Genomic DNA, 113362 nt, shown 5'->3' with positions numbered 1-113362 from the left:
GATGACCGCCTGCGGACCGCGCAGCCGTCGCCAGTCCAGGCGGCGGGACGGGTCCGAGGGGGTCGCGGGCGGGGAGGCGGGGGCAGGGTCTGGGCCGGTCGGGGTGCCGGTGGGTGCGTCGCTCATGGCCCGCCGATCGTACGGCGAGGGTCCGACGCGCACGCAGGTATTTTCCGCCGCCCGAGCACCCCGAGCACCCCGAGCACCCGAGCCCGGCGCCGAACCCGAGGTTGGTCAGGCAACCACGACGGGCTGCCCGACCGACCTCGGGTTCGGCACCTGGGAGCGGGTCAGATCAGGCCGAGGCTCCGCACCGCGTCGCGCTCCTCGATCAGCTCGGCGACCGAGGCGTCGATGCGCTCGCGCGAGAAGTCCGAGATCTCGAGGCCCTGGACGATCTCCCACCGGCCGCCGCGCGAGACCACGGGGAACGAGGCCATGAGCCCCTCGGGGACGCCGTACGAGCCGTCGGACACGATGCCCGCGCTCGTCCAGTCGCCCTCGGGCGTGCCGTTGACCCAGTCGAACACGTGGTCGATCGCGGCGTTCGCAGCCGATGCGGCCGAAGAGGCGCCGCGCGCCTCGATGATCGCGGCACCGCGCTTGGCGACGGTCGGGATGAACTCGCCCGTGAGCCAGGCGGAGTCCGCGGCGAGCTCGGCGCCGGGGCGACCGGCGACGTCGGCGTGGAAGATGTCCGGGTACTGCGTGGCCGAGTGGTTGCCCCAGATGCTGACCTTGCGCACCTCGGACACCGGCACGCCCGCACGCTTGGCGACCTGCGTGAGCGCCCGGTTGTGGTCGAGGCGCGTCATGGCCGTGAAGCGGTCCTTGGGCACGTCGGGCGCGTTCGACGCCGCGATGAGGGCGTTGGTGTTCGCGGGGTTGCCGACGACCAGGACGCGGACGTCGTCCGCCGCGCCGGCGTTGATCGCCTCGCCCTGCGGCTTGAAGATGCCGCCGTTGGCCTCGAGCAGGTCACCGCGCTCCATGCCGGGGCCGCGCGGGCGGGCGCCCACGAGCAGGCCGACGTTGGCCCCCTCGAAACCGGCACGCGGGTCGTCGAAGATGTCGATCCCCGCCAGCAGCGGGAAGGCGCAGTCGTCGAGCTCCATCGCGGTGCCTTCTGCGGCCTTCACCCCCTGGGGGATCTCGAGGAGGCGCAGACGGACGGGGACGTCGGGTCCGAGGAGCTGACCTGCGGCGATGCGGAACAGCAGGGCGTAACCGATCTGACCGGCGGCTCCGGTCACGGTCACGTTCACGGGAGTTGTCATGCCCACACTCTGTCACAACGGCGTCACACTCCGAAGGTGTGGCGGCGTGCCCGTTCCCGCGGCGTCCGTCACACCTGAGCAGGCCGTTCGCAGGGTGTTCCGACGCCGGTCCCCGTGCCGTCGGCAGGCCCACCGACGCCGACGGCGCCGCCCACCTCCAGGAGGTGAGCGGCGCCGTCGGGCGTGCGGGGACGAGGGTCAGGCGGCCAGGCGGGCGGCCAGGTTCTCGTCGAGGGCCGCGAGGAAGTCCTCGGTCGTGAGCCACTCCTGGTCCGGGCCGACCAGGAGCGCGAGGTCCTTGGTCATCTTGCCGGACTCGACCGTCTTGATGACGACGTCCTCGAGCGTCTCGGCGAACGCCGTGACCTCGGGGGTGCCGTCGATCTTGCCGCGGTGCATGAGGCCACGGGTCCAGGCGAAGATCGACGCGATCGGGTTGGTCGACGTCGGCTTGCCCTGCTGGTGCTGACGGTAGTGACGCGTCACGGTGCCGTGCGCGGCCTCGGCCTCGACGGTCTTGCCGTCCGGGGTCATGAGGACCGACGTCATGAGGCCGAGCGAGCCGAAGCCCTGCGCGACGGTGTCGGACTGGACGTCGCCGTCGTAGTTCTTGCAGGCCCAGACGTAGCCGCCCTCCCACTTCATGGCCGAGGCGACCATGTCGTCGATGAGGCGGTGCTCGTAGGTGAGGCCCTTCGCGGCGAACTCCGCGGCGAACTCGGCGTCGAAGACCTCCTGGAACAGGTCCTTGAACTGGCCGTCGTAGGCCTTGAGGATCGTGTTCTTGGTCGACAGGTACACCGGGTAGTTCCGCTGCAGGCCGTACGCGAACGAGGCGCGCGCGAAGTCCTTGATGGACTCGTTGAAGTTGTACATGCCCATGGCCACGCCACCGTCGTCGCCGTAGGTGACGACGGTCTGCTTGATCTCCTCGGAGCCGTCGGCAGGCGTGTAGGTGAGCGTCAGGGTGCCGGCGCCGGGGACCTTGAAGTTGGTCGCCTTGTACTGGTCGCCGTGCGCGTGACGGCCGATGATGATCGGCTTGTTCCAGCCCGGGACCAGGCGCGGGATGTTCGAGATGATGATGGGCTCGCGGAAGACGACGCCACCGAGGATGTTGCGGATGGTCCCGTTCGGGGAGACCCACATCTTCTTCAGGCCGAACTCCTCGACGCGTGCCTCGTCGGGGGTGATGGTCGCGCACTTGACGCCCACGTTGTACTGCTTGATCGCGTTCGCGGCGTCGATCGTCACCTGGTCGTCGGTGGCGTCGCGGTTCTCGATCGACAGGTCGTAGTACTTGAGGTCGATGTCGAGGTAGGGGTGGATGAGGCGGTCCTTGATGAACTGCCAGATGATGCGCGTCATCTCGTCACCGTCGAGCTCGACGACCGGGTTGACGACCTTGATCTTGCCCATGCGGGGGTAACTCCAACTCTGCGAGGGGAATCTGCGGCCGCCCGCCGGCTGCCGGCGGGTGCCGGGGCTGCGCGCGCGAACCGATGATGCTGACCGCCGCCCAGGGTACTCGACTTCTCGACATCAAGATACTTTCCGTCCGGTCGCACCGCGCACACCGCAGGCCCGACGGCGCCGCTCGCCCCGAGCACGGACGCGCGCCCTCTGGCGCGGTCCATCCAGGAGCGCAAGACTGGTGGCGAACCGATCAGCGAACTCCCAGACATCGGTGGCAGGATGCCACCGAGATGCCGGTTCTGCACCGAGCTCGCATGTTCGTACCGAACGTCCGGTTCCCGGACCCCACCAGACACGAGACAGGAACATCATGTCCCAGGACACTTCAGCACCAGACGTAGTCGTCGACGAGGAGACGACCGTCGTCGTCGGGCCCAGCCTGCTCGCCCGGCTCGGCGCCGAAGCCTTCGGCTCGTTCTTCCTCGTGCTCGCCATCCTCGGCGTCACGCTCTACAGCGTCGGCGGCCTCGGCGCCGGCACGCTCGGCGTGGCGCTCGCCGGGGGCATCGCCCTGCTCGGCGGCATCGCGGCCGTCGGCCACGTCTCCGGGGGCCACTTCAACCCGGCCGTGACGCTCGGCGCGGCCATCGGCGGTCGGACCGCGTGGGGCGACGTGCTGCCCTACTGGCTGGCGCAGCTCGTCGGCGGCGTCGTCGCCTCGGCCGTGCTCTTCGCGACGATCCCGTCCTCCGCGCTGGCGGTGCTCCAGCAGAGCGGCCTGATCGCGGACGCGACGCAGCAGGCCTTCCTGTCCTCGACGGCCAACGGCTTCGACACGCACTCGCCCCTCGCGGTCGCCACGAACGGCGCCTTCGCGTTCAGCCTGTGGTCCGCGCTCATCATCGAGATCGTCGCAGCGGCCATCCTGGTCGGCGTGGTCCTCGGCGTCACCGACAAGCGCACGAGCTCGCGGGTCGCGCCGGTCGCGATCGGCCTGACCTACGCCGTGCTCATCCTGGTCGTCACGCCCTTCACCAACGCCGGCCTCAACCCGGCGCGCTCGTTCGCCGCGGCCGTCTTCGCGGGCGGCTGGACCTGGGGCCAGCTCTGGCTGTTCGTCGTCGCTCCCCTCGCCGGTGCGGCGATCGCGGGTCTCTTCTACCGCGCGTTCGCATTCGCGCCCGTCCAGGACGACCTCCTGGCCGAGGACGAGGTCTTCGTGATCGACGAGACGGCCGTCGTCGCCGGTTCCGCCACCGAGGCACCTGCGGGCTCCGCGACCGCCGCGAGCGTGGCCGAGCAGGCCACGTCGCCCGCGACGAACGTCCCCGGCGGCTCGACCGTCGAGGAGACGGAGACCGTCGAGGTCACCGAGGTGTCCGAGGTCGAGGAGCCCGAGGCCGACACCCGCGAGAGCACGACCACCGACGGAACGACCCCGGACGGGCCTGCTCCCAAGGCCTGACAGGTCGGCACACGCACGACGAGGCCCGGTCCGCTCCTGCGGGCCGGGCCTCGGTGCGTCTCGGGACACCCCGTGTCTCGGGGGGCGCCGCTCGCCGGGGGCGAGCCGTCAGATGTTGGGCGCGATGATCGCGAGGGTGCCCATGGCACCCGCGAGCGCGAGGTACATGATCACGTCGGTCCACCGGGTGCGGATCGTGAGCCCCACGGGTCCGGGCCCCGGCAGCAGCGCACGGACCCCCGCCCCGACGACCAGGATCCCGACGAGCACCAGCACACCGACCCGCGCGCTGACGAGCAGGGTCACCGCCACGGCGAGCAGCACCCCGGCGAACACGAGCCACATGGCCAGGTTGCTCTGCGGAGCGGGCAGGACGACCGTGGTCGGCTGGTCGAGAGCCTCCCGACCGCCGTCACCCCCCGCGACCTGCGGGACCCCCGCCGGCGGGGCGACCGTCGCCACGGGCTCGACCGGGGCCGAGGCAGGGTCGATCGTCCCCGACGTGCCGTCCAGACGGTGCCACGCAGGCGCGGCGGCCGGTCGATGCTGCGTCGGGGTGCCGTTGTGCGGACCGCGCCCGGGCGCGGTGACGTCGCTCACGCTTCCCACCAGTTCACAGGTCCGAGCCTACCGCCGACTACCGTAGGGAACGTGCCCTCATCAGCCACCCCCGCCGTCCTGCCGCACTCCCGGCGCCCCGCGACCGGGTCGGTCGTCGTCGTGGGCGCGGGCCTCGCCGGCGCCCAGACCGTCGCCGCGCTGCGCTCCCACGGGTTCTCGGGCCGGGTGACGATCCTCGGCGCCGAGGGCGTCGGGCCCTACGACCGCCCTGCGCTGTCCAAGGAGCTCTTCACGCGGCAGAGACCCGCCTGGCTGGTCGAGGAGATGGGGGTCGACGTCGTCGCCCTCGCGGACGAGGCGCGGCTCGACGACCCGGCGGTGGACCTCGACCCCGGCACGGACGCCGTCACGATCACGACCCGCTCGGGTCGACGCGTCACCGCGGACGTCGCGGTGCTCGCGCTCGGCGCGGAACCGGTCCGTCCCGCCGGGTGGGAGGCCGCGCTCACCCTGCACACCGCCGACGACGCCGCCCGCCTGCGTGAACGACTCGTCCCCGGCACGCGACTGGTCTCGATCGGAGCGGGCTGGATCGGCGCCGAGCTCGCGGGCGTGGCGTCGAAGGCCGGGTGCGAGGTCACCGTGCTCGAGGCCGCGCAGACCCCGCTCGAGCGGCAGCTCGGCGCGGAGGTCGGGGGTCACCTGGTGCGCTGGTACGCCGAGGCCGGGGCACGGCTCCTCACGGGCACGCAGGTCACCGAGGTGGGTCCCACGAGCGTGCGGCTCGCGGACGGCCGCTCGGTCGAGGGGGACCTGGTCCTGGCCGCGGTCGGTGCTCGACCCGCGACCGCGTGGCTCAAGGGCACGCTCCCCCTCGACCCGCGCGGCTCGATCCGCGTGAACAGCGCGGGGCGGGTGGCGCCCCCGACGGTCGCGGCGCCGTCGGGCACCTCGGGGCACCTGCCCCTCAAGTCGCTGCGCCGCCTCTACGCCGTGGGCGACTGCGCGACGCGCGACAGCGCGGTGTTCGGCCCCGTGCCCGGCGGGCACTGGTCCGCCGCGCTGCACGACCCCGAGCCGACCGTGCGGGCCCTCCTGGGTATCGACGAGATGCCCGCCGAGCCGCAGCACGTGCGCGAGCTGCTCGGGCTCGCGCCCGTCCCCCAGCACGCCCCGTACGTCTTCTCCCAGCAGCTCGGGCACGACATCGCGCTGTTCGGCACGCCCTCGCCGTTCCACGAGGTGGTCTACCGCGGGGACCCGAGCGGCGGGGCGTCGGGCCACGAGGGCTGGGTCGCGCTGTACCTCGAGACCGTCGCAGGTGCGCACCGCACCAACGCCGAGGGGCACCGCCTCGCGACCGTCCGCGCGATCCTCGTGGTCGACGCCCCGCGCGAGGTGGGTCCGGTGCGCAAGCTCATGAACCGCGACGTGGCGCTGCACGTCGACGTCGAGGCAGCGACCGACCCGTCGCGCAGGCTGCGCGACGCCGTGGTCTGACGCAACCCCGGCGGCTCGTGCCGCGATCAGCCGAGGCGCCCCGCGAGCAGCGCGATCCGACGACCGCTGTCCTCGTTGAGCCCCACGAGGGTCACCCGCTTGCCGAGCGACCCGTACTTCGCGGTGATCGCGTCGAGCGTCGCGACGCTCGACGCGTCCCACACGTGCGCACCGCTCAGGTCGACCGTGACCTCGTCAGGATCGGTCGCGTACGCGAACTGGTGCACCAGGTCGTTCGACGAGGCGAAGAACAGGGCGCCCGTGACGCGGTAGGTACGCACGCCGCCGGGCCCGTCCTCGCTCGTGACCTGCGTCAGGTGCGCGACCCGGCGCGCGAACGCGACCATCGCGACCAGGACCCCGCCCACGACACCGAACGCCAGGTTGTGCGTGGTCACGGTCACGACGACCGTGACGACCATGACGACGGTCTCGCTCCACGGCATGCGCCGCAGCGTGCTGGGGCGCACCGAGTGCCAGTCGAACGTCGCGACGCACACCATGAGCATGACCGCGACCAGGGCGGCCATGGGGATCACGGCGACCACGTCCCCCAGGACGACCACGAGCACCAGGAGGAAGACCCCGGCCAGGAACGTCGAGAGCCGGGTACGCGCACCCGAGACCTTCACGTTGATCATGGTCTGGCCGATCATCGCGCACCCTCCCATGCCGCCGAACAGCCCCGTGATGATGTTGGCACCGCCCTGCCCCCACGACTCGCGCGTCTTGCTCGACCCCGTGTCGGTGACCTCGTCGACGAGCTTCGCCGTCATGAGCGACTCGAGCAGCCCGACCAGCGCCATGCCCAGCGCGTACGGTGTGATGATCCGCAGGGTCTCGAGGGTCCAGGGGACGTCGGGCCAGAAGAACCCGGGCAGCGAGTCGGGCAGCGCCCCCTGGTCCCCCACCGTCGGGACGTGGGCCCCGGACAGGACCACCGCGGCCGTCAGGGCGACGATCGCGACGAGCGGGGCGGGAACCACGGACGTCCATCGCGGCAGACCCACGATGATCGCGATCCCCACCGCGACCAGCGGATACACGAGCCACGGGACGTCGATCAGCTGCGGGAGCTGGGCCAGTGCCACGAGGATCGCGAGCGCGTTGACGAACCCGACCATGACGGAGCGCGGGATGAAGCGCAGCAGCCGCACGACGCCCAGCAGGGCCAGCACGATCTGGATCACCCCCGCGAGCAGGACCGTCGCGACCAGGTGGTCGAACCCGTGCTCGCGCATCACGGGCGCGATGACGAGCGCTACGGCCCCTGTCGCCGCGGAGATCATGGCCGGACGTCCGCCCAGGAACGCGATGGACACCGCCATGGTGAACGACGCGAAGAGCCCCACCCGCGGGTCCACGCCCGCGATGATCGAGAACGAGATCGCCTCGGGGATCAGGGCCAGGGCGACGACGAGTCCGCCCAGGACCTCGGTGCGCAGGAGCCGGGGCGAGCGCAGGGCGGCGAGGACGGTGATCGGGGCACTCATGACGGACTCCTGGAGGCGGGGGCGATCGAGCTGGCCCTTCCGGGAGTCGAACGTTCTACGGTGCTGGACGGGCACGCGGTCGTCGCGCCCTGAGGCAGGGTACGACGACCGCGTGCGCCGGGACGAACCAGGTCAGTGCGCGAAGTGGCGCGTGCCCGTCAGGTAGAGCGTGACGCCGGCAGCCTGCGCGGCGGCGACGACCTCGTCGTCACGGACCGAGCCACCGGGCTGGACCACGGCCTTGACGCCCGCGTCGAGCAGGACCTGCAGGCCGTCCGCGAACGGGAAGAACGCGTCGGACGCGGCCACCGAGCCGCGCGCACGCTCCTCGCCCTCGGCACCCAGGGTGTTGGCACGCTCGACCGACAGGCGGCACGAGTCGACGCGGTTGACCTGGCCCATGCCGATGCCGACCGCTGCCCCGCCCTTGGCGAGCAGGATCGCGTTCGACTTCGCGGCACGCACGGCACGCCACGCGAACTCGAGGTCCGCGAGCGTCTCGGCGTCCGCAGCCTCGCCCGTCGCGAGGGTCCACGACTCGGGGCTGTCGCCACCGTTCTCCGTCGCGGCGTCGATGCGGTCGACCTGCTGCATGAGCAGACCACCCGAGACGGGACGGATCTCGACGCCCGCGCTCGGGGCGCCGTCGACCTGGAGCAGACGGACGTTCTTCTTGCGCGAGAGGATCTCGAGCGCCTCGGGCTCGTAGCCCGGGGCCACGACGACCTCGGTGAAGACGCCCGCGATCTGCTCCGCCGCAGCCGCGCTCACCACGGCGTTGGTCGCGATGACCCCGCCGTACGCCGAGACCGGGTCGGTCGCGTGGGCCTTGGCGTGGGCGTCCGCCACGTCGGTGCCGACCGCGACGCCGCACGGGTTGGCGTGCTTGATGATCGCGACCGTCGGGACGTCGCCGTGGTCGTGCGCGGCGCGCCACGCGGCGTCGGCGTCGACGTAGTTGTTGTAGCTCATGGCCTTGCCGTGGAGCTGGGTCGCCTGCGCGAGGCCCGTCGAGCCGTGGCCGTTGGTGTAGAGCGCCGCGCGCTGGTGCGGGTTCTCGCCGTAGCGCAGCACGTCGGAGCGGTCCCAGGTGGCGCCGACCCAGGCCGGGAAGCCGGTGCTCACCGTCTCGCCGTCGATCTCAGCGGCGTCCGTGGGCGCGACGACGCTGCTCATCCACGACGCCACCGCGACGTCGTAGGTCGCGGTGTGCACGAACGCCTGCGCCGCGAGAGCCTTGCGCTGCGCGTACGTGAAGCCGCCCGCCCGGACCGCGGCGATCACGTCGCCGTACGCGGCCGGGTCGACGACGACGGCCACGCTCGGGTGGTTCTTCGCCGCGGCGCGGACCATCGAGGGCCCGCCGATGTCGATCTGCTCGATCACGGCGTCCGGGCCGGCGCCCGACGCGACCGTGTCCGCGAACGGGTACAGGTTGACGACCACGAGCTCGAACGGTGCGATCTCGAGCTGCGCGAGCTGCTCGAGGTGGTCCTGCTTGCGGGTGTCGGCAAGGATCCCTGCGTGCACGCGCGGGTGCAGCGTCTTGACGCGTCCCTCGAGGCACTCGGGGAAGCCCGTGAGCTCCTCGACCTTGGTCACGGGGATGCCGGCCGCCGCGACCGTGGACGCGGTCGAGCCGGTCGAGACGAGCTCGACGCCTGCGGCGTGCAGTGCCGTGGCGAGCTCGACCAGGCCGGTCTTGTCGTAGACGCTCAGCAGGGCACGGCGCACGGGACGCTGGGCGTCGTCGGCGATCTGGAACGTGCCGGGGGCGGGGGTGGCGTGGGGACGTACGGACATCGGGTGCTCCTGTGGGTCGTCAGCGGGTCGCGGGAATACCGGTCACCCAGGCGCCCAGGCGGACGACGCACCAACAGGTCTCTCGGACGCTCCCCGGTGGTCGTTCCCACCCTCGCCAGTCGCGGCCGCCTCCGATCCTACCGCTCCCCGCGCGCGGCGCCGGGGCGCCGGACGGGTGCTCCGGCGCGAGATCCTCAGCCCAGCAGCGCCCGGCGCCCCTCGACCCGCAGCCCCTCGCGGGCCGCACGCCCCACCGTCTCGACCAGCAGCGCCCGCTCGACGACCTTGATGCGCTCGTGCAGCGTCGACTCGTCGTCGGAGTCCTCCACGGTCACGGCCGCCTGCGCGACGATCGGCCCCGTGTCCACCCCGGTGTCGACCACGTGGACCGTGCAGCCCGTGACCTTGACGCCGTACGCGAGCGCGTCGCGGACCCCGTGCGCCCCCGGGAACGACGGCAGGAGCGCCGGGTGGGTGTTGATCGTCCGGCCCGCGAAGCGGTCCACGAACGCCGGGCTCAGGATGCGCATGAACCCCGCGAGGACCACCAGGTCCGGCGAGAAGACCGCCACGGCCTGCGCGACGCCGTCGTTCCACGCGTCGCGGTCCGCGAAGTCGCCCGGCGCGACGACCACCGACGCGACCCCGGCCTCCCGGGCCAGGTCGAGCGCCCCGGCGCCCGGCCTGTCCGTGACGACGCCCACGACCCGCGCCCCGTACGCGTGGTCCTCGTGCGCCGCGAGCAGCGCCGCGAGGTTGCTGCCCGCGCCCGAGACGAGGACGACGACCCGCGCCGCGCTCGTCGTGTCGATGGGCTGACCGGAAGGTGTGCGCACGGTGCTCCTCGGAGGCGTCGGCAGTGGGGGAGAATGAGGGCAGAAGAGCCAGGCACCACCCTAGTCCGCGCCGGGCGGGTACCGGTCAGCCCCTTCCGCCCCCGGACGGAGGAAGCGCACCGGCCCGCCGCGTCGCCGCCCGCGAACCACCGAGGAGCTGCCCATGGGCAACCCGTACGCGCCCCCACGTCCCGGCACCGAGAAGCCGACCGACGAGGCGCGGAAGCCCACCCCTCCCCCGGCCCAGGGCCCTCGCCCGGCACCCCGGCCCGCGGACGGCAGGGACGACCACCGGCCCTCCGGTCCCGGCGCCCCGGCCCCCGGCGAGCCGCCGACCCCGGTCGACCCCGACACGCTGCGGGCGACCACGCGTCAGGTCCTGCACTTCGGGCTGCTCATGCTCGTCACGATCGTCACGAGCTCGCTGGCCTTCCCGTGGCGGGTCGCGAGCCTCTTCTTCGCGGTCGTGACCATCGTGTTCGGGGTCCGCGCGATGCGCGCGGTGTGGCGTGCCCGCCTCGGCGGTGCGCTGCTGCCGGTCGTCGCGGTGGGACTGGGCCTGACCGCGACCATGTCGCTGTCGATGCTCGGCAGCCTCGCGATGTGGGACGTCGAGCTCGACAACCAGCAGTGCCTCGACGGCGCGATCACGGTCGCGGCCCAGCAGGAGTGCGCGGTGCAGTACGAGCAGGCGCGCGAGCAGTGGACCCAGGACCGCCTGCGCCGGTAGGCCCGGCGCCCGCCCCTGTCCCCTGGCCCGTCGCCCGGGGCGAGGTCAGCCGACGGGGTCCGTGCCGCCGTCGTGCGCGGTCTCGTCGTGGCGGTGCCGTACGCGCTCGGTGACGGCCGCCTTGCCCCACACGAGGGCGAGCGCCGCACCGCCCGCGACCTCCGCGGCGACGATGCCCCCGGCGAACAGGGGCGGTGCCCCGACCTGGGCCATGCGCCCCGGCCCGACGGCGCCGCCCGCCACGGTCTGCAGCAGCACCACGAGCAGGCCGGCCGCCAGGGCGACACCCAGCACCGCGAGCCCCAGGTCGGCCCACCGGGCGCCGTGCCCGCCGCAACGACGCCAGACGAACGCCCCGGCGACGACACCCAGGACCACGACGAGCACGGGCGCGAACGATGCCAGGACGGTCGTCCACTCGGGGCCGGGCATCGCACCCAGGAGAGGGATCGCGGGCAGCGCGCCGGGCAGGGACGCGCTCGCCGTGAAGCTGCTGCCCTCACCCACCACGAAGCCCGGTCCCGCGATCCACGAGCTCACCCAGAGCACGAGGTTCGGCACGACCGCGAGCTGGGAGACCGCCAGGATGAGGCCGCCGACCGCGCCCGGCGCGAGGCCGACGATGATGTCCCCCGACGTCGCGCGGCCCGCGACGACCCAGACACCGGCCACCACGCTCGACAGCCCGACCAGGAGCGCCACCCCCAGCAGCCCGGCACGGGCCCCGAGGCGGACGACGGGCGGGACCCAGGGGTCGAGCAGGGCCGTCACCTCACCGACGCGCGGGGCGTCGGGGCGTGCGAGGATCCCTGCCCCCAGGCCGACTCCCGCCACGACCGCGCCGCCCAGGGGGGCGAACAGGACGTCCCACCCCGGCGCCGACCCTGCGAGCAGCGCGATCACCAGCGTCGCGAGCGCGTACACCGCGACGCCGACCACCCACGACGACGTCGCGGTGTGCGCAGAGCGCCGCGCCGACGCGAAGCACGTGAAGACGACCAGGGCCGTGAGGCCGAGGGGCACGAGGGTGATCGACGTCCCGGCCGCGGCCAGCGGGACACCGTGGGCCAGGAGCCAGAACCCGGCGGCGACCGACACGGACTGCCCCCAGCCGCCGGTGTCCCCCTCCCCCGCCCCCGTCGAGGACGCGAGGAACGCCGTGACCGCCGGCAGGATCACCACGGCCAGCGAGAGCGCGAGCGCCTGGAGCGCGGCGACGAGTCCCGAGACCCAGCGGCGCGGTGCTTCGAGGGAACGTCGGGGCCGCGGGGTGGGCTCCTCGACCGTGCGGGGGGCCCGTCGCCCGGCGGCGGACTGCGTGGGCGTGGTCATGGTCTCCATCGTCGTCGATCGGTCGGCCCTCGTGCCGCAGGCCGGGCGGCGCGCCCGCGATCGGCACCCCGGCGACAGGCTCGCACCGGGAAGGACAGGGTACGCCGACGGCGCCCGGCCGCAGGGACCGGGCGCCGTCGAGCCGGCTGAGCGGGTGCTCAGCGGGGCGTGATCAGGACAGGATCTCGCGCATGAGAGCGGCGGTCTCGGACGGCGTCTTGCCGACCTTGACGCCCGCGGCCTCGAGGGCCTCCTTCTTGGCCTGCGCGGTGCCCGACGAGCCGGAGACGATGGCGCCGGCGTGGCCCATGGTCTTGCCCTCGGGAGCCGTGAAGCCCGCGACGTAGCCGACGACCGGCTTGGTCACGTGCGCCTGGATGTACGCCGCGGCACGCTCCTCGGCGTCGCCACCGATCTCGCCGATCATGACGATCGCCTCGGTGTCGGGGTCCGCCTCGAACGCCGCGAGGGCGTCGATGTGCGTGGTGCCGATGATCGGGTCGCCGCCGATGCCGATCGCGGTCGAGAAGCCGAAGTCACGCAGCTCGTACATCATCTGGTAGGTCAGCGTGCCGGACTTCGAGACGAGCCCGATCTTGCCGGGGCCCGTGATGTCGGCCGGGATGATCCCGACGTTCGACTTCCCGGGGCTGATGATGCCCGGGCAGTTGGGGCCGATGAGGCGGACGCCCTTGGCCTCGGCCAGGGTGAAGAACTCCGCGGAGTCCGCGACCGGGACGCCCTCGGTGATGATGACGGTCAGCGGCATGCCGGCCTCGATGGACTCGACGACCGCGGACTTCGTGAACGCCGGGGGCACGAAGATCACGGAGACGTCGGCGCCCGTGGCAGCGATGGCCTCGGCGACGGACCCGAAGACGGGGACGTCGACCGTGCCCTCCCCCTTCGGGAAGGAGACCGAGGTGCCGGCCTTGCGCGGGTTCACGCCGCCCACGATGTTGGTGCCGGAGGCCAGCATGCGCGTCGTGTGCTTCTGGCCCTCCGAACCCGTCATGCCCTGGACGATGACCTTGGAGTCCTCGTTGATGAAGATTGCCATGTCTGTCTGTTTTCTCTCTCGGGTCTCGGGTCAGGAAGCGGCGTTGGCCAGCTCGGCAGCCTTGCTGGCGCCGCCGTCCATCGTCTCGGCCAGGGTGACGAGCGGGTGGTTCGCCTGGGCGAGGATCGCGCGGCCCTCTTCGACGTTGTTGCCGTCGAGACGGACGACGAGCGGCTTGTTCGCCTCGTCGCCGAGGATCGCGAGCGCCTGGACGATGCCGTTGGCGACCTCGTCGCACGCCGTGATGCCGCCGAAGACGTTGACGAACACGCTCTTGACCTGCTCGTCGTTGAGGATGACGTCCAGGCCCGCGGCCATGACGGCCGCCGAGGCGCCGCCGCCGATGTCGAGGAAGTTGGCGGGCTTGACGCCGCCGTGCTGCTCACCGGCGTACGCGACGACGTCGAGCGTGCTCATGACGAGGCCCGCGCCGTTGCCGATGATGCCGACCTGGCCGTCGAGCTTGACGTAGTTGAGGTCGTTCTCCTTGGCCTTGGCCTCGAGAGGGTCGGCCGCGTCCTTGTCCTCGAGCTCGGCGTGGTCCGCGTGGCGGAACCCGGCGTTCTCGTCGATGGTCACCTTGCCGTCGAGCGCGACGATCGAGCCGTCCTCGGTGCGGACCAGGGGGTTGACCTCGACCAGGGTCGCGTCCTCCTCCTTGTAGACGGTCCACAGCTTCTGGATGACGTCGGCGACCTGCGCCTTGATGTCGTCGGCGAACCCGGCGGCGGCGACGATCTCGTCGGCCTTCGCCTGGTCGATGCCGACGGTCGGGTCCACGGGGACCTTGGCGAGCGCCTCGGGGCGCTCGACCGCGAGGACCTCGATCTCCATGCCGCCCTCGACGCTCGCCATGGCGAGGTAGGTGCGGTTGGAGCGGTCGAGGAGCACCGAGAAGTAGAACTCCTCGGCGATCTTCGCGCCCTCCGCGATCATGACGCGGTGGACCGTGTGGCCCTTGATGTCCATGCCGAGGATCTCGGACGCCTTCTCGGCGGCCTCCTCGGGCGAGTGGGCGAGCTTGACGCCGCCTGCCTTGCCTCGCCCTCCGACCTTGACCTGGGCCTTGACGACCACGGTCCCGCCACCGAGCTTCTCAGCGCCCTCGCGAGCCTCTTCGGGGGTCGTGGCGACCACGCCGCCCAGCACGGGAACCCCGTGCTTCTCGAAGATGTCGCGCGCCTGGTATTCGAACAGGTCCACCCTGTGTCGTCCTTCCATCTGACTGCCTGACCGGCTTACCGATGTCTCGACATCGAGACATCCCGTCACAGGGTAGCCCGGTGGCTGGCCGGGACCTACCCGGCGGCACCCCTGCGCCCCGCGCGGCGCTGTCTCGTTGGCCACATCCCGAGGGTCCGGGCGCGCTGCCCGGGGGTGGTCGCGGCGCGGCCGTGCCCCTCCCGGTCCCCCGCCCGGGCGGGCCGAGGCTCCGACGCGCGGGCCGGCGTCGGGCCCTACAGCTTGGTCACGGGCGAGAACCGGAGCAGGAGCCGCTTGGTGCCGTCGGCCCCGAAGTCGATCTTGGCGACCGCGTTGGTGCCCGCGCCCTCGACCGCGACGACCGTGCCGAGCCCGTAGGCGTCGTGCGTGACCTTGTCGCCGATCGCGAGCGAGGGGATGTCCCCCTCCTTGCAGCGTCGCAGAGGTCCACAACCAGCCCCTAATTGCCGAGCCCCCAACTAAGCGTGAAATCAACCATCGCCTCTGATCATGAGAACCGCGCGACTCCCACAAATCCAGGGGCGACCATTTGCCTCATGCCCGCGGTCGATTCCAAGCAAGCGCGAGCGCATTGTGAAGCAGGAAGGTGTGTCGAATCGTAAATCCAGCACCAGACACCTTTCGGAACACAAAATCAAAATAATCCTTATGCTTACCCGAACTATTCCTGATCCCAATAGCCCCGGTGTCGAACATTTGTTTCAGGAGGAGCTTGACCTCCCGACGATCCAATTCGCCTTCGAGTTCAGAAACAACATCGTCAAACTTGAACGTCCTGGTAGGCAGCGTACGCATCACATCGCGAAAAGAAGCCAACTCACGTGCCCTGTCAGCCCCTAGCACACCTGCCAAATTATCCAGCACTTCCCCGACGAAGTACTCCTCCGAATAACGCCGCACCGCCTCCTTTGCCGATGATTCAGGAACCAGGGACGTGCCGCCGTAGGCTCTTTGCACATACCCCATTAATGCAATGAGGTCGCGCGGAAGCAACCGCGTATAGTCCAACAAGTACTCTGTAAGCTCCCGGTGAGGCCAGATGGCCACAGGCGCAGCAAGGTAGGTCTTCACAACATCTCGAACCTCGGGATGCCTAACCGCAACCTTTGAGTTAAGAAGCGTCCAAAGATGGTTCGCTGAACCGATCCCCTGTGCACTCCAGTCCAGAGTCGCCGAGTATGGTTTCAACTTGTTAAGATCGCCGCCAGGCAGAACATCGTAAATGTCCGACCGCACAGCCGCGACGACCGAGATGCGCAACTCGTGCGTTCTCATGAACTGGTTTATCGAGGAGATTGCATACATTAGCCCACTCAGCGAGCTCCACTCATCCTCAGTTTCGAAAAAGAAAGAATCGAGACCATCGAGTGCAACGACGTGCCGACTTTCGGTAGAAACGCCAGCGACGATCGCCTTCATTGCGGCAACCAACTCTAGAGGACTGTACTCTCGAACCACCCGCTCGGACTCAACCCCCACCACTTTCAGGTCGACCTTGAAGGCACTCTTTGACCATTTCGCTACATTCGCACGCCAGTCACTCTGGAGCAAGCCGGCACGCGAAAGCTCGGTAAAGAGTTCCGAGAATGAACGCGGCGCACTCTTCCCGTTGTCAAGATCTATGGATCGGATGATCCGGAGAAGCAGGAGAAATTCCCACGCCGACTGCGCGCGCGACGCCCCAGCCGATTGACCCATTTGGATTGATGTGACGTCATTGACGGGGAAGCTTCTTAAGTCCCAATAGTCAAAGAAGGAATCGGGATACGATTTCCAAAGCAGACGAAGATGTTCCAGGGCTGCTGATTTCCCAGACCCTTTCGGTCCGAGCAGCAGCCAATTTTGCCCGGTAGCAATCCCGGACGCAGCACCTTTATAGTCATAGAATCCCTCGATCAGGAGTCGAGGTTCTTCGATCGCTTCACTCGCCGCATCGAGGTGACCGAAGTCAAGCGTCTTCAAGGGCGGGGGCTTCTGTGCCATCCTGGCATCCTAGCCCCTAGGGCATCCGTCGAACGGTGTTGACGCTCTTTCCAGTCGCCGTCGGTATTGCGCAAACCAGTTGTCTCGATTGTCATAGTTTCGTGACGGGCGAGAACCGCAGCAGGAGCCGCTTGGTGCCGTCGGCCCCGAAGTCGATCTTGGCGACCGCGTTGGCGCCCGCGCCCTCGACCGCGACGACCGTGCCCAGCCCGTAGGCGTCGTGCGTGACCTTGTCGCCGATCGCGAGCGAGGGGATGTCCCCCTCCTTGCGCGGCGTCGCCGAGCCGAACTTGGGGCCGTCCGGGTTGGGTGTGACCGAGCGCGTGCGCACCTGCCCGTTGCGCGAGCCAGCCGACCCGTACCCGCCCGACGACGAGCCCGACCCGCCGCGCGAGCCGCCCGCCGACGAGCCCCACCCGCCCGTGTAGCCGCCCGGCCCGCGCAGGGTCGCCATGGACGACTCCTTGCGGCGCCAGTCCCACAGGTCCTCGGGGATCTCGTCGAGGAACCGGCTGGGCGGGAACTCGTTGGCCATGCCCCACGCCGAGCGCACCGCGGAGCGCGAGATGTACAGCCGCTCCCGGGCGCGCGTGATGCCGACGTACGCGAGGCGTCGCTCCTCGGCGAGCTCGCTCTCGTCGTGCAGCGAGCGCATGTGCGGGAACGTGCCGTCCTCCATGCCGCTGAGGAACACCACGGGGAACTCGAGCCCCTTGGCCGTGTGCAGCGTCATCAGCGTCACGACGCCCGGGTCGACGACGGGCTTGCCCTCGTGCCCCTCGTCGTCGCTCGACGGGATCTGGTCCGAGTCCGCGACGAGCGAGACCCGCTCCAGGAAGTCCGTGAGCGTGCCCTCGGGCTCGAGCTCGGTGAACTCGCTCGCGACCGCGTGCAGCTCGGCGAGGTTCTCGACGCGCGAGCCGTCCTGCGGGTCGTCGCTGGCCCGCAGCTCGGCGAGGTAGCCCGAGCGGTCGAGGACCGCGCCCAGGATCTCGGCGGGCGTCGCGCCCGTGGCGTACAGGTCCAGCAGCCCGTGGAACAGCTCGCGGAAGGTGCGCAGCGGGTTGAGGGTCCGGGTCGTCATGCCCGGGATCTCCTCGGCGCGGTCGAGCGACGCGGCGAACGAGATGCGCTCGCGCTCGGCGAACGCCGCGACGAGCGCCTCGGCCCGGTCGCCGAGACCGCGCTTGGGCACGTTGAGGATGCGCCGCAGGTTCACGTCGTCGTCGGGGTTCGCGATGGCGCGCAGGTACGCGATCGCGTCCTTGATCTCACGCCGCTCGTAGAAGCGCGTGCCACCGACGACCTTGTACGGCAGGCCGACGCGGATCAGCACCTCCTCGAGCGCGCGGGACTGGGCGTTGGTCCGGTAGAAGATCGCGACGTCGCCCGGGCGCACGCCGTCCGAGTCCCCGAGGCGGTCGATCTCCTCGGCGATGAAGCGCGCCTCCTCGTGCTCGTTGTCCGCGACGTAGCCGATGATCTTGACGCCCGCACCCGCGTCCGTCCACAGGCGCTTGGGCTTGCGGTCGATGTTGCGCGAGATCACGGCGTTCGCGGCCGAGAGGATGTTCTGCGTCGAGCGGTAGTTCTGCTCGAGCAGGATGGTCCGGGCGTTCGGGTAGTCGGCCTCGAACTCGAGGATGTTGCGGATGGTCGCGCCGCGGAAGGCGTAGATCGACTGGTCGGCGTCACCGACGACCGTGAGCTCGCCGGGCGGGACGGTGCCGGGCGCCCACGTTCCGTCCTCGCTCTCCGGGGCGCCCGCTCCCGCGAGCTCGCGGACCAGGACGTACTGCGCGTGGTTGGTGTCCTGGTACTCGTCGACCAGCACGTGCCGGAACCGGCGGCGGTAGTGCTCCGCGACGGCCGGGAACGCCTGGAGGAGGTTGACCGTGGTCATGATGATGTCGTCGAAGTCGAGCGCGTGGGCCTGCGCGAGGCGGGCCTGGTAGCGCGTGTAGACGTCCGAGAGGACCTGGTCGAACGCGTTGGCCGAGCCGTCGGCGGCCGACGCGCCGCTCTCCCGCGCGTAGCGCTCCGGGTCGATCAGCTCGTTCTTGAGGTCCGAGATCTTGTTGGACAGCGTCCGCGCGGGGTACTTCTTCACGTCGAGGTTGAGCTCGCGGCTCACCAGCGTGATGAGCCGCTGGGAGTCCGCGGCGTCGTAGATCGAGAAGCTCGACTTGAGCCCGAGCGCCGCGGCCTCCTTGCGCAGGATCCGCACGCACGCCGAGTGGAACGTCGAGACCCACATGTACCGGGCCGCGGGACCGATGAGCGCCTCGACGCGCTCACGCATCTCCGCCGCCGCCTTGTTGGTGAAGGTGATCGCGAGGATCTCGCCCGGCCGTGCCCTGCCCGTCGCGAGGAGGTAGGCGATGCGGTGCGTCAGGACACGCGTCTTGCCCGAGCCCGCGCCCGCGACGATCAGCAGCGGGCTGCCGGCGTGCACGACGGCCTCGCGCTGCTGCGGGTTCATGCCGTCGAGCAGCGAGTCCGGGTCGATGTGCGAGAACCCGCCCGGGTGCTGCCCCGCCTCGTCCCGCCCGTCGCGGCGACCGTTCCCGTCGCCACCCGCCGGCTCGGACGAGCCGCGCCCGGTGCGGGCCTTCGCGCGGCCGGACGTGCCGCCGTCGGGCGCCTCGTCCCACCGCGGTGCGGTGGTCGGCAGGCGCGACGAGTCCCCGAGGGACGCGAGGTCGAATCCGGGCAGCGGCAGGTTCTCGAAGAGCGATGTCATAGCCCCACCAGCCTAGGCGTGCGCACCCACACTCCCCGCATCGGCACGCGTCCGCGAGGTCCCGGGGCCGGCGGCGCACCGATCACTTCTCCCCTCGGCCACGGTCACAGTGACGAGCCCCCTGCCGGGCGTCCCCCCGCGAGAAGGAGAAGTCATGACCACGACGCACTTCACAGGACTGCACACCGTCGCGGTACCGGTGCGCGACCAGGACGCCGCACTGGCGTTCTACCGCGACACGCTCGGGTTCGAGGTCCGCATGGACGGCGACCTCCAGGAGGGCTTCCGCTGGATCGAGGTCGCCCCGCCCGGGGCCACGGTCTCGGTCGCCCTCGTGCAGGAGGGGCAGGGTCAGGACGCCGGGATCGACACGGGCATCCGGCTCGCGACGTCGGACGCCGCGGGCGACCACGCGACCCTCGGCGCCCGGGGCGTGCGCGTCGAGGAGCTCCTGCGGTGGGACGGCGTCCCACCCATGTTCTCGATGCGCGACCTGGACGGGAACGTGCTGTACGTGACGGAGATCTCGGAGGGCTGAGCCGTCCGCCGGGGAACCGCGGCCGGGCCGCCCCCAGCCGCCCTCCGCCGCCCTCAGCAGCCGACCAGTCCCCGGCCACCGGCAGACCACCATCAGGACCTCCGGACGGGGCAGCCCTGCGCCGGATAGTGTCGGAGCGTGAACGCCTTCGCCGACCCCGTGACCCTGACCGGTCCCCTCGTCCGCCTCGTCCCGCTCCGACCGGACCACCACGACGCGCTGGTCGAGGCCGTGCGGGACGGCGAGCTGTGGAACCGCTGGTACACCTCGGTCCCGACCCCCGAGGAGATGGCGGTGTACATCCAGGACAAGATCGCCGCGCGCGCGGCCGGTGCCGCCAACCCCTGGGTCGTGGTCCGCAACGCCGACGACCAGGTGCTGGGCGTCACGACCTACCTCGGGATCGACCCGCTCAACCGGCGGGTCGAGATCGGCGCGACGTGGCAGCGGGCCGGTGCGCAGGGCACGGGGGCCAACCCCGCCGCGAAGCTCCTGCTGCTCGCGCACGCGTTCGACGACCTCGACGCGATCGCGGTCGAGTTCCGCACGCACTTCCACAACCGCGAGTCACGCTCAGCGATCGAGCGCCTGGGCGCCAAGCTCGACGGGGTCCTGCGCAGCCACCAGATCGGGTACGACGGCACGCTGCGCGACACGGTCGTCTACTCGGTCACGGCGGCCGAGTGGCCGACCGTGCGCGTGGGCCTGGAGTACCGGCTGCGGGCGCGGCTCGAGCCCTGAGCCTCTGGGGGCTGACGCGAGCCTGCCGAGGAGCTGCTGAGGAGCTGCCGAGAACGGGGTTGCGGTCGTCCTGCCGCTCAGCGCGCCCACGACCTCGTTCTCGGCACCGCGAGGCCCCCGCGGATCATGTCAGCGCGAGACCCACGCCCCACGTCGCCGTCGCGAGCAGCCCGCCGAGGAGCTGGACCACGATCGTGATGCCGGTCGCCTGGAGCGCCGCGACGGTCGCGCGCCACGCTCCGCGGCGGTCGCGACGGCGCAGCAGCTCAGCCACGAAGACCGCCGCGACGAACCCGACGAACAGCCCGACCACGGGGATGACGAAGAACCCGACCACGCCCGCGAGGCCACCCCAGGCGAGCGTCGACCACGGGACGTCGGCCCGGCGCATGTGCCGGCCGGCGAGCAGGAGCTGAGCCCCCTCGGCAGCGACGACGAACGTGAGGGCCACGGCGAGCACGACCCATGCCGCCGTGCCGCCCGTCAGGATCGCCCACACCAGGATCGCCCCTCCGACGAGGGTATTGCCCGGAAGCACCTGCACGACGATCCCGGCCAGGCCCACCAGGATCACCAGTCCGACGACGATCTCTCCCGCGATGCTCACGGGAGACACCTTCGCACGTCGGGCAGGTCAGGGACGACGCGCCGGCCCCGCCCTCGGGGGCGCGAGCGGTCCCGGGTGCGCGACGTCCCCTGGTGACGACAGAGCTCCCCGCGTCCTGGCGGGCGCGGGGAGCTCGTCGATCTGCACGGACCGAGGGCGGATCGATGCCCGCACCGGCAGGCAGGCCGGTGCCGGGCGTCGTCAGGGCTGGGTCAGACGAAGACCGCCACGATGATGTTGACCAGCGTGAGGCCACCGATCGAGTGCTTGAGCGCGGGCGAGATCTTGTCTCCCTGGCGCACGCCGATGAACGCGAGGACCGCGATGATCACGGCGATGACCAGCTTGATGCCGATCTTCATCATGCTGGGACCCCCGTCGTCCCACATGCCGCTCATCTCGGCCACGCCCACCATGAGGATGCCCGCGACGGCAGCCGTCGCGGCACCGTGGAAGACGCCCTTGTTGAGCGCGGCGGTCTTGAGCGACACGAAGTAGCCGCCGAGGACGATGGCCCAGCCGACGAAGTGCAGGACCGCGAACACGTTGTAGACGATTTCCATGGCACCATCCTAGTTTGCTGACGCGACTGTCGGAAAAGCTCCGCGTGTTGCCCGCCCGGCGGTTCGCAGCCAGAACCTGAGACACCCATCCACCATGCGGACAGGGGGTGTTCATTCACCCGCTGCCTCTGTAGCGTTCCCGCCATGACCACGGCAGCGCACCTCCTCCTCGTGACGGCACGTCACGGGTCGACGGCCTGCGCCCGCAACAGCTCCTGCTGTTGTTGTTGACCCGCGCCTGACTCAGCCCGAGCCGTCCTCGCCGACCGCTCGCCACCTTCCTGAGCCAAGGGCGCGCGTGGTCGGCCCTCAGCCCCCTCGTTCCTGCTGAGCCCTTCGGCCCGCGTGCCCACGTCCCCCCACGAGGAGCACGATGACGCCGCCGAACACCGCCACTGACGCGACCCCGGTCGCCGGTCAGCAGGCCGGCAGCAGCACACCCGCCGGCGAGCCCTCACCGCAGGCGCCCGACGCCGCCGCGCCCCCCGCGCGTCCGGCCCGCCCCGCACGCGCGGCCCGGCCCAACGGCCAGTGGGCCGTCGACGGCAAGGAACCGCTCAACGGCAACGAGAAGTGGAAGCAGGAGGACGGCGGCCTCTCGGTGCGCCAGCGCATCGAGGACGTCTACTCGCGCGAGGGGTTCGACTCCATCACGGGCGACGACCTGCACGGACGCTTCCGCTGGTGGGGCCTGTACACGCAGCGCAAGCCCGGGATCGACGGCGGGCGTACCGCACAGCTCGAGCCGCACGAGCTCGAGGACAAGTACTTCATGCTCCGCGTCCGCATCGACGGCGGCGCGGTCACGACCGAGCAGCTGCGCGTCATCGCCGACATCTCGCGCGACTTCGGCCGCGACAGCGCCGACATCACGGACCGCCAGAACATCCAGCTCCACTGGGTCGAGGTCGAGGACGTCCCCGAGATCTGGCGCCGGCTCGAGTCCGTGGGCCTGCAGACGACCGAGGCGTGCGGCGACGTGCCGCGCGTCGTCCTGGGCAGCCCCGTGGCCGGGATCGCGGCCGACGAGCTGATCGACCCCGCCCGGGTCATCAAGGAGATCACCGACAAGTACATCGGCGTCCCCGAGCTCGCGAACCTTCCCCGCAAGTTCAAGACCGCCGTCACGGGCCACCCGTCCCAGGACGTCGTCCACGAGATCAACGACGTGGGCTTCGTCGCGCTCGAGCACCCCGAGCTCGGCGTCGGGTTCGACGTGTGGGTCGGCGGCGGTCTGTCCGCGAACCCGCGCCTCGGCGAGCGCCTCGGTGCGTTCGTGACCGAGGAGCAGGTCGCCGACGTGTGGCACGGGGTCGTCCAGATCTTCCGCGACTACGGCTACCGTCGCCTGCGGAACAAGGCCCGCCTGAAGTTCCTGCTCGCCGACTGGGGGCCCGCGAAGTTCCGCGAGGTCCTCGAGACCGAGTACCTCGGCTACGCGCTGCCTGACGGCCCGCCCGCCCCGCAGCCCTCCCAGCCGGGGGACCACGTCGGCGTGCACAAGCAGAAGGACGGCCTCAACTACGTCGGCGCGGCCCCCTACGTGGGTCGCGTCTCCGGCAGCATCCTCGCGGCCGTCGCGGACCTCGCCGAGTCGGCAGGGTCGCGTCGGGTGCGGTTCACCCCGCACCAGAAGCTGCTCGTGCTCGACGTCCCGGACGAGCACCTCGAGCGCGTCGTGTCCGGGCTCAAGGAGCAGGGTCTCGACGCGAACCCCAGCCCGTTCCGCCGCAGCACGATCGCGTGCACGGGCATCGAGTACTGCAAGCTCGCGATCGTCGAGACCAAGGGCGCCGCGACCCGCGCGATCGACGACCTCGAGAAGCGCCTCGGCGACCTCTCCGCGATGAAGCCGCTCTCGCTGCACATCAACGGCTGCCCCAACTCGTGCGCCCGCATCCAGACCGCCGACATCGGGCTCAAGGGGCAGCTCGTGATGGACGACGACGGGAACCAGGTCCCCGGGTTCCAGGTCCACCTGGGCGGCGGCCTGACCTCCGACGACCGTGCCGAGGCAGGCCTCGGCCGGACCGTGCGCGGCCTCAAGGTCACCAACGACGACCTCCCCGAGTACGTCGAGCGCGTCGTGCGCCAGTTCGAGAAGGAGAAGGACGGCACGGAGAGCTTCGCCCAGTGGGCGCACCGCGCGGACGAGGAGTCGCTGCGATGAGCGCCACGACCACGCCCCCGGGCGACCGCACGCACCCGACGGGCGCTGCGTCGTCGGGCACACCGGTCACCACGCCGGGCAACGACCCGCTCGCCGCGCTGCGCGCCGCCGCCAAGGCCCGTACCGAGGCCCGCGCCGCGTCCCAGGCCGCCCACGCCGCCCGGCGGGCCGCGAGCACCCGGCCCAAGCGGTCGGCCGACGAGCTGCGCGCGATCGTCGAGCGCGGGCAGGCCGAGCTGCACGGCTCCGGTCTGGGCGCCACCGACGAGGCGACGGCCGAGCAGGTCGTCGCGTGGGCCGTGCGCGAGTTCGGCGACTCGATCGCGGTCGCGTGCTCCATGGCCGACGCGGTCCTGCCGCACGTCGTCGCGCAGCAGGCGCCCTGGGTCGACGTCCTGTTCCTCGAGACCGGCTACCACTTCCCCGAGACCTCGGGCACACGCGACGCCGTCGAGCAGCAGATGGAGGTCACGATCGTCGACGTCCTGCCCCGGCTCACCGTCGCCCAGCAGGACGAGGCGCACGGCAAGGACCTCTGGTCACGGGACCCCGCCGCGTGCTGCGCGATGCGCAAGGTCGAACCCCTGACCCGCACGCTCGGCGGGTACGAGGTCTGGGTCACGGGCGTGCGCCGCGACGAGGCCCCGACCCGCACGAGCACCCCGCTCGTGACCTGGGACGAGAAGAACGGGCTGGTCAAGATCAACCCGCTCGCCGCCTGGTCCTTCGACGACCTGCTCGGCTACGCCGCCGACCACCAGGTGATCCTCAACCCGCTGCTCAACGACGGGTACCCGTCGATCGGCTGCGCGCCCTGCACGCGCCGCGTCGCCCCCGGCGAGGACCCGCGCGCAGGCCGCTGGGCCGGGCTCGACAAGACAGAGTGCGGGCTCCACGCATGAGCGCCGCGACCACGCACCACCGGACGGTGCACACCGACGTGCCGGACGACCACCCCACGCACCCCGACGAGAAGAGCGACGCCTTGACCGCCCCCCTCGCCCCACCTGCCTCCCCCACCTACCGCCTGACCCAGCTCGAGTCCCTCGAGTCCGAGGCCATCCACATCATCCGCGAGGTCGTCGCGGAGTTCGAGCGCCCCGTGCTGCTGTTCAGCGGCGGCAAGGACTCCGTGGTCATGCTGCACCTGGCGACCAAGGCGTTCTGGCCCGCCCCCGTGCCGTTCGCGCTGCTGCACGTCGACACGGGTCACAACTTCCCCGAGGTCCTGGAGTACCGCGACGCCACGGTCGAGCGCCTCGGCGCCCGCCTCGAGGTCGCGAGCGTCCAGGACTACCTCGACGACGGGCGCCTGCTCGAGCGCGCCGACGGCACGCGCAACCCCCTCCAGACCCAGCCCCTGCTCGACGCCATCACGGGGCACAAGTTCGACGCCGTGTTCGGCGGCGGCCGCCGCGACGAGGAGAAGGCCCGCGCCAAGGAGCGCGTCATCTCGCTCCGCGACGAGTTCGGCCAGTGGGACCCGCGCAACCAGCGCCCCGAGCTGTGGAACCTGTACAACGGTCGCCACCGCCCGGGCGAGCACGTCCGCGCCTTTCCGCTCAGCAACTGGACCGAGCTCGACATCTGGCGCTACATCGCGGCCGAGAAGATCGACCTGCCCAGCCTGTACTACGCGCACGAGCGCGAGGTCTTCGAGCGCGACGGCATGCTCCTCGCCGTCGGGCCGTACTCCCGGCCGCGCAACGACGCCGAGGCCGCGGACGTGCGCACCGAGACCGTCCGCTACCGGACCGTGGGCGACATGTCGTGCACGGGCGCCGTCGAGAGCACGGCCTACACGGTCGACGACGTCATCACCGAGGTCGCAGCGACCCGCATCACCGAGCGCGGCGCCACGCGCGCCGACGACCGGATCTCCGAAGCCGCCATGGAAGACCGCAAGAAGGAGGGGTACTTCTAGTGAGCGCCGCCACCACGCACCCGCTGCCCGACGAGACCACCCTGCCCACCGGGACCGCCGGCGAGCCCCAGGTCCTCCCCACGAGCACCCTGCTGCGCCTCGCGACCGCCGGCTCGGTCGACGACGGCAAGTCGACGCTCGTCGGCCGGCTCCTCTACGACTCCAAGTCCGTGCTCGCCGACCAGCTCGACGCGGTCGAGCGCGTCTCGCGCGACCGCGGCCTCGCGACGGCCGACCTCGCCCTGCTGACCGACGGCCTGCGCGCCGAGCGCGAGCAGGGCATCACGATCGACGTCGCCTACCGCTACTTCGCGACCGCCAGGCGCTCGTTCATCCTGGCCGACTGCCCCGGGCACGTGCAGTACACGCGCAACACCGTGACCGGCGCGTCGACGGCCGACGTCGTCGTGCTCCTCATCGACGCCCGCAAGGGGCTCCTGGAGCAGACGCGCCGCCACCTCGCGGTCGCGAGCCTCCTGCGCGTGCCGCACGTGATCGTGGCCGTCAACAAGATCGACCTCGTCGACTACAGCCAGGAGCGCTACGAGGAGCTCGCCGACCAGATCCGCGAGGCCGCGGCCTCGCTCGGCGTCGCGCACGTCCTCACGCTGCCCGTCTCGGCGCTCGAGGGCGTCAACGTCGTCGACCGCTCGGGCGGACCGGACGGCAAGACCCCCTGGTACGGCGGGCCGAGCCTGCTCGACCTGCTCGAGGAGCTCCCTGCGGCGCAGACCCCGGACACCGAGGCGTTCCGCTTCCCCGTCCAGGTGGTCCTGCGTCCCCAGGGCGCGGCGCTCGAGGAGCGCTTCCGCGACTACCGCGGGTACGCCGGGCAGATCGCCTCGGGCGTGGTCCGCGTGGGCGACGAAGTCGTGGTCCTGCCCAGCGGGAAGAGGACCACGGTCGAGGGCATCGACACGGCCGACGGCACCCTCGCCGAGGCGTTCGCCCCCCAGTCCGTGACGATCCGCCTCGCGGACGAGATCGACATCGCCCGCGGCGACCTCCTCGCGGCCGCAGCCGACGCCCCGCAGGTCACGCAGGACATCGAGGGCACCGTCGCGTGGCTCAGCGACAAGACCCTGCGTCCCGGCACGCGCGTGCTGCTCAAGCACACGACCCGGACCGTGCAGGCCGTGGTGCGCGACGTCGTCGGGCGCCTCGACCTGGACACCGCCGAGCTCGAGCCCGCGGAGACGCTCGACCTCAACGACATCGGGCGCGTCACGCTGCGCCTCGCCTCCCCCGTCGCGGCCGAGGAGTACGTCACCTCGCGCCGCACCGGTGCCTTCCTCCTGATCGACGGTCAGGACGGCGGCACCCTCGCAGCAGGAATGGTCGGAGACGCCCTGGCGGCCGTGCGATGTCCTTCGCAGCGTCCCGTGCAGTACGCGATCTGAGGTCCACCCGACCACCGCAGGCGGGGCCCGGACACCGGGCCCTCGGATCGCGCACCGCACGGATCGGCGCTGCCGGGACACGACACGTCCACCGCCAGGCAACCACCGACCCTTCCGAAGGAAACTCCATGAACACCTCGTCCCGCCCGACCCGCACCACCCGAGCCGGCACGTCCCGACGCTCCACGCGGGCGCGCTCCGCCGTCGCCGCGCTCGCCGTCGCGCCGCTGCTCCTGCTCGCCGCCTGCTCGACGGGCACGTCCGACGCCGCCGACGGCCCGGCCGCGTCGTCGGGCCCGGCCGAGGAGCTGCGCCTCGGCTACTTCGCGAACGTCACCCACGCCCCCGCGCTCGTCGGGGTCGCGGGCGGCCAGTTCGAGGAGGCCCTGGGCGACACCACGCTCTCGACCCAGGTCTTCAACGCCGGCCCCGCCGCGATCGAGGCCCTCAACGCGGGCGCGATCGACGCCACGTTCATCGGCCCGAACCCCGCGATCAACAACTTCGTGAAGTCGGGCGGCGAGGCCGTGCGCATCGTCGCGGGCTCGACGTCGGGGGGCGCACAGCTCGTCGTGCGCGAGGGCATCGACACCGCGGCCGACCTCAAGGGCACCAAGATCGCCTCACCCCAGCTCGGAGGGACCCAGGACGTCGCGCTGCGCGCCTGGCTCACCGAGAACGGCCTCGAGAACGACATCCAGGGCGGAGGGGACGTCGCGGTCACCCCGACCGAGAACGCACAGACCCTCACGCTGTTCCAGAACGGCGAGCTCGACGGCGGCTGGCTGCCCGAGCCCTGGGCCTCGCGCCTCGTGCTCGACGCCGGCGCCCACGTCCTGGTCGACGAGAAGGACCTGTGGGACGACGGTGAGTTCCTCACGACGCACCTGATCGTCCGCACCGACTTCCTCGAGGAGCACCCGGAGACAGTCGAGGCGCTCCTGCGCGGCGAGGTCGCGGCGATCGACTGGATCGGCGCCAACCCGGACGACGCCAAGACCCTCGTCAACGGCGAGATCGAGAAGATCGCCGGCAAGCCGCTGTCCGACGCGGTCCTGGACCGCGCCTTCACCAACATCACGTTCACGACCGACCCGCTCGCGGGCACGCTGAACACCCTGCTCGAGGACGGCGTGACCGCCGGGACCACGACCGAGGCGGACCTGAACGGCATCTACGACCTGAGCCTCCTCAACAAGGTGCTGAAGGAGGCCGGTCAGCCGACCGTCTCCGCCGCAGGTCTCGGCAAGGAGTAGCACCATGACCACCACGTCCCCCGCCCGCACGGGCACCCCGTCCGGCCTCGGAGAGGACGCCGTTCCGACGACCGGTGTCCGCCTGCGCGGCGTGTCCAAGCGGTTCTCCCCCGACGGCGCCCCGGTGCTCGAGGGGATCGACCTGGACATCGCGCAGGGCGAGTTCGTCTGCCTGCTCGGAGCCTCCGGCTGCGGCAAGTCGACGCTGCTCAACATCGTCGCGGGTCTGGAGCGCCCCACCACGGGGGACGTGGAGGTCGCCGGGGGCGGCGCGGCCCTGATGTTCCAGGAGTCCGCGCTGTTCCCCTGGCTCACGGCGAGCCGCAACATCGAGCTCGCCCTGAAGTTCCGCGGCGTCCCGCGTGCGGAGCGTCGTGAGCGGGCCGCGGAGCTGCTCACGCTCGTGCGGCTCGACGGCTCGGGCGACAAGCGCGTCCACGAGCTCTCGGGCGGCATGCGCCAGCGTGTCGCACTCGCGCGCTCGCTCGCCCAGGAGCGGGACGTCCTGCTCATGGACGAGCCCTTCGCGGCGCTCGACGCCATCACGCGCGACCTGCTGCACGACGAGCTCGAGCGCGTCTGGGAGCAGACCGGGCGCACCATCGTGTTCATCACGCACAACGTCCGCGAGGCCGTACGGCTCGGGCAGCGCGTGCTGCTCATGTCCTCGCGTCCCGGACGCATCGTGCGCGAGTGGGACGTCGACGTGTACGGCGCGGACGAGCAGCGCAGCATCGAGGCCGCCGCCGCGTCGCGCCTCGCGACCGAGATCACCAACGACCTCCGTGAGGAGATCCGCCGCCATGCCGTCTGAGACGTCGAAGACCGCCGAGACCCTGCCCCCGCGCGACGAGGCCCCGTCGCGGACGGGTGCGCCCGGCACTGCTGCGCCCGGCACGGGTGCGCCCGGTCCCTCCGCGAGCGTGCCCCGCGAGGCGGGCGCCGCCGTCGGGCACGCCAAGGACGTCGGCGACATCGAGGCGGGGCTCGACGCCCTCCAGACGACCGTCGCCCCCACCACGAGCCGGTGGGCCAAGGCCTGGCGGGCCGTCTATCCCCCCGTCCTGGCGATCACGCTCCTGCTCGCGGTCTGGCAGACCCTCGTGTGGCTCGAGGTCCAGCCCATCTACAACCTGCCCGGACCCGAGCAGGTCTGGACGGCCGTCACGCGCGCCGCCGAGTCCGGCACGCTGTGGCAGGCCCTCGGCACGAGCCTCGAGCGCGGCATCCTGGGCTTCCTCGCGGCCGTCGCGATCGGTACCCCGCTGGGCGTCGTCGTGGCGCGCGTGCGCTGGGTCCGCGTGTCGTTCGGGCCCATCATCACGGGCCTCCAGGTGCTGCCGTCCGTCGCGTGGGTTCCCGCGGGCATCATCTGGTTCGGGCTGTCGGACGCCACGGTGTACTTCGTGATCCTCATGGGTGCGGTGCCCTCGATCATCAACGGGATCGTGTCCGGTGTGGACCAGGTGCCGCCGCTGTACCGGCGCGTGGGTCAGGTCCTGGGCGCGGGGCGGTTCCAGATGATCAAGGACGTGATCCTGCCCGCGGCGTTCCCCGGCTACCTCGCGGGACTCAAGCAGGGCTGGGCGTTCTCGTGGCGCTCGCTCATGGCCGCGGAGATCATCGCGGTCGGCGGCGGGATCGGGTTCGGCCTGGGCGCGTTCCTCCAGCAGGGGCGCGAGCTGTCCGACATGGCGCTGGTCTTCACCGCGATCCTGCTGATCCTCGTGGTCGGCATGGTCATCGAGCTGCTCTTCTTCGCACCCGTCGAGAAGACCATGCTGCGTCGCCGCGGCCTGGCTCCGGAGACGTCGGGGGCGGCGTCGACCGGCAAGGGCTCGGGGTGGCTGCTGCGCCGGCGCGAGCTGGCTGCCGCCGCTTTCGGGCGATGATGGGCGCATGAACTCTGAGCTCTACCCTCTCGGCCTGCGCATCGCGGGTCGCCTCGTGGTCGTCGTGGGCGGGGGCCCCGTGGCCGCACGCCGCGCACGCTCGCTCGTGGCTGCCGGTGCGCGCGTGCGCGTCGTGGCCCCGGAGGTCTGCGAGGACCTCGCCGCGCTGATCGCGCCTCCCCTGCCCGACGGCGTCGCTCGCCCCGACGGTTCCGGCGCGGCCGGGTCCTCGGTCACCTGGGAGGCGCGCGCGTTCCGGACCGGTGACCTCGAGGGCGCGTGGCTCGTGCACACCGCGACAGGGTCGGCCGAGGTCGACGCCGGGATCGCCGCGGAGGCCGAGGCGCTGCGCGTGTTCTGCGTCGCCGCGGGAGACGCCGAGGCCGGGACCGCCTGGGTGCCCGCGGTGGCCAGGGTCGCTGTCGGTCCGGGGGGTGGCGCGCAGGCGTCGGGCACCACCGAGGTCGTCGTGGCCGTGAACGCGGGTGGCGACCCCCGGCGGGCACAGCGCGTCCGGGACGCGATCGACGCCCTGCTCTCGACCGGGGAGCTGCCGCTGCGGCCCGTCCGGCCCGTCCCCGACGGGGGCGTCGGCTCCGTCGCCCTGGTGGGCGGAGGCCCGGGCGACCCGGGGCTCGTCACGGCGCGGGGACGTCGTCTGCTCGCCCAGGCCGAGGTCGTCGTGACCGACCGCCTGGGACCGCGCGCGCTGCTCGACGAGCTCGCGGACGACGTGGTCGTGATCGACGTCGGCAAGACCCCGGGCTTCCACCCCGTCCCGCAGGAGGAGATCAACGCGCTCCTCGTCGAGCACGCGCTCGCCGGACGACGAGTTGTACGACTCAAGGGAGGCGATCCGTACGTGTTCGGCCGAGGAGGGGAGGAGCTCATCGCGTGCGAGGAGCACGGCATCCCCGTCGAGGTCGTCCCCGGCGTCACGAGCGCCGTCTCGGTGCCCGCCGCGGTGGGCATCCCGGTCACGCACCGCGGCCACTCGCGCGGCTTCACGGTCCTGACCGGGCACGAGGACATCGGCAAGGTGCCCGCAGCGGCCGACCACACCGTGATCCTCCTCATGGGCGTCTCGCGGCTGCGTGACTCGGCGGCTGCGCTGATGGCCTCGGGGCGTTCGCCCGAGACGCCCGTCGCGGTGGTCGAGGACGGCTACGGCCCGCGCCAGCGCTCGACCGTCGGGACGCTCGCGACCATCGCCGACGTCGCCGTCGCAGCCGGGGTCCGGGCCCCGGCCGTGACCGTGATCGGTGACGTGGTGCGCGTTAGCCCCGCCTGGCGGGCCGCCGGGCGGGGCTGAGCGCGGCGTTCCGGAGCCACGTGCCCGGGCACGACGAGGGGCCGCCGTCCGCTGGGACGATGGCCCCCCGTCACGTTCCCCCCGCAGCGCGTTCAGGCCTGCGGGGCCAGGGCCGCGATCATGGGGTCGTCCTTGTCGATCATGCCCATCTTCGCCGCACCACCCGGCGACCCCAGGTCATCGAAGAACTCCACGTTCGCCCGGTAGTAGTCGCTCCACTCCGACGGCACGTCGTCCTCGTAGTAGATCGCCTCCACCGGACACACCGGCTCGCACGCACCACAGTCCACGCACTCGTCAGGATGGATGTACAACGACCGCTTGCCCTCGTAGATGCAGTCCACCGGACACTCCTCGATGCACGCCTTGTCCTTCACGTCCACACAAGGCTGAGCAATCACGTACGTCACGTCGGAGGTCCCTTTCATCGGGCCGGAGGGCTTCACCCGGCTGTGTCCAGGCTAGCGCTCCGACGCCGCACCCGAGACCCGCTTCTCACCTGCTAATACGGCAAGATCTCGCGGTTCGTCGGGCACCGTGGCCCGTGCGGGCAGCCCCCGTGCCGCGGGTCCGGCGGGCAGCCCGGCACCGGACCTGGCGCCGTGTCACAGGAGCCGCCGCGCGGCGGCCCAGCGCGTGAGCTCGTGCCTCGACGAGAGCTGGAGCTTGCGCAGCACCGAGGACACGTGGGTCTCGACCGTCTTGACGGAGATGAAGAGCTCCGCGGCGACCTCGCGGTAGGCGTAGCCCCGGGCGATGAGCCGCATCACCTCCTGCTCGCGGGCCGAGAGCCGGTCCAGCTCGTCGTCGGCCACGGCGACGTCCGCCTGACCCGTGCCGAACGCGTCGAGGACGAAGCCCGCGAGGCGCGGGGAGAAGACCGCGTCGCCGCTCGCGACCTGGACCACGGCCCCCGACAGGTCAGGACCGGAGATCGCCTTGGTCACGTAGCCGCGGGCCCCCGCGCGGATGACGGCCACCACGTCCTCGGCCGCGTCGGACACCGACAGCGCGAGGAACCGTGTCGCTCCCAGGAGGTCCGAGCACCGCGTGATGACCTCGGCCCCACCCCCGCCGTTGCCTCCCGGCAGGTGGACGTCGAGCAGCACGACCGGGGGGCGCAGGGCCCGGATCGCCTCGACCGCGCCGTCGACGCTATCGGCCTCGCCGACGACGTCGACCCGTCCGTCCAGGCTGGCGCGCACCCCTGCCCGGAACATGTGGTGGTCGTCCACGAGGACGACGGGGACCGGCGCCCCCGGCAGCGGGCTGGGCTCGGGCTGGGGGATGGTCGTCACGTGTGCTCCTGAGGTGTTCTGGCGGGCGGTCCGAGAGTGTGCGCGGGGTCCGGGACGGTCGGCGTCGCCGGTCCTCCGTGCACCCCGGACGGGGCGACCGCGGGGGGCTCCACCGGCATCCTAGGTCCGCGCTGCGTCCCGACCGCGGGGGGCGTCGCCGGGGAGTCCGGGCCGTCGTCGCTCTCGGCCGCGCGCTGCACCTTGAGCCGGACCTCGGTGCCCCATCCCGGCCGCGACACGACCTCGGCGTGTCCTCCCTTGCGCGTGACGCGACCGATGATCGACTCACGCACCCCGAACCGGTCGTGCGCGATGTCCTTCATCTCGAACCCGTCGCCGCGGTCGCGGACGAACACCTCGACCGCGTCGCCCGACACCTCGAGGTACACCGACACCGGCGGGCGGCCGTGGGCCACGGCGTTGACGAGGGCCTCGCGGGTGGCCTGCAGCAGGGCGGTGGTCTCGTCGGTCGGGACACAGTCCCCCACGACGACCACGTCGACCACGACCGCGGCGGTCCCGGCCGGGCCGCCGTCACCCACGGCTCCCGCGGCGCTCACCCCGGAGGCGCTCGCCGCGCCGGCGGCGAGCCGCCAGCTCTGGCGGTCCTCGACCTCGCCCACGAGGGTCCTGAGCTCGGCCGCAAGCGACGTACCAGGGGCAGGCCTGTCGTTGTACAACCACTCCCGGAGCTCGCGCTCCTGGGCGCGAGCCAGCCTCGCGACGGTGTCGGCGTCCGCCGCGCTGGCCCGGACGAGGGCAAGCGTCTGCAGCACCGAGTCGTGCAGGTGGGCCGCGATGTCGGCCCGCTCCGCCTCGCGGGCGCGGGCGGTCCGCTCGTCGCCCAGCTCGCGCACGAGGCGCAGCCACCAGGGCGCCAGCACGATCGCCGCGCCCGCGAGCACCGCGAGCGACGCGGTCGTGGCCCTGACCATGTCCGCGGCCGTCGAGTCCTGCCCGACCAGGAGCAGTACCCCGACGAGGACCAGGAACAGCCCGCCCGCGAGACGCAGCACGCCCGCAGGGGTGCGACCCCCTGCCCGCGACAACCACCGGCCACGCTGGGCGGCGTCGAGCTGCGACCAGGCCAGGGCCGTGCCCGCGAGCGCGATGAGGACCGGCAGGACCCAGGACACCTCGATGTCGACCCCCGCCCGGGAGGCCAGGAGGACGGCCGCCCCGCTCAGCAGGACCACACCGATCGCGACGTCCCGCACGGGCAGCTTGCGCACCTTGCCCTGGAGCCGTGGCGCGATGCGCCGCAACGACGCAGGACGCTCCTCGTCGGCGGCCTGCGCCGGGTCGCCCGCGGGCACCGTGACCCAGAGGAAGACGTACAGGACGATCCCGGCGCCGCCCGTCAACGCGATCAGCGCCATGACGAGACGGATCGCTCCCACCGGCATGTCGAGGTGCAGGGAGAGCCCACGGCACACCCCACCGACCCAGCGCCCCTGCTCGGGGCGCCGGAAGGGGAGTCTCCTGGCGGGCTGCGCGGTCGGTGTCACTCTCTGATGGTCACATGCCGACGGGGCCGCGGTGGGCGGAACGCCCGGTTCGTCGCGTGCCGGGCCCAAAGTTCAGGGTCGCCCGATCGCAGGATCAGGGTCGGATCAGGGGAACACCCGATACCGTCCGGGCGCCGTCCGGGACAGGCTGGACCCATGAACACCGAGGACATTTCCCCAGAACCCCCGGCCGGGAGCCCCGCGCCGACCGGGGCCCGGCAGCCCGCCGGGACGCCCTATCCGACGAGCGGTCCGGTCCCCGGTGGCACCGGGCCCGACGGCGGCCCCGGCCAGCCCGGTGGACAGCCCAGCGGCACGGACAGGTTCTTCGACACCGTGCGCCGGATCGGCATCTCGCGGTCCGAGGAGCGCTGGGTCGGCGGGGTCGCGGGCGGCATCGCCGACCGGTTCGGGATCGACCCCCTCATCGTGCGCGGGATCCTCGTCGTCTCGGTGTTCCTCGGGGGCGCCGGCCTCGTCCTGTACGGGCTCGGGTGGGCGCTGCTCCCCGAGGCCCGGGACGGCCGCATCCACCTCCAGCAGGCCATCCGCGGCGACTTCGACGTGGCCATGCTGGGCGCGGCGGCGACGACCGTCGTGGGGCTGAGCTGGAACAACGGCTGGCTCTCCTGGTGGCACTTCGCGGGGCTCGAGTGGCTCGACGGGGCGCTGTGGGTCGCCGCCGTGATCGTCGTGGTCGTCCTGGTCGTCAACCGGCGCAGCGAGCACCGCAGGTACGCCACCGGCGGCGCGCAGCAGTCCCGCGGTCCGTCCGGTCAGCAGGCCGGCGCCCCGCCCCAGCAGCCGCACCCCGCGGCGCCGTTCCCCGGCGCGCCCGCGCAGCAGGGACCGCCTCCCCAGGGCTGGCAGCAGCGCCCGTCCCACGGGGCTCCCGGCGCGGGGGGCCCCCCAGCGCCCGGGGCGACGTACCCCGCGACCCCCGCGGCGCCGTCGGGCCCCGCGTACAACGCGTCGGCCCCCGTGCCGCCCCCGGGCTACCCCCAGCGTCCCGCCCCTCCCCAGGCCTACGCCGCCCAGCAGCAGGCGGCCGCGCAGCAGGCCGCCCGCGCCCACGACCACGCCCGCCGACGCGCCGAGCGCGAGACCGAGCGCCTGCGCCGGCTCGACGAGCAGCGTGCCCGGGCGGCACGCCGTCCGCGCGGACCCGGGTCCGCCGTCGTGGGGATCACGCTCGGCCTCAGCCTCCTCGGCGCCGCGATCCTCCTGCTCCTCGAGCGCCGCGAAGTGATCGGCGTGCCCTTCTTCTACACGTGGATCGGCGCGACGATCATCCTGCTCGGCCTCGGCATCGTGGTCTCCGGGCTGCGCGGCCGCACGAGCGGGGCCCTCGGAGGCCTGGCGGTCGTCGCGACGATCGTCGCGCTGCCGATCGTCGGCTGGAACAGCGTCGAGCGCAGCGACATCGGCCTGACGGCTCCCGTCTCCGACGCGACCTACACCGTGACGTCGGTCCAGGACGCGGAGAACGGCTTCTCCTTCACGTTCGGCAACCCCGTCGTGGATCTCAGCCAGCTCGACCTGACGGCCGGCGACCAGGTCGTCGTCCCCGTGAGCCTGCGCGCGGGGAACCTGACCGTGATCGTCCCGGCCGGCACACCCGTCGAGGCGGAGGTCCAGCTCCTCGCGGGCAACGCCAGCTGGACGGTCGACGGTGAGAGCCGCAACATCAACGGCGTCAACACCCGCCCGCACACCTTCACCAGCGACACCGTCTCCGACGGCGCCGACCCCGTGCTCCTGCTCGAGGTCGACGTCGCGGCAGGGGACGTCACCATCCGGGAGGAATCATGACCACCGAGAAGCAGTCTCACGAGTCCGACGACGCGGACCGGACCCAGGCCCTCCCGCCCGTCGACCCCACGGTCGAGCTGCCCGTCACGCCGGGCGAGCCGGGGGAACACGAGGGTGAGCCCGACGAGCACGCCGCCGCGGAGACGGATGCGGACGCCACCCAGGTGCTCCCCGTCGGGCAGGACGACCCGGACGCCACCCAGGTGATCGAGACGGGCCGCGCGCCCGACGACCTCGCGGACGAGCTGTTCCGGGCCGAACCGACCCAGGCGCTGCCGGTCGCTCCCCCGACCCAGGCGCTGCCGGTCTCCGAGCCGACGCTCACGCTGCCGGCCGCTCCGCCGGCCCCCGGGACGCAGACCGGCGCCCTGCCGGTCTGGGAGGCCTCGACGCACACCCAGGCCTACCCCGTGCAGGACGCCCCGGTCGACCCCGAGCCGGACGTCGTGGAAGGCCCCGCGACTCCCCCGTCGGCTCCGTCGCCCGCGCCCTCCCCGGCCGTCGACCCGGCGGCGCAGTGGAACGCCACGGCGCAGCAGAGGGCGCAGCACCCCGACCCGACGCTCGAGGACCCCCGCAACCGCGGGCTGCGGGTGGGGACCGTCGTCTGGGGCTTCGTGATCGTCGCGGTCGGTGCGGGCATCCTCGCCCTCGCGCTCGGTGCGACGTACGACCTGGACCTCGCGCTCATCGCCCTGCTGAGCGTCGCAGGCCTCGTGCTGGTCGTCGGTTCGATCGTGTCGAGCAGCCGCCGCAGCGCCCGCGAGCGGGCCAGGAGATGATCGCCCAGCCGTAGGGGCGGCGTGCACGACGGCGGCGCACCGGTCCGTGGACCGGTGCGCCGCCGTCGTGCTCTGCCGTGCTGGTGGAGGACCTCAGCGCGGGGGCTCGCCCTGCGCAGGGGGTGTGGTCGGAGGGGTCTCGGTGCCCGTGGGCGGGACGCCCGGGCTCTTGGGCTCCGCCACGGGAGGCGTCTGCGTGCCGGCCGGCGGGACGCCCGGGCTCTTGGGCTCCTCGACCGGAGCAGCGTGGGTCGAGGTCCGGGTGGGCGGCGTGGCAGGCGTCGTGGGCGCCGGCGTCGTGGGCGCGGGTGCCGTGGGCGCCGCGTGCGCAGGGGTGTGCGTGGGAGCCTGCGCGGAGGAGAGGTTGCCGCCCGACGAGTAGCCGCCCGACGTCTCCACCGCCACGGCGGGGCCGCTCGAGATCCGCTTGAGCGCGATGCCGATGAGGATGAACAGGATGCCCAGCCCGATCACGAGCGCTGCGACGCCGAACGCGACGACCGACGTGAACAGCGAGGCGCGCAGGAACGAGGCGTTCATGACGACGGCGCGTCGCTCGTCGTCCTGCGGGAGCTCGGCGTAGGTCTGGCCGTCGCTCATCTCGAGCGCGTGCTTGTTGATGACCTCGGCCTGCGCGTAGGCCGTGAACGGGCCGTTGACGTGTCGCCCCGCGAGGAAGTCCGCGTCGTCGGACACCGTGATCTCCTCGGCGGACAGCTGCGACGAGACGACGCCCCACGTGACACCGCCGGCGATGATCATGACGATTCCGGCGATGATGCTGAGGATCCCGATGACCCCCACGCCCTTCGCCGGTCGAACCGTGACAGTGCTGGACATTGCGATATCCCTCCCCGAGCCGGTTTCTTAGTCCTCAACGTAGCGACGTTCGGCCGTCTCCGCCGGACGAAAGGTCTGTTCGCCCGCACAACGGACGGCGTCGGGCCGGACCGCACGCGGCGGCGCCCGGTCCTGATGGGAGAATCCGGGGGTGAGGATCACCCATGTGACGGACTGCTACCTGCCGCTGCTCGGCGGCATCGAGACCCAGGTGAGCCGGCTCGCGGCCCAGCAGGCCGCGGCGGGCCACCACGTGGAGGTGGTCACCACGACGCCCGCGTCGCCGGGTGAGCACGGCGTGAGCCGCGAGGTGCACGACGGCGTCACGATCCACCGCGTCGCGGCCCGGATCCCCGGTGGCTACCCGGTGCACCCCCGTGCCGCGCACCACGTGACGCGCATCCTGCGGGACGCGCGGCCCGACGTCGTGCACCTGCACATGGGCGTCCTGACGCCGTCCGTGCAGGCGTCGCTGAAGCCCGTCGCGCGCCTCGGCCTGCCCGCGGTCCTGACCGTGCACAGCGTGTGGGGGTCGGCCGAGAGGTGGTTCGCCGCGCTCGACCGCGTCACGCACTGGTCGCGCCTCCCGATCCTGCTCTCGGCCGTGAGCGAGCTGACCGCGGCGCCGCTGCGGCGCATCGCGGGACGCGGCGTGCCCGTCGAGATCCTGCACAACGGGCTGGACCTCGACGAGTGGGCCGTGCCGCGCGTCGAGCGCGACGCGCGGGGCGAGGGCAAGGCCGTCCACGTCGTCGCCGCGACCCGGTTCGCACCGCGCAAGCGCGTGCTGCCCCTGCTCGATTCGGTCCGGCAGGCCGTCGAGCGGCTCCCCCAGGACGCGCTCTTCGCGACGATCGCGGGCGAGGGCCCCGAGCTCGACGCGGCCCGGCGCTTCGTCAAGGAGCACGGGCTGTCCTCGACGGTCAGCCTCCCGGGACGGCTCGGGGCGCACGAGCTCAAGCGTCTCTACTCGCGCGCCGACGTGTTCGTGGCACCGGCCGTCCAGGAGTCCTTCGGGATCGCGGCGCTCGAAGCGCAGGCCGCGGGGCTCGCGGTCGTGACGCGCGCGGAGTCCGGGGTGGCCGAGCGCCTGACGGACGGGGTCGACGGGCTGCTCGCCGCCGACGACGCCGAGATGACCGAGCAGATCGTGCGGCTCGTGACGCAGGACGGCCTGCTCGACCGCATCGTCGCCCACAACCGCGCGGTGCGGCCGTCGAGCGGGTGGCCCAGCGTGCTCGCGGACGTCGAGAAGGCGTACGAGAAGGCGGCCGCGTACCGCGAGGAGCGGCGCGGCTGACCCGCCGGTACGCCGGACCGGTCCCCAGGCGCTCCCCCGTCGGCCTGCGTTCCCGGCCCGGGGACGGGCCCGGGGACGGGACCAGGAACGCCGAAGGGCCGGTCCCCGCAGATCGCTCTGCGGGGGCCGGCCCTTCGCGGCTCAGCGGGAGGTCACTCCCACTCGATGGTGCCCGGCGGCTTGCTCGTCACGTCGAGCACGACGCGGTTGACGTCCTTGACCTCGTTCGTGATGCGCGTCGAGATGGTCGCGAGCACGTCGTACGGCAGGCGCGTCCAGTCCGCGGTCATGGCGTCCTCGGAGGACACGGGGCGCAGCACGATCGGGTGACCGTAGGTGCGGCCGTCGCCCTGGACGCCGACCGAGCGGACGTCGGCCAGGAGCACCACGGGGCACTGCCAGATCTCGTCGTCCAGCCCCGCCTTGGTGAGCTCCTCGCGCGCGATCGCGTCCGCTGCGCGCAGGATCTCCAGGCGCTCGGCCGTGACCTCGCCGACGATGCGGATACCGAGCCCGGGACCGGGGAAGGGCTGACGGGCCACGATGACCTCGGGCACGCCGAGCTCGCGGCCCACGGCGCGGACCTCGTCCTTGAACAGGGCCCGCAGCGGCTCGACGAGCGAGAACTGCAGGTCGTCGGGCAGGCCGCCCACGTTGTGGTGGCTCTTGATGTTCGCGGTGCCCTCGCCGCCGCCGGACTCGACGACGTCCGGGTACAGGGTGCCCTGCACGAGGAACTTGACCTCGGTGTCGTCGGAGTCGTGCTCCCGGCTCTCCCCGACGATGTCACGCGCAGCCTGCTCGAACGCGCGGATGAACTCGCGGCCGATGATCTTGCGCTTGGTCTCCGGGTCCGAGTGGCCCGCGAGCGCCGCGAGGAAGCGCTGCTTCTCGTCCATGACGACGAGCTTGACGCCCGTGGCCGCGACGAAGTCGCGCTCGACCTGCTCGACCTCGCCCGCGCGCAGCAGGCCGTGGTCGACGAACACGCACGTGAGCTGGTCGCCCACGGCCTGCTGGACGAGGGCTGCTGCCACCGACGAGTCGACGCCTCCGGACAGGCCGCAGATGACGCGCGCGTCGCCGACCTGCTCACGGATGAGCGCGACCTGCTCGGCGATGACGTTGCCGGGGGTCCAGTCGGGGGCGAGGCCCGCGCCCTCGTACAGGAAGCGTTCGAGCACGGCCTGGCCGTGCGCGGAGTGCTTGACCTCGGGGTGCCACTGCACGCCGTACAGGCGCCGGCTGGTGTCCTCGAAGGCCGCGACCGGGGAGCCGGACGACGTCGCGAGGACCTCGAAGCCCTCGGGCGCCGCGTGCACGGAGTCGCCGTGGCTCATCCACGTGGTCTGGTGGTCGGGGGTCTCGGCGAGCAGGACGCCCGCGGAGCACACCTCGACCTCGGTGCCGCCGTACTCGCTGAGGCCGGTCTGCGCGACCTTGCCGCCGAGCGCCTGGGCCATGGCCTGGAAGCCGTAGCAGATGCCGAGGACGGGCACGCCGGCCTCGAACAGCGCGGGGTCCACGAACGGGGCGCCCTGGGCGTACACGGACGACGGACCGCCGGACAGGATGATCGCTGCCGGGTCCTTGGCGAGCATCTGCTCGACGGTGAAGGTGTGAGGGACGATCTCCGAGTACACCTTGGCCTCACGCACGCGACGCGCGATCAGCTGGGCGTACTGTGCGCCGAAGTCGACGACCAATACGGGCCGGGGGGCTGAGGGGGTGGGTGTCACCACCCCAGGATAGTTGGCCCCCGGGCCCGTCACGTCATCCGTCCACCCAGGGCGGGCGGGGCCTGCGCTCAGGAGGACGCGAACGTGATCTCGACGCGCCGGTTCAGCGCCCGCCCGCCCGGGCTGTCCTGGCCGCCGACCGTGTTGTCCGCCACGGGTTCCCTGCTGCCGTACCCGGTGACCGTCAGCACCAGGTCCGGGCGCGCCGCGCGCAGGAGCGCGGCGACCGCATCCGCGCGCTGCTGCGACAACGGGTCGTTGACGGTGTCGTCCCCCACGGAGTCGGTGTGACCGTCGACGGCCACGTCGGCTCCCTGAGGGATGGTCGCGACCAGGTCCGTGACCGCTGCGGCGGCCTGGGGCGACAGGTCTGCGGACGCGAAGGCGAAGAGCAGGTCGGACGTGAGGACCATCACGGTCTCGCCCTCCTCCTCGCGGACGGTCTCGAGGCCCGTCGTCGCGTCGTCGGGCCGCAGGTCGAACGTCGCGTCGGCGCTCATCTGCTCCGTCACCACGAGGTCGGGGACCGGCTCGGGCGAGACCGCCGCCGTGCTGGGCGACGTCGTGCCGAGGAGTCCGACCGTCACGGCCCCGACGACGGCCGTTCCGCGGAGGGTCTCTCGCAGGGTGCTCACGGCCCTACTTCCCGTCGTCGACGACGACGGGGGTGATCCCGCTGAACGCCGGCCACCCGTCGGAGACGAGGATGTCGAGCGGCCCGGGGTCGCCCTGCGGCGAGGGCAGGAGCGCCCAGGCCTCGATCGTCGAGCCGTTGGTCAGGCCTGCACCGCTGGACGCGCTCGGCGAGACGAGCGCGGAGAGCTCGCAGGCCTGGACGTCGAGCGCGGCGCCCTTCCAGGCCCCCTTGGTGCAGAAGGGCTTGTAGATCTTGAGGTTCGTGCTGTCCGTCACGGTCGGCACGTGTCGTGCGCCGAGGTCGGAGAACGACGCGCGCTCTCCGGCCCCCTTGTCAGGGTTGTCCCAGCGAAGGGCCCAGCGCACGGTCATGGTCCTGCCCGTCACCTCGACCGAGCGCAGCGTCATGGTGATCGTGCCGCCGGGGGCCTCTCCGGACCCCGCGGTCGCGTCGAACGTCTGCTCGGCGAGCGACGCCGTCGTGATCGAGGCTTCGCCGGCCGCCTGCTCCTGGTCGCCGTCCGCCGCGGGGGACGAGGCCGTCGTCCCCTCCGTGCCACCGCCCGGCGACGGCTCGGCGCCGGCGCCAGCACCGGTGCAGCCCGCGAGCACGAGCAGGGTGAGCGAGAACAGGGCGGCCACGAGGGGCCCACGCGTGCGGGTCATGGTTCTCCGGGTCTGAGGATCGAGGACGGGAGCGTCCTGCGCTCGGCGGCGAGCACTCTGCAGCCCAGACCCTCCCACAGCGGCCCGGCGGCGGGAAGACCTTCCGTCCTCTGAGACCGCCCGGGGGACGGGGACCTGTCCCTCTGGGGCCCGGTCAGGCGGGCAGCCGCTCGCGCAGCTCGCGTGCGGCCTGCTCCGGGTCGGCGGCCTCGGTGAGGGCGCGGACGACGACGATCCGCTCGGCGCCCGCGTCGAGCACCTCGTCGAGACGCGCGGCGTCGATGCCCCCGATCGCGAACCACGGCGTCGTCGGCCGGGTCGCCGCGACCTGTCGCAGGAGGTCGAGCCCGACGGCGTCGCGCCCCGGCTTGGTCGGCGTGGACCAGAGCGGCCCGACGCAGAAGTAGTCGACCGACGGGTCGGCCTCGGCGGCCGCGGCCTGGGTGAGCGAGTGCGTCGATCGCCCCAGCAGCGGACCCGCGCCCAGGAGCGACCGGACCGCGGGGACCGGGAGGTCGCCCTGGCCCGTGTGCACGACCGGCGCACCGGTGAGCAGCGCAACGTCGGCACGGTCGTTGACGGCCCACAGCGCACCGTGCTGGGTCGCGACGCGCGCGACCGTCTCCTGGAGCTCGAGCTCGCGCGCGACGTCCAGCGTCTTGTCGCGGAGCTGGACCACGTCGACCCCGCCCGCGAGCGCCGCGTGCAGGAAGTCCTCGAGGTCGCCGCGCTCCTCGCGCGCGTCGGTGCACAGGTACAGGCGGGCGGCGCCCAGGCGCTCGACGGCGGCCTCGCGGGCTGCGAGGGTCCTCGCGTCGAGGCCCTCGGGCGCGTCGGAGCGGTGGCGGGGTGCGGAGCGTCGGCGGCGGCCGGGGTCGCCGGTCGGGAGGGTGGTCACGGCGCCAGGATAGGCACGGCCGGGGCCGGGTCGCCCGGGCTGCGCAGCCTGCGGGCACGCCCGGAGGGTGGACGGGACGCGTTGTAGGGTGGCCGCGAAGCACGGGAGCCCCGCACGGGGCTGAGAGGGCGAGAGCCGACCGTCGAACCTGATCTGGGTCATGCCAGCGAAGGGAGCGAGCGCATGAGCGCAGCCCTGCCACACCCTGCCCTGCCTGCGCGCCCACCGGGGCGCGACGGAGGCCTTGGGCGCGCGGCGCCGTCGGGCCTGCCCCACGACCACCTGCCCGACGGCGCCGCGGACGTCCTCGTCGTGGGCGGCGGCATCGTGGGGCTCACCGCGGCCTGGCGGGCCTCGCGCGCGGGCCTGCGCGTGACCGTCCTGGACCCTTCCCCCGGAGACGGCGCGACGCACGCCGCAGCCGGGATGCTGGCGCCCGTGACCGAGGCCGACTTCGGCGAGGAGGCCGCGCTGCGTCTGGGCTCCGACTCCGCGGCGCGCTGGCCCGTGTTCGCGGCCGAGCTCGAGGCGGACTCGGGGCTGAGCGTGGGTCTGCGGACGACCGGGACCCTCACGCTGGCCTACGACGGCGACGACCTCGCGCTCGGGCGCCGCGTGCGCGCGCTGCAGGAGGCGTGGGGCCTCGACTCGACCGAGATCTCGGTCGCGGCCGCACGCGACCTGGAGCCCCTGGTCGGGCCGCGCGTGGCCGGGGCGTTCTGGGCCCCGGGTGACCACCAGGTCGATCCCCGCGCGGTGCACCGGGCCCTGACCGCGGCCCTGGGACGGGACCCGCGTGCCGCCGTCGTGCACCGGCGGGCCGTCCGGCTGCTGCGCTCCCCCGGGCTCGGCGCTCCCGTGACCGGTGCCCTCGACGACGCGGGCCACGAGCACCGTGCGGGGACCGTGGTCCTCGCGGCCGGGGCCGACTCGGGCGCCCTGCTCACGGTCGTCCCCGAGGTGTGCGTCCCGACCCGCCCGGTGAAGGGGCAGACGCTGCGGCTCGACGCCCCGCCGTGGTTCACGCTCGACCACGTGGTGCGGGGGATCGTGCAGGGACGTCCGGTGTACGTCGTACCGCGTACGCCCGGACCCGACGGGCACCGCGAGGTCGTCGTCGGTGCGACGAGCGAGGAGCACCCCGACGACCGGCGCGCGACCGCGGGCGGCGTCTTCGCCCTCCTGCGCGACGCGCGCGCCCTGCTGCCCGGGCTCGACGAGGCGGCCCTCGTCGAGGTCACGCCGCGCGTGCGCCCCGGGACCCCGGACAACCTGCCTCTCCTGGGGCCCACCACCGTGCCCGGCCTGGTCCTCGCGACGGGCCACTACCGCAACGGGGTGCTGCTCGCGCCGGTCACGGGGGCCGCGGTCGACGCGGTCCTGGCCGGGGAACCCCTGCCGCCCACGGTCGCCGCGATCGACCCCCTGCGCTTCTCGCCCGCCCCCTCGTCCGTTCCCACGAACCGTCCCGGAGGACCCTGATGACCGACACCGCCCTCGTCAACGGCGAGCCCCACCCGCTCACGACCCCCACGACCGTCGCGAGCCTCGTCGCCCGCCTGCTGCCCGGGCTCGTCACCGGCACCGGCGCCCCCCAGGGCGTCGCGGTCGCGATCGACGACGCCGTGCTGTCGCGCAGCGCATGGGCGTCCACGACGCTGCGCGACGGCGACCGCGTCGAGGTCGTCACGGCGGTGCAGGGTGGCTGACCCCCGGCAGGACCGCGCGGCCGACGACCCCCTGGTGGTCGCGGGCGTACCCCTCGGCTCCCGCCTCGTCATGGGCACGGGCGGCGCGGCCAACCTGCTCACGCTCGAGGAAGCGCTCGTCGCGTCCGGGACCGCGCTGACGACCGTCGCGATGCGCCGCGTCGCGCGGGTCCGCCCGTCGGGCGACCGGGCCGGGTCGGGCGGCGCGGGTGGCGCGGGCGAGACCGGCGTCTGGGCGATGCTCGACCGCCTCGGCATCCGCGCCCTGCCCAACACCGCAGGCTGCTTCTCGGCCAAGGAAGCCGTCCTCACCGCGCACCTCGCGCGCGAGGCGTGCGGCACGGACTGGGTCAAGCTCGAGGTGATCGCCGACGACGTGACCCTCCTGCCCGACCCGATCGGCCTGGTCCAGGCCGCCGAGACCCTGGTCCGCGACGGCTTCACGGTGCTCCCCTACACCAACGACGACCCGATCCTCGCGCGCCGCCTCGAGGACGTGGGGTGCGCCGCGGTCATGCCCCTCGGAGCGCCCATCGGGTCGGGGCTCGGCATCCTCAACCCGCGCAACGTCGCGGCCATCGCGTCGGCAGCCCGCGTGCCCGTGATCCTCGACGCGGGGATCGGGACCGCCTCGGAGGCCGCGCACGCCCTGGAGCTCGGGTGCGACGGGGTGCTGCTGGCGACGGCCGTGACCCGTGCCGCCGACCCCGTGCGGATGGCGACGGCCATGCGCCTCGCGGTCGAGGCCGGGCGTCTGGCGGCGCTCGCGGGCCGCATCCCGCGGCGCGAGCAGGCGCTCGCGAGCTCGCCGGTCGACGGGATGGTCGGCCGGGCCGGGGCCGTCGGTGCGGGGTCGTCAGCCGGGCTCACGGGTACCGGCGTGCTGGGCGGAGGGAACCTCGACCTGGCGCTGTGACCGGCCCGCCGAGGGGCCCGGTCCGCCGCCTCGGCGCTTGGCCTCCGTCCCGACGGGATCAGTACGTCGGGCGTCCCGGCTCGACGTCCCGGACCCACGCCAGGATGCCGCCCTCGACGTTGCGCGCGTCCACGCCCGCGGCCCGTGCCAGCGCCGCGACCCGGTCCGACCGGCCCCCGACCTTGCACAGCACCGCGACGGTCCGGTCGCGCGGCAGGTCAGCGAGCGCCGCCGCGGCGTCCGGCCCGGCGTACACCCCGCTGGGGACCACGCGCGCACCGTCGATCCCGACGACCTGCGTCTCCCAGTCCTCGCGCACGTCGAGCAGCAGCAGGTCGTCGTCGGGGTCGGCGAGGCGGTCGGCGAGCTCGCGCGCCGTGAGGCTCGTCGCCGTCGCACCGGCCCCCGCCGAGCCCCCCACCCGGGCGCGGTCGACCGCGAGGCGACCCTCCGCCGTCGGGCCGGGGAAGGTGCCCGCCGCGACCGGGGCCGCCGCCCCCACCGGTGCCACGCCGCAGAACGCCTCGTAGGCGTGGTCACCGGCGAGCAGCCTCGTGACGGGGACGCGCTCGGGGTCGGCGCGGATCGTGAGGTGGCGCCACGTGAGCTCGAGCGAGTCGTAGACCGCGAGCCGTCCCAGGAGCGTGCGCCCCGCACCCGTCACGAGCTTGATCGCCTCGGTCGCCATGACGGACCCGACCGTCCCGCACATGGCACCGAGGACTCCGCCCGTCGCGCAGTCGGGCACGGTGCCGGGCGGCGGTGGCTCGGGGAACACGTCGCGGTAGACCACGCCCTCCCCGACGGGGGGCGACGACCAGAAGACGCTGACCTGGCCCTGGAAGCGGAAGATCGAGCCCCACACGCAGGGGATGCCCGCGATCTCGGCCGCGTCGCCCACGAGGTAGCGGGTCGCGAAGTTGTCGGTCCCGTCGAGGACGACGTCGTACCCAGCGAGGATCTCCAGCACGTTCGAGGCGTCGAGGCGCTGCTCGTGCAGGCGGACGGCCACGTGCGGGTTGACCTCGGCGATCGCGTCGCGCGCCGAGGCGACCTTGGGCCGCCCCACGTCCGAGCCGCCGTGGATCACCTGGCGCTGGAGGTTGGAGACCTCGACCCGGTCGTCGTCGACGATCCCGATCGTGCCGACGCCGGCCGCCGCGAGGTAGAGCAGCGCGGGGCTGCCCAGCCCGCCCGCGCCCACCACGAGCACGCGTGCGGCACGCAACCGCTGCTGGCCCTCGACCCCGATGCCCGGCAGGGCCAGGTGCCGCGAGTACCGGGCGAGCTCCTCCGGGGACAGGGGCTCGGGAGAGGGGGCGACCAGCGGCGGCAGCGAGGTCATCGGGCGTACTGCTCCACGAGGGCGTCGAGCTTGGCCTCGGCCTCGCGGTGGACCTTCTTCTCCAGGATGAACGACATGACGGGCACGACGCCCGCGAAGACCATGGTGGCCAGGCGGCCCCAGCTCCAGCGCATCTTGGACCACAGGTCGAGGACCGTGACGAGGTACACGACGTAGACCCACCCGTGCGCGAACGGGATCCAGCCGACGAAGCGCATCACGCCGTCGACGTCGACGAACCTGCCGACGCCGTACTTGACGATCATCTCGACGCACAGGATCAGGAGCATCACACCGGTGATGAGGGCCATCACGCGGTAGCGGGCGAGCGCGCCGCGGGCCTTGCGGACGGCGCGGTCGACGACCTCCTGCGTGGGGGTTCCCGCCACGGCGTCGTACGTCGTCTGCGGGCCTGCGGGGTCGGGCGTGGTCATGGGATGAGTTCCTTACGCTGAGCGAAAATCCGTGGCTCGGTGTCGGTGGCCACACCTAATGTTAGTGACCGTGCGTCCCCTCCCCCTCCCCGACCCGGGCACTCCTCCGCTCACCGGCCCCGGTGCCTTCCTCTGGTGGCTCGCGCGCCGCCAGTGGGGCATCCTCCTGGTCGCCGTCCTCCTCGGCATGATCGGCTTCCTGTGCCAGGCGGTCATGCCCTACGTGCTCGGCCGTGCGCTCGACGAGGGGCTCGACGCGGGCTTCGGTCCCGTCCTGCTGGGCTGGGCCGCGGTCATGCTGGGCATCGGGCTGGTCCAGGTGGGCTCGGCCGCGCTCGGGCACCGCTACGACATCGAGAACTGGCTGCGCTCGGCCTTCACCACCTCGCAGCTCGTGGGCGACACCGTGGCCCGCTCGGGGCACACCATCACGGAGGAGCTCCCCACGGGGGAGGTCGTCTCCGCGGTCGCCTCGGACGCCCTGCGCGTGGGTGAGGTCTACGCGATCGCTGCCCGGTTCGCGGGCTCGCTCGTGGCGTACGCGGTCGTCGCCGGGATCATGCTGAGCACCTCGCTCCGGCTCGGGCTCGTCGTGGCCCTCGGGCTGCCCGTCGTCGCGGGCATCCTCGCGTTCCTGGTCAAGCCGCTCCAGCAGCGCCAGGCCGCGCAGCGCGAGGCGTCGGGGCGGCTCACGACGCTCGGCGCGGACACCGTGTCGGGGCTGCGGATCCTGCGCGGCATCGGCGGCGAGAAGGTCTTCACGGACCGCTACCGCGCCCAGTCGCAGACCGTCCGCGAGACGGGCGTGCGCGTCGCCACCACGCAGTCCTACCTCGACGGGCTCCAGGTCCTGCTGCCGGGCCTGTTCGTCGCCCTGGTGCTCTACCTGGGCGCGCACGCGGCCGTGGCCGGCGACATCAGCCCGGGCCAGCTCGTCGCGTTCTACGGGTACGCGGCGTTCCTGTCGTGGCCGCTGCAGATCGCGACCCAGACGCTCCAGATCACGACGCGCGCCCACGTGGCGGCCAAGAAGCTCGTCAAGGTCCTCTCGGTCGTCCCCGCGACGGGGGCGACCCCCGGGACGGCGTCCGCGCCTCCCGCCGGGTCGGTCCTGGTCGACGACGCGAGCGGCGTCGAGCTCCACCCCGGGCGCGTGGTCGCGCTCGTGAGCGTGGACCCCGACGAGTCGGCGCGCATCGCCACCCGCATGGGCCGGTTCGACGACGTCGCGGAGGCGGGCACGCCCGTGCACCTGGGCGGTGTCCGGCTCGCGGACCTCGACAAGGACGCGGTGCGTGAGCGCATCGTCGTCGCCGAGGCCACGCCCCACCTGTTCTCGGGCGTGCTCGGCGAGGAGATCGACGTGCGCGGCGGCAACCTCGAGGCCGAGCTCCTGCGGGCGATCATGGTCGCGGACGCGCACGACGTCCTGGACTCGGTCCCCGACGGCCTCGCGGGAGACCTCCCCGAGAAGGGCCGCTCGCTGTCCGGCGGGCAGCGCCAGCGCGTGGCCCTGGCCCGCGCGATCCTCACCGACCCCGAGATCCTGGTGCTCGTCGAGCCCACGAGCGCGGTCGACGCCCACACCGAGGCCCGGATCGCCGAGCGGCTGGCCGAGGTCCGGCGGGGGCGCACCACGCTCGTCGTCACCGCGAGCCCGCTCGTGCTCGACCACGTCGACGACGTCCTGTTCGTCGAGGACGGGCGCGTCGTGACCCACGGGACGCACCGCGAGCTCCTGCACCGCCCGCTCGACGCGCACCAGGGCGAGGAGGCAGCGCGCTACCGCGCCGCCGTCGGGCGCTCGATGGACGAGGCGCCCGCCGCAGCCGACCCTGAGGACGACCACCCGACCCCGGGCTCCGACGAGCTCGCCGACGCCTCGAAGGGCGTGTCATGAAGCTCCCCATCGCGGACGCCTCCCAGGTCCGCCGGCACACCGCCCACCTCGTCCGTGAGCACCGCAGGCCGCTGATCGGGCTCGCGGTCCTGCACACCGTCGCGGCGGTCGCGGGCCTCGCCGGTCCGTGGATCCTGGGCCGGATCGTCGACGCGGTCGCCCAGGGCACCACGACGGCCTACGTCAACCAGGTCATCGCGATCGGCGTGGGCGCGGTGCTCGTCCAGGCCGTCCTGATCCGGTACGCCCAGAAGTACTCGATGATCTTCGGCGAGACGGTCTTCGCCGAGCTGCGCGAGGACTTCCTCGAGACGGTCACGACCCTGCCCCTCTCGACGGTCGAGCGAGCCGGCACGGGGGACCTCGTCGCGCGCACCACGAACGACGTCAACCGCATCCAGCACGCCGTGCGGTTCGGCGTCCCGCGGCTCATCGTCGCGGTCGTCACGATCCTGCTCACGGTCGTCGCGAGCATGCTGACCTCGCCGCTCGTGGCGGTGTCCCTGTTCGTCGGCGTCCCGCTCATGATCGTCGTCTCGCGCTGGTACCTGCGGCGCGCCACGCCGGGCTACCAGCGCGAGTCGGCCGCCTACGCGACCCTCAACGGCACCATCACCGAGTCGGTCGAGGGCGCCCGCACGGTCGACGCGCTCCGGCTCGGCGCCCGCCGCCGGGCCCGCGTCGAGGCCGACCTGCGCGAGGCCTTCGCGGCGGAGAAGTACACCCTGAACCTGCGGACGGTCCTGTTCCCCGCGGTCGACTTCACGTTCGTCCTCGCGCCCGTCGCGGTCATCGTGTGGGGCGGCTACATGCTCTCGACCGGGCACGCGACGATCGGCGCGGTGACGACCATCGCGATGTACGCGTTCCAGCTCGCGGGCCCCGTCTGGGAGCTGATCTTCTGGCTCGACGAGATCCAGGTCGCCGCGACGTCGCTCGCCCGCATCGTGGGCGTCAAGCTCGTCGACAGCGACCGCGAGGCCGGGGACCGGGTTCCTGCGGACGAGCACGTCGTGGCGCGCGACGTCGAGTACGCGTACCGCGAGGGGCACAACGTGCTGCACGGGATCGACCTCGACCTCGCGGTCGGCGAGCGGCTCGCCGTCGTCGGTCCGTCCGGCGCGGGCAAGTCGACGCTCGGCCGCATGCTCGCGGGCATCCACCCGCCCACGGGCGGCTCGGTCACCGTGGGGGGCGTCGACCTGGTCGACCTCCCGCTCGACGACCTGCGCCGCCACGTCGCGCTCGTCACGCAGGAGCACCACGTGTTCGTGGGTTCCCTCGCGGACAACCTGCGCCTGGCCGACGAGCACGCGGACGACGACGCGCTGCGCGCGGCCCTCGCCGCGGTCGACGCCCAGGACTGGGTCGAGGCCCTGCCCGACGGGCTCGCGACCGAGGTCGGCTCGGGCGGGCACGTGCTCACCCCCGCGCAGGCGCAGCAGGTCGCGCTCGCACGGCTCGTGCTGCTCGACCCGCACACCCTGATCCTCGACGAGGCGACGTCCCTGCTGGACCCGCGCGCGGCCCGGCACCTCGAGCGCTCGCTCAACGCGGTGCTGGAGGGACGGACGGTCGTGGCGATCGCGCACCGTCTGCACACCGCGCACGACGCCGACCGGGTCGCGGTCGTCGACGGCGGCCGGATCACGGAGATCGGGCCGCACGACGAGCTCGTCGCGGCGGGCGGCGACTACGCGCGCCTCTGGCACTCCTGGCAGCAGGAGTAGGGCGCCCTCCTCGGGTCGGATGCCGGGTCGTGGTCAGGGGGGACGGACGTCCGTCCCTCCTGAACACCGTCCCGCGTCGCCCTGACCTGCCGGTACGCTCTCGCCGTCCCGGGTCGCGGCGCAGGTGTCTCCTGCGCGGGTGAACCTGCGACGAGGCTCTCGGTGCAGCGCCGCCTGCACAGCAGACACGACCCCCTGCTTCCAGGCATTCCTCAGGAAGAGCCCTCACGATTGGTTGAACCTTCAACGAGGATGCGAGAGGCCATGAAGAAGACGATCGCGCTGACCGTCGGGATCGCGATGCTGTGCGCGCTCCTGCTGCTCGGCGGCACCTGGTTCTACGCGCGCTCGCAGGCCGGCACGGAAGCGGCGCCGCTGTCGCTCGCACCGTCCCCTGCGGCGACGGCGGCCGACGAGGCCGACGGCAGCCCGTCCGGCGCGCAGGGCACCACGACCGGGGCGGTCCAGGACGGGACCTACGCGGTGGACACCGCCTCCCAGGCGGGCTACCGCGTCGACGAGGTGCTCTCGGGCCAGGACGTGACGGTCGTCGGTCGCACGGGAGACGTGCGGGGCGAGGTCACGGTCGAGGAGGGCGTGCTCACGGCGGCGAGCATCGAGGTCGACATGACGACCGTCGAGACCGACGACTCCGGACGCGACCGGCAGTTCCTGCGGATCCTCGACACGTCCGAGCACCCGACCGCGACGTTCGTCCTCTCCGCACCGATCGACCTCTCGGGCCTCGCGGGCGGCACCGCGACCGTCGAGGCGGCCGGGACCCTCACGATCAAGGGCGTCCCGCGCGAGGTCGTCGCGACCCTCGACGCACGCACGACCGGCGACGGGGCCGAGGTCAGCGGGTCGATCCCCGTGACGTTCTCCGACTTCGGCGTCGCCGCGCCGAACCTCGGGTTCGTGACGGTCGAGGACGCGGGGACGATCGAGATGCTGCTCGACCTGACGCCGGCGGCGGACTAGCGGCTCGGGACGGTGCCCTCGGGCTCGGCCGGAGCCGTGGGCTCGGCAGCCGGAGCCGCGGCCTCCGCGGCGCCGGACTCCTGCGCGACCGTCGGCACTGCCGCTCCTGCGTGCGGCAGGCCGGGCGGCAGGTCGGGCGGCAGGTCCGGCAGCCCCGCGATGCCACCACCCAGACCGTCGCTCCGCCTGCGCCCGCCGGCGGCCTCGTCACGCACGAGTCGCACCCACAGCGCGACCGCGAAGGCCCCGAAGATCCACCACTGGAGCGCGTAGAACGCGTTCTGGACGTTGACCCCGTTCCCCCCCTCGATGGTCGGCCGGGGCAGAAGCTCCGGGCCACCGTCGGCCGTGGCGGGCTGCGCCGGGTCGGACTCCATGAGCACCAGGTAGCCGCCGTAGATCGGGTTGCCCCACGCGTTCGCGAGCGCGGCCGAGGAGATCGAGTCCGTCTGCCCCTCGGGCAGCCCACCGGGCCCGGCGGCCTCCGAGGCCTGGAGGTAGGCGGTGAGCCGCACCTCGCCGGTGGGTACGGCGAGGGCCGCACCGGCGTCCGCCGTCGGGACCCAGCCACGGACGACCGGCACCACGGGCGCGCCGGACAGGTCCGCCCAGGACTCGCCGCCCGTGCCGTCGTCGGACACCCGCAGCGGCGTCAGGACCAGGTAGCCCGTACGCCCGTCGAGCGCGCGTCCCGCGACCAGGAGCTGGCCCTCGGGCTCGTACTCGCCCTCGACCCAGGCCTGGCGCCCGACGAGCTCGCCCGGGAAGGTCGACTGCGGGGGGAGCAGCACGCCGAGCCCCTCGGGCCCCGCGGCTTCGGCCTCCGTGATCTCGTGCTGCTCGGCGAGCTCGGCGCGCTCGTAGGCCCGGTCGAGCTGCCACACGCCGAGGCGGCCGCACACCCCGGCCGCCAGGAGGAAGAGCAGCAGGAAGCCGATCATGCGGGGGCTGCGCGCGACAGCCCAGAAGCCGGCGCGGGAGGGGGCCTGGTCGCTCACGTCTCCACGGTAGCCGGGCGCACGCAGCCGGAGAGAATCCCCGGCCCCCGACGTGACCCAGGCCACTCGTCCGGCTCCGGATTCCCGCGTCCGGGACCTCCTGACCGGCCCCCACGGGACCTTTGACCTTTTCTGCCCCGACGGGCGCACCTCACACCGCGCGCGCCCGTCGAAACCATGCGTCGCCCCACCGAATGGGGTTGTATGAAGGGACCACCATCCCCCGGTACAGCTGGAGCGTGCGATGACTACGACCACCTCGCGTCCGACAGAAGGAACCCCGTGGCGATCCGCTGAGGTCGCGCCCCTCTCGGACGAGACGCTCGCCCGCGTCGACGGCTGGTGGCGGGCCGCCAACTACCTGTCGGTGGGCCAGATCTACCTGCTCGCGAACCCGCTGCTGCGGGAGCCGCTGACGCGGGACGACGTCAAGCCGCGCCTGCTCGGCCACTGGGGGACGACGCCGGGGCTGAACTTCCTCTACGCGCACCTCAACCGGGCGATCGTCGAGCGCGAGCAGTCGACCATCTACATCACCGGTCCCGGCCACGGCGGTCCCGGGCTCGTCGCGAACACGTACCTCGAGGGCACCTACTCGGAGGTCTACTCGGACGTCACGCAGGACACCGAGGGCATGCGGCGCCTGTTCCGCCAGTTCTCCTTCCCCGGCGGCATCCCCTCGCACGTCGCCCCCGAGACCCCCGGCTCGATCCACGAGGGCGGCGAGCTCGGCTACGCGCTCTCGCACGCGTACGGCGCGGCGTTCGACAACCCGGACCTGCTGGTCGCCGCGGTCGTGGGCGACGGCGAGGCCGAGACCGGTCCCCTGGCCACGAGCTGGCACTCGAACAAGTTCGTCAACCCCGTCAACGACGGCGTCGTGCTGCCGATCCTGCACCTCAACGGCTACAAGATCGCGAACCCCACGATCCTGGGCCGCATCAGCGACGACGAGCTGCGCGACCTGATGATCGGCTACGGCCACACCCCCTACTTCTTCACGGGCGGGTTCGACGGCGAGGACCACGCCGAGGTCCACCGCCGGTTCGCGGTCCTGCTCGACGAGGTGCTCAACCACATCGCGCAGATCAAGGCCGACGCGGCCGCGGGCAACGACGAGCGCCCGTTCTGGCCCATGATCGTGTTCCGCACCCCCAAGGGGTGGACCGGACCCAAGGAGATCGACGGCAAGAAGACCGAGGACTCCTGGCGGTCGCACCAGGTGCCGCTCGCGAGCGCGCGCGACACCCCCGAGCACCTGCAGGACCTGAAGGACTGGCTCGACTCCTACCGGGTCCACGAGCTGTTCGACGACGAGGGACGTCTCGACGCGGACATCGCGCAGCTCGCCCCGCGCGGCACGCTGCGCATGAGCGACAACCCGCACACCAACGGGGGGCTGCTCCTGAAGGACCTGCGCCTGCCGGACTTCCGCGACTACGCGGTCGAGGTCAGCGCCCCGGGCGGCGGGATGTCGGAGGCGACCCGCGTGCTGGGCCAGTGGCTCACGGACGTGGTGCGGCTCAATCCGGACAACTTCCGGATCTTCGGTCCCGACGAGACCGCGTCGAACCGCCTCCAGGCGGTCTACGAGGTCACGGACAAGCAGTGGAACGCGGACTTCTTCGGGCCCGACGTCGACGAGCACCTCGCGCGCGCAGGGCGCGTCATGGAGATGCTGTCCGAGCACCAGTGCCAGGGGTGGCTCGAGGGCTACCTGCTGACGGGGCGCCACGGCCTGTTCTCGTGCTACGAGGCGTTCATCCACATCATCGACTCGATGTTCAACCAGCACGCCAAGTGGCTCAAGGTCACCAACGACATCCCGTGGCGCCGACCCATCGCGAGCCTCAACTACCTGCTCTCGAGCCACGTGTGGCGTCAGGACCACAACGGGTTCAGCCACCAGGACCCGGGCTTCATCGACCACGTCGTGAACAAGAAGGCGGAGATCGTCCGCGTCTACCTGCCGCCGGACGCCAACACGCTGCTCTCGACGTACGACCACGTCCTCCGCTCTCGCCAGTACGTCAACGTCGTGGTCGCGGGCAAGCAGCCGGCGCCGAACTTCCTCACGATGGACCAGGCGATCGCCCACTGCGCGCGGGGCCTCGGCATCTGGGAGTGGGCTGGCACCGAGGTGCCCGGCGAGGACCCCGACGTCGTGCTCGCCTGCGCGGGCGACGTGCCGACGCTCGAGACCCTGGCCGCGGCCGACCTGCTGCGCCGGCACCTGCCCGAGCTCAAGGTCCGCGTGGTCAACGTCGTGGACCTCATGCGCCTGCAGGACGAGAAGGAGCACCCGCACGGGCTCTCCGACCGCGACTTCGACACGCTCTTCACCACGGACCGGCCCGTGGTCTTCGCCTACCACGGCTACCCGTGGCTCATCCACCGCCTGACCTACCGCCGCAACGGGCACGAGAACATCCACGTGCGCGGGTACAAGGAGGAGGGCACCACCACCACGCCGTTCGACATGGTCATGCTCAACGACCTCGACCGGTTCCACCTGGTGATCGACGTCATCGACCGCGTCCCTGCGCTGGGTTCGAAGGCGGCCGGCCTGCGCCAGAAGATGGTGGACGCCCGCCTCGAGGCGCGGCAGTACACGAGAGAGCACGGCGAGGACATCCCCTCGGTCCGTGACTGGGTGTGGCCCGACGCGGGCGACACCGCAACTGAAGGAAGCGGCCCGTCGTACGACGCGGCCGCCGCTACCGGAGGCGACAACGAGTGACCAGCACCGCCCGATCCATCTACCTCGCCTCACCCGAGGGCGAGACGGGGAAGTCCACGATCGCGCTGGGCGTCCTCGACCTGCTGACCCGTCGGGTCCAGCGGGTCGGGGTCTTCCGCCCCGTGACCAGGACGTCCCCGAGCTCCGTCGCGAGGGCCACCGCCCCCGCTGACGGGGACGGCTCCGCGGCCACGACCCCCGCTGCGGACCGCGACTACGTGCTCGAGCTGCTCCTCGCGCACGACGGCGTCGACCTCACCTACGAGGAGGCGATGGGGGTCACGTACGACGACGTCCACGCCGACCCGGAGGCGGCGCTCGCCCAGATCGTCGCCCGGTACCACGAGGTCGCCAAGCAGTGCGACTTCGTGGTGATCGTCGGGACGGACTACACCGACGTCGCGGGCCCGACCGAGCTCGCGTTCAACGCCCGCGTCGCGGCCAACCTGGGCGCCCCGGTGCTCCTGGTCGTCTCGGGACGGGACCGCAGCCCCGAGGCAATCGCCAACCTCACCGAGGTCGCCGTCAACGAGCTCCGCTCGAACCACGCCCAGCCGATCGCGGTCGTCGCGAACCGTTGCCGGCCGGAGAGCATCGAGGCCGTGCGCGCCCAGCTCACCGAGATCACCCCGGACGGTCACGGGGGCCACGCGTCCGGCTCGCTGCCGGGGTGGGCCATCCCCGAGGACCCGTTCCTCAACGCGCCGACCGTGGCGGCCCTCATGGAGGCCGTGGGCGGCGAGCTCGCCCTGGGCGACCCCGAGCTGCTGGGGCGCGAGGTCCTCGACGTGCTCGTCGGTGCCATGTCGCTCGAGCACCTGCTCGACAAGCTGGTCGACGGGGCCGTGGTCATCACGCCCGGCGACCGCAGCGACATCCTCATCGGCCTCCTGGCCGCGCACCAGGCGCGCAACTTCCCGTCGCTCGCGGGCATCATCCTCAACGGCGGGTTCTACCCGCCCGACTCGACCGGGCGCCTCGTCGAGGCCCTCGACCCGAGCCTGCCGATCATCCGCACGGACCTCGGGACCTTCCGGTCGGCGAGCGCCGCATCGCGTGCTCGCGGTCGGGTGTCCAAGGAGTCGCAGCGCAAGGTCGACACGGCGCTCGCGCTGTTCGAGCAGAACGTCGACGGTGCCGCCCTCCTCGCGGGGCTCGACGTGCCCCGTCCGGAGGTCGTGACGCCGCTCATGTTCGAGTACGAGCTGCTGTCGCGGGCCCGCGCGGACCGCAAGAACATCGTGCTGCCCGAGGGCGACGACGACCGCATCCTACGCGCGGCCTCGACCCTGCTGGGCCGCCAGGTCGCGGACCTGACGATCCTGGGCGACGAGCAGTCGATCCGGACCCGGGCGACCGAGCTCGGCCTCGACATCGAGGCCGCGACCGTGATCGACCCGCACGACCCGGAGCTCGTCGAGCGCTTCGCGGAGGAGTACACCCGGCTGCGGGCCCACAAGGGCATGACGGTCGAGCGTGCGCGGGAGATCGTCCCGGACGTGTCGTACTTCGGCACGATGATGGTCCACCTGGGCCTGGCCGACGGCATGGTCTCGGGTGCCCGCCACACGACGGCGCACACCATCAAGCCGTCGTTCGAGATCATCAAGACGGTCCCCGGGGTGTCCGTGGTGTCCTCGGTGTTCCTCATGTGCCTCGAGGACCGCGTCCTGGTGTACGGCGACTGCGCCGTGAACCCGGACCCGACCGACACGCAGCTCGCGGACATCGCGATCTCGTCGGCTGCGACGGCCCTGCAGTTCGGCATCGACCAGCGCGTCGCGATGCTGTCGTACTCGACCGGCGAGTCGGGCTCGGGGGTGGACGTCGACAAGGTGCGGTCCGCGACCGAGCTCGTGCGCACGCGCCGCCCGGACCTGTTCGTCGAGGGTCCCATCCAGTACGACGCCGCGGTCGACGCGTCGGTGGCGGCGTCGAAGATGCCGGGCTCGGACGTGGCCGGCAAGGCGACGGTCTTCATCTTCCCCGACCTCAACACGGGCAACAACACCTACAAGGCGGTGCAGCGCTCGGCGGGCGCCATCGCGGTGGGACCCGTCCTCCAGGGCCTCAACAAGCCCGTGAACGACCTCTCGCGCGGTGCCCTGGTCCAGGACATCGTCAACACCGTGGCCATCACGGCCATCCAGGCACAGGCGGGCTCGGTCATCGAGCCCGGCACGAACGGAGCACCCGCATGACCGTCCTCCCGGAGCACGAGCGCTCGAACCCGTACTCGGCGTACGGCGCGCACGGTTCTGTCCTCGTGATGAACTCGGGGTCGTCCTCGCTCAAGTACCAGCTCGTCAACCCGGTCGGTGGCGAGGCGATCGCCGCGGGCACGATCGAGCGCATCGGCGAGTCGAACGGCGTCATCAAGCACCGGTTCGCCGGGAACACGACGACCCGTGAGGAGCCGGTCGCCGACCACGCCGAGGCCCTGCGCATCGCGCTGTCGCTGTTCGACGACGTCGGCCCCCGGCTCGCGGACGCCAACGTGTACGCGGTGGGTCACCGGGTGGTCCACGGCGGGGCGACGTTCTCCCGCCCGGTCCTGGTGAACGACGACGTCGAGCGGCAGATCCTGGAGCTCGCCCCCCTCGCGCCGCTGCACAACCCGGCGAACGTCACGGGCATCTCGGTCGCCCGCGAGCTCCTGCCGGACGTCCCGCACGTCGCGGTGTTCGACACGGCGTTCTTCTCGTCGCTGCCGGAGGCGGCCTCGACGTACGCCCTGGAGAAGGAGACCGCGAAGAAGTACGGCGTGCGCCGGTACGGCTTCCACGGCACGAGCCACCACTACGTCTCGGGCAAGGTCGCGCGCGTCCTGGGCCGCCGCCTGCAGGACCTCAACATCATCGTGCTGCACCTCGGCAACGGCGCGTCGGCCTCGGCCGTGCGCGGCGGTGTCGCGGTCGACACGTCGATGGGGCTGACCCCGCTCGAGGGCCTCGTCATGGGGACCCGTACCGGGGACATCGACCCGGCGGTGATCTTCCACCTGGCCCGCAACGCGAACATGTCGATCGACGAGCTCGACGACCTGTTCAACAAGCGCTCGGGCATCAAGGGGCTCGCGGGCGAGAACGACTTCCGTGCGCTGCACGAGCTCATCGCCGCGGGCGACGAGGACGCGAGGCTCGCGCTCGACGTGTACATCCACCGTCTGCGCAAGTACATCGGCGCGTACATGGCCGTGCTGGGTCGCATCGACGTCATCGCGTTCACGGCCGGTGTCGGCGAGAACGACGACATCGTCCGCGCCCAGGTCGTCGAGGGCCTCGCGGGCCTCGGCATCGCGGTCGACCCCGAGCGCAACGCGGTCCGCAGCAAGGAGCCGCGCGTCATCTCTCCCGACTGGACGAGCACGCTCGTCATGGTCGTGCCGACCATGGAGGAGCTCGCGATCGCCCGTCTGAGCGTGGAGATCGTGGAGGAGACCGAGAAGGCCGGGCGTCCCGTGACGTTCCCGCCGGCGGCGCCGACCGCGGGTGCGGCCACCGGGGCGGCCGAGCCCGAGGCCGCTCCCGACGCGCAGGGTCCCGCGGAGCCCGAGGCCACCCCGGAGTCCTGACCGCAGCACCGCACGACCCGAGCCACGCCTCGACCCTCTAGGGTCGAGGCGTGGCTCTTCTCATCGACCCGCCCACGTGGCCTGCCCACGGGACGCTCTGGTCCCACCTCGTCTCGGACTCCTCGATCGAGGAGCTGCACGAGTTCGCCGCGCGGCTGGGGCTGGGGCGGCGCGCGTTCGACCTCGACCACTACGACGTCCCGTCCGAGCGCCACGCGGACTGCGTGGCGGCGGGTGCGCAGGACGTCTCGGGGCGGGACCTGATCCGGCGCCTGCGCGCCTCGGGGCTGCGCGTCCCGGCGCACGAGCGTGGTGCGGCCAAGGCGGCCGCCCTCCTCGACCGGTGGGGCGCGCTGCTGCCGGGCGTCCCCGGCGCGCGCGAGGTGGGCGAGGAGCTCGTCGAGCGCTGGCACGAGCCGCACCGGGTCTACCACGGGCCCGCGCACCTGGTGCACGTGCTCGACTCCCTCGCGGTCCTGGAGGACCGCCCGCCGGGCGTGCCCTCCCCGGGCGAGGCTCCGCCGTCGGGCACGTCGCTGCGCGCGCAGCTCGCCCTGTGGTTCCACGACGCGGTCCACGAGGGCGTCGCGGGCCAGGACGAGGAGGGGTCGGCGCTGCTCGCGGTCGCGCGGCTGTCCCCGCTCGTCCCGGGCCCGACGCCGCCGCCCACCCCGGGACCGTCGCGCTCCGGGCCGCGGCTGACGCCCGACGACGTCGCGGAGGTCGCGCGGCTCGTGCGCCTCACGGCCACGCACGACCCGGCGCCCGACGACGCGGCGGGCGCCCTCGTGTGCGACGCCGACCTCGCGATCCTCGGCAGCACGCCGGACCGCTACGCCCGCTACGTGCGGCAGGTCCGCGCCGAGTACGCGCACGTGCCCGACGAGCAGTTCCGGGCCGGGCGGGCCGCGGTGCTCGAGCAGCTCCTCGCGCTCCCCTCGCTGTTCCGCACGCCTGTGGGGCGCGAACGCTGGCAGGCTCGTGCCGAGGAGAACCTGCGGGCCGAGCTCGCCGGTCTCACCGCACCGGACCCGGCCTCCGAGGACCACGCGCGCCGCTAGGCTCACGCGCATGAGCGAGCAGGGGATCAGCCGGGCCACTCCCCCGGAGCCCGTCGACGGGACGGGCCGGCCGAGCGCGACGTCCGTCGGGGACCAGGCGGTCACGCCGCCCGCAGGCCGACCAGCTGGCCGGCGGCGGGCCCGCGCCGGTCGGGGCGGACGGCGCCGGACGCTGCTCGTCGGCGCGGTCGCGCTCGTCCTCGTCCTCGTGGCACCGCTCGCCTGGGTCCAGGTCGGCGGACGGCTCCGCGTGCACCCGGGCGTCGAGGACGTCCCCGCGCGACCGGTCGCCCTGGTCCTCGGGGCGGGTCTGCGCCCCGACGGGACGCCGTCCACCTACCTGACGCGGCGCCTCGACGCCGCCCGTGAGCTGTACGAGCGCGGGACGGTCGAGGTGATCCTGGTGAGCGGCGACAACTCGCGCGAGGACTACGACGAGCCGACCGCCATGCTCGACTGGCTCGTCGCGCACGGCGTACCGGCCGAGCGCGTGGTCCGCGACTTCGCGGGCTTCGACACCCACGACACGTGCGTCCGGGCCCGTCAGGTCTTCGGGGTCACCGACGCCGTGGTCCTCACGCAGGACTACCACCTGCCCCGGGCGCTGTTCTCGTGCGCACAGGCCGGGATCGACGCCGTGGGGGTCGGGGTGTCGGCGCAGAGCGTCGAGCCCGCCAAGGCCGTGACGTACCGGGTCCGTGAGGTCCCGGCCTCGCTCAAGGCCGCCTGGGACGCCCTGTCCGGTCGCGAGCCCGTGCACCTCGGTGCGACCGAGTCCGCCGTGACGGACCTCTTGGAGTCGCTCGCCCCGTGAGGTGGCACGGGCTCGCACCCGCTACGGCAGGCGCAGCCGCTTCATGATCCCGAAGGCCGTCGTGAGCAGGCGGCTGGCCCGGTCGGCGGGCTGCGCGTAGAGCGTGTCGAAGCTCAGACCGTGCGAGACCCCGCGCTGGACCACGACGGTCTGGGCCTCGGTGAGCGCCTCGATCCCCTCGCGCCCGTGACGACGACCCTGCCCCGAGGACTTGAACCCGCCCATCGGGGCGGCGACCGACCCGAACGCCGAGGCGTACCCGTCGTTGACGTTGACCGCGCCGGCCTCGACCTGCGCCGCGAGGCGACGTCCCCGGGCCGTGTCCTGCGTCCAGATGCTCGCGCTGAGCCCGTACTCGGAGTCGTTCATGGCGCGGATCGCCGCCGCGTCGTCCGGTACCCGGGTCACGGTCACGACCGGACCGAACGTCTCCTCCCGTGCGCACACCGCGGTGGGCGGCACGTGGTCGAGGACCGTGGGCGCGTAGAAGAACGGGCCGATGTCCGCCCGGTGCACACCACCCGCGAGCACCCTGGCGCCCTGGGACAGCGCGTCGTCCACGTGTGCGACCACCCGGTCGAGCTGCGCCTGCGACGTGAGGGACCCCATGTCCACCGAGTAGTCGAGCGCGGTGCCGAGCCGCAGCTCGCGCACGAGGGGCACGAACGCGTCGAGGAACTCCTCGGCGATGTCCTCGTGCAGGATCAGGCGCTCGACCGACACGCAGAGCTGGCCGCTGTTGGAGAAGCACGCACGCACCGCGCCCTGGGCCGCCGACGGCACGTGGGCGTCGGCCGCGACGTACAGCGGGTTCTTCCCGCCCAGCTCGAGCGTGGTCCCGATGAGCCGCTCCCCCGCCTGCGCGGCGACCTTGCGGCCCGTCGCGGTCGAGCCGGTGAACGCGATGTGGTCGACGAGCCCGGTCAGTGCCGACCCGATCTCCCCGCCACCCGCCACGACCAGGAACAGGTCCCCGGGCAGGCCCGCCTCCTCCAGGAGCTCGGCCGCCCAGAGCGCGGTCAGGGTGGTCTGCGGGTCCGGCTTGGCGACCACGCCGTTGCCCGCGACGAGGGCGGGCAGGGCCTCCGCGAGCACCAGGGTCAGCGGGTAGTTCCAGGGCGCGATCACACCGACCACGCCGACCGGGCGGCGGTGCACGCTCGCCCGGGTCAGGACCGGGAGCATGCCCGGGACGCGGCGCTCGGCCAGGTAGTGCGCGGCCCGCACGCCGTAGTGCCGCGTGACCTGCGCGACGTCGCCGACCTCCTCGAACGCGCTGCGACGCGACTTGCCGGTCTCCATCTGCAGCAGGTCCAGGACCTCGGCCTGCCGTTCCAGGACCAGGTCGTGGAACCGCAGGAGCACCGCGGAGCGCTCCGCGACCGTGGTGTGCGCCCACGAGCGCTGCGCCCGGCGCGCGCGCTCGACCGCCGACCGGACGTCCTCGACCGAGGACAGCGGCAGCGCCGCGAGCGGCGCTCCCGTGAACGGCAGGAGCGAACGGTGCTCGCCCGCGGCGTGGGAGGTGACGACACGGGCCACGAGGGGAGCGACGACGTCGGGCTCCAGGACGTAGGTCGCGGAGGGGTGCTCCGGGTCGAGAAGGCCGTCGATGGCGGCGCTGCCGCCCTGGCTGCCGTCCGTTGCTTCGCTTGCCATGCGTGACAGGTTACGCGGCGGTACCCCCGGGCAGAACATCCTTCACACAATCCCCCTGGGAAGGTCCCGTCGGTGCACCGGGGCGGGCGCTCGCGCAGGCAGGCAGGGGTGGCGGCGCCGTCGGGACCTGCCGCCGGCCGGCAGCGACCCCGCGGCCTCAGCCGGGGACGGCCCAGGTCCGGGCGCCGTCGACCAGGGCCGAGAGCGCGTCGTCCACGACCCCGGCCGGGTCGTCGTCGGGCGCTTCCTGGGCCCACCAGACGAGTGCGGCGAAGTTCGCCGCGGAGCACGCCGCGGCGAACGACCGGACGTGCAGCGAGGGGCGCGCCGTCCCCTGGGCACGGGTCAGGAACGCCTCGACGAGCGCTGTCGAGGTCCCGATGCGTGCGGTGCCCCACGCGAGCAGCTCGTCGTCGGCCGCGATGAGCCGGAGGCGCTGGCGCGTGACCTCGAGCGCCGGGGCCGGGAACGTCGACGAGGCGACGAACGCCGAGCGGACCACGTCGAAGGCCTCGGGCAGGTCCACGTGCCCGGCGGCCGCGAGGGCGTCGGCGATCGTGTCGCGCGCCTCGCCCGAGCCGCCCCAGACCATCGCGGCCTTGGACGGGAAGAGCCGGAAGAGGGTCCGCCGGGCGACCCCGCACGCGCTCGCGACGTCGTCCATCGTGACGTTCCCGAACCCGTGCTCGGTGAACAGGCGCAGGGCCGTGGCGGCGACCTCGACGCGGTCGACCGTGACCGGACGCCCCCGGCGCGCTGGTGTCTGCGACATCACATCTCCTGTCCACCATATTTATGGCACTCGGTGCTAGAAAGGTAGCAGGAGCCACATCCAGGCACCCCCACCCGGCGGAAGGACCCACCATGACCACGTCGACCATCCCGAACCGCTTCTCCGGCGCCACCGTCGTCGTCACCGGCGCAGGCTCCGGCATCGGCAAGGCGACCGCGACCCGGCTGCTCGCCGAGGGCGCCCGCGTCATCGCGAGCGACCTCGACGGCGACCGGCTCGACGCGCTCGCCACCGAGGTCGGCGACGCCCCGCTGACGACCGTCGTCGGCGACGTGTCCGACGACGCCGTGATCGCCCGCATCGTCGAGGCCGGCGAGGGCCGCATCACCGGCCTCGTCAACAACGCCGGGATCATGGACTCGTTCGTCCCCACGGCCGAGATCGACGACGCCCTGTGGGAGCGCGTCATGCGGATCAACGTGACGGCCCCCATGAAGCTCATGCGCGCCGTCCTGCCCGCGATGGTCGAGGCCGGCCACGGCCGGATCGTCAACGTCGCGAGCGAGGCCAGCATCCGCGCCGGCGCCTCCGGCACGCCCTACGCGACCTCCAAGCACGCGGTCGTGGGGCTCACCAAGAGCACCGCGCTCTTCTACGGCCCGGCGGGCGTGCGCGTCAACGCGGTCGCCCCCGGCGCCGTCGCCACCAACATCGAGGCCCCGTTCCGCTCGGAGCTCGGCGCCAAGCGCCTCGGCCCGATCATGCAGGCGACCGTCCCCGCCCCCGCGACCGCCGAGCAGCTCGCGGCCTCGATCACGTGGCTGCTGTCCGAGGACTCGGCCAACGTGAACGGCGCGCTCCTCATGTCGGACGGCGGCTGGTCGACCATCTGACGCACGGCCCCCTCGGCGTCTCAGGGGAGGTCGCGCCCCAGGACCGTGCACTCGGCGTCGGTGTACCCGAGCCGCTCGTAGAACCCGAGGACCTGCGTGTTGGTCGAGCGCACCATGAGGCGCACCTTGCGGACCCCCTGCGTCGCGAGCCATGCCTCCGCGGCCACGACCGCGTCCCTGCCGAGGCCCGTCCCCTGCAGGGCAGGCGTGACCGCGAGGTAATAGATCCAGCCGCGGTGCCCGTCGAAGCCCGCCAGGACGGTCGCGACCACGGCCCCGGGGCCGACCGCGGACCCGGGGTCCGCGTCCTCGGCCCCCCCGCCGTGCGCGACGAGGACCGTCGAGGTCGGGTTGCTCCGCGCGTCCGCCACGTCCCGCAGCGCGTCGTTCCAGGGGCGCACCAGACCGCAGGCGTCCCACAGCGCGACGACCTGCTCGACGTCGTCGTCAGCGACCTCGCGGAAGTCGACGCCACCGACGCGCAACGGCCCGACCAGCGGACCGTCCGCGTCCCCGGCGGGCGCCGCGGGCGCGCCCGCGGCGAGGGCGTTCGTCAGACCGACCCCGTCACGGATGCGCCCCGGAGCCATCAGCGCGGCTGGTACGGCGAGACGACGACCTCGACGCGCTGGAACTCCTTGAGGTCGGAGTAGCCCGTCGTCGCCATGGCGCGCTTGAGCGCGCCCACGAGGTTGAGCGTACCGTCGGCCTGACGGCCCGGGCCGAACAGGATCTCGTCGAGCGTGCCCGCCGTCCCGACGCTCACGCGCTCGCCGCGCGGCAGCTGCGGGTGGTGCGCCTCGGAGCCCCAGTGCCAGCCCTTGCCCGGCGCCTCGGTCGCACGCGCGAGCGCGGCACCGAGCATCACGGCGTCCGCACCGCACGCGACCGCCTTGACCAGGTCGCCCGACCGCCCGACGCCGCCGTCGGCGATGACGTGCACGTACCGGCCGCCCGACTCGTCCAGGTAGTCGCGACGCGCAGCGGCCACGTCCGCGACCGCGGTCGCCATGGGCGCGTGGATGCCGAGGCTCACGCGCGTCGTGTGCGCCGCGCCGCCACCGAACCCGACGAGCACACCGGCCGCCCCCGTGCGCATGAGGTGCAGCGCCGCGGTGTAGGTCGAGGCGCCGCCGACGATCACGGGGACGTCGAGCTCGTAGATGAAGCGCTTGAGGTTGAGCGGCTCGGCGTTGCCCGACACGTGCTCCGCGGAGACCGTGGTGCCGCGGATGACGAACAGGTCCACCCCGGCGTCGACGACCGTCTTGTAGAACTCCTGGGTGCGCTGCGGCGACAGGGCGCCCGCGACCGTGACGCCGGACTCCCGGACCTCCTTGAGGCGCTGGGTGATCAGCTCGGCCTTGACGGGCTCGGCGTACACCTCCTGCATGCGGCGCGTCGCGCTCGCGGAGTCGAGCGTCGCGATCTCCGCGAGGATCGGCTCCGGGTCCGCGTAGCGCGTCCACAGGCCCTCGAGGTCGAGGACCCCCAGGCCGCCCGCGTTGCCCAGGGCCACCGCCGTCGCCGGGCTCATCACGGAGTCCATGGGGGCCGCCAGGATCGGCAGGTCGAAGTGGTAGGCGTCGATCTGCCACCCCACCGACACGTCCTCCGGGTCACGCGTACGCCGGGAGGGGACCACGGCGATGTCGTCGAAGGAGAAGGCGCGCCGTCCGCGCTTGCCACGACCGATCTCGATCTCGTTGCTCACCCGACGAGGATACCGGCCCCGGGGTGGGGTCCGCCCGCGCGTGCCGCCGGATGGACCCCCGGCGTCCACCCGGGCCGCCGACGGACCCGGCCCGGTCCCCGCTGCCACCGAGGGGGCACGGTCGGGGGGCGGTCAGGGCGCGGTCGGGTCGTCCGGAGACCCTCCGGGCGACCGCCCGGGCGTGTCAGTGGCCGCTGGCATGCTCGCGGCCAGAGACCAGGAGGGTCGGGGACGGCGAGCGCAGCCGGGCCGGCCCGCAGGACGACTGCGAGGAGCACGACGATGAGCTGGACCACCGGACCCCTGCTGGGCTTCGACACCGAGACCACCGGGGTCGACGTCACGAACGACCGCATCGTGACGGCGGCCCTCGTCCGGCGCGTCCCGGGCGAGAGCACGGAGGTGCGGACGTGGCTCATCGACCCCGGCGTCCCCATCCCCGAGGAGGCCGCCGCGATCCACGGCATCTCGACCGAGCACGCGGTCGCGCACGGCGTGGCCCCTGGCCCGGCCCTCGAGGAGATCGCCGCGCTCATCGCCGCCGACCTCGCGATCGGCGTCCCGGTCGTCGCGTTCAACGCGGCCTTCGACCTGTCCCTGCTCGACGCCGAGCTGGCGCGGCACGCGCTCCCCACCCTGGCTGCTCGCCTGGGCCGCGAGGTCACCCCCGTGATCGACCCGCTGGTCCTCGACCGCTCGCTGGACCGCTTCCGCAAGGGCAAGCGCAAGCTCGGCGACCTGTGCGCGCACTACGGCGTCCTCGACAGCGGCAACCTCCACACGGCGGACGTCGACGTGCTCGCGACGCTCGACGTGCTCGAGGCCATGACCCGCGCGTTCCCGGAGATCGCCGCGCAGGACCTGGACGCGCTGCACCGCCGGCAGATCCATGCCCACCGGGCCTGGGCGGAGAACTTCAACAGCTGGCGCGCGGGCCAGGGGTACGTGGGCGCCGGGGCCAGCACCGCCTGGCCCTCCTGAGCCGCGGCGGCGACCCCCCCGCGCGGCCGCGTCGACCACCGGAGAACTCATAGAACATATGGGGCGCCCGTGATGATCCCGTGAAGCCCGCCCAGCGACCCAGGATCGTCGCGCCTTTATCTCATCCATGAGTTATCGTCGGCTCATGACCATGGTCGACGAAGCACCCCAGCACCTCGCACAGGTCGCCGCGCTCATCCGCGGCGCGCGTCAGAACAAGGGCCTCACCCAGGCCCAGCTCGCCGAACGCCTCGGGACGAGCCAGAGCGCGATCCACCGGATCGAGCAGGGTTCCCAGAACGTGAGCCTCGACATGCTCGCCCGGATCAGCGCCGCCCTCGACTCCGAGATCATCACGTTCGGCGCCCCCAAGCACTCGCACCTGCGTGTGAGCGGCGGTCACGAGCTCTCCGGACGCATCGAGGTCAACTCCTCGAAGAACGGGGCCGTGGCCCTCCTGTGCGCCTCGCTCCTCAACCGTGGGCGCACCACCCTGCGCCGCGTCGCGCGCATCGTCGAGGTCGACCGCATCGTCGACGTCCTGCGCAGCATCGGCGTCCAGGCCACGTGGTCGCCCGACGGCCGCGACCTCGAGATCGTCGTCCCCGAGCACCTCGACCTCGCCTCGATCGACGTCGACGCCGCCCGCCGGACCCGCTCGATCATCATGTTCCTCGGCCCGCTCCTGGGACTCGAGAGCGAGTTCTCGCTCCCCTACGCCGGAGGCTGCGACCTGGGCACCCGGACCGTCGAACCCCACATGATCGCGCTGCGCCCGTTCGGCCTGTCCGTGACCGCGGCCTCCGGCAACTACGAGGCCACCGTCGCCGGGCCGGGCACCGAAGACCTGCGGGTCGTCCTCACCGAGCGCGGCGACACGGTGACCGAGAACGCGATCATGGCCGCCGCGTCGCGCGACGGCGTGACCACGATCCGCAACGCGAGCCCCAACTACATGGTCCAGGACCTCTGCTTCTACCTGGAGCTGCTGGGCGTCCGCATCGAGGGCATCGGCACGACGACCCTGCGGATCCACGGGCGCACCGACATCGACGCCGACGTCGAGTACGCGGTGTCCGAGGACCCCGTCGAGGCCATGAGCCTGCTGACCGCGGGCATCGTCACGAACTCCGAGATCACGGTCGCGCGCGTGCCGATCGAGTTCATGGAGATCGAGCTCGCGACCCTCTCCGAGATGGGCCTGCGCTACTCGCTCACCCCGGAGTACCTGGCCCTCAACGGCCGGACGCGGCTGGTCGACGTGACGGTCCACCCGAGCGAGCTGCACGCCCCGATCGACAAGATCCACCCCATGCCGTTCCCCGGGCTCAACATCGACAACCTGCCGTTCTTCGCCGTGATCGCGGCGTGCGCGAGCGGTCACACGCTCATCCACGACTGGGTGTACGAGGGCCGGGCCATCCACCTGACGGACCTCACCAGGCTCGGCGCCGACGTCCGGCTGCTCGACTCGCACCGCCTGGACATCACGGGCCCGACCCGCTGGTCCGGCGCCGAGGTGAGCTGCCCGCCCGCGCTGCGCCCCGCCGTCGTGATCCTCCTCGCGATGCTCGCCGCCAAGGGCACCTCGGTGCTGCGCAACGTCGACATCATCTCGCGCGGCTACGAGCAGCTCCAGGAGCGGCTCATCGAGCTCGGCGCGCGGATCGAGACCTTCCGCGACTGAGCCGCCCCGCACGCACGACGGACGGGCGGGGCCCCCCCGGGGGGGCCGCCCGGCCGGGGGGCCCCCCCCGGGGGGCCCCGCCCGTCCTGCCGTCCCCGCCCACCGCGGCCCGTGGGGCCCGGGCGGGTGGGTCGTCAGCGTCCCGTGTAGTTGGGCGCCTCGACCGTCATCTGGATGTCGTGCGGGTGCGACTCCTTGAGCCCTGCCGGCGTGATGCGCACGAACTTCCCGCGCTCCTGGAGCTGGGGGATGGTGTGCGCGCCGACGTAGAACATCGACTGGTGCAGGCCGCCGACGAGCTGGTGGGCGACCGCGCCGAGCGGGCCACGGTAGGGCACCTGGCCCTCGATGCCCTCGGGCACGATCTTGTCGTCGCTCGCGACGTCGGCCTGGAAGTAGCGGTCCTTGGAGTAGGACGCCTTCTTGCCGCGCGAGGCCATGGCCCCGATCGAGCCCATGCCGCGGTAGAGCTTGTACTGCTTGCCGTTGACGAACACGAGGTCGCCGGGGCTCTCGTCGCAGCCCGCGAGGAGCGACCCGAGCATGACCGTGTCCGCCCCCGCGACGAGCGCCTTGGCGATGTCACCCGAGTACTGCAGCCCGCCGTCGCCGATGACCGGGACCCCTGCCGGGCGGCACGCGAGCGAGGCCTCGTAGATCGCGGTGACCTGCGGGACACCGACACCCGCGACGACGCGCGTGGTGCAGATCGAGCCCGGCCCGACGCCGACCTTGACGCCGTCCGCGCCCGCGTCGACGAGCGCCTGCGCGCCCGCGCGGGTCGCGACGTTGCCACCGATGACCTGCACGTCCTTGAACGCCGGGTCGGCCTTGAGCTTGCGGATCATGTCGAGCAGAAGACGGGCGTGGCCGTTGGCCGTGTCCGCGACCAGGACGTCGACCCCGGCCTCCGCGAGCGCGGTCGCGCGCGTCCAGGCGTCACCGAAGAAGCCGATCGCGGCACCGACACGCAGGCGCCCCTCGGCGTCCTTGGTCGCGCCGGGGTACTGCTCGGTCTTGACGAAGTCCTTGACCGTGATCAGACCACCCAGACGGCCCTGTGCGTCGATGAGCGGCAGCTTCTCGATCTTGTGCTTGGCGAGCAGCGCCGCGGCGTCGTCGCGCGCGATGCCGATCGGCGCCGTCACGAGAGGCATGGGCGTCATGATCTCGAACACGCGCCGCTCGGCGAAGTCCGCGGGGTTGACGAACCGCAGGTCCCTGTTCGTGATGATGCCGACGAGCTTGCCGTCGGGCTCGACGACCGGCAGACCCGACACCCGGTACTGGCCGCACAACGCGTCGAGCTCGGCGAGCGTGGCCTCGGGGCCGACCGTGACCGGGTCGGTGATCATCCCGGACTCCGAGCGCTTGACCAGGTCGACCTCCTTGGCCTGCGCCTCGATCGACAGGTTGCGGTGGATGATGCCGATCCCGCCCTGGCGGGCCATCGCGATCGCCATGCGCGACTCGGTCACGGTGTCCATCGCGGCGGAGAGCAGCGGTGCGGACATGGTGATCTCACGCGTCAGGCGAGCGGTCGTGTCGACCTCGCTCGGGATGACGTCCGTCTCGTTCGGTAGCAGGAGGACGTCGTCGTACGTCAGTCCGGTGAAGCCGAAGGGGTCGTGTGCGGGGGCTGCGAGAGAGTCGGTCACATCAAGATTCTACGCTGAGCGCCCCTGGCGTATTCCCGGCCGTCCCGCCCTCGGGACGGCCGGGAACCCCGGCGTGGCGCGCGTCACCGTACGACGGCGAGGGCCTCGTGGAGGAGTCCGGGGAAGCTGCGCACCCGCTGGACGGTCGAGGCGAACGGCAGGCCGGCGGCGGCCTCGTCGCTCGCGAGCCCCACGAAGATCGGCAGGTCCGGGTTGGCCTCGTGGAGCGTGTGCACGACGTCGAGGACCGGCTTGGGCTGCATGGTCACCACGGCGACGGCCGCGGGGCGGACCATGGTGACGAGCTCGAGCGAACGGTGCGCGGTGGCCGAGCCCGTGACGATGCGCGCCATGACGCCCTGGGCGCCGAGGGCTGCCGCCAGGGCGTGCGCCGCGAGCGGCACCTGCTCACCGGGAGCGGCGAAGATCAGGACGATGCGTCGCATCCGGCTCGGGTGGTTGGGGGGCGGGCCGCCGCCTGCGACGAGCGCCTCCTCCGAGTGCTGGGTGTACTCGCGCAGCGCGGCCAGGGTCGCGTTGCTGAACACGACCTCCGGCATCTCCCCCGGCGACGCGAGGAAGGTGCGCTCGGCGATCCGGTGCAGCGCGGGCTCGACGAGCGTGGACCACCACTGCCCGGGGTCCGTCCCGGGCGCGATCCGCAGGAGCTGGTCGCACCGCTTCTGGTCGAACGCGATCGCGGCGTCGACGACGTCGGACACGCTCGTCGGGCGCGGCGCCCCCAGCGGTGCGGGCTCGTCGCCCGCGCCCCGCGGCACCGAGCGCAGGAGGCGGACTCCCGCTGCCGGGCTCTCCTCCGCGGGCCCGGGGTCGGCCGCCGGCTGGTCGGGGACGCCCTCGTCGACCTCGTCGGCGCCGTCGTCCTCGACCTCTGTCTCGAGGGCCAGGTCCGACTCGTCGGCGTCGAGGGCTGCGCGCGCGGCATCGACCGGGGCGACCCCCTCGAGGGTCAGGCGGCGCATGATGACGAGCCGCGCGACGTCGTCGGCGGTGTAGCGCCGGTGCGAGCCGGCGGTGTGCTCGGAGGGCCCGAGACCGTACCGACGGTCCCAGGTGCGGAGGGTGGCCGGGGCGACGCCCAGCCTCTTGGCGACAGCCGCGACGGCGAGAGCGGGTGCCTCGGTCGCCTTCCGTCGGGGCCCGCCGGGGTTCGGGGCGGACCGGAGTGAATTCATGCACCCGATTCTGCCGATCGGGTCAGCCGCTCGCCACTTCGGGCGCGGCGTGTCTCAGTCCGTGATGCGCTGACGCGATGAACCACCCGCCAGAAACCGCCACTTCGCGCCAGCAGGCGGGCAAAACGATGCAGACCGCCAGCAACCGGTTCACAAACTCGAACCCGTCAGCCACTTGAACAACTTCTGCAACGCTTGTAGGTTGTCCTGCATGACAGAGATCTCGAGGCTCCCCGGACCGGTCATGGAACTGTGGGAATGGCAGTACCAGGGCTCGTGCCGCGACCAGGACGACACCCTGTTCTTCCACCCGGAGGGCGAGCGAGGCTCCACCCGACGACGACGGGCCGAGGCCGCCAAGGCGATCTGCGCCTCGTGCCCGGTCATGATGCAGTGCCGCGAGCAGTCCCTGAAGGTGCGCGAGCCCTACGGCGTGTGGGGCGGCCTCAGCGAGGACGAGCGCGCCGCCATCCTGGCCGGGGTCGCCAAGACCGGCTGATCGGCGCCCGCCCGGGCAGCCTCCCCGCCGCACCGGTCCGGTCGCACCAGTCCGGTCGCACCAGTCCGGTCGCACAGGTCCACCGGACCGCGAGCACGACGTCCGCACCACCCGCGCACGGCCCACCACCCGCGCACAGCCCACGCAAGCGCCCGCCCGGCGCCCGCGCCGACCTCGAGATCCGGCCGGCGCCGGACATGACGAAGGGCCCCGCAACCATGACGGTTGCGGGGCCCTTCGTCACCAGCAGAGCTGCTGGACGTCAGCCTCTGACCAGAGGGTCAGGCGACGACCACGGCGAGGATGTCGCGCGCGGAGAGCACCAGGTACTCCTGGCCCCCGTACTTGACCTCGGTGCCGCCGTACTTGCTGTAGATGACCTTGTCGCCGACGACGACGTCCAGGGGGACGCGGTTGCCGTTGTCGTCGATACGACCCGGACCAACGGCCAGGACCTCGCCCTCCTGGGGCTTCTCCTTGGCGGTGTCCGGGATGACCAGGCCGGATGCGGTCGTGGTCTCGGCCTCGAGGGCCTTCACGACGATCCGGTCCTCGAGCGGCTTGATGGGGACCGACACGTCGGACCTCCGTTTCGCTGTGAGAACTGCAACGGTTGGGGTGTCGAGCGCTGCCTGCCGTCCGTCGTCGCGGGTGCCGGACCGGTGGGTATCGCTCTCGTCGCCCGCACCCGAGGGTGCGAACGACCTACGCTCAATCTAGGTCCGCATTAGCACTCGGTCAAGGCGAGTGCCAACGACGGCCGGGCGTGGAAAGATCGACGCATGGACGCCTCGGCACTGACCAAGCTGCTCAGCCCGGCGGGATGGTCGCTCCTGAGCGCGCTCCCGCCCTACGACGAGAGCCAGGCCATGGTGCTCGCGACAGGGCTGCGGGCCAAGGGCGTGGACCCCGAGCTCGCCGCGGCCGCCCTCACCCAGTCGCGGCTGCGCGCCAAGGCCCACCTCAAGTTCGACGCGTTCGCGGACGGCATGCTCTTCACCCAGGACGGCCTGGAGCAGGCGACCCGCCTCGTGGTCGCGGCCCACCACGCCCAGCGTTACCACGCGGCCGGGGTGACCAAGGTGGCCGACCTCACGTGCGGCATCGGTGCCGACTCCATGACGTTCGCCGGCACGGGGCTGCAGGTCCTCGCGACGGACATCGACGAGGTCACGGCGTCGATCGCGACGGTCAACCTCCGTCACTTCCCCGAGGCCGAGGTGCGCCACGCCGACGGCCTGAGCATCGACCTGGTCGCCGAGGGCGTCGACGGCGTGTTCGCCGACCCCGCGCGCCGCACGCGCTCGGGCACGCGCATCTTCGACCCGCGCTCGTACGCTCCCCCGCTCGACGACGTGTGGGCGCTGCGCTCGGTCGTCCCCGCCGTCGGGATCAAGGTCGGCCCCGGCATCCCGCACGCGGGCCTGCCCACCGACGCCGAGACCCAGTGGGTCTCGGTCGACGGGGACGTCGTCGAGGCCGCGCTGTGGTTCGGCCCTCTCGCCCCCGACGGGCCCGGGCGCACGGCCCTCGTGCTGCGCACCACGACCGACGAGGACGGCAACCGGCGCACGGCGTCCCGCACCCTGCGCCACGACCAGGGCGACGACGAGCCCACCCCGGACGTGGGCGCCGTCGGGCAGTACCTGTACGAGCCCGACGGCGCGATCATCCGCGCCGGGCTCGTGGCCCACGCCGCCGCCGAGCTCGGCGGGCGGCTCCTCGACCGGACCATCGCGTACGTCACGACCGACCACCCCGCACCGCGCGCGGCGGTCGGCAGCGCCGACAGTGCTGATCTCGCGACCGGGTACCGCGTCCTGGACGTCATGCCGTTCAGCCTCAAGAGGCTCAAGGCGTACCTGCGCGAGCGGGGCGTCGGACGCCTGACCATCAAGAAGCGGGGCACGGCCGTGGTGCCCGAGCAGCTCCGCAAGCAGCTCGACCTGCGCGGCACCGCGGAGGCCACCGTCGTCCTGACCCGGGTCGGCGGCTCGCAGCAGGTCCTGGTCGTCGAACCGTTGACCCGGCCCGACGGGACGAGCATCCTGGACTCCTCCACGTCTCCCGAGAAGGACTGATCGGTGCACCTTCCCTTCGCCCGGTCCGAGCGCTCGTCCGTCGGCATCGAGTGGGAGCTCGCGCTCGTCGACAAGGACTCGGGCGACCTGCGCCAGGTCGCGCAGACGGTCCTGGACGCGGTCGAGCCCACCGACGGCTCGCAGCACCCGCACATCCGCCAGGAGCTGCTCCTCAACACGGTCGAGGTCGTGAGCGGCGTGTGCCGCACGGTCGGCGACGCGGGCCGTGACCTCGAGGCCGCGATCGAGGAGATCCGCGTCCTGACGGACCCGCTGCGCGTCGAGCTCATGAGCGCGGGCACGCACCCGTTCGCGCGCTGGGCCCAGCAGAAGGTCACCGACAAGGAGCGCTACGCGACCCTCATCGACCGCACCCAGTGGTGGGGGCGGCAGATGCTCATCTACGGCGTGCACGTGCACGTCGGGATCGAGGACCGCGCCAAGGTCCTGCCCATCTCGCGCGCGATGCTCGGGTACTTCGCGCACCTGCAGTCGCTCTCGGCGTCGTCGCCGTTCTGGGGCGGCAAGGACACGGGCTACGCGTCCAACCGCGCGCTCATGTTCCAGCAGCTCCCGACCGCGGGTCTGGGTTTCCAGTTCGAGACGTGGGAGCAGCTCGAGGGCTACGTCGGCGACATGATGCACACGGGCGTGATCGACCAGTTCGACGAGGTCCGCTGGGACCTGCGCCCCTCGCCGCGCTTCGGGACGCTCGAGACGCGCATCTGCGACGGCGCGACCAACCTGACCGAGGTCCTGGCGCTCGCCGCGCTCAACCACTGCCTGGTCGAGCACCTGTCGACGCTGCTCGACCAGGGCAAGGAGCTCCCCACGATCCCGGCGTGGTTCGCGCAGGAGAACAAGTGGCGCTCGGCGCGCTACGGCATGGACGCGATCATCATCCTCGACCGGGCGGGCAACGAGGAGCTCGTGACCGAGGCCGTGAGCAAGCTGCTGGTCGAGCTCGAGCCGGTCGCGGCACGCCTCGGGTGCCTCGCCGAGCTCGACGACGTGCGCCTCATCCTGCGCCGGGGCGCGTCGTACCAGCGCCAGCGGGCCGTGGCGCGCCGCAACGGCGGCGAGCTGGACGCGGTGGTGCGGGCGCTGGTCGCGGAGATGCGGGCGGGTCGCCCGCTCTGACGTCCACCGGCCCGACGGCGGGGCGCGCGCCCGTGCTCTCGTGCCACCGTCCCGGCAGGCCGCTGGGTGGTCAGGCCGCCAGGTGGCCCGGGATCGTGGTCGCCGCGGCGGAGCCCCTTCCGCGCGGCGTTCCCGATAAAGTCTCGACCTCGCTGAGACCATGGGACGCATGGATCCTGCGGACTTCTACACGGGTATCGTCGCCGAGCTCTACGCTCCCCTGAAGTCCGGCTACGAGGATCCCGAGCGCTACGCGCGCTTCGTGCTCGACTCGGGCGAGCCCGCGCTCGAGCTGGGCTGCGGCGACGGGGACCCCCTGCTGGTCCTGCGCGCGCTCGACCTCGACGTCGAGGGTGTGGACTCGTCGGCGGACATGCTCGAGCGGTGCCGCACCCTCGCGGCCGTCCAGGGCCTCGACGTGACGCTCCACCACCAGCGCATGGAGTCCCTGGACCTCCCGCACACCTACCGCTCGATCTTCCTCGCGGGGCCGACGTTCTGCCTGCTGGCCGACGACGACACGGCCCTCGCCGCGTTGCGCGGCATCCGGTCGCACCTGACCGACGACGGCACCGCGCTCGTCCCGCTGTTCGTCCCGTCCCCGACACCCCCGGAGGCGGTCGGCAGCTTCCGCGAGACGACGCGCGAGGACGGCGCCCTCCTGCGGGTGGGGGTCGTGGCCGAGGAGCGCGACGAGGACGCGCGGACCCAGCACAGCGCGCTGCGCTACGAGCGGGTCGTCGACGGGGCGAGCACGGTCGAGGAGCGCCTCTGGACGATGCACTGGTACACCCAGCAGGCGTTCAGGGCGCTGGCCGCGGCGGCCGGCCTCGAGACGGTCGCGGTCCAGGACGAGGACGGCCACCACGTCGGGCCCGACGCGACCGAGTTCACGTTCGTGCTGCGCCCGGCGCGCTGAGCGGGCGCTGAGCGGGCGCTGCCCGCGGGCTCAGACCGAGACGGTCGTGAGCGGCATCGAGGAGTCGACGGGGATGTCCAGTCCCGACGGCGCCACGCCGGCCCGCACGACGGCGGACCCGAGCGCGGCGATCATCGCGCCGTTGTCCGTGCAGTAGCGGATGGGTGGGATGCGCAGGTCGATCCCGGCCTCGGCGCAGCGCTCGGCAGCCATGTCGCGCAGCTGCGAGTTGGCGCTGAACCCTCCGCCGACCACGAGGGTCTCGACGCCGTGCCGCTGGCAGGCCGCGATGGTCTTGGCCGTGAGGACGTCGGCGACGGCCTCCGCGAAGGACGCGGCGACGTCGGCCAGGGGGATCTCCTGACCGCTGTCGGTGCGCGCCTCGACCCACCGGGCCACGGCGGTCTTGAGTCCCGAGAACGAGAAGTCGTAGGCGTGCTTGTCCTGGTCCTTGCGGGCCGTGAGCCCGCGGGGGAAGCGGATCGCGGTCGGGTCGCCCTCGCGCGCGAGCCTGTCGATGTGCGGGCCGCCCGGGTAGGGCAGGCCCAGGAGCCGGCCGACCTTGTCGAAGGCCTCGCCCGCGGCGTCGTCGAGCGTCGAGCCGAGCTCGGTCACGTCCGTCGCGATGTCGTCGACGAGCAGGAGCGACGAGTGCCCTCCCGAGACCACGAGAGCCATGACGCGCTCGGGGAGCTCGCCGTGGACCAGCTCGTCGACCGCGGCGTGACCGATCACGTGGTTGACCCCGTAGAGCGGCTTGTTCAGACCGATCGACAGGGCCTTGGCGGCCGAGGCCCCGATCGTGAGCGGTCCCACGAGGCCCGGGCCGGCCGTGACGGCGATCGCGTCGACCTCGGACAGGTCGACGTCGGCCTCGCCCAGCGCGCGCTGGATCGTGGGGATCATGGCCTCGAGGTGGGCGCGGGAGGCGACCTCGGGGATGATGCCGCCGTAGCGGGCGTGCTCGTCCATCGAGCTCGCGACCGCGTCGACCAGGAGCTCGCGACCGCGCACGAGTGCCACGCCCGTCTCGTCGCAGGACGACTCGATCCCGAGGACGAGGGGCGCGCCGAGGGTGTCAGAGGAACCGCCAGAAACCATGGTTCCCAGCGTAGTCGCGCGGTGGGGGTCGTCGTGCAGCACGGGGGCGCGTCCTGGTGCTCCGGCCCCGCCTCGGCCGGGTGCCCACCGGGGCGTCCGACCAGGATGTGTCGCACGTCACCGCCCGGACGGGAAGGGTGATTGATCCTTCAACTGTTGACCGAGGCATGAGCACCGAGACCTTCACCCCCATCGACGCCGCCTTCGACGACCTGCTCGAGATCGACGCCTCGACCGCCGACCTCCTGTTCCGCGAGGCCCGCACCGTGCACGCGTTCGAGGACGAGGAAGTGCCCGACGAGAAGATCCAGGCCGCCTACGACCTGGTCCGCTGGGGCCCGACCGCCATGAACACCGTGCCGCTGCGCCTCCTCGTGGTCCGCGACCCCGAGGCCCGTGCGCGCCTCGTCGAGCACATGGCCGACGGCAACAAGGCCAAGACCCTGGCCGCGCCGCTGACCATCGTCGCCGCGGCCGACCCCAACTTCCACGAGTTCCTCCCGGTCCTCGCCCCGCACATGGAGGGCGCCAAGGAGAACTTCGAGGCCGCCGGCGAGGAGACGCGCCTGGGCATGTCCCGCACGTCCGCGCTGATCCAGGTCGGCTACTTCATCGTGGGCCTGCGGGCCGCCGGTCTGCACGTCGGTCCCATGGGCGGGTTCGACGCCGCGGGCATCGACGCCGAGTTCTTCGGCGAGAACGGCTGGAAGTCGCTCGTCGTCATCAACGTCGGCACCCCGGCCGGCGAGGGCGCGACCTACCCGCGCCAGACCCGCCTCACGTTCGACCAGGCGTCGCAGACGCTCTGACACCCACGGCCGCGGTCTCCCCGCGGCCGAGCACGACCCCGAGACCCGTCCGGTCAGGCCCCCGTGGCCACCGGGCGGGTCTCGTCGTTCGACCACTGCGACCACGATCCCGCGTACAGCGCGGCATCGACGCCGATCGTCGCGAGGGCGGCGACCTCGTGCGCCGCCGTGACCCCCGAGCCGCAGTACACCCCGACCTGCTGCGCGCCGTCGGAGCGCACCCCGAGCGCCGCGAACCGCTCGCGCAGCGCCGTCTCGTCGAGGAAGTGCCCGTCGGGCCCCAGGTTGCCGGTCGTGGGCGCGCTCACCGCGCCGGGCACGTGCCCCGCACGCGGGTCGACGGGCTCGACCTCCCCTCGGAAGCGCTCGCCCGCCCGGGCGTCCAACAGCAGCCCGCCGCCCGACGTCGCCAGGTGCGCCGCGTCGTCGGGCGTGAGCGTGGGGAGCCCGCCCGGCGACAGCACGACGTCCCCCGGGACCGGGACGACCTCTCCCGCCTCGAGGGGGAAGCCCGCGCCGGTCCAGGCGTCGATCCCGCCGTCGAGCAGGCGGACGTCCGTGAGCCCCGCCCAGCGCAGGAGCCACCAGGCGCGCGCGGCTGACGTTGCCCCCACCGCGTCGTACGCGACGACGCGAGAGCCGGAGCGCACTCCCCAGCGGCGCGCGGCCGCCTGGAGGTCGGCGAGGTCCGGCAGGGGGTGCCGCCCACGCGCGGGCGACGGCGGCCCGGCGAGCTCGGTCTCGAGGTCCACGAACACCGCGCCGGGCAGGTGACCCGCGAGGTACCGCTCGTGCCCGTCGCTCACGCCCAGGGCCCAGCGCACGTCGAGCAGGACCACGTCCCCGCCCGCTGCGAGCTCGTCGTGCAGCGCGCGCGCCGGGACGAGCACCGCGTCGCGAGGGCTCACGCGACGCCCGGCTCGCGGGGCAGGGTGCCGGCCGCGGGGCCGGTGGCCACGGCGTCCTCGGCTGCGGAGTCGTCCGTCAGCTCCAGGCGCATGGTGTACGCGTCCACGTCCTCGGGCTGGTAGTACCGCTTGCGGATGCCGAGCTGCTCGAACCCGAACTTGCCGTACATGGCCAGCGCCGCGTCGTTGTCGACCGCGACCTCGAGCAGGACCGCGCTCGCCCCGACCTGGCGCGAACGGTCGATCAACGCCGTCAGCAGCACCGACCCGATCCCCAGGTGGTGGTACCGCGGGTCCACGCCGATCGTCATGATCTGCGTGACCTCGCCGTCGAACCACAGCCCCGCGTACCCGACGAGCTCCTGCGGGCCCGCGGCGTAGATCCGGACGGGCTCGGCAGCGACGTACCACCGGCCCAGGGCACCCAGCTCGTCGGCGAGCATGCCGTACGTCCAGGCGCTCGGGCCGAACAGCTCCTGCTCGAGGCGCACGACGCGCGGCAGGTCCGCCGCGCGCAGCGGCCGCAGCTTGACCTCGTAGTGCGCGTGCGCGCTCACGCCCCGGCCGCCTTCCGGCTCGGGGCCGGGGGCGCGTCGGTCGCGCGCTTGCGCGCCGCGGGCTCCTGCACGTCGGGACGGCGCAGGTACAGCGGCTCGGTGGGCTGCTCGACGCCCGCGTCCCGGCGCGCGATCGCGAGCCGGGCCATGACCGTCGCGTCCGGCACCAGGGGCGCGTCCTCGGCGAGCGGCAGGTGCTCGGGGTACAGCGCCGCGCCCTCCCCCACGACCACGGCCCCCTCCGCCTGGTCGCTCAGCCCCGCCGCCGGGCCCACGTCCGGGCCCGCGACGAGCTCGACGACCGGCGTCGCGTGCGGCCCCTCGTGCGCGACCACCCGGTAGCGCGCCCAGTAGACCTCTCGGCGGCGTGCGTCAGCCGTCGCGAGGACCTCGTCACCCGGCGTGAGGCCCAGGTCGCTCACGGCCTGCGCCGCGATCGCGTCGAGCCCCGAGACGCCGAGGGCGGGGATGCCGAGTGCGAGCGCGAGCGTCCGCGCCGTCACGAGCCCGACGCGCAGCCCCGTGAACGGGGCCGGCCCCGTGCCGGCGACGACCGCGGTCAGCGCGGAACGGTCCACGCCGGCCTCGGCGAGCACCTCGCTGACGAGCGGGGCCAGGGTCTCGGCGTGGCGACGGCGCTCGTCCGCCGTGCGCACAGCGAGCCGTTCACCGCCGTCCCCGACGAGGGCGACCGCGACGGCGGCTGACGTATCGAGCGCGAGAACTGCCACGGTCCCAGCCTACTTTTCCGCGGCCGGGTTCGCGGCCAGGTCCTGCGCGCCCGGTCCGGCGTCGCCCAGGTCGGCTGCGGAGCCCGCCGCGGACGACGAGACCGCCGCACGCAGCGCGGAGGCGGCACGGTCGAAGTCGGCCCACCGGTCGCCCAGCGCCCGCACCGTCACGCGCCGGACACCCGCCTCGGGTGACTCGAGGTCGTCCGGGGCGGAGGCGTCGGCAGGCTGCTCGGCCTCGCCCGTGCCGTCGCGGTCGCCCGCGCCGCCGACCGTGGGTGCGTTGCCGCGCGGGCGCTCGATCGTGATCTCGAGCCGGTCCTCCGCGAGCGACTCGACGAGGTCCTGCCCCCACTCCACGACCGTGACCGACTCGTCGAGGCTCGCGTCGAGGTCCAGCGCCTCGACCTCGTCGAGCGACCCGAGCCGGTAGGCGTCGACGTGGACCAGGTACGGGCCGTCCGCGAGCGGCGGGTGGACGCGGGCGATGATGAACGTCGGCGACGCCACCTGACCACGGATCCCCAGTCCCGCGCCGATCCCCTGCGTCAGGGTCGTCTTGCCCGCGCCCAGGTCGCCCGTGAGCATCACGAGGTCGCCCGCGCGCAGCTCGCGCGCCAGCGCGAGACCGAACGCGCGGGTCGCGTCCGCGTCCGGCAGGTCGAAGGTCAGGTCGGTCATGACAGCCACTCCTGGTCGTGGTCTCGGTGGTCGTGGGGTGCGGCGGGGCCGGCGTGCCCGCGGGAGCCCGTCCCGCCCGAGGTTCCCGGAGCGCCCGGGGCGGGCTCCGCCGTCGGGCCGTCGGACGGACCGCCGACGTAGACGCGCGGGACGCGTGCCCCCAGCCTCGTCGTGATCTCGTAGCTGATGGTCCCGGCGGCCTGCGCCCAGTCCTCGGCGGTCGGTGCCCCGCCGCGCGCGAGCCCCGCTCCCGGGCCGAACAGCGTCACCACGTCGCCCGCCTGCTCGGCGGCGTACGGGCCCAGGTCCAGCACGAACTGGTCCATGCAGACGCGGCCCGCGACGTGCAGGACGCGGCCCGTGCCGTCGATCCCGCCCGCCTCGTCGATCGGGCCGCCGACCAGCACCGGTCCCCCGGGCCGCTCGGGCAGCGCGCCCGACGCGTGCCGCGGGATGCCGTCGGCATAGCCCAGGGGGACCACACCGAGGATCGTCGACCCGGGCGTCGTGTAGGCGTGCGCGTACGACACGCCCTGCCCCTCCGGGACGTGCTTGACGGTCGCGAGCTCGGCCTCGAGCGTCATGGCCGGGGTCAGGCCGTAGCGGTCGGGCGAGCCGAGCTGCGGCACGGGCGACAGGCCGTAGACCGCGAGGCCGGGACGCACCAGGTCGTAGTGCACGCGCGGGTTCGTGAGCGTCGCGGCGGAGTTCGCGAGGTGCCGCACCTCGAACCGGGCGCCGGCGGCCTCCGACGTGCGGACCGCCTCGTCGAAGACCTCTGCCTGGCGACGGACCGTGGGGTGGTCCGGCTCGTCGGCGAACGCGAAGTGCGACCAGACCCCGACCACGCGCAGCACGCCCTCGGCCTCGGCACGCAGCGCGGCGTCGAGCGCGGCGGGAAGCTGGTCGGGCAGGATCCCGTTGCGCCCCAGACCCGTGTCGACCTTGAGGTGGACGCGAGCCGGTCGGCCGGCGGCACGGGCCGCGGCGGCGGCCTCCTCGATCGCCCACGGAGAGGCCACCGAGACGTCCACGTCGGCCTCGACGAGCGCCCGGAGCGGCGCCCCCGGGGCGTAGAGCCACGTGAGGATGCGCGCCTGCTCCGGGCCGATGCCGGCCGCGCGCAGAGCGAGGGCCTCGGAGACCTGGGCCGTGCCCAGCCACGTCGCGCCGCCCGCGAGCGCCGCCCGGGCGCTCGGCAGCAGCCCGTGGCCGTACGCGTCGGCCTTGACGACGGCCATGACCTGGGCCGAGCCGGCGTGGTCCGCGAGGGACTCGACGTTGGAGCGGATCGCGCCCAGGTCGATCACCGCGCGGGCCGGGTAGTAGTCGCCGGGGCGCCGACCTGCCGCGGATCCGTGCGCGGCGTCGGCTGAGTATCCGTGCGTGGGGTCGCTGAAGGGGCTCACGGTCACCGATTCTCTCACCCGCGCCCCCGGGGAGGGGCGCGGGTCTAGGTCCACTCCTGGAGCGGCCTGGTCGTCTCGAAGCGTCGTGGCCTGCCGCTGAGGGGGTCGACGAACTCGATCGAGCGGGAGACGAGCTGGAGCGGGCGGCTGAAGTCGTCGGGCCGCACGTCGTAGAACGTCGGGTAGAAGTTGTCGTGCAGGATCGGCAGGCCCAGCGAGTTCATGTGCAGCCGCAGCTGGTGCGTCTTGCCCGTGTGCGGCGTCAGGCGGTAGAGGCCCAGCTGCCCCGAGGGGCCCGCGCCGTCGCGCGCACCGGGCGCCGCCTCGCGCGTGGCCACGAGCTCGACGAGGCTCTCGGAGTTGGGTTCGCCGGGTACCTCGAAGGCACGCATGACGCCGCGCTCCTTGTGGATGCGGCTGCGCACCACGCGCGGCAGCCCGAGCCCGGGGTCGACCCCGGCCACCGCCTCGTAGACCTTGGTCACGCGTCGCTCGGCGAACAGCGTCTGGTACGGACCGCGGACCTCTGGTCGTACGGTCAGCACGAGCACCCCGGCCGTGACGCGGTCGAGCCGGTGGGCGGGCGAGAGCTCGGGCAGGTCGAGGTCCCGGCGCAGCCGCACGAGCGCCGACTCCGCGATGAACGCACCGCGCGGGATGCTCGCGAGGAAGTGCGGCTTGTCGACCACGAGCAGGTCGTCGTCCTGGTGCAGGATCTCGATCTCGAAAGGTACGCGCGTCTCGACGGGCGGGTCCCGGTACAGGAACACGCGAGCGTGCCGCACGAAGGGCGTGCCCGCGTCCACGGGTCGTCCCAGGTGGTCGACGACCTCGCCTGCGGCGACCTTCTCGCGCAGGCGTGCCTCGTCGTCCGGGAAGCGGTGGACCAGGTGGTCCAGGACGGTCTCCCAGCGCGGCGACCCCTCGCTGCCGTCCCCGTTCTCCGGCAGGACGACCCGCGTCGCGTTGAGCCCGTCCCGGACGGGCAGGGGCTGGAACGGGATGCGCCGACGGCGCGGCGGGACGTGAGGGGCGGAGGTCGGCACGGCGTCCACGGTAGCCGCTGCTCCTGGGCGGGCGGCCGCCGGCGCGGCGTCCCGGGGCTCAGAGACGCACGACGACGTCGGCCCGGTCCCGCGTCGAGGCGACCAGCCGGGCGTTGGTCTCGTCGGAGCCCAGGACCCAGGCGCGCGCCGCAGCGGGGGCCCTGCCGTGGCGGACGTGCCGGGCGACCAGGCGCTCGACGCGGGTCTCGTCCGGGAGGTCGACGAACCAGACCTCGTCGAGGAGTCCCTGGACGGGGCTCCACCGCCCGTGGTCGTGCTCGTCACCGAGCAGGAGGTAGTTGCCCTCGGTCAGCACGAGCTCGACCTCGGGGGCGACGGGGACCGCCCCCGCGACGGGTTCCTCGAGCTCCCGGTCGAACGTCGGTGCGTAGACCGTGACGCCCGGTCGCGGGCGCCGCAGGCGCTCGAGCAGCGCGACGTAGCCGTGCGCGTCGAACGTGTCGGGCGCGCCCTTGCGGTCGCGGCGGCCCAGTCGTCCGAGCTCTGGGTCCGCGAGGTGGAACCCGTCCATGGGCACGACGGCGGCGCGCACACCGTCGACCGTCGCGTCGGCCGGCCGCGGCGCGGGGCGCCGCCCCGTGGCCGCGTCGGCAGAGGGTCGGGCGCCGTCTTCCGCTAGCGCCGCCAGGACGGCCGCGGCGAGCGTCGACTTGCCGGCTCCGGGGGCCCCGGCGATCCCGACGAGCACCCGGGGTGCGCCGTGGGGCCCTCCGGCCCGCCGGGCCGCGTCGACGAGTCCCCGGCACCGCGCCACGAGGACGGCGGTGGCGTCCCCGTCGACCACGACCTGGTCCCGCGCGATCCGTGCGTGCGTCGTGCTCGGCCTCTCCGACCTCGCGTGCCCCTCGTGCTCCTCGTGCCCCTCGGCGGCCTGCGCGCTCACGGGTGGCGGGCCGGTCCGTCACCGTGGGCGACCCGCCCGCGCAGCAGCTCCGCGACCACCCCGGGCAGCGCCCCGGCCACGTCCAGCGCCGCGACGGGCCCGCCGGGGTTCGCCCGTGCGCCTGCCAGGCCGTGGACCGTGGCGGCCGCTGCAGCGACCTCGGCGGCGAGGCCGGGCTCCTGCACCACGCGGTCCCCGTACGCCGCCAGCAGCGCCCCCAGGAGCCCCGTGAGGACGTCCCCCGCGCCGGCCGTCGCGAGCCATGCGGGCCCGTCGGCCTGCGACCACGCCCCGTCCGGGCCGACGATCACGGTCGCGGATCCCTTGAGGAGCACGGTCGCGCCCGTGAGCTCGTGCGCCCTGCGCGCCCAGCGCAGCGGCTCGGCCTCGACGGCGGCCCGGTCGACGTCCTCCCCGCGCGCCCCCAGGAGGGTCGCGAGCTCGCCCGCGTGCGGGGTCAGGACAACCCACGGCGGGCAGCGGTCGGGCAGCAGCGACAAGGCACCCGCGTCGACCACGGCCGGCACCCCCCGCCCCGCGTGCGGGCCGCCCTCCGCCCGCGGCTCGCCGCACGCCGCCGCGAGCGCGGACCGGATGCGTCCGTGCTGCCCGGCGTCCCCCGGCCCGCCGCCGTCCCCCACGCCCGGGACACCGGAGCCGAGCGCCCAGGCCTGCACCCTGCCCTCGGCAGGCACGGCCTCGGGGCGCGCCGAGACGACGACGCGCGCGACATCGTCGGGCCCGCCGTAGCGGACCATGCCCGCGCCCGCCCGGACCGCGGCCGTGACGGCGAGCACCGCGGCCCCCGGGAACGTGGGCGTGCCCGCGACGACGCCCAGGACGCCGCGCGTGTACTTCTGGTCGGCCGGACCGGGGACCGGCCACCGCCGGGCCACGTCGGCAGGCTCGAGGCGGCGCACCGCCGGGCCCTCGAGCGCGGCCAGCCCCACGTCGACGAGCGTCACGCGGCCCGCGAGGTGCGCAGCGGGGGGCAGCAGCAGGCCGGGCTTGACCGCGCCGAACGTGACCGTCCGGTCCGCGGGCAGCACGGGTCCGGGCACCGAGCCGTCGTCCACACCGATGCCGCTCGGGGTGTCGACCGCGACGACCCACGGACGCCCCGCCCCCGCCTGCTCCCCCCGGGACCGCACCGCCAACCCGTCCGCGAGGGCCGCGACCAGCTCGCCCGCCACGCCGCGCAGCGCCCCTTCCGCACCGATCCCGACCAGACCGTCCAGGACCACGTCCGCCCCGAGGACCTCCCGCACGACGCGCGACCAGCGCGCCGAACCGTCGGGCCCCTCCGGGTCGGCGAGGCCCAGGTCGGCGACGCCCACGACCCGCCCGCCCGCGCGACGCAGCGCGGCCACCCCCTCGGCATGGGGGCGACCGGTCGTGCACACGGCCTGCACCGCGACCCCGCGCCGGGCCAGGTGAGCCCCCGCGAACAGCGTGTCACCCCCGTTGTTGCCCGACCCCACGAGGAGCACCGCGCGCCTGCCGGTCACGCGCCGGGGCGTCGCTGCGCCGTCGGGCCCCGCTCCCCGCAGGTCCCGTGCCGTGATCGCCGCGAGCGCGAACGCCGCACGGCCCATGAGCGGGACCCCCTGCGCGAGCAGGGGCTCCTCGGCGGCGCGGACCTGGGCGGCGGTGAACGCTTCGATCATGGGGCCATGATGCCGCGCCCCGGCGCGTCACGCCCCGCCGCGACCCGTCGGGACCGACCGCGGCGGCCCCTTCCGACGCGCCCCCGGCACGCCGGGCTAGATTGGCGCCCATGCGATTCGGACTCTTCATCCCGCAAGGCTGGCGTCAGGACCTCGTCGGCATCGACCCCTCCGAGCAGTGGGAGACCATGCGCTCGCTCGCGCGGCACGCGGACACCGCGCTCGCCGGCGAACGCCACCCGGGCTCGCGCCACGCGTGGGAGTCGGCCTGGGTGTACGACCACTTCCACACCGTCCCGGAACCCACGGGCGAGGCCACGCACGAGGCCTGGACCCTCATGGCCGCGTTCGCCGCATCGACCGAGCGCGTGCGCCTGGGCCAGATGTGCACGTGCATCGCCTACCGCAACCCGGCCTACCTCGCGAAGGTCGCGACGACCGTCGACATCGTCAGCGGCGGCCGCGCAGAGATGGGCATCGGCGCCGGCTGGTACGAGCACGAGTGGCGTGCCTACGGCTACGGCTTCCCCGGCGCGGGCGACCGGCTCGGCGCGCTCGACGAGGGCGTGCAGGTCATGGAGCAGATGTGGCGCACCGGCTCGGCGACCCTCGACGGCCGGTACTTCCAGGTCGACGGCGCGCTGTGCCACCCGCAGCCGCTCCAGGTGCTCGACGGCGTGGGCCCCGACGGCGCCAGCGCCCCCAGCATCCCGCTGTGGATCGCGGGCGGCGGCGAGAAGAAGACCCTGCGCATCGCGGCGCGCCACGCGCAGTACACGAACTTCGACGGCCAGCTCGAGGGCTTCACGCGCAAGTCGGAGATCCTGCGGGGGCACTGCGAGGACGTCGGGCGCCCGTTCGAGGACATCACGCGCTCGTCCAACTACAACGTCGTCATCGGCGCGACCGAGGCCGAGGTCGAGGACCGCCTGCGCTGGATCGGCGAGCACTACGCCAAGACGGTCCCGGCGAAGGCCGAGGAGACCGTCGCCGACTTCCGCTCGGGCCCGCTCGTGGGCACGCCCGAGCAGATCGTCGAGAACCTCCAGAAGCTCGAGGGCGCGGGCATGACCTACGCGATCACGTACTTCGCCGAGGCCGCGTACGACCGCAGCGGGATCGAGCTGTTCGAGCGCGAGGTCGTGCCTGCGCTGCAGGGCTGACCGCTCCGCCGGCTCGGTGCCTGCGGGGCCGTGCCGGTGCCGAGCACGAGGTTGCGGTCGTCCTGACGTCGAGAACGACCGCAACCTCGTGCTCGACGGCCGCTCACGGCCACGAGCCCTCAGCCCTCCGCGACCACCATGGCCGACGCGATCCCCGCGTCGTGCGAGATCGACAGGTGGAACCGCGCGATGCCCAGCTCGGTCGCGCGCGCCTGGACCGTCCCCGAGATCTCGACCTGGGGCGCTCCCCCGACGACCCGGTGGACCGTCGCGTCCTGCCAGCGCATGCCGCCGGGTGCACCGAGCGCCTTGGCGATGGCCTCCTTGGCGGCGAACCGGGCCGCGAGCGACGACGCGGGCAGGTCCCGCTCGGCCGGGGTGAACAGCTTCTCCCGCAGGCGCGGCGTCCGCTCGAGCGTGTCCATGAACCGCGCGACGTCCACCACGTCGATACCCACCCCGATGATCATGCGCTCACCCTATGTCGCAGGGCCCTCCGACCACGCCGGCCCTGCCCTCGGCGCACGGTCCGGTCCCCGACCGCGCCCAACGCCCACGCCCCCGCACGCGGGCCGCGGCAGCGGGCGCGGCAGCTGCAGCAGAGCCCGAGCCGCAGCCGCAGCCGTGACGACGGAAGCCCCCCCCGCCGCCGCGCCGGGGGGTGCCCTCAGTGGGCCGGTGCGGCCCGCCCGGGAGGGTGGTGGTGGTGGGGGGGGGGGCTTCCGGGAGGCAGGGACGAGCGACTACTCGACCGTGACCGACTTCGCGAGGTTGCGCGGCTGGTCGACGTCGAGCCCCTTGGCCGTGGCGAGGGCCATCGCGAAGATCTGCAGCGGGACGACCGCGAGCAGCGGCGACATGAGGGTGGGCGACTGCGGGATCCAGAAGATCTCGTCGGCGTAGGGCAGCACCGCGTCGTCGCCGTCCTCGGCGATCACGAGGGTCCGCGCGCCGCGCGCACGGATCTCCTGGATGTTGGAGACGACCTTGGAGTGCAACGAGTCGCGCCCGCGCGGCGACGGCACCACGACGAAGACCGGCTGGCCCTCGTCGATGAGCGCGATGGGGCCGTGCTTGAGCTCGCCCGCGGCGAAGCCCTCGGCGTGGATGTACGCGAGCTCCTTGAGCTTGAGAGCGCCCTCGAGCGCGACCGGGAACCCGACGTGGCGTCCCAGGAAGAGGACGGACGTGGCGTCCTTCATGGAGCGGGCCACGGCGCTCACGTACTCGCCGCGCTCGATCACGGTCTGGATCTTGCGGGGCATCTCGCGCAGGTCGTCGAGGATCTCGCGGATCTCGTCGGGGAACTTGTTCCCGCGCAGCTGGGCGAGGTACAGACCCAGGAGGTAGGCCGCGGTGATCTGCGAGAGGAACGCCTTGGTCGAGGCGACGGCGATCTCGGGGCCGGCGTGCGTGTACAGGACGGCGTCGGACTCGCGCGGGATGGTGGACCCGTGCGTGTTGACGATCGAGATGACCTTGGCGCCCTGCTCGCGAGCGTGCCGCACGGCCATGAGGGTGTCCATGGTCTCGCCGGACTGCGTGACGGCCACGACGAGGGTCTTCTCGTCGACGATCGGGTCGCGGTAGCGGAACTCGTGCGCGAGCTCGACCTCGACGGGGATGCGGCACCAGTGCTCGATCGCGTACTTGGCGACGTGCCCCGAGTAGGCGGCCGTGCCGCACGCGACGACGATGATCTTGTCGACGGTCCGCAGCACGGCCTCGTCGATCCGCAGGTCGTCGAGGACCAGGCGGCCGTCGGCGTCGGTGCGCCCGAGCAGGGTGTCGCCCACGGCGTGCGGCTGGTCGTGGATCTCCTTGTCCATGAAGGACGAGAACCCGCCCTTCTCGGCCGCGGCGGCGTCCCAGTCGACCGTGAAGCGCGTGGCCTCGGCGGGGTTGCCGTGGAAGTCGGTGACCTCGACGGTGTCCGGGGTGATGGTGACGATCTGGTCCTGGCCGAGCTCGAGGGCGTCCTTGGTCGACGCGATGAAGGCGGCGACGTCCGAGCCGAGGAAGTTCTCGCCCTCGCCGAGCCCGACGACGAGCGGCGAGTCGTGCCGTGCGCCGACCACGGTGGTCGGGTCGTCCGCGTGGACGGCGAGCAGGGTGAACGTCCCCTCGAGCTGGCGGGCGACGTAGGCCATGGCCTCGGTGAGGTTCCCGGTGCGCCGGTAGGCGCGGGCGAGGAGCTGCGCGGCGACCTCGGTGTCGGTCTCGGAGAGGAACGTGGCGCCGTCGGCGAGCAGCTCCTCCTTGAGGACGGCGAAGTTCTCGACGATCCCGTTGTGGATCACGGCGAGCCGGCCGTCGTCCGCGAGGTGCGGGTGGGCGTTGGTGTCGTTCGGCGCGCCGTGGGTCGCCCAACGGGTGTGCCCGATCGCCGCGGTGGCCGCGGGCAGCGGCCGGGCCTGGAGCTCGTCGACGAGCTTGACGAGCTTGCCGGACTTCTTGGCCGTCGCGACGGTGCTCTGGTCGGGCGCGACGAGCGCGACCCCGGCCGAGTCGTAGCCGCGGTACTCGAGCCTTCCGAGTCCTTCGAGGACGACGTCGAGGGGTCGCCCCGACGCTTCTGAGGGGCCTGCGTAACCCACGATTCCACACATGGTCTCGGAGTCTAGCCGGACGTCCTGGGGCCTTCGCAGCCGCGACATCTCGCGGTTCTTTGTTAGCGGTCCAGCGTCTTCGTGTTCACGGTGCGCCCCGGAGTCCGGCAGAATCGTCCGAGTGGTTCCTTCCTCCGACCTGCCCGTCCCTCCGCTCGAGGGTTCCCCTGCGAGCGGCCAGGACGCCGCGCCCGGCTCCGGACGCCTGCCCGATCTCGCGCCGACGTCGCCCTACGTCGACCTGGACCGTGCGGCGTGGAGCAAGCTCTCCGAGTCGACGCCTCTGCCGCTGACGGACGCCGACGTCGTCAAGCTGCGCGGGTTGGGCGACCCGATCGACCTGGCGGAGGTGGACGCGATCTACCGGCCGATCTCGCGGCTGCTGAACCTGTACGTCACCGCGACGAGCGGCCTGCACGAGGCCACGTCGACGTTCCTGCGGGAGAACTCGACGCGCACGCCGTACGTGATCGGGGTCGCGGGGTCGGTCGCCGTGGGCAAGTCGACGACGTCCCGGGTCCTGCGCGAGATGCTCGCCCGCTGGCCGGAGACGCCACGCGTCGAGCTCATCACGACCGACGGGTTCCTCTACCCGAACGCCGAGCTCGCGCGCCGCGGGCTCATGGAGCGCAAGGGCTTCCCCGAGTCGTACGACCGGCGTGCGCTCATCCGCTTCCTGTCGCGGGTCAAGGCCGGCGCGCCCGAGGTCCGCAGCCCGGTCTACGACCACCTGACCTATGACATCGTCCCGGGTGCCGAGACGGTCGTCCGCAAGCCGGACGTCCTGATCGTCGAGGGGCTCAACGTCCTCCAGCCGGCGCGGCCCGGCCCGTCGGACGAGTCCACGGTCGCGGTGAGCGACTTCTTCGACTTCTCGATCTACGTCGACGCGCGCACGCGCAACATCCGCCAGTGGTACGTGGACCGCTTCCTGTCGCTGCGGCGGACGGCGTTCGCGCGCCCCGAGTCGTACTTCAAGCGCTACGCGACGCTGACCGACGAGGAGGCCGTCGAGAAGGCGAAGTCGATCTGGGACTCGATCAACGCGCCGAACCTCGAGCAGAACATCCTGCCGACCCGCGGGCGCGCGACGCTGGTGCTCACGAAGGGGTCGGACCACTCGGTCCAGCGCGCGCGCCTGCGCAAGGTCTGACCCTTGCCGCGGGCGGCGCTGCGGGGGGTCAGCAGGCGCGGCGGACCGCGTCCTCGTCGTCGTCGAGGCCCGACGACGTCGCGACCGACCGGTCGGCCGACCCACCGTGGAGGGGGGTCGCCACGGCGGCGTCGCGGGCTGCCTCCCGTGCGCGGCGGCGGCGCGCCATGCTGTTCATCACGCGGTCGACGACCACGCCGGACAGGACGCCCATGAACACGCCGATCACCATGGCGAGGAGCGGCTGGTGCCCCAGCCACTGCGCGGCGACGAGGCCGATGATCACCGAGTAGACCGCCCAGGTGGCGGCGGCGATCCCGGAGTAGGCCATGAAGCGGCGACGGGGGTACCCGACGGCGCCCGCGGTCATGTTGACCGCGACGCGGCCGATCGGGACGTAGCGGGCCGCGAGGATGAACGCGGCACCGCGCACCTTGAGCGCCTGGTCTGCCCAGGCGACGGCCTTGCGCCCCCGCACGGTCCGCAGGAAGCGGAAGCGTTCTGTCCCGACCGTGCGACCCAGCGCGTAGGCGATCTGGTCCCCCGTCCAGGCTCCGAGCGCGGCGATCACCAGGACGAGCACGAGGTTCGGGTTGCCCGACGCGCTGGCGGCGACGGCGAGCGTGATGACCACGGACTCGCTGGGGATCGGCGGGAAGAACCCGTCGATCGTCGCGAAGGCGTACAGGGCGGGGTAGATCCAGGCGGACGCCGCGAGAGCGAGGACCCAGGTCTCCAGGTTCTCCAGGAAGGTCGAAACGGCCTCGATCACGGGTCCTCTGTTCGTCGGCTGGTGGGGCGAGCCAGGCTGGTCACAGACGTCGGTGGACGCCTGTGACCAGCCTACGGATACGGAGGCCCGACACCATCGGGGAAACCCCCCAGTCTGCCCTGATGTCGACCCCCACCTTCCGAGGACGATTCTGCCGGACGCAGCGGCCCGGCACGTCATCCTCCGGAGGGAGATCCACCTGGAGAGAGGTCCCCCGCAGGGATGCTGTGACGTCCTGCGCGCGACGGGTGGTCGCGTGCCCGCGCACCCGCCGGTCGTGCGGGGCGGTCAGGGCAGCCGGAACCCCAGCGCTTCCGCGGCCCCCGAGGGGTCCGGCGTGCTGCCCCAGTACCGCATCATGTTGTCGTTCGACGCGAGCGAGCGGACCTCGGCGTGGTCGAGGTACAGCTCGCCGCGCAGGTGGTCCGTCTCGTGCTGGACGATGCGCGCGGGCCATCCCGTGAGGACCTCGTCGACGGGTGCGCCGTGCTCGTCCTGCGCCGTGAGGCGCACGGTCCGTGGCCGGGCGACGACGGCCTGCCAGCCGCTCACGCTCAGGCAGCCCTCGAAGAACGCGCGCCGCTCGTCGCCCACGGGCTCGTAGGTCGGGTTGACCAGGACCCGGAACGGCACGGGGTGCCGCTCCCGCAGGTCTGCGTCCTCGGGGTCCGCGACCCCGGGGTCCTGGACCACGGCGACCGCCAGACCGAGGCCGATCTGCGGGGCCGCGAGCCCGACGCCGGGCGCGGCGTGCATGGTGCGGCGCATCGCCTCGACGAGCGCGGGGAACAGGTCTCCGAGCTGGCCCGTGTAGGGCGCCGCGACAGCCCGCAGGACGGGGTGGCCTGCCTGGACGATCGGGAGCACGCCGTCCTCGTACCGGGCGAGGTGGGCCGCGACCTGGTCCTTCAGGCCCTGGTCGACGGGTCCGGCGTGACCGGCCCCCGTCCCCAGGTCGACGGGGCCGGTCGTCACAGGGCGAGCCTGTCGCGCACGACCTGCGCGAGCGACTCGGCGACGGCGTCGGCCGTGGTCTGCGTCGCGGCCTCGACCATGACCCGGACGAGGGGCTCGGTGCCCGACGATCGCAGGACGACCCGCCCCGTCTCCCCGAGCTGCTCCTCGGCCGCTGCGACGGCGGCCTGGAGGGCCTCGTCGGTCGCGGTCCGAGCCTTGTCGACGCCGCGCACGTTGAGGAGCGTCTGCGGCAGCTTGGGCACGGCACCGGCGAGGTCGGACAGCTTGGCGCCGGACTCCTGGATGCGCGAGGCGAGCTGGAGCGCGGTCAGCACCCCGTCGCCCGTCGTCGCGAACTGGGACAGGATGATGTGGCCGGACTGCTCGCCACCGAGCGTGTACCCCTTGGCGCGCATCTCCTCGAGCACGTAGCGGTCCCCCACGGCCGTCTGGACCGTGCGGATACCGGCCTCGCGCATCGCGAGGATGAGCCCGAGGTTGCTCATCACGGTCACGACGAGCGTGTCGTCGGCGAGGCGGCCCTTGTCCTTCTCGGCGAGGGCCAGGACGCCCATGATCTGGTCGCCGTCGACGAGCACGCCGCGGTGGTCGACCGCGATGCAGCGGTCCGCGTCACCGTCGAACGCGACGCCGAAGTCCGCCTCGGAGGCGACCACGACGGCCTGGAGCTGCTCGGGGTGGTTGGACCCGCACTTCTCGTTGATGTTGCGCCCGTCGGGGCTCGCGTTCATGACGACGACGTCTGCTCCCGCTGCGCGCAGCGCGGCCGGTCCCACGTCGCTCGCGGCCCCGTTCGCACAGTCGACGGCGATCCGCAGCCCGGAGAGCGGCAGGGCGTCCCCCGTGGCGCCGATGCTCGCGATGAGGTGCTCGACGTAGTCGGCCCCCGCGCTCCCGGTGTCGCGGCGCACGCGGCCGACCTCGGCCCCGAGCGGCCGGTCCCACTCGGCGTGGAGCTGGCGCTCCATCTCGTCCTCGAGCGAGTCCTCGAGCTTGATGCCTCCGCGCGCGAGGAACTTGATGCCGTTGTCCGCCATCGGGTTGTGCGACGCGGAGATCATGACCCCGAAGTCCACGTCGAGCGTGCTCGTGAGGAACGCGACCGCGGGGGTGGGCAGGACGCCGACGTCGAGCACGTTCACGCCCGCGCTGGCGAGACCTGCCGTCACGGCGGCCCCCAGGAACTCGCCCGAGGCCCGGGGGTCGCGGCCGATCACGGCGCGCGGCCGGTGCCCGTCAGGTTGTCCCGTGCGTCCCAGCACGTTCGCAGCAGCCACGCCCAGGCCGAGCGCGAGCTCGGCCGTGACGTCTCTGTTCGCCAGCCCCCGCACCCCGTCGGTGCCGAACAGTCGTCCCATGAGTTTCCTCCCTCAACGGGACGGTACAGGCACCAGGGCCTGTCCCGCCCCCGCTGCGAGCAGACCGGTCCGGTCGCTCGTCAGCATCCCTGACAAAAGACGACGGCCCCGGTGGACTGTGTCCACCGGGGCCGTCGTTCGCAAGCGCTGGATCAGCGCTTGGAGTACTGCGGAGCCTTGCGGGCCTTCTTGAGCCCGGCCTTCTTGCGCTCGACGACGCGAGCGTCGCGGGTCAGGAAGCCGGCCTTCTTGAGCGCCGGGCGGTTGTGCTCGGCGTCGATCTCGTTCAGCGCACGGGCGATGCCGAGGCGCAGGGCGCCGGCCTGGCCGGAGGTGCCACCACCGTTGATGCGGGCGATGACGTCGAAGCGACCCTCGACGTCGACCAGCTTCAGCGGGGAGTTGACGAGCTGCTGGTGCACCTTGTTGGGGAAGTACCCCTCGAGGGTGCGGCCGTTGATCTTCCACTGGCCGGTGCCGGGCACCAGGCGCACGCGGGCGATGGCCTCCTTGCGACGGCCCAGGGCCTGCGCGGGGGCGGTGATGCTCTGGCCACGGCCCGTGGGGGCCGCGCTCTCAGAGGTGTAGTTGCTGGGGGTCTCTTCGTCCAGCACGTCGATGTCGACGGTGGTCTCGGCCACTGGTGTGTCCTCGCGTCCTAAGTTCTCGTCTACGAGCAGGCGGAGCCTACTGCGCGACCTGGGTGATCTCGAAAGTCTTCGGCTGCTGCGCGGCGTGCGGGTGCTCAGAGCCTGCGTAGACCTTGAGCTTGCCGAACTGAGCGCGGCCGAGCGAGGTCTTGGGGATCATGCCGCGGACGGCCTTCTCCACAGCACGCTCGGGGTGCTTCTCCAGCAGGTCGCTGTACGCGACCGCCCGAAGACCACCCGGGTAACCGGAGTGGGTGTATGCCAGCTTCTGCTCGCGCTTGTTGCCGGTCAGGGCAACCTTGCCGGCGTTGATGACGATGACGAAGTCACCGCCGTCGACGTGCGGAGCAAAGGTGGCCTTGTGCTTGCCACGGAGCAGGGTCGCCACGTGGGTGGCGAGACGGCCCAGGACGACGTCGGTCGCGTCGATGACGTACCAGTCACGCTGGACGTCGCCGGGCTTCGGGGTGTACGTACGCACGGTCGTAGCCTTCGTTTCGTGTCTTCGATGTCTTCGGCGCAGGAGCCTGCGTCCGACAAGTCGTTCGGCCTTCGGTTGACGGGTGTCCAGGTCACGGAGCGAGTGGGCGCACAGGTGACGAGATACCGAAGGGGAAGCACAACGACTCAACAGACTACCTGGACGGTCCGTGCAGGGTCAAAACATGCTGCGTCACACCCAGGGTGAGATCTCCCCGGGTGGGAGCAGCGTGCAGGACGGCGCACGCACGGGCGCCAGAGCGCCGATTCAGGCGGTTGCCCGGTGGTTGTCGTGGGAGAGGCCGGTCGACGCGCCTTCCCGAGGACGAGGATACGTGCCGGGGCGCAGGTCGGCACATGCGTCGCACTGGAGCGTGCGGGCCACGCCCGCGCAGTCGGCGCAGAACAGGCGGAGCGTCTGGCAGCCCGGGTCGACGCAGTTCTCGTACTTCGCGGTCGCGGCGCCGCACTCGCAGCACTCGCCGAGCGGGACGGTCTCGCTCCCGAACTCGACGTGCATGCGCTCGTCGAACACGTAGAGCGAACCCTCCCACAGACCCTCGTCGCCGAACGTCTCGCCGTAGCGCACGATCCCGCCGTCGAGCTGGTAGACCTCCTCGAAGCCGCGCGCGAGCATGAGCGAGGACAGGACCTCGCAGCGCACGCCTCCCGTGCAGTAGGTCACGACCGGCCGGCCCTTGAGGTCGTCGTACGCGCCCGAGTCGAGCTCGGCGACGAAGTCGCGCGTCGTCGTGACGTCGGGCACGACGGCGCCGCGGAACTTCCCGATCGCGGCCTCGAACGCGTTGCGGCCGTCGAAGAACACCACGTCGTCCCCGCGCTCGGCCACGAGCTCGTGCAGCGCCTCGGGGGCGAGCCGCACGCCGCTGTCGACCACGCCGTCCTCGTCGACCTTGAGCTCGTCGACGGCGCCGAAGCTCACGAGCTCGGTTCGCACCTTGACGGACAGGCGCGGGAAGTCGCGCCCCGTGCCGTCCGACCACTTGACGTCGATCCCGGCGAAGGGCGGGTACTGCCGGGTGGTCTTGACGTACTGCTTGAGGTTCTCGACCGTTCCCCCGAGCGTCGCGTTGATCCCGTGCTCGGAGACGATGACGCGGCCCGTCAGTCCCCACTGCTCCCCGAGGGAGCGTTGCCACATCTGCACCGCGCGCGGGTCGGCGAGCGGTGTGAAGGCGTAGAAGAGGACGATCTTGGGGACGGCCATTGCTCCATTTTAGGAGCCCGACGGCGTCGCGCAGGTCGTGCTACCGGCTCCCTGCGGGCCGTGTGGTCTTCCTCACCGCGGTCCCGGCGCCACCGCGAGCCGCAGGGCTGCGCCGGGGAGCCCGAGGGGCGACCGGCCGCAGCCCGCCCGACGCCACGTCAGCGCTTGCGGACCACCCGTTCGACGTCCCACACGGGCTCGGGCGTCTCGACGACGCGCCCGTCCGAGCCGAACACGACGAACCGGTCGAAACCGCGGGCGAACCAGCGGTCGTGCGTGACCGCGAGGACCGTGCCCTCGAAGGCCGCGAGGCCCGCCTCGAGAGCCTCGGCGGAGTGCAGGTCGAGGTTGTCGGTGGGCTCGTCGAGCAGCAGCAGCGTCGCTCCCCCGAGCTCGAGCAGGAGGATCTGGAAGCGCGCCTGCTGCCCGCCGGACAGCGTCTCGAACCGTTGCTCGGCCTGCCCCACGAGCTCGTAGCGGTCGAGGGCCTTGCTCGCGGGCTCGCGTCCCATGCCGTCGCGCGCCCCGTCGCCGCGGTGCAGGATCTCGAGGAGCGTGCGCCCCTCGAACTCGGGGTGGGCGTGGTTCTGCGCGAACCAGCCGGGTCGCACGCGCGAGCCGAGCGCGGCCCGGCCCGTGTGGGCCACGGGCGGGACGGCGGCGGCGTCTCCTGCCGTGCCTGCACCGCCTGCTGCGTTCTCGTGGACGGGCCGGTGCTCGACGTCCGGGTCCGACCCGCCCCGCGCGAGGAGCCGCATGAAGTGCGACTTGCCCGAGCCGTTGGAGCCCAGGATCGCGACGCGCTCGCCGAAGAAGACCTCGAGGTCGAAGGGCGCCATGAGCCCTGTGAGCTCGAGCTGCTCGCACGTCACGGCCCGCTTGGCGGTGCGCCCGCCCGTGAGGCGGACCTTGACGTTCTGCTCGTGCGCGAGGACCTGCGGCGGGCCGGCCTCCTCGAACTTGCGCAGGCGCGTCTGGGCGGCCTGGTAGCGGCTCGCGAGCCCGTCGTTGAAGGCGGCCTTGTTCTTGAGCGTGTTCACGAGGTCCTTGAGCTTGGCGTGCTCCTCCTCCCAGCGGCGCAGCAGCTCCTCGAGGCGGCTGCGCCGGTCGGCCCGCGCGTCGCCGTAGGTGCCGAACCCGCCGCCGTGGACCCAGATCGTGCCGCCCGCGGCCGTGGGCTCGACCGTCGCGACCTGGGTCGCGGTGCGGGCCAGGAGCTCGCGGTCGTGGCTGATGAACAGCACGGTCTTGGGCGAGGCCGCGAGCTTCTCCTCGAGCCAGCGCTTGGTCGGCACGTCGAGGTAGTTGTCGGGCTCGTCGAGGAGCAGGACCTCCTCGGGGCCGCGGAACAGGGCCGTGAGGACCAGGCGCTTCTGCTCGCCGCCCGACAGCGTGCGGACCTCCCGGAACTGCGCCTGCTCGAACGGGATCGACAGGACCTCGTCGGTGACCTTGTCCCACTCGGCCTCGGCCTCGTAGCCGCGTGCGTCGGCCCAGTCGGCAAGCGCCTGGGCGTAGCGCATCTGCGACGGGGTGTCGTCGACCGTCATGATGTCGAGCTCGGCCGCTGCGAGCTCGCGCGCGGCGTCCCGGACGGAGGGCTGGGCGAGGTCGACGAGCAGGTCCCGGACCGACCGGTCGTCGTCGATGCGGCCGACGAACTGGCGCATCACGCCGAGCCCGCCGGACCTGCCCACGGTGCCGCCGTGCGGGGCGAGGTCGCCCGCGACGATGCGCAGGAGCGTCGTCTTGCCGGCGCCGTTGGGTCCGACGAGCGCGACCTTGGCCCCGTCCGCGACGCGCAGGGTCGCCCCGGCCAGGAGGGGGCGCCCGTCGGGCAGGAAGTAGCTGATGTCGCTGATGTCGATGTGACCCACGGGTCCATCCTCCCTGCCCGGGGCCGTGGATGACGATTCCATTTCGCCGCGGACCCGTCCGGCGCCGGGGAGGGCGACGTGCCCGACGGCGCCACGCACCCGGGTGCGACCGTGCGCCCGGGTGCGCTCCGTCGTCGGGCACGGGCGGTCTACCCGGGCGCAGCGCCCCGGGGTGTGAGGTGTGCCCGGTGGGCTGCGAGATCCGCGCGCCGGTGCCAGTGTGGAGACATGAGCGACGACACACCGGCAACCCGGACAGACCCCGCCCTCGGCACCGAGGGCGACTCCGACCAGCTCCAGCAGGACGACACGCTGGTAGACCGCGGGGTCGACGACGTCCTCGACGAGGGGTACGCCCCGCCCGAGCGCGCGCCGCTGACCTACGCCCACCCCGAACGGCTCGAGGAGGACGGCGAGTCGCTCGACCAGCGCCTCGCCGACGAGGAGCCCGAGACCTGGGAGGGCGACCCGCTCGACCGCCCCGACACCACGCGCTCGGGCCGGCTCGTGGCCGACTCCGACGCGCTCGACGGGCGCGTCAACGACACGTACGCCGACGACGCGGGGATCGACGGGGCAGCGGCGAGCGCCGAGGAGGCCGCGGTCCACATCGTCGAGGAGCCGTAGCGCACAGGTGCCACCTCCTGGCCGGGTACACCTAGGGCGTGGGGGTGGCGACCGTCCCGGAAGGACCCGCGTCCCACACGTCCTCGTCCATGCGGACCGCGCGGACGCGCTCGGCACGGGCCGCGAGCTCGTCGTCGGGCGGGTAGCTGACGGCCTCGAGGACCAGGCCGTGCGGCGGCACGACGCCCGCGCCCGCGTCCCGGCGCCGGGCCGCCAGGACCTCCGCGGGCCACGAGACGGGGCGGCGCCCCTCCCCCACGGCGACCGACGCTCCGACCAGGGCGCGGACCATGTTGTGGCAGAACGCGTCGGCACGCACGTGCGCGACGACGAGCCCCTCGTCCGGGCCCTCGGTCGCCCGCTCCCACGACAGGTGCTGCAGCTCGCGGATCGTCGTCGCGCCGGGACGCGGCTTGCAGAACGCCGCGAAGTCCCGGACCCCGAGCAGCGGCTGGAGGGCCGCGTGCATCGCGTCGGCGTCGAGCCGCTTGCGGTTCCACAGGACCCACTCGCGCCGCAGGGGGTCCCGCAGGGCAGGGTCGTCGACGATGCGGAACGTGTAGCTGCGGTACACCGCCGAGAAGCGCGCGTCGAACCCCTCGGGGGCGAGCGTCGCGCGGTGCACCACGACGTCACCGGGCAGCACCCCCGTGAGGCGCGCGACGAGCGCGTCCCCGGGCTGCCGGTCCGACCTGCCCGGCATCGCGTCCCACGCGGGCCTCGGCAGGTCCACGTGGGCCACCTGCCCCCGCGCGTGGACCCCGGAGTCGGTCCGCCCGGCGACCGTCAGACGCGGCGGGTCACCTCGCAGGACCTGCCCCAGGCCCTCCTCGAGGACTCCCTGGACGGTCCGCAGGCCGGGCTGGGTGGCCCAGCCGGCGAAGGCCGTCCCCTGGTAGGCGAGGTCCAGGCGGACACGGACCGGCTGCTCGTTCGTCACGTGCACCTACGCTAGCGCCGATACTGTGCTGACATGCCCGAACGCCCCGACGACCCCGGCTCCCCCGACCTGCGCACCCTCGCGGTGGACTGCGGCGGGGGCGGCATCAAGGCCAACGTGCTGGACGCCGCCGGGACCGCGCACGCGACCGCCGTCCGGGTCCCCACGCCCTACCCGCTGCCGCCCTCGCTCCTGGTCGACGTGATCGCGCAGATCGCCGAGCGTCTGCCCCCGGCCGCGCGCGTCACGGTCGGCATGCCCGGCATGATCCGCCGTGGCGTCGTCGTGCACACCCCGCACTACATCACCCGCTCGGGCCCGCGCAGCAGGATCGACCCGGAGCTCGCCGAGCAGTGGGCCAGCTTCGACGTCCAGGCGGCCGTCCGCGAGCGGCTGGGCGTGCCGGCCCTCGTGCTCAACGACGCCGAGGTCCACGGGGCGGGGGTCATCGCCGCGTCGGGCCTCGAGCTCGTCCTCACGCTCGGGACAGGGCTCGGCTCCGCCCTGTTCCACGGCGGACGCCTCGCCCCTCACCTCGAGTGGTCGCACGCCCCCGTGCGGCGCGGGACCACCTACGACGAGTACATCGGAGAGGTCGAGCGCCGCCGGCTCGGCAACGGCCTGTGGTCGCGCCGCGTCGTCGCGCTCGTCGACGGGCTGCGCCCCGTGTTCTGGTGGGACCGGCTCTACCTCGGCGGCGGCAACTCGCGCCAGATCACGCCGTCCGCGCTCGAGCGGCTCGGCGACGACGTCGTGATCGTCCCCAACTCCGCGGCCCTGGTCGGCGGGGCCAGGGCCTGGGACCTGCCCCTCACCTGACCTGGGTCGGACGGTCGTCCGCGCCGGTGAGGTCGGCGTGCGCCGCGAGGACCGCCCGGTTGAACGCGACGGGACGGTCGAGGCTCACGAGGTGCTTGGCGCCCGGGATCACGACGAGCTCGGCCCGCGCCCCACCCGCGCGCGCGGCGGCGAGGTACGCGCGCTCACCGAACCGGAAGTGGTCCCACCGCCCGTTGACGAACCACACGGGCGAGTCGGTCCTCCCCAGTGCCGCCAACGGCTCCGTCTGACCCACCTCGTCGAGGATCGCCGTCATGGTCGTGAGCGCGAACCCGCCCGCACCGATGTCCTCGATGCCCGCGGCGGGCAGGGTGCGGTTGACGAGGGCCTGGTTGAGCGCAGCACCGTTGTCCGGCAGCCTCTCGATGCGGTCGGCGGCGACGCGCCACGCGCCACGCAGCCTCGACGCCGGGACCGTGCAGCAGCTCGCCGCGACGAGCCCCGCGACCTGCTCGGGGAAGCGCGCGCGGTGCTCGATCCCCACGTACCCGCCCAGCGAGAGCCCGACGACGAGCGCCCGACCTCCCAGGTCGTCCACCGCTCCGACGACGCTCGCCACGGCACCGTCGAGCGTGAACGCCTCGCCCGTCCGGACACCGTGCCCCGGCAGGTCGACCGCGACGGCCTCGATGCCCGCGCGCTCCATGGCCTCGAGCTGCGCCCGCCACATCGTGCGGGACGTGCGCGAACCGTGGACGAACAGCACCGGCAGACCCATACGGACCAATCTAGGGGCGGCACGCCCGCCCCGCGGCACGGGCCGCACCGGACGCCCGCCGGTTCGGCCCCCCGACCCGACGGCGCGCGGCGTCGGGCCCGCCCCCCCGCGCCCCGCCCCCCCCCCCCCGGGCCCCCCCCCGCCGCCGCACGGCCCACCCCTGCCGGGCCGCCCCGCCGCGCGGCGACCCCTCCGCCCCCCCCAGACGCCTGCGTCCCGGCGGACGCACCGCGCGAGGGCCGCGCACGCCCCACGGGCGCTCCGCCGTCGGGCACGACGAAGGGCCCGGCACCAGATGGTGCCGGGCCCTTCAGGAGAGACCTTCCCGGCAGAGCCGGGAGAGGATCACTTCTCCTTCGAGTCCTTCGCGTCCTCGACGGGGGCGTCCTCCACGACGGGAGCGTCCTCGACGACGGGTGCGTCCTCGATCACGGCGTCCTCGACGGGAGCCTCCTCGACCTTGGCAGCCTTGGGCTTGCTGGACTTCTTCGCAGCCTTCTCGGCCTCGCGCACGACAGCCTGCTTGGGGCTGACGGGCTCGGTCACGAGCTCGATGACGGCCATGGGGGCGTTGTCGCCCTTGCGGTTGCCGACCTTCGTGATGCGGGTGTAGCCACCGTTGCGCTCCGCCATCTGCGGGGCGATCTCGGTGAAGAGCGTGTGCACGACGGACTTGTCGCGGACCACGGTCATGACGCGACGACGGGCCGAGAGGTCACCGCGCTTCGCGAACGTGATGAGACGCTCGGCCAGCGGACGAAGACGCTTCGCCTTGGTCTCGGTCGTCGTGATGCGGCCGTGCTCGAAGAGCGCCGTGGACAGGTTCGCGAGGATGAGGCGCTCGTGAGCCGGGCCACCGCCGAGCCGCGGACCCTTGGTGGGGGTAGGCATTGATCTTGCTCCTTAGAAGTGGATCGTGCGTGCGGCCGAGCCGCTCGCACGGAAGGTCAGTACTGCTGCTGCCCGTCGGAGAACGTCGCCTCGTCCTCGTCGGCCTCGTAGTAGTCGGCCGTCGATGGGTCGAAGTCCAGCGGCGAGTCCTTGAGGTTCAGGCCGAGCTCGGCGAGCTTCTCCTTGACCTCGTTGATGGACTTCGCGCCGAAGTTCCGGATGTCCAGCAGGTCTGCCTCGCTACGAGCGACGAGCTCGCCGACCTGGTGGATGCCCTCGCGCTTGAGGCAGTTGTACGAGCGGATCGTGAGGTTGAGCTCCTCGATCGGGAGCGCAAGGTCCGCAGCCAGAGCGGCGTCCGTCGGGGACGGGCCGATCTCGATGCCCTCGGCCTCGACGTTCAGCTCACGGGCGAGCCCGAAGAGCTCGACGAGCGTCTTGCCGGCCGAGGCCAGCGCGTCGCGCGGCGAGATCGCCTGCTTCGTCTCGACGTCGACGATCAGCTTGTCGAAGTCGGTGCGCTGCTCGACACGGGTCGCCTCGACCTTGTACGTGACCTTGAGGACCGGCGAGTAGATCGAGTCGACAGGAACACGGCCGATCTCGGCGTCGAAGGACTTGTTCTGGTTGGCGGAGACGTAGCCACGTCCACGCTCGACCGTCAGCTCGATCTCGAGCTTGCCCTTGTCGTTGAGGGTGGCGATGTGCAGGTCCGGGTTGTGGACCTCCACGCCCGCCGGCGGCACGATGTCCGCGGCAGTGACCGCGCCAGCACCCTGCTTGCGCAGGTACATCACGACCGGCTCGTCGTTCTCCGAGGAGACCACGAGGTTCTTGATGTTGAGGATGATCTCGGTGACGTCTTCCTTGACACCGGCGACGGTGGTGAACTCGTGGAGGACACCATCGATGCGGATCGAGGTCACTGCAGCGCCCGGGATGGACGAGAGCAGGGTGCGACGAAGCGAGTTGCCGAGGGTGTAGCCGAAGCCAGGCTCGAGCGGCTCGATGGAGAAGCGCGAACGGTTCTCCGAGATGACCTCTTCGGTCAGGGTGGGGCGCTGTGCGATCAGCACTGGTGTGTTCCTTTCGGTGTGCGTCCGCTATATGACGCATCACGGGCAACGCGTGCTCCTGGACGGGACTCTGTCCCCCCGCCCGGGGGGCGGCGCCCGGCGGCGCCCCCCCGGGCCGGCCGGGGCGCGGCGCGACGACGAGCGGAGCAGAGGATCAGACGCGGCGACGCTTCGGGGGGCGGCAGCCGTTGTGAGCCTGGGGCGTGACGTCCTGGATCGAGCCGACCTCGAGGCCGGTCGCGGTCAGCGAACGGATCGCGGTCTCACGGCCGGAGCCGGGGCCCTTGACGAAGACGTCGACCTTCTTGACGCCGTGCTCCTGGGCGCGGCGGGCCGCGGACTCAGCAGCGAGCTGCGCGGCGAACGGCGTCGACTTGCGCGAGCCCTTGAAGCCGACGTGCCCGGCCGAGGCCCAGGCGATGACGGCACCGGTCGGGTCCGTGATGGACACGATCGTGTTGTTGAACGTGCTCTTGATGTGCGCCTGGCCGTGGGGGACGTTCTTCTTGTCCTTGCGGCGCGGCTTGCGGGCCGCGGTGGCGCGAGTCTTGGGAGGCATTTCTGGATCTTCTCCTGGTCTGAGGTGTTCGGACCGGGTCGGCGTGCGCTGCGCGGGTGAGCACGAGGCTCAGGCAGGCTGCACGCGTCCCACGGACTACTGCTTAGCGGGCCTTCTTCTTGCCGGCCACGGTGCGCTTGGGTCCCTTGCGGGTACGCGCGTTGGTCTTGGTGCGCTGCCCGCGGACGGGCAGGCCGCGGCGGTGACGCAGGCCCTCGTAGCAGCCGATCTCGACCTTGCGGCGAATGTCAGCAGCCACCTCACGGCGGAGGTCACCCTCGAGCTTGTAGTTGCCCTCGAGGTAGTCACGCAGCGCGACGAGCTCGGTGTCACCGAGGTCCTTCACGCGAACGTCCGGGGAGATCCCGGTGGCGGCCAGCGTCTGCTGGGCGCGGGTACGGCCGACGCCGTAGATGTAGGTGAGCGCGATCTCGAGCCGCTTCTCGCGGGGGAGGTCGACGCCGACAAGACGTGCCATGTGCCTTCCGGCTCCTGTTACTTCGTTCGGAGGTCTACCGCACCATCTTCCCGCGGAGCTGCGGGCCCCGGCCTCCGAGCCGGGGGTTCCCCTCAGTGGGCCTGTGCGGCCCGACCGTGAGGTTCGTGGTGGTGCGCTGGTTGGCACCCGAGGGTGCCTGGCGATCGGTCCGCTCTCGCGGACCTGCATCACCGTGCGCCGGAGCGCCGGGGACTCAGCCCTGGCGCTGCTTGTGACGCAGGTTCTCGCAGATCACCATGACGCGACCGTGCCGGCGGATCACCTTGCACTTGTCGCAGATCTTCTTGACGCTGGGCTTGACCTTCATCAGTCTGTTCCTCCGCCGCCGCACGCACGCGCGGGCGAACCCAGGCCTGCGGCAGCAGTTGTTTCGAGTGGTGGATTCTTGACGACTACTTGTAGCGGTAGACGATCCGGCCACGGGACAGGTCGTACGGGCTCAGCTCCACCACCACTCGGTCCTCGGGGAGGATCCGGATGTAGTGCTGTCGCATCTTGCCCGAGATGTGAGCCAGAACCTTGTGCCCGTTGGCCAGCTCCACGCGGAACATCGCGTTCGGCAGGGCCTCGACCACGCTGCCCTCGATCTCGATGACACCGTCCTTCTTTGCCATATCCTCCGCTAACTCTCGTCCGAACTGCTTCCCACGCACCCGCGCTCTACGAGGACCGGTGAGTGGACGTCGTGTGCATTCCGCCCTGCTGCCCGGTCGGTTGGACCCGAACAGGGAACGCGGACTACACCCAGCGGACTATCCTACGGCATCGATCCGTCAGAGGGAACCGGACCCCCTGTGCGCTGGGCCACGCGGCCCGTGCGGGTCCGTCGTGGGGGTCGGGTGGGCGCGGTCCGGCCCACGGCCCCCGGCCCGTGCCGGCACGACGACGGCCCGCCCCGCCGGTGAAGGTCGGTGACGGGCCGTCGTCGTGAGCACGGTCAGTCCAGCGGGGCGACGGTCACGCCGAGCTCGGCGAGCTTCGCCGCGCCGCCGTCAGGGGCCGTCAGCACCCAGATCCCGTCCTCGAGGATGGCGACGCTGTGCTCCCAGTGAGCAGCACGGGCGCCGTCGTCGGTCACGACGGTCCAGTCGTCCTCGAGCACCTGCGTGAAGCGCTCGCCCCGGGTCACCATGGGCTCGATCGCGAGGCACATGCCCGGCTTGAGCCGCGGTCCCCGCTCCCGCGTCCGATAGTTCAGGACGTCCGGGGGCTGGTGCATCGAGGTACCGATGCCGTGCCCCACGTACTCCTCGATGATCCCGTAGCGGATGCCGTCCGCCGCCGAGGACTCCTCGATCGAGTCCTCCACCGCGTTGCCGACGTCACCCAGGCGCTCGCCGGTCGCCAGCGCCGCGATACCGGCCCAGAGCGCCCGCTCGGTCGCCTCGACGAGCGCGACGTCGGCCGGGTCCGCCTCGGGGAGGACGAACGAGAACGCGGAGTCCCCGTGCCACCCGTCGACGATCGCACCGCAGTCGACCGACACGACGTCGCCCGGGAGCAGCTCGCGCGTCCCCGGGATGCCGTGCACGACCTCGTCGTTCACGGACACGCACAACGTCGCCGGGTACCCGTGGTACCCCAGGAACGACGGCGTCGCACCGGCATCGCCGATCACGGCCGCCGCGAGCGCGTCCAGGTCCGCGGTCGTCATGCCGGGGCGCACCGCCGAACGGACCGTGGCGAGCGCGTCAGCGACCACCAGTCCCGCCCGGCGCATGGTGCGCACCTGGTCGACCGTCTTGTACTCGATCTTCTCGCGACCGAACACTTCTCTCGCCCTACCGTCCCGGGATCAGCCGACGAGAGGCGCGAGGGCCTCGACGAGACGCGCGGTCACGTCGTCGATCTCACCGATGCCGTCGACCTGGGCCAGGAGGCCCCGCTCCGCGTACGCGGACGTCAGCGGAGCGGTCTGCTCGGCGTAGATGTCGAGACGACGGGCGATCGCCTCCTCGGTGTCGTCCTCACGCCCCTCGATCTCCGCACGCTTGCGCAGACGGGCCAGGAGCTCGTCCCGGTCCGCGGTGAGCTCGAGCACGGCGTCCAGCTCGACCCCGAGGTCAGCGAGGATCCCGTCGAGCTCCACGACCTGGGCCGCGTTGCGCGGGTAGCCGTCGAGGATGAAGCCGCGCGCGACGTCGTCCTGCGCGAGGCGGTCACGGACCATGTCGTTCGTCACCGAGTCGGGCACGAGGTCGCCCTTGGCCGTGTACTCCTGCACCAGCTTGCCCAGCTCGGTGCCGCCCTTGATGTTCGCACGGAAGATGTCACCCGTGGAGATCGCCGGGACGCCGTAGTGCTCCGCCAGGCGAGCCGCCTGGGTGCCCTTGCCGGCCCCCTGGGGGCCCATGATGATCAGGCGAGCGGAGCGTGTGCCGGGACGCTGAGCGTCGGCGGTCAACTCTGAGGTCAACGGAGGAACCCTTCGTAGTGACGCTGCTGCAGCTGCGAGTCGATCTGCTTGACCGTCTCGAGACCGACGCCCACCACGATGAGGATGGAGCTACCACCGAACGGGATGTTGGTGCTCACCCCCAGCAGGACCAGGACGAGCGTCGGGATGAGCGCAACGAGCGCGAGGTAGATGGCACCCGCCGACGTGATGCGGGTGATGACGTAGTCGAGGTACTCGGCCGTCGGGCGGCCGGCCCGGATGCCCGGGATGAAGCCGCCGTACTTCTTCATGTTGTCCGCGACCTCGTCCGGGTTGAACGTGATCGCCGTGTAGAAGAAGCAGAAGAAGACGATGAGGACCACGTAGATCGAGATGTGGACCGGTGAGGCCGGGTCCGCGAGATACTTCGTGACCCACTGGACCCACCCGGCCGTCGTGTCGCCGAACTGGGCGATGAGCCCCGGCACGGCGAGCAGCGACGACGCGAAGATGACGGGGATGACGCCCGACATGTTGATCTTGATCGGGATGTAGGTGCTCGAGCCGCCGTACATCTTGCGGCCGACCATGCGCTTCGCGTACTGGACGGGCACACGGCGCTGCGACTGCTCGACGAAGACGACCAGGCCGATGACCAGGACGATGACCGCGATCATGATCGTGAAGTTGAGGGCACCGTTCGAGCCGCCCGCGATGGACCACAGCGCACCGGGGAAGCTCGCCGCGATCGACGTGAAGATGAGCAGCGACATGCCGTTGCCGACGCCGCGCTCGGAGATCAGCTCACCGAGCCACATGATGAGGCCCGTGCCGGCGGTCATGGTGATGACCATGATCGCCGAGGTCATGAAGCTGTCGTCCGGGATCACGGGGACGGGGCAGCCCTGGAACAGGAGCCCGCTGCGCGCGGTCGTGATGACCGTCGTGGACTGCAGGATCGCGAGGGCGATCGTCAGGTAGCGCGTGTACTGCGTGAGCTTCGCGGTACCGGACTGGCCCTCCTTGTGGAGCGCCTCGAAGTGAGGGATGACCACCCGGAGGAGCTGGACGATGATGCTCGCGGTGATGTACGGCATGATGCCGAGCGCGAAGATCGAGAGCTGGAGCAGGGCGCCACCGCTGAACAGGTTCACCATGCCAAGGAGGTCGTTCTGGCCCTGCGTGGCGATGCACTGCTGGACGTTGCCGTAGTCCACACCAGGGGTCGGGATGAACGAGCCCACACGGAAGATCGCCATGATCGCGATCGTGAACAGCAGCTTGCGCCGCAGGTCAGGTGTCCGGAAAGCCCGGGCGAATGCGCTGAGCACCTATCCTCCTGGCCCGCCGAGGCGGGATGTCGTGTCGCCGGTTGATCGGCGAGATGTGACGCACCAGGCACGGGACGCCATGGGCACCCTAGCCGCTGCGCCGCGATGGACGGCAATTTGAGACAACCGGCGATGATTCTAACGTTCCCCCACGAGGGGGCGGCACCGGCTCCACCCCTAGACGCAGACAGGGCCGACAGCGCATCGCGCTATCGGCCCTGTCCTACGTGTCAGTCCTCCGAGACGGAGCCACCGGCCGCAAGGATCTTGTCCTTGGCGGAAGCCGAGTACGCGTCGACCGCGACCTCGAGCTTGACGGTGACCTCACCCGTGCCGAGCACCTTGACGAGCTCGCCCTTGCGGACGGCTCCCTTGGCGACCAGGTCCTCGACGGTGACGGAGCCACCCTCGGGGTACAGCGCGGAGAGCTTGTCCAGGTTCACGACCTGGTACTCCGTACGGAACGGGTTCTTGAAGCCACGAAGCTTGGGCAGACGCATGTGCAGCGGCATCTGACCACCCTCGAAGCGCTCCGGCACCTGGTAGCGAGCCTTCTGGCCCTTGGTACCACGGCCGGCCGTCTTACCCTTCGACGCCTCACCACGACCCACACGGGTCTTGGCCTTCTTGGCGCCGGGGGCGGGACGGAGGTGGTGGACCTTGAGGGTGCCACCAGCGCCGACGGTCTGCTGAGCCTCGGCCTTGGGGGCCTCGGTCGCAGCAGCCTTCTTGGCAGGAGCCTTCTTCTTCGGAGCGTCGGTCGAAGCCTCGACCGCGGTCTCCTTCTTGGCCTTCTCAGCCATGATCACTCGACCTCCTCAACGGCGACGAGGTGCGCCACCGTTGCGACCATGCCGCGGATCTCCGGGCGGTCCTCCTTCACGGCGGTGTCGCCGATCCGCTTGAGGCCCAGAGTGCGCAGCGTGTCGCGCTGATTCTGCTTGCCGCCGATGGCGGACTTCGTCTGGGTCACCTTGAGTCGAGCCATCACGCACCTACCCCAGCTGCACGTGCACGCAGGAGCGCGGCCGGAGCCACGGCCTCGAGCGGCAGGCCACGACGCGCTGCAACAGCCTCAGGCTGCTCCAGGTTGCGAAGTGCCTCGACCGTCGCGTGCACGATGTTGATCGCGTTGGACGAACCGAGCGACTTGCTCAGGACGTCGTGGATGCCCGCGCACTCCAGCACGGCGCGCACCGGTCCACCGGCGATGACACCGGTACCCGGAGCGGCCGGACGCAGGAAGACGACGCCGGCGGCTGCCTCACCCTGGATGGGGTGAGGGATGGTGCCCTGGATGCGGGGAACCTTGAAGAAGTTCTTCTTGGCCTCCTCGACACCCTTGGCGATCGCCGCGGGAACTTCCTTCGCCTTGCCGTAGCCGACGCCGACGGTTCCGTCGCCATCGCCCACCACGACGAGCGCGGTGAAGCTGAAGCGGCGGCCACCCTTGACGACCTTGGACACGCGGTTGATCGTGACGACGCGCTCGACGAAGGCGTTCTTCTCGGCGGCGTCACCACGGCGACCGTCACCACGGCGACCGTCGCGACGATCGCCGCCGCGGCCTCCGGAGTTGCGGTCGGTCGACTCGTTGGCGGCACCCGTAGGGGCGCCGGTGTTGCTGCGCTGCCCTGCAGCCATCAGAGAATCCTTTGCTTCCGTACCGTGTACACGGTGGTGGTTTCGGCCATCATCACAGGGACAGACCGCCTTCGCGGGCCCCGTCGGCGACTGCAGCCACCCGGCCGTGGTACTTGTTGCCACCGCGGTCGAAGACGACCGAGTCGACACCAGCGGCCTTGGCACGCTCGGCGACGAGCTCGCCGACCTTGCGGGCCTTCGCGCTCTTGTCACCGTCGAACGACCGCAGGTCGCCCTCGATGGTCGAAGCGGAAGCAACGGTCTGGCCGATGCTGTCGTCCACGATCTGCGCCGTGATGTGGCGCGCGGAGCGCGTCACCACGAGGCGGGGACGAGCAGCCGTGCCGGCGATCTTCTTGCGCAGGCGGAGGTGGCGACGCTTGCGCGAGACTGCCTTGCCCTTGCCGAGAACCTTGAGAGCCATTACTTACCAGCCTTTCCGACCTTGCGGCGGACGACCTCGCCGGCGTACCGCACACCCTTGCCCTTGTACGGCTCGGGCTTGCGGATCTTGCGAATGTTCGCAGCGACCTCGCCGACCTGCTGCTTGTCGATGCCCGAGACCGAGAACTTGGTCGGGGACTCGACGGCGAAGGTGATGCCGGCCGGCGCGGAGATCACGACGGGGTGGCTGAAACCGAGAGCGAACTCCAGGTCAGTGCCCTTCGCGGTCACGCGGTAACCGGTACCGACGATCTCGAGCTTCTTCTCGTAGCCCTGGGTGACACCGGTCACCAGGTTCGCGAGGAGGGTCCGGGTCAGGCCGTGCAGAGCGCGCGAGGCACGCTCGTCGTTGGGGCGCGTCACCACGAGGGTGTCAGCGTCCTGGGAGACCTCGATGGGGGCGGGGATGGTGTGCTCCAAGGAACCCTTCGGGCCCTTGACCGTCACCAGCGCGCCGCTGATCGTGACATCCACTCCGGCGGGAACCGGAACGGGGATCTTGCCGATACGAGACATGGCGTATCTCTCCTTTCCGATTACCAGACGTAGGCGAGGACTTCTCCGCCCACGCCCTTCTTGGCTGCCTGACGGTCGGTCAGGAGGCCGGAGGACGTGGACAGGATCGCCACGCCGAGGCCACCGAGAACCTTGGGCAGGTTGGTCGACTTCGCGTACACACGCAGACCGGGCTTCGACACGCGGCGCACACCGGCAAGGGAGCGCTCACGGTTCGGGCCGAACTTCAGCTGGATCGTGAGGTACTTGCCCACGGGGGCGTCCTCGACGGTCCAGCCGGAGATGTAGCCCTCGGCCTGCAGGATTTCAGCAATGTGCGACTTCAGCTTCGAGAACGGCATCTGAACCGTCTCGTGGTAAGCCGAGTTCGCGTTACGCAGACGGGTCAGCATGTCTGCGATCGGGTCGGTCATCGTCATTGGGCTTCAGCCCTTCCTCGCCGGGGTATCTGGCCGGTTCCCCGAGGGGAACCGTGCCAGACCTGCGACGTAGTTGTTACCAGCTGCTCTTGGTGACGCCGGGAAGCTCGCCACGGTGTGCCATCTCGCGGACGCAGATACGGCACAGGCCGAACTTGCGGTACACGGAGTGCGGGCGACCGCACTTCTGGCAGCGAGTGTAGGCGCGGACCGCGAACTTAGGCTTTGCGGCTGCCTTGTTGACCAGGGCCTTCTTCGCCATGTCAGTTCTCCTTGAAGGGGAAGCCGAGACGGCGCAGCAGGGAGCGGCCCTCGTCATCGGTCGTCGCCGTCGTCACGATCGTGATGTCCATACCGCGGACGCGATCGATCTTGTCCTGGTCGATCTCGTGGAACATCGACTGCTCCGTGAGACCGAAGGTGTAGTTGCCGTGGCCGTCGAACTGCTTGGCCGAGAGTCCGCGGAAGTCGCGGATACGGGGCAGAGCGATCGACAGCAGGCGGTCGAGGAACTCCCACATGCGGTCGCCACGCAGCGTGACGTGCGCGCCGATCGGCATGCCCTCACGCAGCTTGAACTGTGCGATGGACTTCCGGGCCTTGGTGACCTGCGGCTTCTGGCCGGTGATGGCCGAGAGGTCGCGGATGGCACCCTCGATGAGCTTCGAGTCCTTGGCCGCGTCGCCGACACCCATGTTGACGACGATCTTCGTCAGTCGTGCAACCTGGTTGACGTTCTCGTGGCCGAACTCCTCGAGGAGGCCGGCGACGATCTCGTCGCGGTAGCGCTGCTTGAGACGCGCGATCTCAGGGGCTTGCAGTTCAGTGCTCATCAGATGTCCTTACCGGAACGCTTGGCGACGCGCACGCGAACCTTGCGCGTACGGCCGTCACGCTCGACCTCTTCGGTGCGGTACCCGACGCGGGTGCCCTTCTTGGTCTCCGGGTCGACGACCATCACGTTGCTCACGTGGATCGGCGCCTCGACGACCTCGATGCCACCGGTACGCGTCCCGCGCTGGGACTGGCCCACCTTGGTGTGCTTCGTCACGCGGTTGATGCCCTCGACGATCACACGGTCGGAGTCCGTGAGGACCTCGAGCACGCGACCCTGGCTCGCGCGGTCCTTGCCAGAGATGACGACCACCAGGTCGCCCTTCTTGATCTTCGCCATGTTCAGAGCACCTCCGGAGCCAGCGAGATGATCTTCATGAACCGCTTGTCACGCAGCTCACGGCCCACGGGGCCGAAGATGCGCGTGCCACGGGGCTCGCCGTCGTTCTTGAGGATCACGGCCGCGTTCTCGTCAAACTTGATGTAGGAACCGTCCGGACGACGGCGCTCCTTGGCGGTGCGGACGACGACCGCCTTCACGACGTCGCCCTTCTTCACGTTGCCGCCGGGGATAGCGTCCTTAACGGTTGCGACGATGACGTCGCCGATTCCGGCGTAGCGACGGCCCGAACCACCGAGAACACGGATGCAGAGAATCTCCTTGGCACCCGTGTTGTCGGCGACGCGAAGTCGCGACTCCTGCTGGATCATGTAGTGAACTCCTGTCGTCGAGCTGGTTCTCGCCAGGCGAGCCTTGCCGAACGGATAGCTGTCAGTGCCGGGTCCCTTGCGGGTGAACCGGCCAGGTGCGGCGGGGTCCCGCCGCCCTGTCTACTGGTTGCCGCACCTACGTGCGGCCCGAGACCGGTGGGGGGGGGGGGGGGGGGGGGGGGGGGGGG

The 113362-nt window shown here is 72.4% G+C and carries 110 protein-coding genes, 1 pseudogene and 1 riboswitch (1 of these 112 cut by a window edge); of the genes and pseudogenes, 39 read left to right on the top strand and 72 right to left on the bottom strand.

Translation table 11 applies throughout. The features are described 5' to 3' along the window. The 3 genes from H9623_RS03975 to H9623_RS03965 all read right to left on the bottom strand — a co-directional run. Nucleotides 1-126: the 5' portion of an ATP-binding cassette domain-containing protein gene (locus tag H9623_RS03975; RefSeq protein ID WP_193718757.1), read on the bottom strand. 3531 nt of this gene lie to the left of the window's left edge; only the first 126 of its 3657 coding nucleotides appear in the window; its start codon is at nt 124-126; the stop codon falls past the left edge of the window. Between the two features lie 164 nt (nt 127-290). After that, complete coding sequence (locus H9623_RS03970; RefSeq protein WP_193718756.1) at nt 291-1277, bottom strand: malate dehydrogenase; 987 nt, start codon at nt 1275-1277, stop codon at nt 291-293. 198 nt (nt 1278-1475) lie between these two features. Beyond that, on the bottom strand, nt 1476-2696 hold the full coding sequence (locus H9623_RS03965; RefSeq protein WP_193718755.1) for an NADP-dependent isocitrate dehydrogenase: 1221 nt from the start codon (nt 2694-2696) through the stop codon (nt 1476-1478). A gap of 367 nt (nt 2697-3063) precedes the next feature. On the opposite strand from H9623_RS03965, the gene H9623_RS03960 reads away from it, so the two are divergent. Beyond that, complete coding sequence (locus H9623_RS03960) at nt 3064-4158, top strand: aquaporin (protein WP_193718754.1); 1095 nt, start codon at nt 3064-3066, stop codon at nt 4156-4158. A 108-nt stretch (nt 4159-4266) separates the two neighbouring features. Here H9623_RS03960 and H9623_RS19915 read toward each other — a convergent pair whose 3' ends face one another. After that, nucleotides 4267-4758, bottom strand: a complete 492-nt coding sequence (locus H9623_RS19915; RefSeq protein WP_321575269.1) for a DUF3017 domain-containing protein — start codon at nt 4756-4758, stop codon at nt 4267-4269. A 51-nt stretch (nt 4759-4809) separates the two neighbouring features. Here H9623_RS19915 and H9623_RS03950 point away from each other — a divergent pair, with 51 nt between their 5' ends. Continuing rightward, entirely contained in the window at nt 4810-6219 is a 1410-nt protein-coding gene (locus H9623_RS03950; RefSeq protein ID WP_321575268.1) for an NAD(P)/FAD-dependent oxidoreductase, read from the top strand. A gap of 26 nt (nt 6220-6245) precedes the next feature. Here H9623_RS03950 and H9623_RS03945 read toward each other — a convergent pair whose 3' ends face one another. The 3 genes from H9623_RS03945 to purN form a co-directional block, all read right to left on the bottom strand. After that, nucleotides 6246-7712, bottom strand: a complete 1467-nt coding sequence (locus H9623_RS03945; RefSeq protein WP_193718752.1) for a SulP family inorganic anion transporter — start codon at nt 7710-7712, stop codon at nt 6246-6248. 132 nt (nt 7713-7844) lie between these two features. Continuing rightward, a complete protein-coding gene (gene purH / locus H9623_RS03940; protein ID WP_193718751.1) occupies nt 7845-9515 on the bottom strand; it encodes a bifunctional phosphoribosylaminoimidazolecarboxamide formyltransferase/IMP cyclohydrolase in 1671 nt (556 codons plus the stop codon). Between the two features lie 45 nt (nt 9516-9560). Next, a riboswitch (ZMP/ZTP riboswitch) is annotated at nt 9561-9648 on the bottom strand. Between the two features lie 61 nt (nt 9649-9709). Beyond that, a complete protein-coding gene (purN, locus tag H9623_RS03935) occupies nt 9710-10351 on the bottom strand; it encodes a phosphoribosylglycinamide formyltransferase (protein WP_193718750.1) in 642 nt (213 codons plus the stop codon). 163 nt (nt 10352-10514) lie between these two features. On the opposite strand from purN, the gene H9623_RS03930 reads away from it, so the two are divergent. Continuing rightward, nucleotides 10515-11081, top strand: coding sequence for a hypothetical protein (locus H9623_RS03930; RefSeq protein ID WP_193718749.1), 567 nt, complete (start codon nt 10515-10517; stop codon nt 11079-11081). A gap of 45 nt (nt 11082-11126) precedes the next feature. Here H9623_RS03930 and H9623_RS03925 read toward each other — a convergent pair whose 3' ends face one another. The 6 genes and pseudogenes from H9623_RS03925 to pcrA form a co-directional block, all read right to left on the bottom strand. After that, nucleotides 11127-12413, bottom strand: a complete 1287-nt coding sequence (locus H9623_RS03925) for a cell division protein PerM (protein ID WP_193718748.1) — start codon at nt 12411-12413, stop codon at nt 11127-11129. A gap of 172 nt (nt 12414-12585) precedes the next feature. Beyond that, nucleotides 12586-13473 (bottom strand): succinate--CoA ligase subunit alpha, encoded by an 888-nt coding sequence (gene sucD / locus H9623_RS03920; protein ID WP_191789430.1) that lies wholly within the window; start codon nt 13471-13473, stop codon nt 12586-12588. 30 nt (nt 13474-13503) lie between these two features. Further along, nucleotides 13504-14676 (bottom strand): ADP-forming succinate--CoA ligase subunit beta, encoded by a 1173-nt coding sequence (gene sucC, locus H9623_RS03915; RefSeq protein ID WP_193718747.1) that lies wholly within the window; start codon nt 14674-14676, stop codon nt 13504-13506. A gap of 254 nt (nt 14677-14930) precedes the next feature. Continuing rightward, nucleotides 14931-15098: pseudogene (locus H9623_RS03910) on the bottom strand (hypothetical protein); the annotation flags it as partial. Nucleotides 15099-15231: 133 nt separating this feature from the next. Next, on the bottom strand, nt 15232-16680 hold the full coding sequence (locus H9623_RS03905) for a P-loop ATPase, Sll1717 family (RefSeq protein ID WP_193718745.1): 1449 nt from the start codon (nt 16678-16680) through the stop codon (nt 15232-15234). A 91-nt stretch (nt 16681-16771) separates the two neighbouring features. Next, complete coding sequence (pcrA, locus tag H9623_RS03900) at nt 16772-19423, bottom strand: DNA helicase PcrA (protein WP_193718744.1); 2652 nt, start codon at nt 19421-19423, stop codon at nt 16772-16774. Between the two features lie 154 nt (nt 19424-19577). On the opposite strand from pcrA, the gene H9623_RS03895 reads away from it, so the two are divergent. Together H9623_RS03895 and H9623_RS03890 are read left to right on the top strand one after the other, a co-directional pair. Beyond that, nucleotides 19578-19961 (top strand): VOC family protein, encoded by a 384-nt coding sequence (locus H9623_RS03895; RefSeq protein WP_193718743.1) that lies wholly within the window; start codon nt 19578-19580, stop codon nt 19959-19961. A 138-nt stretch (nt 19962-20099) separates the two neighbouring features. Continuing rightward, a complete protein-coding gene (locus tag H9623_RS03890) occupies nt 20100-20702 on the top strand; it encodes a GNAT family N-acetyltransferase (protein WP_193718742.1) in 603 nt (200 codons plus the stop codon). Between the two features lie 124 nt (nt 20703-20826). On the opposite strand, the gene H9623_RS03885 is transcribed toward H9623_RS03890, so the two are convergent. Both H9623_RS03885 and H9623_RS03880 read right to left on the bottom strand, forming a co-directional pair. Next, the gene (locus H9623_RS03885) at nt 20827-21309 is read right to left on the bottom strand and encodes a DUF456 domain-containing protein (protein WP_193718741.1); all 483 of its coding nucleotides are present in this window, start codon (nt 21307-21309) and stop codon (nt 20827-20829) included. Between the two features lie 212 nt (nt 21310-21521). Next, on the bottom strand, nt 21522-21872 hold the full coding sequence (locus tag H9623_RS03880) for a hypothetical protein (protein WP_193718740.1): 351 nt from the start codon (nt 21870-21872) through the stop codon (nt 21522-21524). A gap of 373 nt (nt 21873-22245) precedes the next feature. Here H9623_RS03880 and H9623_RS03875 point away from each other — a divergent pair, with 373 nt between their 5' ends. The 8 genes from H9623_RS03875 (at nt 22246) to cobA (ending at nt 31826) form a co-directional block, all read left to right on the top strand. Beyond that, entirely contained in the window at nt 22246-24042 is a 1797-nt protein-coding gene (locus tag H9623_RS03875; protein ID WP_193718739.1) for a nitrite/sulfite reductase, read from the top strand. Beyond that, on the top strand, nt 24039-24944 hold the full coding sequence (locus tag H9623_RS03870) for a phosphoadenylyl-sulfate reductase (protein ID WP_193718738.1): 906 nt from the start codon (nt 24039-24041) through the stop codon (nt 24942-24944). Before H9623_RS03875 ends, H9623_RS03870 begins: the two co-directional genes overlap by 4 nt. After that, nucleotides 24941-25966: a sulfate adenylyltransferase subunit CysD gene (cysD, locus tag H9623_RS03865; protein ID WP_193718737.1), complete on the top strand. Its 1026-nt coding sequence runs from the start codon at nt 24941-24943 to the stop codon at nt 25964-25966. Before H9623_RS03870 ends, cysD begins: the two co-directional genes overlap by 4 nt. A 41-nt stretch (nt 25967-26007) precedes the next feature. Further along, the gene (locus H9623_RS03860) at nt 26008-27366 is read left to right on the top strand and encodes a sulfate adenylyltransferase subunit 1 (protein ID WP_227748152.1); all 1359 of its coding nucleotides are present in this window, start codon (nt 26008-26010) and stop codon (nt 27364-27366) included. A gap of 128 nt (nt 27367-27494) precedes the next feature. Next, on the top strand, nt 27495-28622 hold the full coding sequence (locus tag H9623_RS03855) for an ABC transporter substrate-binding protein (protein WP_193718735.1): 1128 nt from the start codon (nt 27495-27497) through the stop codon (nt 28620-28622). Between the two features lie 4 nt (nt 28623-28626). Further along, nucleotides 28627-29436, top strand: coding sequence for an ABC transporter ATP-binding protein (locus H9623_RS03850; RefSeq protein ID WP_193718734.1), 810 nt, complete (start codon nt 28627-28629; stop codon nt 29434-29436). Next, complete coding sequence (locus tag H9623_RS03845; RefSeq protein ID WP_193718733.1) at nt 29426-30514, top strand: ABC transporter permease; 1089 nt, start codon at nt 29426-29428, stop codon at nt 30512-30514. Before H9623_RS03850 ends, H9623_RS03845 begins: the two co-directional genes overlap by 11 nt. Before the next feature lie 7 nt (nt 30515-30521). After that, the gene (cobA, locus tag H9623_RS03840; protein ID WP_193718732.1) at nt 30522-31826 is read left to right on the top strand and encodes a uroporphyrinogen-III C-methyltransferase; all 1305 of its coding nucleotides are present in this window, start codon (nt 30522-30524) and stop codon (nt 31824-31826) included. Nucleotides 31827-31918: 92 nt separating this feature from the next. Here the strand turns inward: cobA and fdxA are convergent, their stop codons facing one another. The 3 genes from fdxA to H9623_RS03825 all read right to left on the bottom strand — a co-directional run bounded on the left by fdxA (nt 31919) and on the right by H9623_RS03825 (nt 34632). Further along, nucleotides 31919-32236, bottom strand: a complete 318-nt coding sequence (gene fdxA / locus H9623_RS03835) for a ferredoxin (protein WP_129429411.1) — start codon at nt 32234-32236, stop codon at nt 31919-31921. Between the two features lie 195 nt (nt 32237-32431). Further along, nucleotides 32432-33115 carry a LuxR C-terminal-related transcriptional regulator gene (locus H9623_RS03830; protein ID WP_407671830.1) on the bottom strand — a complete coding sequence of 228 codons (684 nt, stop codon included), beginning with the start codon at nt 33113-33115 and terminating at the stop codon, nt 32432-32434. 5 nt (nt 33116-33120) lie between these two features. Beyond that, on the bottom strand, nt 33121-34632 hold the full coding sequence (locus tag H9623_RS03825; protein ID WP_193718731.1) for a PspC domain-containing protein: 1512 nt from the start codon (nt 34630-34632) through the stop codon (nt 33121-33123). 156 nt (nt 34633-34788) lie between these two features. Here H9623_RS03825 and H9623_RS03820 point away from each other — a divergent pair, with 156 nt between their 5' ends. Together H9623_RS03820 and H9623_RS03815 are read left to right on the top strand one after the other, a co-directional pair. After that, complete coding sequence (locus H9623_RS03820) at nt 34789-36444, top strand: PspC domain-containing protein (protein ID WP_193718730.1); 1656 nt, start codon at nt 34789-34791, stop codon at nt 36442-36444. Then, complete coding sequence (locus H9623_RS03815) at nt 36441-37226, top strand: hypothetical protein (protein ID WP_193718729.1); 786 nt, start codon at nt 36441-36443, stop codon at nt 37224-37226. Before H9623_RS03820 ends, H9623_RS03815 begins: the two co-directional genes overlap by 4 nt. 93 nt (nt 37227-37319) lie before the next feature. Here H9623_RS03815 and H9623_RS19910 read toward each other — a convergent pair whose 3' ends face one another. Then, entirely contained in the window at nt 37320-38066 is a 747-nt protein-coding gene (locus tag H9623_RS19910; protein ID WP_321575266.1) for a hypothetical protein, read from the bottom strand. A 151-nt stretch (nt 38067-38217) separates the two neighbouring features. Here H9623_RS19910 and H9623_RS03805 point away from each other — a divergent pair, with 151 nt between their 5' ends. Next, nucleotides 38218-39366 carry a glycosyltransferase family 4 protein gene (locus H9623_RS03805; protein ID WP_193718728.1) on the top strand — a complete coding sequence of 383 codons (1149 nt, stop codon included), beginning with the start codon at nt 38218-38220 and terminating at the stop codon, nt 39364-39366. Nucleotides 39367-39518: 152 nt separating this feature from the next. On the opposite strand, the gene guaA is transcribed toward H9623_RS03805, so the two are convergent. The 4 genes from guaA to thiE form a co-directional block, all read right to left on the bottom strand. After that, the gene (guaA, locus tag H9623_RS03800) at nt 39519-41105 is read right to left on the bottom strand and encodes a glutamine-hydrolyzing GMP synthase (RefSeq protein ID WP_191801313.1); all 1587 of its coding nucleotides are present in this window, start codon (nt 41103-41105) and stop codon (nt 39519-39521) included. Between the two features lie 68 nt (nt 41106-41173). Then, nucleotides 41174-41740, bottom strand: a complete 567-nt coding sequence (locus H9623_RS03795; protein ID WP_191801315.1) for an OmpA family protein — start codon at nt 41738-41740, stop codon at nt 41174-41176. A 4-nt stretch (nt 41741-41744) separates the two neighbouring features. Continuing rightward, nucleotides 41745-42407, bottom strand: coding sequence for a hypothetical protein (locus H9623_RS03790; protein WP_191801316.1), 663 nt, complete (start codon nt 42405-42407; stop codon nt 41745-41747). A 154-nt stretch (nt 42408-42561) separates the two neighbouring features. Beyond that, complete coding sequence (gene thiE / locus H9623_RS03785) at nt 42562-43182, bottom strand: thiamine phosphate synthase (RefSeq protein WP_225219993.1); 621 nt, start codon at nt 43180-43182, stop codon at nt 42562-42564. A 306-nt stretch (nt 43183-43488) separates the two neighbouring features. Between thiE and thiO the strand changes: the two genes are divergently transcribed. The 3 genes from thiO to H9623_RS03770 all read left to right on the top strand — a co-directional run bounded on the left by thiO (nt 43489) and on the right by H9623_RS03770 (nt 45930). Continuing rightward, nucleotides 43489-44787, top strand: a complete 1299-nt coding sequence (thiO, locus tag H9623_RS03780; protein ID WP_193718727.1) for a glycine oxidase ThiO — start codon at nt 43489-43491, stop codon at nt 44785-44787. Continuing rightward, nucleotides 44787-45014, top strand: a complete 228-nt coding sequence (thiS, locus tag H9623_RS03775) for a sulfur carrier protein ThiS (protein ID WP_193718726.1) — start codon at nt 44787-44789, stop codon at nt 45012-45014. The genes thiO and thiS overlap by 1 nt, the downstream gene beginning before the upstream one ends. 70 nt (nt 45015-45084) lie before the next feature. Beyond that, nucleotides 45085-45930, top strand: coding sequence for a thiazole synthase (locus H9623_RS03770; RefSeq protein ID WP_193718811.1), 846 nt, complete (start codon nt 45085-45087; stop codon nt 45928-45930). A 58-nt stretch (nt 45931-45988) separates the two neighbouring features. Here H9623_RS03770 and moeB read toward each other — a convergent pair whose 3' ends face one another. Together moeB and H9623_RS03760 are read right to left on the bottom strand one after the other, a co-directional pair. After that, nucleotides 45989-47275, bottom strand: coding sequence for a molybdopterin-synthase adenylyltransferase MoeB (gene moeB, locus H9623_RS03765; RefSeq protein WP_193718725.1), 1287 nt, complete (start codon nt 47273-47275; stop codon nt 45989-45991). Beyond that, nucleotides 47272-47709, bottom strand: a complete 438-nt coding sequence (locus H9623_RS03760; protein WP_193718724.1) for a DUF3817 domain-containing protein — start codon at nt 47707-47709, stop codon at nt 47272-47274. Before H9623_RS03760 ends, moeB begins: the two co-directional genes overlap by 4 nt. A gap of 58 nt (nt 47710-47767) precedes the next feature. Here H9623_RS03760 and H9623_RS03755 point away from each other — a divergent pair, with 58 nt between their 5' ends. The 3 genes from H9623_RS03755 (at nt 47768) to H9623_RS03745 (ending at nt 52320) form a co-directional block, all read left to right on the top strand. Next, on the top strand, nt 47768-49609 hold the full coding sequence (locus H9623_RS03755; protein ID WP_193718723.1) for an ABC transporter ATP-binding protein: 1842 nt from the start codon (nt 47768-47770) through the stop codon (nt 49607-49609). After that, on the top strand, nt 49606-51339 hold the full coding sequence (locus H9623_RS03750) for an ABC transporter ATP-binding protein (protein WP_193718722.1): 1734 nt from the start codon (nt 49606-49608) through the stop codon (nt 51337-51339). Before H9623_RS03755 ends, H9623_RS03750 begins: the two co-directional genes overlap by 4 nt. A 264-nt stretch (nt 51340-51603) precedes the next feature. After that, on the top strand, nt 51604-52320 hold the full coding sequence (locus tag H9623_RS03745) for a YceI family protein (RefSeq protein ID WP_193718721.1): 717 nt from the start codon (nt 51604-51606) through the stop codon (nt 52318-52320). On the opposite strand, the gene H9623_RS03740 is transcribed toward H9623_RS03745, so the two are convergent. Further along, complete coding sequence (locus H9623_RS03740; RefSeq protein ID WP_321575264.1) at nt 52317-53318, bottom strand: SURF1 family protein; 1002 nt, start codon at nt 53316-53318, stop codon at nt 52317-52319. The two genes, H9623_RS03745 and H9623_RS03740, sit on opposite strands and share 4 nt — an antisense overlap. Before the next feature lie 244 nt (nt 53319-53562). Between H9623_RS03740 and H9623_RS03735 the strand changes: the two genes are divergently transcribed. From H9623_RS03735 to H9623_RS03715, 5 genes are read left to right on the top strand one after another with little or no spacing between them, the layout of a single operon-like run. Beyond that, a complete protein-coding gene (locus H9623_RS03735) occupies nt 53563-56058 on the top strand; it encodes a phosphoketolase family protein (RefSeq protein WP_193718720.1) in 2496 nt (831 codons plus the stop codon). Beyond that, nucleotides 56055-58259: a phosphate acetyltransferase gene (gene pta / locus H9623_RS03730; RefSeq protein ID WP_193718719.1), complete on the top strand. Its 2205-nt coding sequence runs from the start codon at nt 56055-56057 to the stop codon at nt 58257-58259. The genes H9623_RS03735 and pta overlap by 4 nt, the downstream gene beginning before the upstream one ends. Next, complete coding sequence (locus H9623_RS03725; RefSeq protein WP_193718718.1) at nt 58256-59632, top strand: acetate/propionate family kinase; 1377 nt, start codon at nt 58256-58258, stop codon at nt 59630-59632. Before pta ends, H9623_RS03725 begins: the two co-directional genes overlap by 4 nt. A 50-nt stretch (nt 59633-59682) precedes the next feature. Next, nucleotides 59683-60693, top strand: a complete 1011-nt coding sequence (locus tag H9623_RS03720; protein ID WP_193718717.1) for a DUF4031 domain-containing protein — start codon at nt 59683-59685, stop codon at nt 60691-60693. A 10-nt stretch (nt 60694-60703) separates the two neighbouring features. Next, nucleotides 60704-61507, top strand: coding sequence for a SanA/YdcF family protein (locus H9623_RS03715; RefSeq protein ID WP_193718716.1), 804 nt, complete (start codon nt 60704-60706; stop codon nt 61505-61507). 21 nt (nt 61508-61528) lie between these two features. Here H9623_RS03715 and H9623_RS03710 read toward each other — a convergent pair whose 3' ends face one another. Continuing rightward, the gene (locus tag H9623_RS03710) at nt 61529-63166 is read right to left on the bottom strand and encodes a succinic semialdehyde dehydrogenase (protein WP_193718715.1); all 1638 of its coding nucleotides are present in this window, start codon (nt 63164-63166) and stop codon (nt 61529-61531) included. A gap of 157 nt (nt 63167-63323) precedes the next feature. After that, nucleotides 63324-63938, bottom strand: coding sequence for a TetR family transcriptional regulator (locus tag H9623_RS03705; protein WP_193718714.1), 615 nt, complete (start codon nt 63936-63938; stop codon nt 63324-63326). 92 nt (nt 63939-64030) lie between these two features. On the opposite strand from H9623_RS03705, the gene H9623_RS03700 reads away from it, so the two are divergent. After that, on the top strand, nt 64031-64792 hold the full coding sequence (locus H9623_RS03700; protein WP_193718713.1) for an SDR family NAD(P)-dependent oxidoreductase: 762 nt from the start codon (nt 64031-64033) through the stop codon (nt 64790-64792). Nucleotides 64793-64812: 20 nt separating this feature from the next. Here the strand turns inward: H9623_RS03700 and H9623_RS03695 are convergent, their stop codons facing one another. Next, entirely contained in the window at nt 64813-65382 is a 570-nt protein-coding gene (locus H9623_RS03695; protein WP_193718712.1) for a GNAT family acetyltransferase, read from the bottom strand. Next, on the bottom strand, nt 65382-66506 hold the full coding sequence (locus H9623_RS03690; protein WP_193718711.1) for a GuaB3 family IMP dehydrogenase-related protein: 1125 nt from the start codon (nt 66504-66506) through the stop codon (nt 65382-65384). The genes H9623_RS03695 and H9623_RS03690 overlap by 1 nt, the downstream gene beginning before the upstream one ends. A gap of 282 nt (nt 66507-66788) precedes the next feature. On the opposite strand from H9623_RS03690, the gene H9623_RS03685 reads away from it, so the two are divergent. Continuing rightward, complete coding sequence (locus tag H9623_RS03685) at nt 66789-67487, top strand: exonuclease domain-containing protein (protein WP_193718710.1); 699 nt, start codon at nt 66789-66791, stop codon at nt 67485-67487. 145 nt (nt 67488-67632) lie between these two features. Further along, the gene (locus tag H9623_RS03680; protein ID WP_227748104.1) at nt 67633-69174 is read left to right on the top strand and encodes a UDP-N-acetylglucosamine 1-carboxyvinyltransferase; all 1542 of its coding nucleotides are present in this window, start codon (nt 67633-67635) and stop codon (nt 69172-69174) included. Between the two features lie 134 nt (nt 69175-69308). On the opposite strand, the gene guaB is transcribed toward H9623_RS03680, so the two are convergent. Both guaB and H9623_RS03670 read right to left on the bottom strand, forming a co-directional pair. Next, entirely contained in the window at nt 69309-70832 is a 1524-nt protein-coding gene (gene guaB / locus H9623_RS03675) for an IMP dehydrogenase (RefSeq protein WP_193718709.1), read from the bottom strand. Nucleotides 70833-70915: 83 nt separating this feature from the next. After that, nucleotides 70916-72028 carry a MerR family transcriptional regulator gene (locus H9623_RS03670; RefSeq protein ID WP_193718708.1) on the bottom strand — a complete coding sequence of 371 codons (1113 nt, stop codon included), beginning with the start codon at nt 72026-72028 and terminating at the stop codon, nt 70916-70918. Nucleotides 72029-72239: 211 nt separating this feature from the next. Here H9623_RS03670 and H9623_RS03665 point away from each other — a divergent pair, with 211 nt between their 5' ends. After that, nucleotides 72240-72527, top strand: a complete 288-nt coding sequence (locus H9623_RS03665; RefSeq protein ID WP_030151886.1) for a WhiB family transcriptional regulator — start codon at nt 72240-72242, stop codon at nt 72525-72527. Between the two features lie 281 nt (nt 72528-72808). Here H9623_RS03665 and groES read toward each other — a convergent pair whose 3' ends face one another. Further along, a complete protein-coding gene (gene groES, locus H9623_RS03660; RefSeq protein WP_056653879.1) occupies nt 72809-73105 on the bottom strand; it encodes a co-chaperone GroES in 297 nt (98 codons plus the stop codon). Nucleotides 73106-73309: 204 nt separating this feature from the next. Here groES and H9623_RS03655 point away from each other — a divergent pair, with 204 nt between their 5' ends. From H9623_RS03655 to H9623_RS03645, 3 genes are all read left to right on the top strand, one after another. After that, nucleotides 73310-74608 carry a class I SAM-dependent methyltransferase gene (locus H9623_RS03655; RefSeq protein ID WP_193718707.1) on the top strand — a complete coding sequence of 433 codons (1299 nt, stop codon included), beginning with the start codon at nt 73310-73312 and terminating at the stop codon, nt 74606-74608. Nucleotides 74609-74611: 3 nt separating this feature from the next. Beyond that, nucleotides 74612-75748 carry a glutamate--cysteine ligase gene (locus H9623_RS03650; RefSeq protein WP_193718706.1) on the top strand — a complete coding sequence of 379 codons (1137 nt, stop codon included), beginning with the start codon at nt 74612-74614 and terminating at the stop codon, nt 75746-75748. A gap of 169 nt (nt 75749-75917) precedes the next feature. Beyond that, nucleotides 75918-76667, top strand: a complete 750-nt coding sequence (locus tag H9623_RS03645) for a class I SAM-dependent methyltransferase (protein WP_193718705.1) — start codon at nt 75918-75920, stop codon at nt 76665-76667. 30 nt (nt 76668-76697) lie between these two features. Here the strand turns inward: H9623_RS03645 and tsaD are convergent, their stop codons facing one another. Beyond that, nucleotides 76698-77768, bottom strand: a complete 1071-nt coding sequence (gene tsaD / locus H9623_RS03640; RefSeq protein WP_193718704.1) for a tRNA (adenosine(37)-N6)-threonylcarbamoyltransferase complex transferase subunit TsaD — start codon at nt 77766-77768, stop codon at nt 76698-76700. 167 nt (nt 77769-77935) lie between these two features. Here tsaD and H9623_RS03635 point away from each other — a divergent pair, with 167 nt between their 5' ends. Continuing rightward, nucleotides 77936-78577, top strand: a complete 642-nt coding sequence (locus tag H9623_RS03635; RefSeq protein WP_193718703.1) for a malonic semialdehyde reductase — start codon at nt 77936-77938, stop codon at nt 78575-78577. Nucleotides 78578-78630: 53 nt separating this feature from the next. On the opposite strand, the gene H9623_RS03630 is transcribed toward H9623_RS03635, so the two are convergent. The 8 genes from H9623_RS03630 to H9623_RS03595 all read right to left on the bottom strand — a co-directional run bounded on the left by H9623_RS03630 (nt 78631) and on the right by H9623_RS03595 (nt 86480). Next, nucleotides 78631-79485, bottom strand: coding sequence for a sulfurtransferase (locus H9623_RS03630; RefSeq protein WP_193718702.1), 855 nt, complete (start codon nt 79483-79485; stop codon nt 78631-78633). Further along, complete coding sequence (gene rimI / locus H9623_RS03625) at nt 79482-80042, bottom strand: ribosomal protein S18-alanine N-acetyltransferase (RefSeq protein WP_193718701.1); 561 nt, start codon at nt 80040-80042, stop codon at nt 79482-79484. Before rimI ends, H9623_RS03630 begins: the two co-directional genes overlap by 4 nt. Continuing rightward, nucleotides 80039-80773, bottom strand: coding sequence for a tRNA (adenosine(37)-N6)-threonylcarbamoyltransferase complex dimerization subunit type 1 TsaB (tsaB, locus tag H9623_RS03620; RefSeq protein WP_193718700.1), 735 nt, complete (start codon nt 80771-80773; stop codon nt 80039-80041). The genes rimI and tsaB overlap by 4 nt, the downstream gene beginning before the upstream one ends. Before the next feature lie 9 nt (nt 80774-80782). Next, nucleotides 80783-81454, bottom strand: a complete 672-nt coding sequence (gene tsaE / locus H9623_RS03615; RefSeq protein ID WP_193718699.1) for a tRNA (adenosine(37)-N6)-threonylcarbamoyltransferase complex ATPase subunit type 1 TsaE — start codon at nt 81452-81454, stop codon at nt 80783-80785. Next, entirely contained in the window at nt 81451-82764 is a 1314-nt protein-coding gene (gene alr / locus H9623_RS03610) for an alanine racemase (protein ID WP_321575275.1), read from the bottom strand. Before alr ends, tsaE begins: the two co-directional genes overlap by 4 nt. A 143-nt stretch (nt 82765-82907) precedes the next feature. Next, nucleotides 82908-83909, bottom strand: a complete 1002-nt coding sequence (locus H9623_RS03605) for a pseudouridine synthase (protein WP_321575263.1) — start codon at nt 83907-83909, stop codon at nt 82908-82910. Nucleotides 83910-83967: 58 nt separating this feature from the next. Then, complete coding sequence (locus tag H9623_RS03600; protein WP_193718807.1) at nt 83968-84684, bottom strand: nucleoside/nucleotide kinase family protein; 717 nt, start codon at nt 84682-84684, stop codon at nt 83968-83970. A gap of 125 nt (nt 84685-84809) precedes the next feature. Further along, nucleotides 84810-86480 (bottom strand): NAD(P)H-hydrate dehydratase, encoded by a 1671-nt coding sequence (locus H9623_RS03595; RefSeq protein WP_193718697.1) that lies wholly within the window; start codon nt 86478-86480, stop codon nt 84810-84812. Between the two features lie 110 nt (nt 86481-86590). Here H9623_RS03595 and H9623_RS03590 point away from each other — a divergent pair, with 110 nt between their 5' ends. Continuing rightward, nucleotides 86591-87643, top strand: a complete 1053-nt coding sequence (locus tag H9623_RS03590; RefSeq protein WP_193718696.1) for an LLM class F420-dependent oxidoreductase — start codon at nt 86591-86593, stop codon at nt 87641-87643. A 119-nt stretch (nt 87644-87762) separates the two neighbouring features. On the opposite strand, the gene H9623_RS03585 is transcribed toward H9623_RS03590, so the two are convergent. Further along, a complete protein-coding gene (locus tag H9623_RS03585) occupies nt 87763-88113 on the bottom strand; it encodes a holo-ACP synthase (RefSeq protein ID WP_193718695.1) in 351 nt (116 codons plus the stop codon). A gap of 273 nt (nt 88114-88386) precedes the next feature. After that, on the bottom strand, nt 88387-90252 hold the full coding sequence (glmS, locus tag H9623_RS03580; RefSeq protein ID WP_193718694.1) for a glutamine--fructose-6-phosphate transaminase (isomerizing): 1866 nt from the start codon (nt 90250-90252) through the stop codon (nt 88387-88389). Nucleotides 90253-90457: 205 nt separating this feature from the next. On the opposite strand from glmS, the gene coaA reads away from it, so the two are divergent. Then, a complete protein-coding gene (coaA, locus tag H9623_RS03575) occupies nt 90458-91405 on the top strand; it encodes a type I pantothenate kinase (protein WP_193718806.1) in 948 nt (315 codons plus the stop codon). A gap of 28 nt (nt 91406-91433) precedes the next feature. Here coaA and H9623_RS03570 read toward each other — a convergent pair whose 3' ends face one another. The 7 genes from H9623_RS03570 to H9623_RS03540 form a co-directional block, all read right to left on the bottom strand. Beyond that, entirely contained in the window at nt 91434-92177 is a 744-nt protein-coding gene (locus H9623_RS03570) for a DedA family protein (RefSeq protein ID WP_193718693.1), read from the bottom strand. A gap of 288 nt (nt 92178-92465) precedes the next feature. Further along, nucleotides 92466-93152 carry a peptide deformylase gene (locus H9623_RS03565; RefSeq protein WP_407671826.1) on the bottom strand — a complete coding sequence of 229 codons (687 nt, stop codon included), beginning with the start codon at nt 93150-93152 and terminating at the stop codon, nt 92466-92468. After that, nucleotides 93149-94513, bottom strand: coding sequence for a phosphoglucosamine mutase (gene glmM / locus H9623_RS03560; RefSeq protein WP_193718692.1), 1365 nt, complete (start codon nt 94511-94513; stop codon nt 93149-93151). Before glmM ends, H9623_RS03565 begins: the two co-directional genes overlap by 4 nt. A gap of 152 nt (nt 94514-94665) precedes the next feature. Continuing rightward, nucleotides 94666-95154 carry a 30S ribosomal protein S9 gene (gene rpsI, locus H9623_RS03555; RefSeq protein WP_138825522.1) on the bottom strand — a complete coding sequence of 163 codons (489 nt, stop codon included), beginning with the start codon at nt 95152-95154 and terminating at the stop codon, nt 94666-94668. Nucleotides 95155-95200: 46 nt separating this feature from the next. Continuing rightward, nucleotides 95201-95644: a 50S ribosomal protein L13 gene (gene rplM / locus H9623_RS03550; protein WP_030151909.1), complete on the bottom strand. Its 444-nt coding sequence runs from the start codon at nt 95642-95644 to the stop codon at nt 95201-95203. A gap of 267 nt (nt 95645-95911) precedes the next feature. Continuing rightward, the gene (gene trhO, locus H9623_RS03545) at nt 95912-96871 is read right to left on the bottom strand and encodes an oxygen-dependent tRNA uridine(34) hydroxylase TrhO (protein WP_193718691.1); all 960 of its coding nucleotides are present in this window, start codon (nt 96869-96871) and stop codon (nt 95912-95914) included. A gap of 158 nt (nt 96872-97029) precedes the next feature. Continuing rightward, complete coding sequence (locus H9623_RS03540) at nt 97030-98748, bottom strand: ATP-binding cassette domain-containing protein (RefSeq protein ID WP_193718690.1); 1719 nt, start codon at nt 98746-98748, stop codon at nt 97030-97032. Nucleotides 98749-98976: 228 nt separating this feature from the next. Between H9623_RS03540 and H9623_RS03535 the strand changes: the two genes are divergently transcribed. Then, nucleotides 98977-99375: a DUF5709 domain-containing protein gene (locus H9623_RS03535; RefSeq protein WP_193718689.1), complete on the top strand. Its 399-nt coding sequence runs from the start codon at nt 98977-98979 to the stop codon at nt 99373-99375. A gap of 31 nt (nt 99376-99406) precedes the next feature. Here H9623_RS03535 and truA read toward each other — a convergent pair whose 3' ends face one another. Then, nucleotides 99407-100315 carry a tRNA pseudouridine(38-40) synthase TruA gene (gene truA / locus H9623_RS03530; protein WP_193718688.1) on the bottom strand — a complete coding sequence of 303 codons (909 nt, stop codon included), beginning with the start codon at nt 100313-100315 and terminating at the stop codon, nt 99407-99409. A gap of 33 nt (nt 100316-100348) precedes the next feature. On the opposite strand from truA, the gene H9623_RS03525 reads away from it, so the two are divergent. Beyond that, entirely contained in the window at nt 100349-101134 is a 786-nt protein-coding gene (locus H9623_RS03525) for an ROK family protein (RefSeq protein ID WP_193718687.1), read from the top strand. Here the strand turns inward: H9623_RS03525 and H9623_RS03520 are convergent. The 20 genes from H9623_RS03520 to rplN all read right to left on the bottom strand — a co-directional run bounded on the left by H9623_RS03520 (nt 101127) and on the right by rplN (nt 113174). Next, nucleotides 101127-101873, bottom strand: a complete 747-nt coding sequence (locus H9623_RS03520; protein WP_193718686.1) for an alpha/beta fold hydrolase — start codon at nt 101871-101873, stop codon at nt 101127-101129. The two genes, H9623_RS03525 and H9623_RS03520, sit on opposite strands and share 8 nt — an antisense overlap. Nucleotides 101874-102218: 345 nt before the next feature. Beyond that, on the bottom strand, nt 102219-102764 hold the full coding sequence (gene rplQ, locus H9623_RS03515; RefSeq protein WP_193718685.1) for a 50S ribosomal protein L17: 546 nt from the start codon (nt 102762-102764) through the stop codon (nt 102219-102221). A gap of 56 nt (nt 102765-102820) precedes the next feature. Beyond that, nucleotides 102821-103840, bottom strand: coding sequence for a DNA-directed RNA polymerase subunit alpha (locus tag H9623_RS03510; RefSeq protein ID WP_193718684.1), 1020 nt, complete (start codon nt 103838-103840; stop codon nt 102821-102823). 154 nt (nt 103841-103994) lie between these two features. Then, nucleotides 103995-104399: a 30S ribosomal protein S11 gene (gene rpsK, locus H9623_RS03505; RefSeq protein ID WP_030151918.1), complete on the bottom strand. Its 405-nt coding sequence runs from the start codon at nt 104397-104399 to the stop codon at nt 103995-103997. A gap of 103 nt (nt 104400-104502) precedes the next feature. Beyond that, nucleotides 104503-104877 carry a 30S ribosomal protein S13 gene (gene rpsM / locus H9623_RS03500; protein WP_030151919.1) on the bottom strand — a complete coding sequence of 125 codons (375 nt, stop codon included), beginning with the start codon at nt 104875-104877 and terminating at the stop codon, nt 104503-104505. Between the two features lie 214 nt (nt 104878-105091). Continuing rightward, entirely contained in the window at nt 105092-105205 is a 114-nt protein-coding gene (gene rpmJ, locus H9623_RS03495; RefSeq protein WP_009740505.1) for a 50S ribosomal protein L36, read from the bottom strand. Between the two features lie 85 nt (nt 105206-105290). Next, a complete protein-coding gene (gene infA, locus H9623_RS03490; RefSeq protein WP_012867920.1) occupies nt 105291-105512 on the bottom strand; it encodes a translation initiation factor IF-1 in 222 nt (73 codons plus the stop codon). A gap of 323 nt (nt 105513-105835) precedes the next feature. Next, the gene (gene map / locus H9623_RS03485) at nt 105836-106669 is read right to left on the bottom strand and encodes a type I methionyl aminopeptidase (protein WP_193718683.1); all 834 of its coding nucleotides are present in this window, start codon (nt 106667-106669) and stop codon (nt 105836-105838) included. A 24-nt stretch (nt 106670-106693) separates the two neighbouring features. Continuing rightward, nucleotides 106694-107314, bottom strand: coding sequence for an adenylate kinase (locus tag H9623_RS03480; RefSeq protein ID WP_265332914.1), 621 nt, complete (start codon nt 107312-107314; stop codon nt 106694-106696). After that, complete coding sequence (gene secY / locus H9623_RS03475; RefSeq protein WP_193718682.1) at nt 107311-108606, bottom strand: preprotein translocase subunit SecY; 1296 nt, start codon at nt 108604-108606, stop codon at nt 107311-107313. Before secY ends, H9623_RS03480 begins: the two co-directional genes overlap by 4 nt. A 230-nt stretch (nt 108607-108836) precedes the next feature. Next, nucleotides 108837-109409: a 50S ribosomal protein L15 gene (gene rplO / locus H9623_RS03470; RefSeq protein WP_193718681.1), complete on the bottom strand. Its 573-nt coding sequence runs from the start codon at nt 109407-109409 to the stop codon at nt 108837-108839. A 2-nt stretch (nt 109410-109411) separates the two neighbouring features. Then, entirely contained in the window at nt 109412-109594 is a 183-nt protein-coding gene (rpmD, locus tag H9623_RS03465; protein ID WP_030151924.1) for a 50S ribosomal protein L30, read from the bottom strand. Continuing rightward, nucleotides 109594-110250 (bottom strand): 30S ribosomal protein S5, encoded by a 657-nt coding sequence (gene rpsE, locus H9623_RS03460; RefSeq protein ID WP_191791525.1) that lies wholly within the window; start codon nt 110248-110250, stop codon nt 109594-109596. The genes rpmD and rpsE overlap by 1 nt, the downstream gene beginning before the upstream one ends. Before the next feature lie 52 nt (nt 110251-110302). Then, nucleotides 110303-110674: a 50S ribosomal protein L18 gene (gene rplR / locus H9623_RS03455; protein ID WP_193718680.1), complete on the bottom strand. Its 372-nt coding sequence runs from the start codon at nt 110672-110674 to the stop codon at nt 110303-110305. Beyond that, a complete protein-coding gene (gene rplF / locus H9623_RS03450) occupies nt 110674-111210 on the bottom strand; it encodes a 50S ribosomal protein L6 (protein ID WP_030151927.1) in 537 nt (178 codons plus the stop codon). The genes rplR and rplF overlap by 1 nt, the downstream gene beginning before the upstream one ends. A 20-nt stretch (nt 111211-111230) precedes the next feature. Then, nucleotides 111231-111629, bottom strand: coding sequence for a 30S ribosomal protein S8 (gene rpsH, locus H9623_RS03445; RefSeq protein WP_030151928.1), 399 nt, complete (start codon nt 111627-111629; stop codon nt 111231-111233). Between the two features lie 76 nt (nt 111630-111705). Next, entirely contained in the window at nt 111706-111891 is a 186-nt protein-coding gene (locus H9623_RS03440) for a type Z 30S ribosomal protein S14 (protein ID WP_012867931.1), read from the bottom strand. A 1-nt stretch (nt 111892) separates the two neighbouring features. After that, the gene (rplE, locus tag H9623_RS03435) at nt 111893-112462 is read right to left on the bottom strand and encodes a 50S ribosomal protein L5 (RefSeq protein WP_030151929.1); all 570 of its coding nucleotides are present in this window, start codon (nt 112460-112462) and stop codon (nt 111893-111895) included. Beyond that, nucleotides 112462-112803 carry a 50S ribosomal protein L24 gene (gene rplX / locus H9623_RS03430; protein ID WP_030151930.1) on the bottom strand — a complete coding sequence of 114 codons (342 nt, stop codon included), beginning with the start codon at nt 112801-112803 and terminating at the stop codon, nt 112462-112464. Before rplX ends, rplE begins: the two co-directional genes overlap by 1 nt. Nucleotides 112804-112805: 2 nt before the next feature. Continuing rightward, nucleotides 112806-113174 carry a 50S ribosomal protein L14 gene (gene rplN, locus H9623_RS03425; RefSeq protein WP_021480431.1) on the bottom strand — a complete coding sequence of 123 codons (369 nt, stop codon included), beginning with the start codon at nt 113172-113174 and terminating at the stop codon, nt 112806-112808. Nucleotides 113175-113362: the final 188 nt, after the last annotated feature.

Source organism: Oerskovia douganii, assembly GCF_015142735.1.
GTDB classification, from domain to species: Bacteria; Actinomycetota; Actinomycetes; order Actinomycetales; family Cellulomonadaceae; genus Oerskovia; species Oerskovia douganii.
Note: the sequence above shows the minus strand (reverse complement) of the source record. Positions and strands in the feature narration are given on the sequence as shown.

What these genes read in the sequence shown, in the direction of transcription:
- H9623_RS03440 (WP_012867931.1), bottom strand. Translation starts at nt 111,891, where the DNA reads ATGGCGAAGAAGGCCCTGGTCAACAAGGCAGCCGCAAAGCCTAAGTTC.
- H9623_RS03595 (WP_193718697.1), bottom strand. Translation starts at nt 86,480, where the DNA reads ATGATCGAAGCGTTCACCGCCGCCCAGGTCCGCGCCGCCGAGGAGCCC.
- cobA (WP_193718732.1), top strand. Translation starts at nt 30,522, where the DNA reads ATGAACTCTGAGCTCTACCCTCTCGGCCTGCGCATCGCGGGTCGCCTC.
- moeB (WP_193718725.1), bottom strand. Translation starts at nt 47,275, where the DNA reads ATGACCTCGCTGCCGCCGCTGGTCGCCCCCTCTCCCGAGCCCCTGTCC.
- thiS (WP_193718726.1), top strand. Translation starts at nt 44,787, where the DNA reads ATGACCGACACCGCCCTCGTCAACGGCGAGCCCCACCCGCTCACGACC.
- H9623_RS03665 (WP_030151886.1), top strand. Translation starts at nt 72,240, where the DNA reads ATGACAGAGATCTCGAGGCTCCCCGGACCGGTCATGGAACTGTGGGAA.
- H9623_RS03945 (WP_193718752.1), bottom strand. Translation starts at nt 7,712, where the DNA reads ATGAGTGCCCCGATCACCGTCCTCGCCGCCCTGCGCTCGCCCCGGCTC.
- H9623_RS03880 (WP_193718740.1), bottom strand. Translation starts at nt 21,872, where the DNA reads ATGGAAATCGTCTACAACGTGTTCGCGGTCCTGCACTTCGTCGGCTGG.
- glmS (WP_193718694.1), bottom strand. Translation starts at nt 90,252, where the DNA reads ATGTGTGGAATCGTGGGTTACGCAGGCCCCTCAGAAGCGTCGGGGCGA.
- H9623_RS03820 (WP_193718730.1), top strand. Translation starts at nt 34,789, where the DNA reads ATGAACACCGAGGACATTTCCCCAGAACCCCCGGCCGGGAGCCCCGCG.
- H9623_RS03715 (WP_193718716.1), top strand. Translation starts at nt 60,704, where the DNA reads ATGAGCGAGCAGGGGATCAGCCGGGCCACTCCCCCGGAGCCCGTCGAC.
- H9623_RS03770 (WP_193718811.1), top strand. Translation starts at nt 45,085, where the DNA reads ATGGGCACGGGCGGCGCGGCCAACCTGCTCACGCTCGAGGAAGCGCTC.
- H9623_RS03850 (WP_193718734.1), top strand. Translation starts at nt 28,627, where the DNA reads ATGACCACCACGTCCCCCGCCCGCACGGGCACCCCGTCCGGCCTCGGA.
- H9623_RS03670 (WP_193718708.1), bottom strand. Translation starts at nt 72,028, where the DNA reads ATGAATTCACTCCGGTCCGCCCCGAACCCCGGCGGGCCCCGACGGAAG.
- H9623_RS03790 (WP_191801316.1), bottom strand. Translation starts at nt 42,407, where the DNA reads ATGACCCGCACGCGTGGGCCCCTCGTGGCCGCCCTGTTCTCGCTCACC.
- H9623_RS03870 (WP_193718738.1), top strand. Translation starts at nt 24,039, where the DNA reads ATGAGCGCCACGACCACGCCCCCGGGCGACCGCACGCACCCGACGGGC.
- purH (WP_193718751.1), bottom strand. Translation starts at nt 9,515, where the DNA reads ATGTCCGTACGTCCCCACGCCACCCCCGCCCCCGGCACGTTCCAGATC.
- rplN (WP_021480431.1), bottom strand. Translation starts at nt 113,174, where the DNA reads ATGATCCAGCAGGAGTCGCGACTTCGCGTCGCCGACAACACGGGTGCC.
- H9623_RS03905 (WP_193718745.1), bottom strand. Translation starts at nt 16,680, where the DNA reads ATGGCACAGAAGCCCCCGCCCTTGAAGACGCTTGACTTCGGTCACCTC.
- H9623_RS03585 (WP_193718695.1), bottom strand. Translation starts at nt 88,113, where the DNA reads ATGATCATCGGGGTGGGTATCGACGTGGTGGACGTCGCGCGGTTCATG.
- sucD (WP_191789430.1), bottom strand. Translation starts at nt 13,473, where the DNA reads ATGGCAATCTTCATCAACGAGGACTCCAAGGTCATCGTCCAGGGCATG.
- H9623_RS03695 (WP_193718712.1), bottom strand. Translation starts at nt 65,382, where the DNA reads ATGGCTCCGGGGCGCATCCGTGACGGGGTCGGTCTGACGAACGCCCTC.
- H9623_RS03655 (WP_193718707.1), top strand. Translation starts at nt 73,310, where the DNA reads ATGGACGCCTCGGCACTGACCAAGCTGCTCAGCCCGGCGGGATGGTCG.
- rpmJ (WP_009740505.1), bottom strand. Translation starts at nt 105,205, where the DNA reads ATGAAGGTCAAGCCCAGCGTCAAGAAGATCTGCGACAAGTGCAAGGTG.
- H9623_RS03750 (WP_193718722.1), top strand. Translation starts at nt 49,606, where the DNA reads ATGAAGCTCCCCATCGCGGACGCCTCCCAGGTCCGCCGGCACACCGCC.
- H9623_RS03635 (WP_193718703.1), top strand. Translation starts at nt 77,936, where the DNA reads ATGAGCACCGAGACCTTCACCCCCATCGACGCCGCCTTCGACGACCTG.
- glmM (WP_193718692.1), bottom strand. Translation starts at nt 94,513, where the DNA reads ATGGGACGACTGTTCGGCACCGACGGGGTGCGGGGGCTGGCGAACAGA.
- H9623_RS03590 (WP_193718696.1), top strand. Translation starts at nt 86,591, where the DNA reads ATGCGATTCGGACTCTTCATCCCGCAAGGCTGGCGTCAGGACCTCGTC.
- rpsM (WP_030151919.1), bottom strand. Translation starts at nt 104,877, where the DNA reads ATGGCACGTCTTGTCGGCGTCGACCTCCCCCGCGAGAAGCGGCTCGAG.
- H9623_RS03710 (WP_193718715.1), bottom strand. Translation starts at nt 63,166, where the DNA reads ATGGCAAGCGAAGCAACGGACGGCAGCCAGGGCGGCAGCGCCGCCATC.
- H9623_RS03735 (WP_193718720.1), top strand. Translation starts at nt 53,563, where the DNA reads ATGACTACGACCACCTCGCGTCCGACAGAAGGAACCCCGTGGCGATCC.
- H9623_RS03700 (WP_193718713.1), top strand. Translation starts at nt 64,031, where the DNA reads ATGACCACGTCGACCATCCCGAACCGCTTCTCCGGCGCCACCGTCGTC.
- rplR (WP_193718680.1), bottom strand. Translation starts at nt 110,674, where the DNA reads ATGGCTCTCAAGGTTCTCGGCAAGGGCAAGGCAGTCTCGCGCAAGCGT.
- H9623_RS03965 (WP_193718755.1), bottom strand. Translation starts at nt 2,696, where the DNA reads ATGGGCAAGATCAAGGTCGTCAACCCGGTCGTCGAGCTCGACGGTGAC.
- H9623_RS03855 (WP_193718735.1), top strand. Translation starts at nt 27,495, where the DNA reads ATGAACACCTCGTCCCGCCCGACCCGCACCACCCGAGCCGGCACGTCC.
- rpsH (WP_030151928.1), bottom strand. Translation starts at nt 111,629, where the DNA reads ATGACGATGACCGACCCGATCGCAGACATGCTGACCCGTCTGCGTAAC.
- H9623_RS03960 (WP_193718754.1), top strand. Translation starts at nt 3,064, where the DNA reads ATGTCCCAGGACACTTCAGCACCAGACGTAGTCGTCGACGAGGAGACG.
- rpmD (WP_030151924.1), bottom strand. Translation starts at nt 109,594, where the DNA reads ATGGCTCGACTCAAGGTGACCCAGACGAAGTCCGCCATCGGCGGCAAG.
- H9623_RS03525 (WP_193718687.1), top strand. Translation starts at nt 100,349, where the DNA reads ATGCCCGAACGCCCCGACGACCCCGGCTCCCCCGACCTGCGCACCCTC.
- rplX (WP_030151930.1), bottom strand. Translation starts at nt 112,803, where the DNA reads ATGGCGAAGATCAAGAAGGGCGACCTGGTGGTCGTCATCTCTGGCAAG.
- pcrA (WP_193718744.1), bottom strand. Translation starts at nt 19,423, where the DNA reads ATGACATCGCTCTTCGAGAACCTGCCGCTGCCCGGATTCGACCTCGCG.
- H9623_RS03815 (WP_193718729.1), top strand. Translation starts at nt 36,441, where the DNA reads ATGACCACCGAGAAGCAGTCTCACGAGTCCGACGACGCGGACCGGACC.
- thiO (WP_193718727.1), top strand. Translation starts at nt 43,489, where the DNA reads ATGAGCGCAGCCCTGCCACACCCTGCCCTGCCTGCGCGCCCACCGGGG.
- H9623_RS03745 (WP_193718721.1), top strand. Translation starts at nt 51,604, where the DNA reads ATGAAGAAGACGATCGCGCTGACCGTCGGGATCGCGATGCTGTGCGCG.
- infA (WP_012867920.1), bottom strand. Translation starts at nt 105,512, where the DNA reads ATGGCAAAGAAGGACGGTGTCATCGAGATCGAGGGCAGCGTGGTCGAG.
- H9623_RS03680 (WP_227748104.1), top strand. Translation starts at nt 67,633, where the DNA reads ATGACCATGGTCGACGAAGCACCCCAGCACCTCGCACAGGTCGCCGCG.
- rpsK (WP_030151918.1), bottom strand. Translation starts at nt 104,399, where the DNA reads ATGCCTCCCAAGACTCGCGCCACCGCGGCCCGCAAGCCGCGCCGCAAG.
- rpsE (WP_191791525.1), bottom strand. Translation starts at nt 110,250, where the DNA reads ATGGCTGCAGGGCAGCGCAGCAACACCGGCGCCCCTACGGGTGCCGCC.
- H9623_RS03705 (WP_193718714.1), bottom strand. Translation starts at nt 63,938, where the DNA reads ATGTCGCAGACACCAGCGCGCCGGGGGCGTCCGGTCACGGTCGACCGC.
- H9623_RS03875 (WP_193718739.1), top strand. Translation starts at nt 22,246, where the DNA reads ATGACGCCGCCGAACACCGCCACTGACGCGACCCCGGTCGCCGGTCAG.
- H9623_RS03535 (WP_193718689.1), top strand. Translation starts at nt 98,977, where the DNA reads ATGAGCGACGACACACCGGCAACCCGGACAGACCCCGCCCTCGGCACC.
- H9623_RS03520 (WP_193718686.1), bottom strand. Translation starts at nt 101,873, where the DNA reads ATGGGTCTGCCGGTGCTGTTCGTCCACGGTTCGCGCACGTCCCGCACG.
- cysD (WP_193718737.1), top strand. Translation starts at nt 24,941, where the DNA reads ATGAGCGCCGCGACCACGCACCACCGGACGGTGCACACCGACGTGCCG.
- H9623_RS03760 (WP_193718724.1), bottom strand. Translation starts at nt 47,709, where the DNA reads ATGACCACGCCCGACCCCGCAGGCCCGCAGACGACGTACGACGCCGTG.
- H9623_RS03930 (WP_193718749.1), top strand. Translation starts at nt 10,515, where the DNA reads ATGGGCAACCCGTACGCGCCCCCACGTCCCGGCACCGAGAAGCCGACC.
- tsaD (WP_193718704.1), bottom strand. Translation starts at nt 77,768, where the DNA reads ATGGTTTCTGGCGGTTCCTCTGACACCCTCGGCGCGCCCCTCGTCCTC.
- H9623_RS03895 (WP_193718743.1), top strand. Translation starts at nt 19,578, where the DNA reads ATGACCACGACGCACTTCACAGGACTGCACACCGTCGCGGTACCGGTG.
- H9623_RS03755 (WP_193718723.1), top strand. Translation starts at nt 47,768, where the DNA reads ATGTTAGTGACCGTGCGTCCCCTCCCCCTCCCCGACCCGGGCACTCCT.
- H9623_RS03925 (WP_193718748.1), bottom strand. Translation starts at nt 12,413, where the DNA reads ATGACCACGCCCACGCAGTCCGCCGCCGGGCGACGGGCCCCCCGCACG.
- rplQ (WP_193718685.1), bottom strand. Translation starts at nt 102,764, where the DNA reads ATGCCTACCCCCACCAAGGGTCCGCGGCTCGGCGGTGGCCCGGCTCAC.
- trhO (WP_193718691.1), bottom strand. Translation starts at nt 96,871, where the DNA reads ATGGCCGTCCCCAAGATCGTCCTCTTCTACGCCTTCACACCGCTCGCC.
- H9623_RS03970 (WP_193718756.1), bottom strand. Translation starts at nt 1,277, where the DNA reads ATGACAACTCCCGTGAACGTGACCGTGACCGGAGCCGCCGGTCAGATC.
- rplE (WP_030151929.1), bottom strand. Translation starts at nt 112,462, where the DNA reads ATGAGCACTGAACTGCAAGCCCCTGAGATCGCGCGTCTCAAGCAGCGC.
- rplF (WP_030151927.1), bottom strand. Translation starts at nt 111,210, where the DNA reads ATGTCTCGTATCGGCAAGATCCCCGTTCCGGTTCCCGCCGGAGTGGAT.
- H9623_RS03645 (WP_193718705.1), top strand. Translation starts at nt 75,918, where the DNA reads ATGGATCCTGCGGACTTCTACACGGGTATCGTCGCCGAGCTCTACGCT.
- rplO (WP_193718681.1), bottom strand. Translation starts at nt 109,409, where the DNA reads ATGGCTGAGAAGGCCAAGAAGGAGACCGCGGTCGAGGCTTCGACCGAC.
- H9623_RS19910 (WP_321575266.1), bottom strand. Translation starts at nt 38,066, where the DNA reads ATGTCCAGCACTGTCACGGTTCGACCGGCGAAGGGCGTGGGGGTCATC.
- H9623_RS03685 (WP_193718710.1), top strand. Translation starts at nt 66,789, where the DNA reads ATGAGCTGGACCACCGGACCCCTGCTGGGCTTCGACACCGAGACCACC.
- tsaE (WP_193718699.1), bottom strand. Translation starts at nt 81,454, where the DNA reads ATGACCGACCTGACCTTCGACCTGCCGGACGCGGACGCGACCCGCGCG.
- H9623_RS03725 (WP_193718718.1), top strand. Translation starts at nt 58,256, where the DNA reads ATGACCGTCCTCCCGGAGCACGAGCGCTCGAACCCGTACTCGGCGTAC.
- H9623_RS03845 (WP_193718733.1), top strand. Translation starts at nt 29,426, where the DNA reads ATGCCGTCTGAGACGTCGAAGACCGCCGAGACCCTGCCCCCGCGCGAC.